Below are 93,275 nucleotides of genomic sequence, written 5' to 3'. Positions count from 1 at the left end.
GACGCGGACGGGTGGGGCGGACGGGGGGGGCGGACGCGGGCGGGGTTGGCCCGCGGGAGGATCACTCGAACAGCGTCGAACCCCAGTATTCGGATTCCTCGACGCCGGGTGGGCAGGCGAAGACCGCCGATCCCACGTGTTGGATGTATTCGTTCAACGCGTCCTTGCGGGAGAGCGCCAGTTGCATCGGCACGAATTGGGTCAGTGGGTCGCGGCAGTAGGCGATGAAGAACAGGCCGGCGTCGAGGTGGCCGAAGCCGTCGGATCCGTCGGTGAAGTTGTAGCCCCGACGCAGGATCTGGACGCCACCGAGGTTCTCCTTCGACGCCAGGCGCACGTGCGCTGTCTTGTCGATGAAAGTGCCCTCGGGGCCCTGGGATTCGAAATCGAGTGCGTCGAATTCGTCCTTCTGGCCGAGTGGCGCGCCGGTTCCCTTGCTGCGTCCGATCACTCGCTCCTGTTCTTTCAACGTGGTGCGGTCCCAGGACTCGATCAACATGCGGATTCGACGCGCCACGAGGTAGGAGCCGCCGGCCATCCATGCCTGATCGTCGTCAGCAGAGACCCACACGTTGTCGTCGAGCAGAGTCGGGTCCTCGGCTTTGAGGTTCGCCGTTCCGTCCTTGAATCCGAACAGGTTTCGCGGCGTTGCCTGGGTGGTCGAGGTGGACGAGGTTCGACCGAAACCGAGTTGCGACCACTTGACCGACACGGTGCCGAAGCCGACACGGGCGAGGTTGCGGATCGCGTGGACGGCAACCTGTGGGTCGTCGGCGCAGGCCTGGATGCACAGGTCTCCGCCGGAGCGTGCGGGATCGAGGTTGTCGGCAGGGAAGTGCTGTAGATCGGCAAGTGACGCAGGCCTTTTCGATGCCAGGTCGAAACGATCGAACAGGCTCGGCCCGAAACCGATGGTCAACGTCAGCGACGACGCCGTCAGACCGAGAGCTTCGCCCGTGTCGGTGGGCGGGTTGTACTGACCGCCGTCGACCGCGCCGCCGTCGAACGTCTCCTCACCCTTGGTGAGGCGTTCGGCCATCAGGGTCCACTTCTTCAGCAGCGCAACAAATTCGTCGCGAGAGTCGGTGGTGACGTCGAAAGCGACGAAGTGCATACGATCCTGCGCCGGCGTGACGATTCCGGCCTGATGGTCGCCACGGAATTCGACGACATCCGAGGTGGGCACCTCGGCACCGGAGGCCGTCGCATGTCCTGCGATTGCCCCGACTCCGACGAGCGCAGCACCGGTCCCGACGGCACCGAAGAGGCGCCGTCGGGAGAACTGCCCGGTCTTATTGTCCTGCAACGACACCCTGCACCTGGCTCACTTCGGCGGACAACGCATCGATCTTGTTCGAGAGTTCCTGGCGCTGAGGTTCGGTCACGGCGTCGTAGAAGACGAAGCCGTCGCCGCTGCGGTACTTGGCGAGTTCTGCGTCCAGTTCTTCGAAGCGCGCGTCGATGGCGGTGCCCAGTTCGGCGTTGCGCTCGTCGAGGATGGGTCGGACGGCGGCGATGGCAGCCTGCGAGCCGTCGACGTTGGCCTGGAAGTCCCACAGGTCGGTGTGCGAGAAGAAGTCTTCTTCGCCGCTGATCTTGGTCTTGGCGACCTCGTCGAGCAGTCCCTGTGCGCCGCCTGCCACCTGGATCGGGTCGATGGTGAAGTCGTCGGCCTTGATCTTGTCGGCGAGTTCGGTGATGTCGGCCTCGAGCTGATCGGCCATCGCGTTCGTGTCGGGCTGCAGACCCTGCGTCCACAGGTCCTTCTCGATGCGGTGGAAGCCGGTCCACTCCGCACCGGGCTCCACGTCGGGCTCACGCAGGTCGATGCGCGGGTCGAGGTCGTCCGGGAAGCTCTCGGCGACGGGCTCGATGCGCTCGTAGTAGCTACGCGCAATGGGGAATTGAGCCTTGGCCGCGTCGACGTCTCCGCTCTTGACGGCGGTGACGAAGGACGTCGTGGTGTCCTGCAGTGCGTCGATCTGGCTGACGACGTAACGCTTGTAGCCGGCTGCGGCCTCGGCGAGGAGCCCGTCCTCGTCCGTGGTGCGCACCGAGTCGCCGGTGACGACGTAGTCGGCGCGGATGCCGTCGCCCACCATGCCTGCCTTGCAGGCGGTTTGGTACGTGGCGGGGTCGGGCAGGGCGACGATGAGCTGACGCGTCAGGCCGGGTCCGATGTTCTCCACCTCACCCATGACGCGGTCGCCCTCGCCGTAGACGTAGAACTCGGTGACCTTGCTGCCGTTGTTGGTGATCTGGAACGTCGAGTTTCCGGTGGTGCCCTCGGAAGCGCCGACGTCGCAGGAGGAGTCGGTCGCGGTGACGGTGATGTCGCCCGACGCGGCTTCGGTGGAGGACTTCTCGGTGCATCCGGCCAGAGCCATCGGCAGAACCGCAACGGCGGCCAGAGCGTAGGTGGTACGACGCATGGTGGTGGTGCCTTTCAGGAGGATTGCAGAGCAGGCTCGGGTGTCGCGGGAACGCGGACCGGGCGGAGGAAGAGGTAGAGGACGACCACGATGTAGAGCACCCACGCGATCGCTTGGAACACAGTGGGTTCGGGCCGGAAGTTGAAGATGCCGGCGAGCACGGTGCCGTACCAGCTCGAGGCGTCGAAGTGTGCGGTGATGTCGAAGGCGACGGCACTGCCGCCGGGCAGGATGCCGCCGATCTGCAGTGCGCGGATGCCGTAGGCGAGGATTCCGGCGGCGACCACGATGAGGAATACGCCGGTGTACTTGAAGAACACCGCGAAGTTGATGCGGACGGCACCGAAGTACAGGAACACCGTCAGCACGGCCGCGACGACGATGCCGAGCAGCAGTCCGAGCAGTGGCCAGAGGCTGCCGTTGGTGTTCTCGGCGTAGCCGACCATGAGCAGCGCGGTCTCGACGCCTTCGCGGCCGACGGCGAAGAACGCCAGCGCCAGTACTGCCGCGGGGCCGACGGTCAGCGCTTTCTCCATGTTCGCGCGCAATTCGCCGGAGATGTTCTTTGCGGCGGTGCGCATCCAGAGCACCATCGCCGTCACAATCACCACAGCAACGAGCGATGCTGCTCCGGCGATGATTTCGGCGGTCAGTCCGGTGACGGTGGACGTGCCGTAGTGGATCACGAAGAAGATGGCGGCCACCATGGCGACGGCGAGGCCGACTCCGAGCCAGACCCACTTGAGCGCGTCGCGGCGATCGGCTTTGACGAGGAACGCGACGAGGATCATCACGACGATGCCGGTCTCGAGCCCCTCGCGCAGGCCGATCAAGCCACTGCCGAACATCCGGGTGGCGATCGACGGCGCTGAGCCTGCGGCGGCGAGAAGTGGCATGAATCAGGCTCCTGCGGTGCGTCGAACATTGGTACGCCTTCCCTCGCAAAGGGTAGGCGACCCTCATGCGTGAGGGCTGACCAGAACATACACCCTGCAACCCATGCCGAATACGCGTTGACCAGGGGTTATCGTGGTCTTTAGCTTTCTATTACCTTGCGTGTGCAGGATGGAGTGGTGATCTCCCGTATCTGCGTGCTCGCCACAGCGTCGGTCCTTCTCGCGTTGACCGCGTGCGGTACAGGCGAGCCCGAGCGCGAGATTCCCGAAGGCATCCCGCCCGGGCCCGGCACCGAAGTGCCGGCCATCGACTTCAACGCGCCCGGGCGGACGGCCGATCTGTTGCTCGCCTGGGCCGAACCGCAAACCGACGCGCTCGGCATCTCGGTGACCGCGTTGGCGTCGTACGGGCACGCAGCGGCGATCATGACCGAGACGGACGCCGATTGCGGAATCGCGTGGACGACCCTCGCCGGCATCGGGTACATCGAGAGTCGACACGGCACGTACCAGGGTTCGTCGGTTCAGCCCGACGGTCTCGTCGCACCGCCGATTCGCGGAATCCCCCTCGACGGCGGACCGGGCGTCGCCGAGATTCCGGACACCGACGGCGGCGTCATGGACGGTGACACCGAGTTCGATCGGGCCATGGGCCCCATGCAGTTCATTCCCGAGACGTGGAAGAAATGGGGCGTCGACGCCAACGGCGATGGCGTCGCCGATCCCGACAACATCGACGACGCTGCGCTGACCGCGGCGCGATACCTGTGTGCGCGCGGCGGCGATCTGCGGACCGCGCAGGGCTGGGAGACGGCGTTGATGGCCTACAACCTGTCGGGTCAGTACCTGCGGGATGTGCGCGATCGTGCGGCCGCGTACTCGGTGGGCACCAGGCCGTAGGACCTCCATGCATCGCGGGCAGTGCAGGGGAGCGGCTAGTCTTGCACCCGGCACAGTCCGTCGGTACCCGTTTATAGGAGAAGCATTCGTGGCCATCATTGAGCAGGTCGGAGCGCGCGAAATCCTCGATTCTCGTGGCAACCCCACGATCGAGGTCGAGGTCGCATTGGACGACGGGACGCTGAGTCGCGCCGCCGTTCCCTCCGGTGCATCCACCGGTGAGCACGAAGCTGTCGAGCTTCGTGACGGCGGAGACCGCTACGGCGGCAAGGGTGTCGAGAAGGCCGTCAATGCCGTGCTGGACGAGATCGCGCCGGCCGTCATCGGTCTGGACGCCATCGAGCAGCGCACCGTCGACCAGGCCCTGCTGGATCTGGACGGAACGCCCGACAAGTCTCGCCTCGGCGCGAACGCACTGCTCGGTGTCTCGCTCGCGGTCGCGAAGTCCGCTGCCGAGTCCACCGGACTCGAACTCTTCCGCTACCTCGGCGGCCCCAACGCGCACATCCTCCCCGTTCCGATGATGAACATCATCAACGGTGGCGCGCACGCAGACAGTGGCGTCGACGTGCAGGAATTCATGATCGCCCCCATCGGCGCACCCACCTTCAAGGAATCTCTGCGCTGGGGTGCGGAGGTCTACCACGCACTCAAGTCGGTGCTCAAGGCCAAGGGCCTGGGCACCGGCCTCGGCGACGAGGGCGGCTTCGCTCCCGACCTCGCAGGTACCAAGGCTGCCCTCGACCTCATCCTCGAGGCCATCGGCAAGACCGGCCTCAAGCCGGGTCAGGACGTCGCCCTCGCTCTCGACGTGGCGGCCACCGAGTTCTACACCGCAGGAACCGGCTACGCCTTCGAGCGTGAGACCAAGTCCGCCGAGCAGATGTCGGCGTTCTACGGCGAGCTCGTCGACGCCTACCCGCTGGTCTCCATCGAGGATCCGCTCGACGAGAACGACTGGGACGGCTGGGTTGCGCTCACCGAGGCCATCGGCGACAAGGTGCAGATCGTCGGCGACGATCTCTTCGTCACCAACCCCGAGCGTCTCGAAGACGGCATCGTCAAGGGTGCAGCCAACGCGCTGCTGGTCAAGGTCAACCAGATCGGCACGCTCACCGAGACCCTCGATGCCGTGGATCTGGCGCACCGCAACGGCTACAAGACGATGATGAGCCACCGGTCCGGCGAGACCGAGGACACCACCATCGCTGACCTGGCAGTTGCCGTCGGCAGCGGCCAGATCAAGACCGGTGCTCCGGCTCGAAGCGAGCGCGTTGCCAAGTACAACCAGTTGCTGCGTATCGAAGAAGCTCTGGGTGATGCGGCGCGTTACGCCGGCGAGTTGTCTTTCCCCCGGTTCAATTACGAGGGATAGCGAACAGGCACGTATGGCACGAAGTGGAGAGTGAATGATGGCACGGCGCGGCAGGTCAGGGACCAGTCCAGGTGGACGTGATCCCCGACCCCGCGGCCGGGCCTCCTCTTCGGGTCGGTCCAAGGCCGGGGGCGTCTCTCGCGACGAGAACGCCTCCGGTCGGCAGGCCACCCCGCCGGAAACCTCCGAGCAGGTGCGCGACGCGGTGGTCGGCGGCAAGGCTGCTCCCCGGCGCGTCGGTGTTCGTCGGCCCAAGATGCCCGAGCGGACGTTCTTCGGACTGTCCACCGGACGAGCCGTCATTCTCGGTGTTGTGGTGTGTGCGCTGGCGTTGACGCTGGCGGTGCCGCTGCGCACCTACTTCTCGCAACGCAGTGAGCTCGAATCCGTGCTGGCCGAGCGGCAAGCGTTGGAGAACGACGTGAGCCGCCTGCAGGTTCAGAAGTCTCAACTCGACGAGCCGTCCCGCATTGCGGCCGACGCTCGCGAACGTCTGCGGTTCGTCATGCCGGGGGAGACGCCGTATCAGGTGCAGTTGCCCGGCGATTACTCGCCGAGCTCCGAGGACCTCGCAGTGGACAACACTCCGACGGGACCGTGGTACACCGAATTGTGGAACACCGCGGTCCAGCCGCAGGGATCGGACGAGCCCGCTGAGCCGACGTCCGCACCGATGCCTCTCGTACAGCCAGAACCCGCACCGGCCGCGCCGCCGGTGCCAGAACCAGAAGGAGGACCGGTCGGGTGAATTCCTCGGCAGTCTCGCAGGAAGATCTCGATGCGGTCGCATCGCAGCTCGGACGTGAACCGCGTGGTGTACTCGAGATCGCATATCGATCTCCGGACGGCAGGCCGGGTGTGGTGAAAACCGCCCCGAAGCTGCCCGACGGCACGCCTTTTCCCACCCTGTTCTATCTGACGGATCCGCGGCTGACGGCCGAGGCCAGTCGGCAGGAATCAGCCGGCGTGATGCGGGAGATGACCGAACGTCTCGGTACCGATCCCGAGTTGGCCGCGGCATACCTACGCGCCCACCAGTCGTATCTGGCCGAGCGTGACGAGATCGAATCTCTCGGAACGGATTTCACCGGCGGCGGCATGCCCGATCGTGTCAAATGCCTGCACGTGCTCATCGCGCATTCGTTGGCCAAGGGCCCGGGTGTCAACCCGCTGGGTGACGAGTCGGTTGCGTTGGCAGCCGAGAACTCGTTGCGCGGCAAGGCTATTCCGGCCGATTGGCCGACCATCGAAGAACTACGTGCGGAGAAATCATGACCAGGGTTGCAGCAATCGATTGCGGCACCAACTCGATCCGCCTGCTCGTCGCCGACAACAACGGTAAGTCCCTGGCGGACGTCGCGCGCGAGATGCGAGTGGTGCGGCTCGGGCAGGGCGTCGACGCGACCGGCGCATTCGTGCCCGAGGCGATCGAGCGCACCCGGGTGGCATTGGTGGAGTACGCGGAAATCATTCGCAAGACCGGGGCCACCGCGGTGCGGATGGTCGCGACGTCGGCTACTCGTGACGCGTCCAATCGGGAGGACTTCTTCTCGATGGTGCGCGAGGTACTCGGCAAAGTCATCCCCGGTGCCGAGGCCGAGGTGATCACCGGAGACGAAGAGGCTCGGTTGTCCTTCGCCGGCGCAGTCGGTGAACTCGACGCTGCCGCAGGGCCTTTCGTCGTTGTCGATCTGGGCGGCGGCTCCACCGAACTGGTTCTCGGCGATGCGAAGGGCGTGAAGTCTGCGTTCTCCGCCAACATCGGGTGTGTGCGGCTGACCGAGCGCTTCTTGCACAGCGACCCGCCCACCGTCGACGAGATCAACGGTGCGCGTGAGTACGCCCGCGAGAAGTTGGCGGAGGCGTTCGAGGAAGTGTCGATCGGCGACGCGTCGAGCTGGGTGGGTGTGGCCGGCACGATGACAACCATCGCGGCCATCGCCAAGGAACTACCCGAGTACGACGCCGACGCGGTGCACCTCTCGCGTGTGCCCTTCGATCAGCTCTTCGAGGTGTGCGAGCGACTGATCGGGATGACCCACACGCAGCGAAGCGCGTTGGGGCCCATGCATCCCGGTCGGGTCGATGTGATCGGCGGCGGTGCAATTGTCTGCAGCGTATTGGCCGAGGAGTTCGAACGACGCGGTGCCGTGAGCTCGTTGACGGTCAGTGAGCACGACATCCTCGACGGTATCGCGATGTCCATCAAGATCTGATCTGCAATTCTGCAGATGCGGTCTGCGGCGATGTAGGTTGCATCGCTGCGTGATTCGGTGAAGCCTTACAGGCGCTGTGGCCCACGTCACGGCTCCCTTCGAGGTGAGGACCACCGATGACGTCACCCGCCGAGCAGGCACCGCCCGACCAGGTGCCGGCCGAGAAAGGTTTGGCGCGCGTCGCGCAAGCGCTCGCCAGGGGAACCGAGAAGTGGTTTCCCGACGCCTACATCTTCGCGCTTGTCGGTGTGGTGGTCGTCGCTGTCGCTGCCTTGGCCAACGGGTCGTCTCCGCAGAATGTGGTCGACGCGTTCGGAAACGGCTTCTGGGACCTGACCGCCTTCACGCTGCAGATGGCGATGGTCGTTCTCACCGGCTACGTCGTGGCCACATCTCCACCGGTCGCCAGATTGATCACCCGATTGGCGCAGGTGCCCAAGAGTTCCAGTAGCGCAGTCAGTTTCGTGGCGCTGCTGTCCTGCTCGGTGTCCTTCCTGAACTGGGGACTGAGCCTGGTGTTCGCCGGTCTACTGGCCCGAGCCATCGCGCGACGTGACGATCTGCGGACGGACTACCGAGCACTCGGGGCGGCAGCATTCATGGGACTCGGAGCCGTGTGGGCACTCGGAATGTCGTCCTCGGCTGCTCAGCTGCAGGCGACGGCCAGTTCACTTCCGGCGACGCTGCTTTCGGTGACGGGTGTACTCGACTTCGGAACCACCATCTTCACGTGGCAGTCGTTGCTGATGTGCGTGATCATCATCGTCCTCACCGTGGCCATCGCGCACTTCTCGGCACCCAAGGGCGCGGCGATCAAAACGGCCCAGGACATGAACGTCAACCTGGACGACACCGTGACCGAGCCTGCTCCGCGCAGTCGACCAGGGGAGTGGCTCGAGTACAGCCGAATTCTTCCCCTCTTCGTGGGCGCGATGACGCTGGGATGGCTTGTCTCCCAGCTGCTGACGCTGCCGGTGCTGTCGGTGGTCAGCAGCCTCAACGGGTACTTGTTGGTGTTCCTGATGCTCGGGCTCGTGCTGCACGGCACCCCGCGGCGCTTCCTCGATTCCGTGAGCAAAGCGGTGCCCGCTACTGCCGGGATCCTGGTGCAGTTTCCGCTCTACGCCGCGATGGCGGCCATGCTCACCGAAGCGGAGGGCCGGGGAGGCATCACGATCTCCGAGCATCTGGCGACCTTCTTCACCGAGATCGGATCCGGTGGAGGCTTCGCGGTGGTCATCGCGATCTACACCGTCGTACTCGGACTCTTCGTTCCCTCGGGCGGTGGCAAGTGGCTCGTCGAAGCGCCGTACGTGATGCAGTCGGCGACCGACGTGCAGATGAACCTCGGCTGGACCGTCCAGATCTACAACGTGGCCGAGGCCCTGCCGAACCTCATCAACCCGTTCTTCATGCTCCCGTTGCTGGCGGTGCTGGGCCTGAGAGCACGGGATCTGATCGGATTCACGTTCCTGCAGTTCATCTTTCACTTTCCAGTAGTCCTGCTGCTCGTGTGGCTTCTCGGTATGACCTTCGAGTTCGTCCCGCCGGTCATCCCGGCGCAGTAGCAGCCCGATATGATCGTCACCGCCGGAGCGAACCTCCGGCGGTGGCCCCTATAGCCCAATTGGCAGAGGCAGCGGACTTAAAATCCGCACAGTGTCGGTTCGAGTCCGACTAGGGGCACTGTTCAGGTCCAGGTCAGCGGCGTGGAATTCTTCGCTTGGATCTATCGCATCAGAAACGGCCCGCAGATAGTCCGCAGTGGGTCTGACGAACCTGACGCGGCTCTATCGAGCGCGGCGGCAATGCTGTCGAGTTCATCCGCGTAGAGGTGCCCGTAGAGATCGAACGTCAATGTCGCGGACTTGTGTCCGAGCATCCGCCGGACGACCTTGACATTCGCAACGGACTGGATCGCGAGCAACGCCGCCGTACGTCGGAGTTCATGAGGCATCAAGTCGGGGATGCCGATCGACTTAGCGAGTGCCCAGATCATTCGCCGGGGTGGAGATACCCAGCTAGTGCCTTGGACCACTTCTCGCCGTCCTTCACCTTCAATTTTGGCGCGTACGCGGGCTGCTGCATTTCAATCCAATCAGTCGGGCCGTGGTGCGCTCGAAACGACATGCTGCGGTCTGGAAGCGCTCACTGCATGTCTTGGATTTGGAACGAAAAGTTATGCGTCACGTCGAGGTCGCCAGGCTTGTTCATCCATTCCGGTAACGCTCGACCATCCCTGTCAGCCATTCCACGCCGACTGGATTCGCGGAGTGGACTCGGATCTCGGTCGGCCAGACGCCGTCCTCGCACATCCAGAGGACTACCGGGCGGGTCGTGTCGTCACCGCCGAGGTCGATCGAGCGACAGGACAGACACGCTCCTGGTTCTCAGCCCCTCGATCGCATCATCACTTGTCTTCGCCCAGCTCCAGCCGGCAGGAGGGACGTGGAGGTCGTCCATCCAGAGTTCCACTGTTCCAGTATCCCGCGAAAATGGAGCCACTACGATTCGATTTTGTCAGGGCTCGATACTCCCGGCTTGTGCTGGTTTAGAAATCCCTTCGATTTCGCTCACCAGCTGCCCGTAGGATCGAACGCGTACCTGAGACTCCATCCGTTTCAACATCAGACGGGGAGGCGAGCGGTCCACTCCCTCCCACCCTCTTCGTAGCAGCAATCTTCAGCGCTGCAGCTCGGAGTTCGGGAGGACCGACGTGGTAGACGCAGTCGACCGACCCTGATCGGCAAGCGTTCGGAATCAGCGGAGATTTGAGGACGATTCGAGGTGCGGTGGCCGCCGACTCCAGCTCACGGGCCGGAATCTCCGGGAGCGGTCCCGTATCGAACGGTGAGGGACACGATCGACAAACTACCCGTGATCCACGAATCAACCGAGCCTGGAGCGTTACCGCGCCATCTTTGAGGGTGGGAACCGGTTCAATCTCGCGAGGGACAGGCCTAATCTTCTTCCTGCATGCTCCGCGACAAGCCGACGGGGACCTTAGACGTGATGCGGCGGCTCTGGTAGGACAAACCCTCGGTCACGGTGCGGACCGAGTTCTTCAAGCTGGAGAAGGGGCGTTGCATTCACCCAGTCTCGGATCGATTGATCACGCATCGCGAGGCGGCGGGACTTCAGTCATTCCCGGATTCGTTCGAGTTTGAGAGAACGAAAATTCAGGTTGCCCGTCAGGTCGGCAACGCTGCCCCGCGGAAGCTTGCGACAGCGCTGGCTCTCCTCCAGGCGGGCATCTTGAACCGAAAGTCCTCGACGCGGCGGAAGGCGCCCTTGCCGGACTCTGGGCTCATCGAATGACTCAGGGACTGAGGTGCCGGTCGGGTCTCGACGCGTAGAGCCTGATGGTTGGGCTTGGCTCAGCCCCGCGGGGATCACAGTGGCGAAAGCGCGTCTTTTTCCTTATAGTCGAGGTCCACACCCGGCGATCACACGCCGTACTCGGAGTCGAGAAAGTCCCTGTGCGACTGATTCGACGCTGACGACAAGGTTCTCCGAACCGTGAAGCGTAACCAGGATCTATGATCCGATGTACCCCGGTTTACGATCACTCATCTCAGAGTGGGCACAGTGACATTCTGATGAGATGGAGTAGGTCGTGCCGAAGAATAGGGCTCTGAAAGCCGAGGTTCGAGCGTTTCAGCTCGCCAACGGTCTATCCTCATACACAACTGCTCTGAGAGAGTTCCAGAGACTTGACCTGGTCCTCGCCCACCCTTTCCAGTCTCCGATGGTTCCGTACGGCGGCTACTTAGACGGAAGAGGATACGAGTTTCCTCTCTTTGTCCGGAACCCTTCCAGCCCGTACATGTTAATCACGGGCGACAACACAGGCAGACGAACCATCGCGGTAACCCAAATGTGGAGAACTCTCCAAGAGCACCGCGACGGAGCCAGAGCAATTCATATCGGGGAGGGAAGACCTGGCCCGATCCATCGTCTGGCAGATCAGTCGATATACATGACCAAGTCCTGGTGTGAGGCAAACTCAGGCACGCTCGATCCTGTCCTTATGGCGTCGAAGGGAAGCCCTACGATGTCACCGGGGGAAACGGTCAGTTTTCTCCTGGATCTGATCCAGCTTTTCTACACTGGGCATCGCTTCATCCCGAACTACATTCGGCCTACTGTGATTGAGGCTGTCGAAGAGGCATTTCGAGGAGAGCTTTGCACGGTGGGAACGATTTTGACAGGGCCTGTCATGGGGCAGGAGAATCGTCCGGTACTGGGAGAGTCCGACTACGAGAGGCTACTCGGGATCCGAGAGGTCACCCCTGCGCTTCAGCTTCTGATCGGTACACGAGTAGCCAGTCTCATTCCCACACTGCCTGAGAGTCTTTCTCGGAGAATCTCTTACGGCTCATACATCAACGTAGACCTGTTCAAGCAGGGCGCATACTCATACAGAGACGAGCAGTACAACGCTCTCGTGGTGAGATCCGTTGTGGTCTCTGCGATCGAGATGTGCCGGATCTCTTCGGAAGTGAACCTGATCGCGCTGGACAAGATCTATGACTCTAGCCGAGATATCAATCATGTTGTTGCGGAGTCGTTCGACTCTGCGTTCCAGCGCACCGCAAGGAAGAACAGCGATGTGATCATCGCGATTACAACAGAGAACAACTCCTTTCAAGGGAAGCGGACGTTGAGCATTAGCAGGGAACTAAGTCTTAACAGAATGCAATATCGGGAGTTCTAGCCTCACTCCGAGCGTCGTGAGGGGGACCCCATCGGGATGCTCTCCGATCTCAGCTCTGCCGAAGAGTTCATACCTAGGAGGAAAGATGAACCCGTACGAAAATACACAGGATACTTTGCTCGCGATTGCGGACGATCCCTGGTTTGGAACTGCGTTGGAGAAGTACTCACTCTCACAGCTGAGGAGTGCCGGACTCTGCGCTACTCCCAGCTTGGAGGTGGTGAAGTCGCGGGACTTCCCGAGTGAATACCCGGACACTTTGATCGGGTTCAACCGGGATGATGAGATCTATCGCAGGATGAAGATGGTGTCCGAGTGCGGCGACGCCGCGATCCTCGTGGGGACGGGCTCTTACGCTCCGATGCATGGTCAGCATGTCGAGCTGATGGCGACTGCGGACAGAGCAGTGAAAGAACTCGGCTACACCCCTGTAGCTGCTGTGTTCTCCCTGCAGTCGGAGGCTCATGTGCGATCGAAGGTGCTGCCGAAGAATCCGAAGGCGCTTGTCGACACCTCAGTCAGGAGAGACTCCGCGAGAAAGATCCTCCCGGAAATGCTTAACGAGGATACTCCTGTGTTTCTCGATGTCTGGGATGCGTCTTATTCGGGAGGGCCGAGGTCCTTCTCCCAGTCGCTAATCCGGATCAGCCGGACCCTCCACGACATCGCGATCCGGGACTACACGTTGTTCTACGTTTTCGGTGCAGACAATGCTGTCTCGATGCGAGCCTTCTCGGTGTCCGGTTACGCGGTCTGTGTGCTCCGCCCGGGTGTCGAGGAGAGTGACGACTCCGGTGCGTCTCGCTATGCATCCGAACCTCAGATGAGGGAAGCAATCCGCCAGAAGCGCGTTCTGATCGTGAACCGGGAATCCTCCGAGGACATCTCATCCACGATGATCCGAGCGCAGGAGAGAGATCTCTGATGATGAACCCAGTACATCTTAACCTGCCAAAGGACTGCAGGCGCATCAACACGCAACCAACTCACCAAGTATACTCCTCCCAGATGTTGTCGGCGGTTTACCGTGTTGCGGAATCGAATGACTCCAATTACTCGATGTCCGTGCGTGGGGGTCACTATAAAGCTTCACTTCTGGCGGACCTCGGCTTGAACGTTCTGGCTCCGCTACATAGAGAGATAGAAACCGTTGGAGGATTTGATATTTCAAGCTTCCCTCTCGCTAGACCCGTCGAGCAGTTAATTCTCGTCGACAGCGATTGGATCGAACTCGGCCGAGAGCTATCCGGCTGGGGCCGGTATCGTCCGAAGGATCTTGAAGTTCTAGATATTCCACGCTACGCGACCGAACGAACGTTGTGGGCGATAGGGTCTAGGGATCAATCACTCGTCGAAGCAGGGCAACTCTGTCAAGACCTGATCAAAAGAGCAGAGAGATCTTACCCATACTCCGAGCTGATGGAAGATGCTGGCATCGTGCACGGCGATCCCCATATCGGCAACATGGTAAAGCTCAAGCCGCTCGGCCGAATCCTCTTCATCGACACGGACTACGTCAAGGTCGGGCCGCGTCTTTTCGATCTCGCTGTCTCGCACCTGTATCAACGTCGTTTTAATCCGTCATATCCTGTCGGCCTTATCAAATCGGGATATCCAGCCGCAGACATCGACGAGTTTGCGCTGGCGGCAGCAGCCTGTTGGAAGGAAGTCTCCTCGTTCACTCAGTTGCTGACCTTGTGGTGCAGGCCCGGAGTTCGCGACGAATTCTTTCGCCGCGGTCGATTAGGCTGGGAGGACCAGTGGACGATGGTGACAGGGACCCCGGTCGATCATCCTAGCTTCCACGGATCAAGTGTCTGAGGCGGAGCTCTACCAGGTGCGACCGCGAGCAACCTAGTTTTGCTCGCCCTCAAGAATCGCGGGTCGTGTACCAGTCGATCGCCGGCAGTCGAGGTGCCCAACGTTTGGTTACGTTTGTGTCGCTGTGCACGACTGATGTCTGACTAAGGGGTCTATGCCGGGGGAAATGCTTGTCGACAGCGCTGCTGTTCGCGCTTCGGTGGCTGAGCTGGATGAGATCAACAAGTCGCTCCACACCGGACTGAGAGTGGTCTGCGACGAGGTGTCGGAGCTGCTCGGGTCCGGTTGGTAGGGATCGTCAGCGACGTTCTTTACATCGCACTTCGAGGAGTTCAGCCGCCACGCGGCGGAGGTCGTCGAGGACGCGGAAGCGATCGCGAAGCTGGTCCCGGATGCGATCCTCGGCTACGACCGTACCGATACGGAGTCCGCGTCGACGCTCTCGTCGCTCAACCTGTGAGCGTGTGCGGAGTCGACGTCGAGATGCTCGCCGACGCGGAGCGGAGGCTGTCTGACTTCGCTGACCACTGTGCAGAACAGCTCCGCCGGGTGGGGGAGATCGTGACGTCGAACCACCTCCGCCGGACCGGTGAGGGTGCGTCGGCGTACGAGTCCCGCCACTCCGACTGGGTGAGGTCTGCAGGGGCGATGCGTGAGCATCTCGTCGCGATCCAGCAGCGAGTAGGGAGGGCGCGGGACGCGTATCGCGCTGCGCTGGAGTCGAACTCGAAGATATTCGGCTAGGCGATGGGCCGATTGGGGGATCGATGCCAGCTGTGACCAATGACCCGGACTGGTTCTTCCGCGTCGCCGCCGCGGCGGACAATGCGAGCTCGTTGTCCGCGACGCGATCACGTCGGCGTCGATCGCGCTGGACTTGAGTGTGTCGATGGCGGGAAACGACCAGGTCGGGGCAGGGTGGGGGAAGGCATACGACGGCGCGATCGGCGATCACATCCGTCAGGTCTGCCAGCTCGCGGATTGCGTTCGGAGCGATCGCGTCTCGTGCGTACCTCGACGGGCTCAATCACCTGAACGCGGAGTACGTCGCAGGCGGCAAGCAGGGGCCAGCTCCCGCTCCTCCTGCGCGGCCCCGGCCATCGGAGCAGCGAATCCCTACGCTGCGCCGCCCTCCGTGGTGGGTGAGAAAGGGCCGGGCCTGAACTCCGACATCCCAGGGCTGGTCGCAGCGGTGGGCGTGTCCGTCCCGCACGCGGACCCGACCAGGCTGACTGTCGCGGGGGGGTGGCGCTCGACGCGCTACAGGTTCTGATCAAGGACAGGCGGACGACGTCCTGACTGCGACAGGCTCTCCACCGGCTGGGTCCGGGCCGGACGCGTTCGCGCTCCACCAAGAGATCCTGGACAATCTGATCACGCCAGCCGGCCATCTTCAGGAAGAGGGATCCACTCTCGCTTCCGCCGCGACCTCGTTGGGGTCTGCAGTGGTGAACCGGCGGAACGAGATCGTGTCTGCGATCGACGAACTCGGCATCTCGATGGTTGTCACACTGACTGTCGGCGTCGCAGCGACGCTCGTCACGGCGGACGGGTCGGATCTGGTCGCAGCGGGGGTCACTGCTGAGCGGATCGCGTCGACAGGCAGACGGATCTACAACGTGATCCGCGCGCTGGAATCGGATGTCGTCGTCACGACCTCGGCGATGACCGAGATCAGAGCTGCAGGCGGGGTTGCTGCGCGGCTGGCAGAGACGATCGAGAAGCCGCTCGCGACGTTCGAGATCGACGAGGACGGCACGATCAAGACGTCTCAGTCTTCCCGAAGTGGAAGCAGGACGCGTGGGAGAGGTACCTCGCCAACGGCGGCGACCTCTCGACGGAGGAGTGGAGCAAGAAGTACGACCGGCTGATAGAGAACGTCGGGAACGGCTCCAAGTCGGTGAGTTGCTCGGGTTCCACGAGGAGAACGGCTTCGTCGCGCAGTATCGGGATCCTTCTATCGTCGATGACCACGTCTGGGACTACGCGAACACCGACCCGGATGTGAGGCTGCTCGTCGAGAATAAGTCCGGGAGGATGGAGTACGCGCAGCTGGACAAGGACGAAGAAGCGCTCCGTGAGGGCTGGAATGTCCAGTACAACCTCCGTGACCCGATCTCTCCGGCTCAGATCGCGCGGCTCGACGCGCTGCGGCGAAGTACCCTGGTCAATTCACGTATCAGCATCTCGGCGGAGGGGGATGACAGCGGCAGGTTCGAAGTCTGGCCCGAGCAGAGAGACACCGGAGTATCGAGACGCACAGTCCGATCCGCGGTTCGCCTCCTGGTTGAAGATGCAGGATGCGGCGATCTAGCTTGAGTTCATCGTCTCCGACGTCCCGGAGCTGAAACCGCATCTCTACACCCGCGAATGGATTGTCCTCGCAGAAAGCGCTGCGCTGGAACGGTTCTCGGGATGGAGGGAAGCGTTCACTGGAGACAACCTCACGCTCGCGATGAGGTTCGTCTACTTCATCGGAGAGACATTCCGCCGCGCCACGGAGGGGCGCTGGGTGGCGGTCCCTCAGAGTCCACCGAAGAGGGGTGCGCTCCAGACGATCGACGTCGAGTACAAGTCCGGCTTCTCCCACTCCGCTCGCACGCGGTCGATCAGCGAGGTGCTAGCTCGCGTACTTCGACTATATCCGTTTGAAAACACGAAGTCCATTGCCGTGCAACAATATTCAGAATATGCGCAGACCGTGAAGCCGTTCCTCGATGTCGTAGATCAGATGGAGTAGTAGTCCAGCGTCTGTACTGCGGATCTAACTCCAACGTATGTTGGCTCGACGTCCGCGCCATCGGCTGGGATGGAAGGGAGTCGAGGCGCCGGGCCCCAGACCTTCCATTGGGCGCGCAGCCGAAAGTATGCGGGGTGGCGCTCTATCAGCTTGTCCCTCTGCGGTTTTGAATAGCCGATCCAACTCCGAAGCTGTGAGAGCGAACCGTCGATGTCGGTCATCCGGGCGTCGGGTTGCTTGAGCTGATCTTGTGCTGCGGTGACTGCCATGCTCACGACCTCTAGCCGGGTCGCGAGCAGCTTCCGTACTCCTTCGTCCCACAGTGCCGGTGTCTCGTTGATCGCGCCGAGTGCGTCGTCCACAGCAATCCAGGCGGCGGACCGTGTAGCGAGCTTCACGTCCTCCAAACGGGAGCGGGCGTCCAGATTCATCGGGAGAAAAGTCGCGGTGGGGATCTGGTCGAACTCCTCCAGGGCCCGTTTCCAGACAGGGGCGGCCAAGTCGACTGTTCGTGCCGAGAGGGCGATGGCCGGTGTCAGGTTGTCTCCGACAAAGACCGCGAACGACTCTGCGCGCCTGAGAAGTCGGCGCGCAACGATCAGTGCCTGGAAACATGGGTTGATCTTTATGTCGACGAGTTGCTCAACCCGGAGTATGACGTCGGGTGTGTTCAGTCGTGCGTCGAGCAGCCTCAGACCGTTTGTACCGAAGTGTCCGCGCACACGACGCCAGTCCTCTGTCCGCCCAGTTTCATCTGCGACGGGTAGCCCAGACGACGCATGCAGTCGTTCCGCACTCCGAATTGCTGTGTGTGCGGCCGTGCAACCGTCGACGAAGGATCGGAGCAGTGTGAAAGCAGCCACGACACGGTGAGGTGCGATGCGCTCACCCTCTGCGACAAGTTCGTCGGTGAAGCCGTCCCATGTGAGAGTCTCGTGTCCTTCGCTGTTGCGGAGCGTCGGGATGATCGCAAACCTGGCCAGCTCCGCGAGTGTGCCGCCGCTGGCCATGAGACGCTCCTGCAATTCGGTCACCATGGGCGGCTCCGTCCACGCTTTCAACCCGAACACGAATACTGCCCACGCGAATCGTCGAAACGGCCCCTCAAGGATCCGCTTGTATGCGTCCGCGAGAGCGAGAGCGCGGACCTCAGGATCATTGGCCGCGAGCGCCCGAGCCAGAGCTTGACTCGCAAGGTTGCGAGCTCGGGTCATCGCCGGTTCGTGGCCCTCCAAGTGCTCCCGAGCGGCCGCTGCGACGTCAGTCTCTGCTTGGAAGCAACTTTTCACGAACGTGTCCAGTGAAATGTAGGCGTGAACAGGGTCGTCAGAGTCCAGGATCAGGCCGATGGTGTTCAGTGCTGCAAGGTGGTCGAACATCATCGGTAATCCGAGAGATTGAAGGTGCGGCGCGATCACGCTGAGCAACGATGTGCCTCGGTACGCATAGTGTGAGAGAACCCAGTCAGGACGGAAGTCGCCACTGTCGTCAGTCAGAGGTTCTGAGACGCAAAAAGCCGCCTGCAGTAAGCCTTCCGCGTGATTCGCCGAGTCAGGGAAGGCCCACTCGGCAGCGACTCCGTCCAGTGTCGGGTCTGGGCAGAGGCCGGGGTGGTCGAGACCTGAAGTCACTGCCGTCGCGGCTACGCGTGCCACTGCCTCAAGTGAATCCAAAAGAGTCTCGGCCCGCCCGGAAGAGAACGGCTCGAAGGGTTGGAGCGCGAGTAATAGCGAAACTATCCGGTCCTTCTTCGTGCAGAACTCGTCAACCCAGCGTCTGATTTCGTTGAAACCGTTCAGGGGCGGAGCCATGGTAATGAGGTCGCGAACTGCTGACTCAAGCGCTCCGGCGTACTCGTCCCACCCTCGTCTTTCAATCGGGAGTGTGCTGCTGTTCCGGAAAGGACTCGGTCGTCTCGCCGCAATCAGCGGTCCCGCCAGCCGTAGCCTCGCGGACTTGGGCAGTCCCATGGAAGCGGACCTTATCTCAGCAGACAGTTCGTTGTTCAAAAGTGGTGACTTCTGCAGAAATTTTCCTGACCACTGAGAACGGGTGCGGATCTGAGCCCTGCCATCGAATAAGTGGTATCTGTCAGTAGACAGAATCGTTCATTCGGACCAACCAACTGCTGGTGCCTGACACCCACGTCGCTCACCACTCCACTTGCGACCAAGTTCGCAGTGAGTCCGCAGTAGGTTAGTTCAGCGCCAGTCCCGGCAAACGCATCCAACGCTAATACTGTTGTGCTGCAGAGCTTTGTCAACGTAGCCGTCACTCGTCGTCACTAGCCAACTCGTCGTCTGACAGACTTAAAATGCGCACAGTGTCGGTTCGAGTCCGGCTGGGGGGCACAGAAAAGAACCAGGTCACAGCGCTACTTCGCTTCGGCGAGTTAACCCGAACCGTTGGCCGCGAATTGCCCTGCAGTCCAACGCAACACGAAGGGCAGTCCAGTCATCGCGCCGATGAAGTGGTCGCCCGCCACGGGCTCGTAGTGCACGTCGGCACCCTTGCTGCGCCACTGCTCGATCAGGGCAGTCACGCCGGCCTCGGGGATGAAGCGATCGCCGATCCACTTGCTCGCTGAACCATGGAAGAGCGCGACCGGCACCGTCGGCGCGTCGGCGCCCGGACGGTTCGCGGCGATCACCCGCCGCGCGATGTCGGAGTCGAACGGGTCGGGCTCGGACGCCAAATCCTCGATTCGCATGCGTGCCAACCCGCCCAAAGCCAGGGGGAGGACGGACATGTCCTTCACCCACGACGCCAACAGCAGCGCCTTCGGGCCGAACAACTCCACCATCTCGGGGTGCTCACGCGCGAGACCCATGCTCGCCGCGCCCAGCAGGCCGGCCGCGACGGTGCCGTTCATGGTGTCCAACAGCATCGAGAAGTCGGTGGGCGTTCCGCCGGCGACGGCACCCACCAACCTCACGTCCGGCGCGTACCTCGGCTGCAGTTGCGCCGTCCACGTGGTGGCGATCGCGCCGCCGCTGTAGCCGTAGGCCACCACTGGGCTGTCGGCGAGCTCCGGGGCGACGACCGTCATCCCGCGTAGCGAGTCCAGGACGGCATGCCCGGCCATCGTGCCTTCGGAGTACGACATCCGCGGGCCCTGGTGATCGGCGACGAGGACGGCGTATCCGCGAGCGAGCCAGAGCGGCATCACCGGCGGGAGGTCGGCGCCGACACCGTGCACGAGCCGGTACGACGGCGTGCTCTTGGCTCCGAGGGAATCGATGGCCACGTTGTGGGCGACGACGGGCCGCGGTTCGCGCCCGGTCCACGGCCGCTTCGGAATCAGCAGCGAGGCGGTGACACCGGCGGGGAGACCCCGCGCGTCGGTCGATCGCACCATGAACTGATGCAGGGCGGTTCGCGGCCGGGGCACCAGACCGCGGGTCGTGCGCTGCCGGATCACCGCACCGGGTGCAAGGTCTTCGATGCCGGGAGGGGTGAGAAAGAAGGCGTCGTTGTCGATCGGGGTCGGAAGGATCGAGGCATGAGGATCGTCCGGAGGCTCCAGAGGCAGTCGTCGAGCCAATACGCGATCGAGCACACCGAACAGAGTCATGATCCCCCGACATTCTTCCCGAGCTGTACCCATCCCCGCGGTCACCGTACACCGCGAGGCGATCGGTGAACGCAAAAAGGAGACGTTCCCGCGGGTCACCCCCGCGTCGCTTGGCTACCCTGTCGCGCAGGTTCTGTGACTGCGACCCGTCGACGACGTGGCGCACCCCGTACACAGATCGGGTTGTCGCACAGGTGCAATGCCGTCACCTCTTCGGTGAGCGACACACCGAGCAAAGGGCGTTGTCACCACACGCCCCGACCCGGCCCATGGAACCTCGTAATCCGTTGCGCAAGAGAGCATGCACCGAATTCCCGGACCGGAATTGGCGGTCGCGATCCGAGTGAACGGTCGCCCCCCACCGAGCTCCTTTGCACCACAGCATTATCCGACGTGGACACCGCCGACGAGGCCTTCATTCGGGAGGGGATCGAGTAGCGGACGATCCTGTTGGACCACATGTCCGTGATCCTGCACAGGTACAGCTTGCCGTCGTCCGTGCGGTGTCCGGTGATGTCGGTCGGCCGCAGATCCCGCCCGCCGTCGCGAAGCGAATCGCGAGCGCCAGGCAAGCATCCCGCTTCGAGGCAAACGCGTGGGACCTGTGTGGGCGCTTCACCAGTTGGTCCGAATCGAAAGCTCACGTGACCCCGCCGGCGCATTCGTCGTCGATGCCGCCGACACCCGTACCGAAGCATGGTCACGATGGGCCGACGATTCGGCCGGCTGTTCCGTTGTGTGACAGCGCGTATGCGAACTCACGACCCCGTAGGGGTCTTGGGCCGATTCGAGTAATCGGTCATACCGCCGGTGGGACTTCGTGCAGAATCGGAATATGTCGATCGACCGATCGCAGGATCGTGAGCTCTCGCTCGTCGGTGTCGTGGATTGGGCGTTCTTCGCCTATTCGGGTGTGGCGGCAATCTGGTTGGCCTATGTCCTGCTGCGCGACGGCGTGGTCGGTGGCTGGCAACTACCGCTGCTCGTGGTCTTCTGGCTCTTCGTCACCTACCTCGTACTTCCTCGGCTGCATGGCATCCTCACCAGCGTCTACGTGCCGAACTATTTCATCGGACGCGCGCGCACCAGCGATGGGCTGCTGGGCGACCCCGTCAACCTCGGATTGCTGGGCGACGAAGCACAGATTCAAGAGGCTTTCGATGCCGCCGGGTGGACGCGCGCCGACGATCTCGGCCTCGGCACCTCGTGGCGACTGGTGCGTCGTATCGCGTCGAGGCGCAGTTACCCGCAGGCACCGGTGAGTCCTTTGTATCTCTTCGGTCGACAGCAGGATTTCGCCTATCAGCGCGAGGTGGCAGGCAGTCCTTCGAAGCGACACCACCTGCGACTGTGGCGATGCCCGCCGGGATGGTTGCTACCGGGTGGCTTCCCGGTGCACTGGCTGGGTGCCGCGACGTACGACCGACGAGTAGGACTGTCGCTCTTCACATTGCAGGTGACGCACAAGATCGAGGAGGACATCGACGTCGAACGCGACTTCGTCGTGGGTACCCTCACGGAGGCTGCGCCGGCGGTGACGGTGCGGACGCTCGAGCGCTTTGCTTCCGGCTATCACACCCGGAACGGGGGAGGCGATCGCATCCTCACCGACGGCGATCTGCCGATCCTCGATCTGAGCGCCGTCACGACATCGTCGCTCCAGCACGATGTCCCGACAGACAGCCGGGACCGCCGTCCCGCGATGATCATGCTCGGATCGAGCTTGGCACTGCTCAGGGGTGCCTGCTACCTCACACTGGCACTGCTGCTGCTCACGGCTCCGGATCTGCTTGTCCGGCTGGGAAGCCGCGACGTGGTGGATCTGACGAACACGGTCACCGTAGGGACGGTGGTGGCCGTGCTCGTCTCGTTGACGGTGATCGATGTGTTCCTCGCCCTGCGGGTCATGTCCGGCTATCAGTGGGCCCGACTCGGCCTGATGTCCGCGTGTGCCTTGACGTCGTTGGTGGGTTTTGCGTCCACTCTGGGGAACCGGGCTCCGCTCGGTATCGGTGATCTTCCGGCCATCGGCGGGAGTATCCTTGTGCTGCTTGCACTTTCGAGTCCACGTTCGCGGGAATGGTCGAATCGGCGCAGTCGAAGTGATCGGATCGACTCGTGACCGACATTCGTTCGCGAGTCCTGATCGGGATCGGTCTGGTGGCCGCGTTTCTCTACGCCAACTTCCTGATCGATTGGGTGCTGCGTGACTTTCGTGGCCTGGGTGAGGTCGTCAGCGAATTGCAGGCCCCGGGGGAGCCGTACGCAGTGTTGTTGCGCGTCACCGACGTCGTGTGTGCCGTGCTTGTGGTCGCGCTACTGCCGCCGGTGAGGTCGGCGCTGCCCTCGGGGTGGTGGCGTGAGGTCGCTGTCTGGGCGACGGTGGTCTTTGCGCTCGGAGCAATCGCAGCCGCCGTGGTGTCGGCCCCGTGCGGCCCGAGCGTCACGTGTTCGTCACCGTCCGACCAGCTGCAGTTGCAGATTCACGATGGCGCAAGCCTGCTCTCCAACGTTGCACTGTTCACCGGTGTCGCTGCGGTCTGGTTCGCGACACGTACCACCGGTTCTCGATGGTTGAAAAGGTTCGCGTGGTGGACTTTCTGGATTGTCGGAGTGGTCGCCAGTCTCGTCTTCGGGTATTTCGACAGTGCCACCGAGCCGTCATCGGCTGTGGGTGTGTCCCAGCGCATTCACATCGTCGGCATCAGCGCCTGGATCGTCTGCCTCGGGGTGGTCGCGGCGCGGGGCCGACAGTAGGCGCTCACGTCGTGGGTGCCTCTTCCTCGATTTCTCCATGACGAGCGAGGCTGACCGCTCCGGCGACAGCCATGACGAAACCGATCGCAGCAACGATTCCCCATCCCGGCCGTGGTGCATCGCCCAGCAGAGTCAAACCGACGATCGCAGGCGCGATGGTCTCGCCCACGACGACGGGGGCCGTCGCCTGCGTCACGGTGCCACGCTGCAGGGCCACCGAGTAGGTCAGGAGCGCGGTCACTCCGCCCAGCACCAACGCCCAGGTGGCGGGGCTGGCGGGGATGGCCGCGAGGTCGTCGGGCAGCATCCGCGCTGCCACTGCCGTTGCCCCGAAAGCCAGGCCGGCCACGGCACCCATAGCCGTCGCGCCCGCGGCACCGTTGAGCCGCCCTGCGGGGATGGCAAGCACCACGAGCACGACGGTGGCGATGAGGACCCCCCAGGTCTCGGCCGCCGATACGGCGACCTCGGCGTCCTCGGCCGCCGAGGACCCGACGAGTACGAGGCCGATGACGACGACCGCGATACCCACCTTGTCTCGGCGCGAGAGGGGCATTTTCAGGAAGATCGCGCCCAGGATGGCGGTGATGGCGAGGAAGCTCGCCACGATGGACTGGACGACGAACAGCGGGAGGGAACGGACGGCGACGAGACCGAGCAGGAACCCGAGGCCGTCGAGGCCCACTCCGAGCAGATACTTCCACGATCTCAGGAGCCGGACGAGCAACCGCGGATCGAGTCCCTCGACCTGGGCTGTGCCGCGTGCCGCGGCTGCCTGCAGGATCGACCCGACGCCGTAGCAAATGGCGGCGACAACAGCAGTGGTGAGACCGAGGGTCATAGGGACAGTCTGCCGCATTCGCAATCAGGTTGTCGCCGTTCGGCTCTGGCGGTTTCATTTCGGCACCGCAGCTTATCGCGGTGCAATTATCTGAGTCCGCCTACATTGTTCGGCAAAACAGGCATTGTGAATCTTTTCGCTTTCCGCATCATGACGACGTCCACATTCGGATACGCTCGATTCGGCGGTCGCCCAACGTGATCCGACGGCCGACGTGCAGGGGAACCTTGCCCGCGCGAGCATCTTCAAATGGCATGTCCGGAAAAGAATTGCCGCCCAGGGGCGGCTCGTTCGCGGGAGGTATCCCTTTCATGACTGTGGAGCAAAAAGAGGAACGCGGCGCAATCCAGCCTCAGCGGCCATCCCCCGACCGTTGGCCCGACCTGTTTGCCGCGGCTGCTTTTCTTTTCGCGACCTTCGTCCTGCTGATCACACTGGTGCCGCCGTGGTACCGCTACTTCGCGGCGGACGACGACATCGTTTCGCTTTTGCTGGTGCCTGTATACCCGGGACTCGTCTACGCCGCGCTGCTGTACGTGATGGGCGTGGCCCTTCGGCGACGACTTCGACCTGCCCTCGTTGTTCTGGTCGCGTGGTGGTTCGTCATCCCGAGCATCGGTCGGGTCTGGAACGTCGTCGACGGCGAACACGTGGTTCCGAACATCCTCGGAGTGCTCGTCAGCCTCGCATTGGTGGTGCTGGCGTGGCGAGTGCGGGCACAGTTCGTGGCGCGTCGCGTGCCGGGGAGCCTGCGCCGTGCCCTTGCGGTCTTCCTCGGCGGTGGCGTCGTGATGCTGCTGCTCGGCTCGGTATTGGTGCGTGCATTCGGCACTGCCGACGGCATCGGCAGTGCCGCAGCGTACGTCCTGTCGACGATGTTCGCCGACGTCGGGCGTGCCGGAGGTGATCTGATGTCGGGAGTCAGCGCGCCCATTTGGGTTCGCGCCATCGTGGGGTTCGTCGGGGCCGTCGTGGTCATCGGTGCCGCAGGGATTTTCTTCGGTGCACCGCGCAAGAGCACGACGCCCGAGGCGATCGACGAAGCCATCGTGCGGGGAATGCTGCGGGACCACGGTGACGAGGACTCGCTCGGCTACTTCGCGACGCGTCGCGACAAGGGGGTCGTATGGGACTCCGGTGACGCAGGGACGGCGCACGCCGGGATTTCCTACCGTGCGATCGGTTCGGTATGCCTGGCGAGCGGCAATCCGATCGGTGAACGAGAGTACTGGCCCGGGGCCATCGAGGCCTGGCGACGGTGGTCTCGCGAGCAGGGCCTGTCCCTCGCCGTGATGGGGGCCGGCCACAGCGGAGCCCAGGCCTACGCCGACGCCGGACTGACGATGCTCGATATCGGCGACGAGGCGATCGTGGACATGGCGACGTTCTCGTTGAACGCTCCGGGGATGAAGGAGGTGCGGCGGTCGGTCGATCGACTGCAGCGACGCGGGTACACCGCCACAGTGCTGCGGCACTCGGCGCTGAGCGCCGAGGACTTCGCGGCGCTCGCGGACGCGGCAGAGCACTGGCGCGGCGACGGCGGCGACGAGCGTGGGTTCTCCATGGCACTGGGCCGACTTGCGGATCCTCTCGACGGCGACTGCGTCCTGGTGCGGGCGACCGACGAGACCGGACGGCTACGAGGGTTCCTGAGCTTCGTCCCGTGGGGCAGGACCGGTCTGTCGCTGGACTTGATGCGTCGAGATCCCACGGCCGACAACGGACTCGTCGAGTTTCTCGTCGGTGCGCTCGCGGCGCAGGCCTCGCGCATCGGTGTCGGCCCTGTCTCGCTCAACTTCGCGATGTTCCGCGAAGCCTTCGAGCGTGGTGCTCAGGTCGGGGCAGGGCCGGTCGCTCGGGTCTGGCGGCAGGGCCTGCTGCTCGCGAGCAAGACATGGCAGCTCGAGTCGTTGTACCGATCGAATGCGAAGTACCTACCGGACTGGCAGCCGCGCTACATGGGCTACGAGTACGCCTCCGACCTGCCGCGGGTGGGCACGGCCGCCGGTAGCGCCGAGGGCTTCCTGACGGTTCCCTCGATCAACCTGTTGCGACGCCGAGGCCGCGGCGACGACGGTCTCGCGACCGGACACGAGGAGTACGCCGAGCAGGTCCGGACGCTGATTCCCCCGGCGCGGGACGTGGTCGCCGAGGCATTGTCGATCGACCGTCTGCCGGATCAGATGCGGGTGCGACGGCTCAAGCTCGACCGACTCCGCGAGGAGGGCGTCGACCCCTATCCGGCCACAGCACCACGAACTCACACTCTGGCGCAGGTCAGGGACGAAGCGGGCGAGCTGCCCGTCGACACCGAGACCGGCACGGTCGTCTCCGTGGTCGGACGGGTCGTCCTCAAGCGCGACATGGGAAGCGTCGCGTTCGCCACCTTGCGCGACGGCAGCGGCGACCTGCAGGTCATGGTCGACGTGCAGCACCTCGGGGCGAGCGACCTGCATTTCTGGGAGCATTCCGTGGACCTCGGCGACCAGGTAGGGGTCACGGGTGAGGTCGTGACCACCCACAAGGGAGAGCTGAGCGTGCGGGCGACGTCGGTCATGATGACCAGCAAGTCCCTGCGCCCTCTTCCCGACAAGCACAAGGGCCTCATCGATCCCGAGGCCAGGATTCGCATGCGGTATGTGGACCTGATCGTTCGGCCGGAGGCCCGAACTGTGGCCTACCAGCGTGCGACGGTGGTGCGCAGTATCCGCGACTCACTGCAGAGCCGGGGATTCACCGAGGTGGAGACACCCATTCTGCAGACCGTGCACGGTGGGGCGAACGCACGTCCCTTCGAGACGCACATCAATGCCTACGACATGGATCTCTATCTGCGTATCGCCACGGAGCTTCACCTCAAGCGGCTGCTGGTCGGAGGGATGGAGAAGGTATTCGAAGTGGGTCGGCAATTCCGCAACGAAGGAGCGGACTTCAAGCACAACCCCGAGTTCACGTCCCTCGAGGTCTACGAGACCTACGGCGACTACAACACCATGCGCATGCTGACGCAGCAGCTGATTCAGGAGGCTGCGATCGCCGTCCACGGTGAGCCGATCGCTCGGCGTGCCGACCGTGACGGCAAGATCGTCGAGTACGACCTCTCCGGCAACTGGCCGGTCAAGACGATGTGCCAGGCCGTGTCCGAGGCACTCGGTGAGGAGATCACGGCCGATACTCCGAAGGCGGAGCTGCTGCGACACGCAGAGAAGGTCGGTGCCGAGCTGGTCGAGGACCCGACGTGGGGAGCGGCGCTCGAAGGCATCTACGAGGAGCTCTGCGAGGGGCAGACGACGACGCCCGTGTTCTACACGGACTTCCCGAAGGAGAACGCTCCGCTGACCAGGCCGCATCGCAGCGATGGACGGCTCGCCGAGAAGTGGGACCTGGTGATCTTCGGTGCCGAACAGGGCACCGCCTATTCCGAGTTGGTGGACCCGGTCGACCAGCGTGAGCGTCTCGTCACCCAGTCGTTGCTGGCTGCGGCCGGCGATGCGGAGGCGATGCAGGTGGACGAGGATTTCCTGGAAGCGCTGGAGTACGGCATGCCGCCGACCGGCGGAATGGGGCTCGGCGTCGACAGGCTCGTCATGAACCTGACCGGTCTCAGCATTCGTGACACGATCCTGTTCCCCATCGTTCGCCCGCAGCACTGACCCATGACGGGTACCGCGGAACAGGCGGACCGCAAGGTCAACGTGACCACGTTGACCGCGATGGTCATCGGGTCGATGGTCGGTGGCGGGATCTTCACCCTCCCCGGCGGTTTCGGCTCCGCGACCGGGGTGGTCGGGTCTCTCATCGCGTGGGCGATTGCCGGATCCGGAATGCTTATGCTCGGACTGGTGTTCCAGTCGCTCGCCCTGAGGAAACCGGACCTCGACAGCGGGATCTACGTCTACGCCCAGGAGGGCTTCGGGAACTACGCAGGCTTCAACGCTGCGTGGGGATATTGGGCCAGCAACATCGTCGGGAACGTGTTCTTCCTGACGTTCGCCATGGCGAGCATCGGCGCTTTCCTCCCTGGTCTCGGAGCCGGAAACACGGTTCTCGCGGTGATCTGCGCGTCAGTGATCATCTGGGTCGTTCACCTGCTCATCATGCGGGGGATCCGTCAGGCGGCGATCATCAACAGGATCGTGACGGTGGCCAAGCTGCTGCCGATCGCCGTCTTCGTCGTCATCTGTGTGGTGGCCTTCGACCCCAGTGTGTTCGCCCAGAATTTCTGGGGCCGCGATACAGGCGAGAGCCTGTTCACGCAGGTCACCGACACCATGCTCCTGACCACCTTCGTCTTTCTCGGCATCGAGGGGGCGAGCGTGTATTCACGGATCGCCCAGAAGCGCGCCGATATCGGCCGGGCAACCCTGGTTGGCCTGCTCAGCACACTTGCCCTCTTCGGCTCGGTGACGACGGTGTCGTACGGGGTGCTTCCCCGAACGGACCTGGCCGACGCCGCCGCCCCGTCGATGGGCGTCGTACTCGAAGAGGTCGTCGGGCCCTGGGGCGGGACGCTGATCGACCTCGGGGTCGTGATCTCCGTGTTGGGCGCGTACCTCGCCTGGACGCTGCTCAATGCCGAGGTCATGTTCATGCCCGCGAGAACCGGGATTCTGCCGAAGAGGCTCGGCCGAGAGAACTCCGGTGGAACACCGGTTGCAGCCCTGCTTCTGACGAACATCAGCGTGCAGATCTTCCTGCTGCTCGTTCTGGTCGTCGGCGACGCGCTGGACTTCATGCTCTCGCTGGACACGGCCCTGACGTTGATTCCCTATCTGCTGGCGGCGGCCTACGCGGTGAAGCTGACTCTCACTCGCGAGACCTACGGTCCGGGCGATGACGACGAGCGACGCCGTCAACTCGTCATCGGGATCCTGGCGGTCGTGTACTCCGTCTTCCTGCTGTACGCGGCAGGCGTGGAGTACGTGCTGCTCGGCTGCCTGGTGTACGCGCCCGGAACGCTGCTCTACGTCGTGGCGCGGCGCGAGCACTCGGGTCGGGTGTTCACCGGCCCGGAACGCATCGTGTGCGGATTGCTCACGGGCGCAGCAATTCTGGCGCTCGTGCTACTCGGCACGGGCGACATCACGGTCTGACGACAGGGTGAGTGCAATGTTCGACAAACACAGAGAATCGAGGAACAACGATGGTCTCTGACAGCACAGCAGCGCTCGACGAAGCGGAGCTGGACGCTATCGATCGGTGGTGGCGAGCAGCGAATTATCTGTCCGTCGGACAGATCTACCTTCTCGACAACCCGATGCTCGAACGTGAGCTCGTTCCGGAGGACGTCAAGCCGCGTCTGCTCGGTCATTGGGGGACCAGTCCCGGGCTCAATCTTGTGTATGCACATATGAATCGGCTCATCCGCAACCGCGACGTCGATGCCATCTTCTTGGCCGGCCCCGGTCATGGCGGGCCGGCTCTGGTGGCCAACGCGTACCTGGAAGGCACGTACAGCGAGGTCTATCCACACATCGGGGCGGGTACCGAAGGCCTGCGAAAGCTCTTCCGGCAGTTCTCTTTTCCCGGCGGGATCCCCAGCCACGTGGCACCGGAGACGCCGGGCTCGATCCACGAGGGCGGTGAACTCGGGTACGTGCTCTCCCACGCCTACGGTGCGGCGATGGACAATCCCGACCTCGTTGTCGTCGCGGTGGTCGGTGACGGAGAGTTCGAGACCGGGCCGTTGGCCGCGTCGTGGCACAGCAACAAGTTCCTCGATCCGGTCCACGACGGGGCGGTGCTGCCGATCCTGCATCTGAACGGCTACAAGATCGCCAACCCGACCGTTCCGGCGCGCATTCACCGCGAGGAACTGGAGAGCCTGCTGCGGGGCTACGGCCACGAGGTGATCACCGTCGAGGGCGACGACCCGGCGCACGTGCACCAGCAGATGGCCGAGGCCATGGACAGGGCTCACGATCTGATCACGGAGAATCAGCGCGCAGCGCGGGTGGACGGCGACCTCGAACGGCGTCCCGGTCCGATGATTCTGATGGTCACCCCCAAGGGGTGGACCGGCCCGAAGGTCGTCGATGGGCTGCCGGTGGAAGGTACGTGGCGGGCCCATCAGGTCCCGCTGGCGGCGACTCGCGAGAACGACGAGCACCGCGCTCAGCTCGAGCAGTGGATGCGGTCGTATCGGGCCGAAGAGCTGTTCGGGACCGACGGGGTACTGGTCGAGTCGCTGCGCGCCCTCGCCCCGGTGGGGGAGCGCCGAATGAGCGCCAACCCGCATGCCAACGGAGGCCTGCTGACCCGTCCACTTCGGTTGCCGGATTTCCGAGACCGAGCCGTCGAGGTCAGCGAACCTGGAGGCTCGATCCACGAGCCGACACGGGTCCTGGGCGAGTACCTCATCGATGTGGTGCGAGACAACCCCACGAACTTCAGAATCTTCGGCCCGGACGAGACGGCGTCGAACCGGCTCAACCCGGTGTACGAGGTCACCGACAAGGTCTTCGCCGGAACCATCGTGGACACCGACGAGCACCTGGCCCGCTCGGGGCGTGTGGTGGAGATACTCTCCGAACACACCTGCCAAGGATGGGTCGAGGGCTACACACTGACCGGCCGGCACGGAATCTTCAGCTGCTACGAGGCGTTCATCCACCTCGTCGACTCGATGTTCAACCAGCACGCGAAGTGGCTCAAGACCACCCGCGACATCCCGTGGCGACCGCAGGTGCCCAGCTTGAACTATCTGCTCAGCTCACATGTGTGGCGTCAGGATCACAACGGATTCTCGCATCAGGATCCCGGCTTCATCGACCACGTGGTCAACAAGAGAGCGGAAGTCGTGCGCGTCTACCTGCCGCCGGATGCGAACACGTTGCTGTCCACCATGCAGCACTGTCTGGAAAGTCGGCACTACGTCAACGTCGTCGTGTCGGGTAAGCAGCCGTCGTTCGACTGGCTCACCGGGGACGAGGCCGATCTGCACTGCGCTCGCGGAGCCGGTATCTGGGAATGGGCGTCCAACGACGAGGGGCATCCGGACGTGGTGATCGCTGCCGCAGGCGATGTCCCTACCCTCGAGGCTCTGGCTGCCGTCAGCATCCTGCGGGAAGGTCTGCCGGATCTGAAGATTCGGTTCGTCAACGTGGTCGACCTGATGCGGTTGCAGGACGAGACCGAGCATCCGCACGGGATGCCACAACGCGAGTACGACAGCCTCTTCGGGGTGGATGTGCCGGTGATCTTCGCCTATCACGGCTACCCGTGGCTCATTCATCGGCTGACCTACCGCCGAGCCAACAACGCCCATCTGCACGTGCGCGGCTACAAGGAGGAGGGAACGACCACCACGCCCTTCGACATGGTGATGATGAACGACATGGACAGGTTCCATCTGGTCATCGATGTCATCGACCGCACGCCAGGACTCGGCTCGAGGGCGGCGTCGCTACGACAGGAGATGGTCGACACCCGCAGGCGGGCTCGACAGTGGACTCGCGAGCACGGTGACGACCTGCCCGTCGTGCGGGATTGGCAGTGGACGACGCGTGGGGAATCGCCCGAGAAAGGCAATTCGCCGTCGGTCACCGCTGCTGCTTCCACGAGCGCCGACTTCTGACTCGGACGTCATAGGGCCGGGACAGGAAAACCGGTACCGCCCGAAACACGTTCGGGCGGTACCGGTTCTGTTCGATTGTCGGTCAGCCGGCCTTGACGCGCAGACGCTCGACCTCCGAGCGAGAGTGACGCACGGCCTCGGTGTCGGCTCCCTTGCCGTCGGCAAGGTCGTGGGCGAGGTCGAGAATCGCGCGCCGAAGGTGCTTGCGTGCTCGACGGGACTTGTGATGGGGCGCGGACTTGATGAACGCCTTACGCGCCTTCTTCTCCAGGATGCCATCCACCTCTGCGTCGGTCACTGTCCCCGCTTCGACCTCGGGGGCGAGGATGTCGCGGACGAACTCGTATTCACGCGGCGCTGCGCGTCGAAACGCGATGGTCAGTACGGTGAAACCGAGAACGAGGGAGGCGATCATGACGGGGAACGTCAGGATGCCTCCCTGGCCCAGGCCGGTGGCGTCGTCCCAGGTGAAGTGCAGAAACATGCCCAACAACACGAATGCCAGTCCGCGCCCGATCCGGCGTGGCTGGGCCGCGGTGCCGATGAGGTAGATGACACCCGAGCAGACAAGGGCGCTGAAGAGGGGGTGCGAGGCGAAGCTGACCGCGATACGGGTGAACGACATCGACACGGCCTGACCGACCGGATCGGTACCGAACGCCCGTGCGGTGGAGTTGGCGGCATATTGGAAGTCCTCGAAGACCGCGAACCCGAGTCCGATGAACGCGCCGACGATCAAACCGTCGTTTGCGGTGCGGATCAAGCGCGGGGCAAGGCCCATCAGGAGTACGAATCCGCACAGCTTTGCAGCCTCCTCGGTGAATGGTGCCGCGGCACCCGCCGCCCAGTCTGCAACCCACTCTTGGCCGAACAACTTGGTGTAGATGCCGAGCAACGCGTTGTTCGCGGGCAACGCGAATGCGAAGGTGGCCGCAACAGCGCCCCACAGGAGCGCGGCGACGATGAGGCGGCCCGGTTGACGTTCCCACCGGTCGATGTGGCGGAACCAGGCGAACCACGCCAGACCGCACAGTCCGCAGAGAACCGCCGCTGCCACGAATCCATCTGCGTAGAACCCGGCCGTCGGTTCGAAGAAGGACCACGTCTGAAAAACGCCGAATCCGACCAGCAGCACGTACACCCAGAACGAGAGGTTGTGAGGTTGTACGAAAACGAAGCGCTCACCCCAACCGGAGACCTCGAGAGCCCGAGCCTGTCGTCGCCGGGCGTCGGGGCTCACGCCATGCGTCGTTGCGTTCGTGTCGGTCTCGCTCATGAGTTGTTCCCCTCTACGGTCCGGATGCTCGCGATCATGGTTTGGATGGCGTCGTTAGCGGCCGTCATCTGAGCCGGAGGACCGTATGCGGCGATCTTCAGACCGGTGCCGTCGAGAACGAATGCGGCAACGACACCGTCGCCGTTCACGCTGCCGTACGGCTGAGCGACCCCGGTCTCTCCGGTGAGCGTTGTGAGGGTGGTGCGGTTTCCGTCGACCCGGAAGGTCGGGTCGTCGGTGCGGGACGTGACTTTCTCGACCTGATCCAACAGTGCGTCGGGAGTGCCGTCGAATGTGTCCGTCGAGATTTCGAAGGACACGCCGCTATCGGAGATGGTGGCGTCGCCGTGTCTGCGCCCGTCGTCGGTCACGCGGAAGCCATCCTCGACATTCCAGCCGGTGGCCGGGGTGAAAACGATGCGGTCGCTGATCGCGAGTTGCTCCCCTGCGAGGACGGGGTCCTCCAAATCGATGGCTGCGTCGACACGCGGTATCACGAAGATCATGATGATGAAAACCGCGACGACGAAGAGCGCCGGTGGAAACGTGCGTCGATCGAGTCCGAGCACGCGATGCTCCGGCGGCACCCGATGTTTGTGTGTCGCAGCGTGAATCTGTGTCACGGGTACTCCTTGGCCCTGATTGGTGTTCATGTCTTCACGGACCTTGTGGTCGATGAAGTCCAGAAATACGCGATGAACAGTCTCGGTACGATTTTGGACCCGGGCGTGTGTCGGTGCGAACCAATAAACTTCGAGAGTAAATCTGGTTTCCTGGTGCGATTGAGTTACAGTGCCGTACCCGGCATCGCCGGCAGGCTCAGGACGCGGGCGCGTTCCCGTTGTCCGCGCTGCCCGTGAACAGCTGAGTGAGCAGGGCAAGAAGGTTCAGTTCGAGTTCGCTGGACGAGAACATACGAAGGGCTCCTCTGTTCGAGTGAGTGTGAGGCAACCATTCGTAGTTGCATCGGTGTTTTATTGATATCAAGGCAGGTGCGTATCCGCTACAGCACCGGTCGAAAAAAACCGAAAGTACATTTGGATACAAGAAACCAGAACATCGCCTACGTTCTCAGGCTGATATTGCTCATCAAATTCGATATGACGAGGCCAGTCCCGTTCCAGGACTGCGTCATTGCCGTGACAATGCGTAATACAATTAAGAATTTAGGTGCGGGGACTCGAATTTCGATAAAAGCGTCTGGCTCAGCCGTCGTTCTTTGTACGGTGAAGAGCATGTCCCGGCCAATGGATATCAAGTCGAATGCCGTTCAGGGGGATGCAGCCAAGGCTCTCCTAAACGTCGGCAAGTTCTTCACTCGCTGGGATGAGAGTGACGACGGCCGGATGGTCTTTCGTGAGGGTGGCCGAGCAGGTGACGTGTTCTACCGCGACCGGTGGAGTCACGACAAGGTCGTTCGATCCACCCACGGCGTCAACTGCACCGGTTCCTGTTCGTGGAAGGTCTATGTCAAAGACGGCATCATCACGTGGGAAACGCAGGAGACCGACTATCCGTCGGTCGGGCCGGACAGCCCCGAATACGAGCCCCGTGGGTGCCCTCGTGGTGCTGCTTTCTCCTGGTACACATACTCACCCACGCGTGTTCGGCATCCCTATGCCCGTGGGGTACTGGTGGAGATGTACCGGGCCGCGAAGGCGCGTCTCGGTGACCCGGTGCTTGCTTGGGCGGACGTGGTCGGTGATCCCCTGCGTCGGAAGTCGTATCAGCAGGCACGCGGCAAAGGCGGGTTGGTACGCGTTTCATGGGACGAGGCGATCGAGATCGCGGCTGCCGCGCACGTTCACACCATCAAGACGTACGGTCCGGATCGCTGTGCCGGATTCTCGCCGATCCCGGCGATGTCGATGGTCTCGCATTGCGTAGGCACCCGCTTCGTTCAGCTCATCGGCGGCGTGATGACCTCGTTCTACGATTGGTACGCCGACCTGCCGGTTGCCAGCCCGCAGGTCTTCGGAGACCAGACCGATGTTCCCGAATCCGGCGATTGGTGGGACGCCACCTACTTGATGATGTGGGGATCGAACGTTCCCGTCACGCGTACTCCTGATGCGCATTGGATGGCCGAAGTACGTTACCGCGGAACCAAAGTCGTCACCGTGAGTCCCGACTACGCCGACAACAGCAAGTTTGCCGACGAATGGCTCCCGGCTCAGGCGGGTACCGACGGCGCGCTCGCGATGGCGATGGGACACGTCATCCTCACCGAGTTCTTCGCTCGGAGATCGGTGCCGTTCTTCGACGACTACATCAAGACCTACAGTGACCTTCCGTTCCTCATCCATCTCGACGAGCACGACGGTGCCTACGTGCCCGGAAAGTTCGTCACCGCAGACGAACTCGCGGCATTGCCCGACGGCGCTGCCACCGAAGACGACGTCTGGAAGACGGTCGTACTCGACGGGCGGACCGGAGACCCAGCGGTGCCCAACGGATCGTTGGGGTTTCGGTTCTCGGCATCGGGAGAGGGTCGCTGGAATCTCGATCTCGGCACGATCACGCCCGTGATCACCCTGCACGGACGCAGCGGGACCGAGAACCTGGAGATACTTCTTCCTGCATTCGATGCCCCCGATGGTTCGGGCAGGGTACTGCGGCGCGGAGTCCCGGCGACCCGGATCGACGGCGCTCTGGTCACCACGGTCTTCGACCTCATGTTCGCGCAGTACGGCGTTGCCCGTGACGGAGTACCGGGAGAGTGGCCCACCGGTTACGACGACGTCGAGGTGCCGTACACACCCGCCTGGCAGGCCGAGATCACCGGTGTTCCGGCCGAGGCCGCCGTCCGTGTGGCTCGCGAGTTCGCCACCAATGCAATCGATTCCGGCGGGCGCTCGATGATCATCATGGGTGCAGGCATCTGCCAGTGGTTCCACGGTGACGCCACGTACCGCGCCATACTGTCCCTGCTCATCCTCACCGGGTGCATGGGCCGCAACGGCGGAGGCTGGGCGCACTACGTGGGTCAGGAGAAGTGCCGTCCCATCACCGGATGGATCTCTCTCGCCAATGCACTCGACTGGTCGCGGCCGCCGCGGACCATGACCGGTACCTCGTACTGGTACATGCACACCGACCAGTGGCGCAACGACGGTTACTCGACGGCGTCGTTGGCCTCGCCGTTGTCGAAGAGTTCGATCACCCACGAACACACAGCCGACGCCATCGCGCAATCGGCGCGGATGGGGTGGATGCCGTTCTACCCACAGTTCGACCGCAATCCGCTCGATCTCGCAGACGAGGCGAATGCTGCCGTGGAGACCGGGGACGCGTCCACGGTCGGCAGTTTTGTTGCCGAGAAACTGCACGACGGCGGCCTCACCGCTGCGATCACCGATATCGACGCGCCCGAGAACTGGCCGCGCACACTGATTCTCTGGCGCTCGAACCTGATGGGCTCGTCGGCCAAAGGAAACGAGTACTTCCTGCGAAATCTGCTGGGCACCCACCACAACGTATTGGGCACCGAGAACCCGAACGCGCCGCGGCCGAACGACGTGAAGTGGCACGAGGAAGCACCCGAGGGCAAGCTCGATCTGATGGTGTCGGCAGATTTTCGAATGACGTCCACAACGCTGCTGTCCGACATCGTGTTCCCGGCTGCGACCTGGTACGAGAAACACGACCTGTCGTCGACCGACATGCACCCGTTCGTGCATGCCTTCTCACCCGCGATCGACCCACCGTGGGAAGCGAAGTCGGATTTCGATCTGTTCCACTTGCTGGCCGACAAGCTCTCATCTCTGGCAAAGATTCATCTCGGGGTGCGCCACGATCTGGTCAGCGTGCCGATGCAGCACGACACCCCCGGTGAGACGGCACAGCCGCACGGCAGGGTGGCGGACTGGCAGGGTTCGCCCAACCCGGGGACGCCAGGCAAGAATCTTCCGAACTTCGTTGTGGTCGAGCGCGATTACACGGCCATCGCGGACAAGCTGGCGGCCGTCGGACCACTGGCGGACACGTTGGGTTTCGCGGTCAAGAACGTGACCTACGACGTGGCCGAGCAGAGTGACCGATTGGCTGCGAGCAACGGCGTGATGCCGTCGGGTCCTGCCGAAGGGCGACCGGCCATCGACACGGACGTCAAGATGGCCGAGGCAATTCTCACCTATTCCGGTACGACCAACGGCGCGTTGGCGAAGGACGGTTTCGAGAAGCTACAGAAGCGCGTCGGGAAACGCCTCGACGACCTGGCAGCGGGCGCGGAGGACAAGCGCATCACCTTCGCCGACACCCAGCGCGGCCCGGTTCCCGTGCTCACCTCGCCGGAGTGGTCAGGGTCCGAGACCGGGGGTCGGCGCTACTCACCGTTCACCGTGAACATCGAGCGGCTCAAGCCCTTTCACACCCTGACGGGACGAATGCATTTCTACCTCGATCACGACTGGATGATCGACATGGGTGAATCGCTACCGATCTACCGACCACCACTGGACATGCACCGGTTGTTCGGCGAGCCGAGGCTCGGCCCCGACGGCGCGCAACAGATCACCGTCCGGTATCTCACTCCGCACTCGAAGTGGTCGATCCACTCCGAGTACCAGGACAACCTCTTCATGCTGTCGCTGTCCCGAGGTGGGCCGACGGCGTGGCTCAGTCCCGAGGACGCTGCCGCGATCGACGTGAAGGACAACGACTGGATCGAGTGCGTGAACGCCAACGGCGTCGTGGTTTGCCGTGCGGTCGTCAGCCACCGAATGCCGACCGGCGTCACGTATGTCCACCATGCTCAGGAACGAACCATCGATGTTCCCAAATCCGAAGCCACCGGCCGCCGCGGCGGCATCCACAACTCGGCCACTCGACTCTTGGTGAAACCGACGCATCTCATCGGCGGATATGCCCAGTTGTCCTACGCCTTCAACTATCTCGGTCCCGCAGGTAATCAACGCGACATGGTGGCCACCATTCGCAAACGTAGCCAGGAGGTGACCTACTGATGCGAGTGATGGCCCAAGTGGGCATGGTGATGAATCTGGACAAGTGCATCGGGTGCCACACCTGTTCGGTGACATGTAAGCAGGCGTGGACCAACCGTGCCGGCACCGAGTACGTGTGGTTCAACAATGTCGAGACCCGCCCCGGGCAGGGGTATCCGCGACGTTACGAAGACCAGGAGAAGTGGCGGGGTGGCTGGCATCTCAACGCCAAAGGCAAACTGCGCCTGCGCACCGGAGGCCGACTGCAGAAACTGCTCACTCTGTTCGCCAGTCCCGTTCAGCCCACGATCGCCGACTATTACGAGCCCTGGACCTACGACTACCAGACGCTCATCGACGCACCACTCGGTGACGACTTCCCTGTGGCCCGGCCGAAATCGCTGTTGACCGGCAAGGACACCAAAGTCAGCTGGTCGGCGAACTGGGACGACAACCTTGGTGGTGCAACGGAATACGGCGACCTCGATCCGATCGTCGCCAAGCTCCGCAGCGAATCAGAAGAGGCCGTCAAGTTCAGCTTCGAGCAGACCTTCATGTTCTACCTGCCGCGAATCTGTGAACACTGCCTCAACCCGTCGTGCATGGCTTCGTGCCCGTCGGGCGCGATCTACAAGCGCAGCGAGGACGGAATCGTCCTCGTCGACCAGGACCAGTGTCGTGGCTGGCGGCAGTGCATCACCGGATGTCCCTACAAGAAGATCTATTTCAACCACAAGTCGGGCAAAGCCGAGAAATGCACGCTGTGTTACCCGCGACTCGAGGTCGGCCAACCGACGATCTGCTCCGAGACGTGCGTCGGTCGGCTTCGATATCTCGGAATCTTCTTGTACGACGCCGACGCGGTGACCGACGCGGCGTCGACACCGGACGAGAAGGACCTGTACGAGGCACAACTCGATCTGCTCCTCGACCCCGAGGATCCGAGTGTGATCGCGGCGGCGCGCGCCGACGGCATTCCCGACGACTGGATCGACGCGGCCCGACGTTCCCCGGTGTACGCGCTGGCCAAGAAATACAAGGTCGCGCTTCCGTTGCATCCGGAATATCGCACGATGCCGATGGTGTGGTACGTCCCACCTCTGTCGCCGATCGTCGATCTGCTGGCCGAGCAGGGACACGACGCCGAAGGATACGGCACGTTGTTCGGGGCGATCGAGGCGTTGCGCATACCCGTCGAGTATCTGGCCGAACTGTTCACCGCCGGCGACACCGATGTCATCGACACCGTTCTCAAACGACTCGCCGCCATGCGCGCCTACATGCGCGATATCACCCTCGGCCGTGAGCCGAACGCCGACATCCCCGCTTCAGTTGGAATGTCGGAAGAGGAGATGTACGAGATGTACCGGCTCATGGCGATCGCCAAATACGAAGAGCGCTATGTCATTCCGACCGCTCACCATGAACAGGCCGCGAAACTCGACGAGATGGCCTGCTCACTGGACTACGAGGAAGGCCCCGGAATGTTCGAGTCCGGTGCCTTCGGTGAGGCCAGCGGTCGTCCGGCACCGGTGTCGGTGGAGACCTTCCACGCTCTCAAACACCGGCAGACCTCCGATACCGCGGCGGGAGCCGACAGTCTGGCCGGTCGAGTCAACTTGCTGAACTGGGACGGAAACGGCGTGCCGTCGGGAATGTTCCCCAAGAGTTCGGAGACGCCGTGAGGTGGCTGCGGGGTCGACGAGAAGTCGACCAACGGGTGATCTACCAGGCCGCAGCATGGTGCCTGACGTACCCGGATTCCCAGCTGTTGTCCCGAATCGGGTTGCTACGAGAGGCACTCGGTGAGCACCCCGACCGTACTGTCGCCGCGCCCCTGGAGCGTTTCGTCGACCACCTTGCGGGCTCGGATATCGACAAACTGCAGCGGGAGTACGTCGACGTGTTCGATCTCTCGAGCAAACGTACGTTGTACCTGTCGTATTGGACGGACGGAGACACCCGCCGGCGCGGATCGGTGCTCGGCGAGTTCAAACAGCGTTATCGTGACAGCGGTTATCTGGTCGATCTTCATGGGGAGCTACCCGACCATCTTCCGGTCGTGCTCGAATTCTGCGCCCGCGCCCAGCCGGCCACGGCGGTGGAGCTGTTGACGGTCTACCGCGCAGCGCTGGAACTCATTCGGTTGGGCCTGGTCGATCTCGGCACTCCGTATGCCGACGTGATGACCGCGATCTGCGCCTGCTTGCCGGGGGAATCGCCGACGGATCGCCAGTCCGCGCTTGCGCTCCGGGCGACGATTCCCATCGAAACGGTTGGCCTGGAGGCGTTCGATCCGCGACTGTTACCCATCGCCGAGACGAGGTGACAACGTGAACACAGTTCTGTGGGGCGTACTTCCGTATCTGGTTCTGGCGTTGCTCATCGGCGGTACCATCTGGCGCTACCGGTACGACAAGTTCGGGTGGACCACCCGATCATCGGAGTTGTACGAATCGCGGTTGCTGCGCATCGGGTCACCGCTGTTCCACTTCGGAATCCTGGTCGTCATCATCGGCCACGCCATCGGTCTGCTCGTCCCGGAGTCGTGGACCGAGTTCTTCGGGATATCCGAAAGTGTGTACCACCTGAATTCGGCATTCTTCGGATTGATCGCCGGTGTGTGTACTCTCGTCGGTCTCGTCATTCTCATCTACCGACGTCGACGCGTCGGGCCGGTGTTCATGGCGACCACACGCAACGACAAGGTGATGTACCTCGTCCTGACCGCGGCTCTGTTGCTGGGGTTCTACGTCACCCTCCTCGGCGCTGTGCCCGGCCAGGAAGGGGTGAACTATCGGGAGACGGTCTCGCCGTGGTTCAGGTCCCTTTTCTATCTGCGGCCGGATGTCGAGACGATGAGCAACGCGCCCATACGTTTTCACATCCATGTCCTCGTCGGAATGCTGGTGTTCGCCATGGTGCCGTTCACTCGGCTGGTGCACATGTTCACCGCGCCGGTGCACTACCTGTTTCGGCCCTACATCGTCTACCGCAGTCGCGACAGGCACTCGTCGCCAGGAAATCGCCAGTACCGGCCCGGCTGGGCCCCGGTCGGAACGAAGGATCGTGATCGATGAGCACTCCCGTCGAGACCCCACTCGATCGACGCGCGCAATCGCTGAACCTCGCTCTCGCAACACTCGCGTTCACAATCAGCTTCTGGGCGTGGAACCTGATCGGCCCCTTGGGTGTTCGATACGCGTCCGACATGGAACTGTCCGCCACCGCGAAGTCGGTGTTGGTGGCGATACCGATTCTGGTCGGCTCGCTGGGGCGCATCCTGACCGGTGCGCTCACCGACCGGCTGGGCGGCCGAATCATGTTCCCTATCCTGTTGCTGGCGTCGGTGCCGTTCGTCTTCCTCGTCGCTCTCGGCGGACACCTGGGCAACTACGCGATTCTGCTCGTGGCGGGATTCTTCCTCGGAATCGCCGGCACCTCGTTCGCGGTCGGAATCCCGTTCGTCAACGGTTGGTACGACAAGTCCCGCAGGGGATTTGCGACGGGTGTCTTCGGAGCCGGCATGGGCGGCACTGCGTTGTCGGCGTTCTTCACGCCGCGGTTCGTTGAGTGGTTCGGGTATGTGACCACCCATGCCATCATCGCGGTTGCCCTCGTTGTCACCGCCGCAGTCTGCTGGCTGTTCATGCGTGATTCTCCGCGGTGGTCTCCCAACCACGATGCAGTCGTACCCAAGCTTGTCGGGGCTGCGAAGTTGCCGATCACGTGGCAGATGGGCTTCCTGTATGCCGCCGCATTCGGTGGTTTCGTGGCCTTCTCGACGTATCTACCGACCTACCTGAAAGACGTGTACGACTTCGATCTCGCGGCGGCCGGCACCCGTACGGCCGGGTTCGCGATTGCCGCGGTCGTCGCCCGTCCCATCGGGGGTGTGCTGTCGGACCGCTTCGGTGCGCGCCTGATCACCGCGATTTCGTGCGGTGGTGCCGCACTGATGGCGGTCTGGATGATCACTCAACCTCCCCTCGAATTCCTCGCCGGACTGAACTTCGTGTTGACGGCCGTATTCATGGGCCTGGGTTCGGGGTCGGTGTTCAGTTGGGTGGCCAAGGAAGCGCCACAGGAGCGGGTGGGCTCGATCACCGGTATCGTCGGTGCCGCAGGCGGACTCGGTGGCTTCTTCCCACCGTTGGTCATGGGTGCCACGTACGACTCGGTCGACCACAGCTACACCATCGGCCTCGTTCTGTTGGTGGTCACCGCATTCGTGGCCGCGCTGTTCACGGTGTTCGGTGTGCGAGCGCGCAACACCGAAGAACGCCTGTCGACATGAAGTGGGCAGACCGCATTGCGCGAGATGTGACCTACATGTCGGGTTCCATCGGTACCAGCCAACCGAGGAGACGAATGACAATCCAGCAACACAACGGATGCCTCGACGGATCGGGGCATCGGGCCGTGACCCCATTCCACCTCGCGGCGGTGAATCATGTCGCGTGAGAGCAAAGCCAGGGCGGGGGCGCAGGCGGCCGTCGGTGGTGACCCGATTCTCGATGTGGCCCTTGCGGTTCCACGTGGGTCGACTTTCGCGGGTGCCGTGGGTATGGGCCTCGGTGCCGGTATCGGCGGCGGAGGTAACTCGACGACCGCATGGGAGATGGGTGGTCTGATGGCGGGGCGTGCCGGCGCGGCTCGACGCCAGAAGATGCCTCCGTCGGTGGTGCTCGCGATGTCCGAGACGACGCTGTATGCACTGGCGCGCAAGCGATTCGGACTGTTCGGATCGTGGAAGAAGTTGGGGCTGTTGACCCGGATTCCACGTTCGCACCTGACCGTGACGCACAAACGGCGCGGCACCGTTCTTCATTTGACGTTCACGGACACCACGTCCGGAGTGCCGCTCGAGGTCGAGACGACTCCGGTGGGAAACCTGGGTATCAACGACTTCCTGAAGCGTCTCGAAAGCACCACGCAGGATTGAGGAATGTACGTCGGTCGCCTCAGTGTGCGTGAGGTCGTGACCCCGCAGGTGTGGGCGCGCTACGGGCTGCCGGTGCGTTCGGTAGTCGATTTTTCGGAGTTGTACCGCGACGTCCGCCAGGTCGACTGAGGGTATTTCGCCGGAGCCCAGCCGGGACCGCCGCGTCTAGGTGAGCCGAATTGGCTGGCGCGCAGTCGCATCAGCTTTCGGACAACGAGAACCCTACGCGGACGGGTGGCGACGTCTATCGGCTTCCGCGATCCGACGGCGCATCGGCGGCCTCGTCCAACAGATGGTGCACTAGTCCCGTAGCGCGTAACCGCCGCAGCACCGCGGTTGCGCCGATGCGCTCGGCGCGGTCGCGGACTGCGGCGACCTCTGCGGCGTCGACGGATCCGGTCGCGGCCTGAATCCGCAGCGCGAGTGCGTCGGTTTCGACCGACCACGCGGCGAATCCCCGCTGCGCATGAGATTTGATCAGGGTTGCGCCCGGCTGCAGCGATGCGTGCCCTCGATGGCCGCGACAGGGCTGCCGAGTCGATGATTCCGAACAGGAGTGTGTGCCGGAGACGTCTCCGGCGACTATCGCTCGGGTCGAATGGGGAGCCACTGTCCTCGGTTTCACGCCACTCTCGGCATGCACCTATCGGGTGTTTGGTAGATTGCGGGAACGCACCCTGTGAGGCTCGCGAAAACACCAAGTGGGCGTCGACCGCGTCCGAAGCATGGAGGAGACAGAAACATGGGACCCACTCGGGTAGGCGCAGACGTCTACATATACGACGCCATCAGGACCCCCCGCGGAAAAGGCAAACCAGGTGGGAGTCTCCATGGAGTCAAGCCTGTCTCGTTGGTGACGGGATTGATCGATGAAATTCGCGCTCGCAATCTCGGGCTCGACCCGAGTCGAATCGACGATCTTGTCTTGGGCTGCGTTGCCCCTATCGACGATCAAGGTGCCGACATCGCACGGGTCGCCGCACTGGCTGCAGGACTTCCCGAAACAGTAGCGGGCATGCAGCTCAACAGATTTTGTGCGTCCGGACTCGAAGCGGTGAACACCGCGGCTCAAAAGGTCGCGTCGGGATGGGAAACGCTCATGCTCGCGGGCGGCGTGGAGAGCATGTCTCGCGTGCCGATGGGCAGTGACGGCGGTGCATGGGCAAACGACCCCGAGACCAGCTACAGAACCGATTTCGTGCCGCAGGGAATCGGTGCAGACCTCATCGCGACAATCGAAGGTTTCAGTCGCCGAGACGTCGACGAATACGCCGCGAGCTCGCAGGAGCGCGCAGCCAAGGCATGGGAGGGCGGGCATTATTCCAATTCCGTCGTACCGGTATTGGACCGCAATGGTGTGACCATCCTCGACACCGACGAGCACATGCGACCGCAGACCACAGCGGAGTCGCTGTCTCGGCTCGGCGCGTCCTTCGACGGTCTCGGAAAGTCCGGTTTCGACGCTGTCGCCCTGGAGAAATATCACTGGGTCGAGCGAATCGAACACGTTCATCATGCCGGTAACTCGTCTGGCATCGTCGACGGTGCATCGCTGCTGCTCATTGGTAACGAACGCGTCGGAAACGACCTCGGACTGACCCCCCGCGCACGGATCCTTGCCGCCGCGACCACAGGTTCCGAGCCCACGATCATGCTGACCGGACCGACACCTGCGAGCCGCAAAGCTCTGGCGGCCGCCGACCTGACAGTCGACGACATCGATTTGTTCGAACTCAACGAGGCATTTGCCGCAGTCGTCCTGAAGTTCATGAAGGACCTCGACCTACCGGCGGAGAAAGTGAACGTCAACGGCGGCGCAATCGCTATGGGGCACCCACTCGGAGCCACCGGAGGAATGCTGGTCGCCACGATGCTCGACGAACTGGAGCGCCGCGACGCCGAACGCGCGTTGATCACGCTGTGTGTCGGGGCAGGTATGGGAACAGCCACCATCATCGAGCGAGTCTGAGGACTGAAATGACCACCACACATACCGACGAGCGTTCGACCATCACGTTCGAACAGGACACCGACGGCATCGTCACACTGACTCTCGATGACCCTGAGCAGTCGGTCAACACGATGAACGATGCCTATCGTAGATCGATGGCGCAAGCGCTGGTGCGGCTGAGGTCCAGCGCAACCCCGGTGACGGGCATCGTCCTCACCTCGGCGAAAAAGACGTTCTTCGCCGGTGGCGATCTCAACGACCTCTTCGCAGCGACGACCGAGGACGCGCCGTCCGTGACCGCATTCGCCACCGACATCAAGGACGTCCTCCGCGATCTCGAAACTTTCGGGGTACCGGTCGTGGCCGCGCTCAACGGGGCGGCCCTGGGAGGCGGACTCGAAATCGCACTCGCGTGCCACCATCGAATCGCGCTGGCAGGCAAGCATTCCAGGTTCGGGTTACCCGAGGTCACGCTCGGACTGCTCCCAGGCGGGGGAGGAGTCGTGCGAACTGTACGTCTGCTCGGTGTCCGACGAGCACTCGATTCCGTTCTTCTCGGCGGCAGGACTTTCTCGGCCGAGCAAGCGCTCGATGTCGGCCTCGTGGACGAGGTGTTGAACGAACCCGACCAACTGATCAGCCGTGCGAAAGCATGGATCATCGCCAATCCGGGTTCTGTCGCACGGTGGGACGAACCGACGTACGTGATGCCTGGGGGCAGCATTGCGCTGGGCAGTCCTGCGACGGGAGATCTCTCGGATTCGCTTGCGGGCTTGATGCCCTCGTTGCGCAAACAGTTCAAGGGCGGGCCGATGCCGGCCTCGCGCAACATACTCTGCGCTGCAGTGGAGGGCGCTCAGGTCGACTTCGAGACGGCTGCGAAGATCGAGACACGCTATTTCGTCGAACTGGTCTGTGGCCAGATCTCGAAGAACATGATTCAGGCCTTCTTCTTCGACACGCAGGGGATCAAGAGCGGGCAAGGGCGTCCAACAGGATTCCGACGCCGAGACGTCCGCAAGGTGGTGGTCCTCGGTGCCGGAATGATGGGTGCCGGTATCGCGTACTCGTGCGCTCGATCCGGGATGGATACCGTCCTCAAGGACGTCACCGAAGAGGCTGCCGAAAAGGGCAAGAACTATGCACAGACCCTGTGCGACAACGCGGTTGCAAAGGCCGCAATGAGTCGAACGGACGCCGACGCACTTCTGGCGCGAATTGTGACGACCGCTGGTCCTGCCGCGGCAGAGGGCGCTGATCTTGTCATCGAGGCCGTGTTCGAGGACCCCGAGTTGAAAAAACGTGTGTTGGCGGAAGTCGAGCCCTTTCTTGCTCACGACGCCGTCATCTCGTCCAACACCTCGACCATTCCCATAACCGACCTCGCCACCGGAACGACTCGACCGGCCGACTTCATCGGTCTGCACTTCTTCTCCCCGGTGGAGAAGATGGAACTGGTGGAGATAATTGCCGGTGCACGAACCTCCGATGCCACCCTGGCTCGGGCCTACGATGTCGTTCAGCAACTGGGTCAGACCCCGATTGTCGTCAACGACAATCGCGGTTTCTACACCAGTAGGGTGATCCTCAACAGGCTGCTCGAAGCCGCGTCGATGCTCGGCGACGGCGTCGAACCTGCATCGATCGAACGCGCGTCCACTCTGGCCGGCTATCCGGTGGGAACCCTGGCTCTACTCGACGAACTCACATTGGCCTTGCCTCGCAAGATCCGGGGCCAGTTCAAAGAAGCCGTGGAATCGAACGGTGGTGTCTATGAGCGTCACCCGGGAGAAGATGTGCTCGAATACATGGTCGTCGAGAACAACCGCCCAGGCCGAAGCGCCGGGGCCGGGTTCTACGAGTACGAGGGCGGTACACGCGCGGGATTCTGGGCCGGGTTGGCGGCGCTGGGCACCAACGATGCTCCCGTGGACTTTCTGCTCGGCGATCTTGCAGATCGACTGCTGTTCTCCGAAGTCTTGGACACTGTTCGGTGCTTCGACGAGAACGTCCTCAGATCCGCAGCGGACGCGAATATCGGATCGATCTACGGAATCGGGTTCCCAGCATGGACCGGGGGGACGGTCCAATTCATCGTGGGTTACAACGGAGGCGTAGCCGGCTTCGTCGAACGTGCGCGTGATCTGGCCGCCAAGTACGGGCAGCGTTTCGATCCGCCGGCCTCATTGGTCGACAGCGTCGAAACCCGTCGGATGGTGTGGGCATGAAGCGGGATCTCTACACCCCTGACCACGAGGCGTTTCGCAGTAGTTTCCGAACTTTCCTGACACACAGGGCGCTACCGTTCACCGAAGAATGGGAAACCGTCGGCGTCGTCGGACGAGACTTCATCACCGAGGCAGGTCGACAGGGCTACCTGGGTTTCGAAGTTCCCGAAGAGTTCGGTGGTCTCGGAATCCGCGACTTCCGCTACAACACGGTGATGGCCGAGGAACTGGTGGATACCGGTGCCGCGGGAGACACCTTCACCATGCACAACGACATCCTGACGCCCTACTTGTTGGAACAAACCGACGACGAGCAGAAGAAGCGATGGTTGCCGGGCTTCACCAACGGTGAAGCAGTGTGGGCTCTTGCCATGACCGAACCCGGAGCGGGGTCCGACCTCGCCGCCATTCGTACGACGGCGCGAGTCGACGGTGACGAGCTGGTTCTGGACGGATCGAAGATCTTCATCACCAACGGCAGTTCGTGCGACTTCGTCATCGTGTTGGCGCGCAGCGACCTAGCGGGCGGTGGAGACCGGGAAACCTCTCTGATCGTGGTCGAACAGGGCACACACGGATTCGAACGAGGAAAACCATTGCACAAGATCGGCCGTCGGGCGCAGGACACCGCCGAGTTGTTCTTCGGCGAATGCCGTGTCCCGCGATCCAACGTCATCGGCATCCCGGGTCGTGGCTTCGCCTCAGCCATGAAGAATTTACCTCGCGAGCGGCTGTCTATGGCGGTGTTGGCTGCAGCGTCGGCCGAAAAGGCACTCGCGCTCGCACTCGACCACACGCGAGAGCGTCAAGCATTCGGCGGGTCTTTGGCCGCGCTGCAATCGGTCCGAATGACGTTGGCAGAGATGCACACCGAGATTCGGGTGGCTCGATCCTACGTAGATCGATGCGTTGTCGCGCTCGATGCAGGCGAGCTGACGCCGGATGAAGCTGCGGGCGCAAAATACTGGACTACCGACCTGCAATGTTCGGTGATCGACCGGTGCTTGCAACTGTTCGGCGGTTACGGGTACATGGAGGAATATCCGATCGCGAAGATGTGGCGCGATGCGAGAGTGCAACGAATCTACGGCGGAGCCAACGAGGTCATGAAGGAAATCGTCGGCCGCGCGCTCGTCGACCGGTGAACAGCGAAGACGGGGCCATGATGACCGAAATACTAACTGATTCAACATTTTCGAGCGCACGTTTGGCGGGACGGGTAGCGCTCGTGACGGGGTCTTCACGCGGGGTGGGGCGCGGCATTGCGCTTCGCCTGGCCGCGGAAGGAGCGGCGGTGGCCGTCAACTATCGTACGGGCTCAGCTGCTGCGGACGAAGTTGTCGATGAAATCGTCTGCGCCGGCGGTACAGCGGCCGCATACGGAGCCTCGATATCCGACGACATCGCCGTCGCCGACATGTGCACGGAGATTGCCGCCGAGCTGGGTGTAGTGGACTTGCTCGTCAGCAACGCCGGAACCGCCAGTAGGGGCAAAACCGTACTGTCAACGCAGATGCCGGAATTCCAGTCCCTGTTCGACGTGCACGTGCTCGGACCGATCGATCTCATTCGACGGCTGCTACCAGGCATGCGTGCGGCGGAACGGGGCGACATCATCGTGGTGTCTTCGGCGTTCACCGATGCAGCGCCGGCTCGATGTGCCCCCTACACGATGGCCAAGGCTGCAATAGAGGCAGCAGCTCGAACCATCGCCAAGGAAGAACGTCTGCACGGAATTCGGGTCAACATTGTCGCCCCTGGCCTGGTCGCAACGGACATGGGCGAACGCTTGGTGTCGGCCGGCGGTGACACGCTGGAGAACCTGGCCGACACGTACCCGTTCGGCCGGGTGTGTGTGCCTGCCGACGTCGCGGCCGCGGTGGCGTATCTGGCTTCGGGCGACGGTAGTTATGTCACCGGGCAGCGATTGCTGATCGACGGCGGAGGGCCGGAGCAATCCATGCTCTGAACCCCGCTCGGGGGAATCGATGTAGGGCACAGCCGCTTGCTCTCCGTTCTCGAGAGCAAGCGACTGTGTCCGGTGATCCCGAGTCGGAGGAGTCAGACGGATGCGGTGTCGACCACAGGCTCGAGGGTGATGATCTGCTGGCGACCGATGACACTGTCTCCCAGTTCGACCAAGACTGCGTGGACCGTTCCGCCGTAGGGCGCAACCACGGGCATCTGCATCTTCATTGCTTCCACGACGGCGAGGGCCTGGCCCTTGACCACCTGCGCACCGGATTCGACGTTGACTGCCACAACCACGCCGTCCATAGGTGAGGACGGCTGTGCGGAACCGGTGTCACCAGCGTTGTTGCCGTTTCCGTTGCTCCTGCTGGACGAACTTCGTTCGGCAGCCCGTGCGGTGTCGGCCCCCTTGCCTTTGCCTACTCCGAAGATCGTGACCCGTACCGTCCCGCCCGCGGCGTCGATGTCGACGAGCCTCGACGTCGCTGCAGATGATGACATGGGATTGCCCTCTGAGATGGAGGTATTCGTATGGGCGGGACGAGTGTTCTCGCTCGCTTGCCACTGCTCGTCGACCGAGGTCGTCGTGTGCTCGGCAACGACGAAGCTGCGCTCGGACAGTATCCCCGCGCAGTAGGGGGCGGTTGTCGTGAAGCCGTCGATGCGTAATTCTCCGAGCGCGGCGATCAGTCTGCGGCGGGCTGTATTTCGATCGTTTCCCCACGCCAGAAGTTTCCCGAACATCGAGTCGTATTCTCTGGCAACGGAATCGCCCTGGCCTATACCGAGGTCGGCTCGCAGCCACGGTCCGCCGGGAACACGCAGAACTTCGGCCGTACCGGGGGTCGGCACGAAGTGATTCCACGGATCCTCTGCCGACAGGCGGACTTCGATCGCATGTCCGGACAGCACGATGTCGTCCTGGACGAACGGTAGGTTTTCACCGTTCGCGATCGCCAAACGTGTTGCCACGAGATCGATTCCGGTGACCATCTCCGTGACGCCGTGCTCGACCTGGAGCCGGGTGTTCATCTCGAGAAAGTAGATGTTCTCGGTAGCGGGTTCGTAGAGAAACTCGACGGTACCTGTGCTGACGTAACCGACCTCACGGGCCAGTCGGACCGATGCGTCGGTCAGTGCTCGGCGGGTCTCGTCGGAGAGGTGGGGTGCCGGAGCCTCTTCGATCAGCTTCTGGTGCCGACGCTGTACCGAGCAATCGCGATCTCCCAGATGCACGATGTTGCCGTGGTTATCGCCTACTACCTGCACTTCTACATGTCGTGCGCCGCGGACGTGCCGCTCGATGAAGACTTCGGGACGACCGAACGACGCCTGCGATTCCGACGAGGCCGCTTGGAGTGCGGCGTCGAGTTCTTGCGCATCGCTGACAATGCGCATTCCCCTGCCCCCACCACCGAACGAGCTCTTGATGATGACGGGGTAGCCGATCCGGACGGCGATGTCGTGCGCGTCTTCGAGTGAGTTCACCGTGCCGTCACTGCCGGGCACCGTTGGAACATTCGATTTCCGAGCTGCGTTGCGGGCGGCGACCTTGTCGCCCATTCGGGCGATGACGCGGGCCGACGGCCCGATGAACGTGAGGCCGGCAGATGTTACGGCCTCCGCGAACGCGGCATTCTCGCTGAGCAGGCCGTATCCGGGGTCGACGGCGTCGGCCCCGGAATCCAATGCCGCCCCGACCACGGCCTCGACGTCGAGGTAGGACTGGCCGACGGCAGCCGGCCCGACGCGTCGGGCCGTGTCGGCAAGTCTGACGTGGAGGGCTTCGAAATCTGCGTCGCTGTACACCGCGACGGTACGAATGCCCAGCTCACGGTAAGCGCGGATCAACCTCACCGCTATCTCTCCGCGGTTTGCAATCAAAATCGAATCGATCATCGGGGCTCCTTTAATCTACCGGTCGTATGGTAGTTTACAGGAAATGCTGGATTTGTTCGCGAAGGGGAGTGGCATGGGAACGACCGAGCCGACCATGAAGGACCGTGTCGACGAGCTGACACGGCGCAGACACGAGTCACTTCAGATGGGTGGGCCGGAATCGCTAAAAAAGCACACCGACTCGGGTCGTCTACCCGTACGTGAGCGTATCGACCTCATCCTCGACGCCGGCTCGTTCCTCGAAACCGGTGGACTCGGCTTGCCGGAGCGACGCATACACAAGCCCGTCCCCGGTGACAGTGTCGTGACCGGATTCGGCAAGCTCGACGGTCGCACGGTCGGGGTCATCGGAATCGACGCCAGTCTGCTCGCGGGAACTACTGCACCGACCAGTATGCGCAAGCAGGGCCATGTCATCGAGCAGGCGCAGCGTCTGGGGTACCCGTTGGTGTTGCTCTGCGACGCGGACGGTGGACGTATGCCAGACGTGATGGGCTGGCGCTTCAGTGGGTTGCCCTTGGACTTCAAGACTTTCCTCGGCCCGCGGCCGGAGGAACCGCCGGTGCCGCGCGCTGCCGCGGTACTGGGTCCCTCGTACGGCGACTCCGCCCTGCACGCTGCCACTGCACATTTCGTCGTCATGATGCAATCCGGTTCCATTGCGCTCTCCGGTCCGTCGGTCGTCGATGCGGCTATCGGCGAGTTCGTCACCGACGAGGAGCTCGGTGGCCCTGACGCCGCACAGGAAGCACGCAACGTACACATGGTCGTATCGACGGAGTCCGACGCGATGGACGCCATCGCTGCGTTTCTGTCGTACCTTCCGTCGAGCGCGGCTTCGCCGGCTCCGGTCGCTCCGGCCGTCGAACCGGCGGTCGATCCGTCGGAACTGCTCGATATCGTTCCGGCCAGCAGTCGATCTGCATACGACATGAACGATGTGGTCGATGCCATTGTCGACGACGGCTCGAAGTTTCCCTGGGGCAGCGGTTTCGGTGGAAGTCTCCTCACCTTTCTGGCGCGCATCGAAGGCCAACCCGTCGGCGTTATCGCCAACCAGCCGCTCATTCGAGCCGGCGCACTCGATCCAGCGTCGTTGTCCAAGGAAGAACAGTTCATAGATCTGTGCGACACGTTCAACGTTCCGCTCGTCTTCTTGCATGATGTGCCCGGTTTGATGATCGGAACTCAGGCCGAGAAGGGCGGAATCCTCCATGCCTACGAGAAGACTGTTTCGCGCATCGCATCCGCGCGCGTACCCAAAATAGGGGTGGTTCTGCGAAAAGCGTACGGTGGTGGCCACTTTGCCATGGGGGGCCGGCCGACCCATCCGGATTTCCTGTTCGCGTGGCCGACGGCCGAGATGGGATTCATGGCACCGGAGGCCGGTATTCGCACGGTGCACAGACGCAGGATGGAAAAAGTGCTGGCAGAGGAGGGCCCAGCGGCGCGCGATGCGCTGGTGGCGGAACTGACCGAGGAATGGCGTGCCGAGTCCGAACCTTGGGAAGCGGCAGCCCACCTTTCGTTGGACGACGTGATCGACCCGTCGCGCACGCGCGAGGTCATTGCGCGTGCACTCGATCTCGCATGGGGTAGCAGAGCTGTGCGCGTGGTGGGTAAGTGGGATCGATGACGGACCGCCACGAGGTAGCACGTGCACTGACGACGAAGTTCGATCACTTTTCGGTCGAGTTCGTCGAACGCGTTGCCGTGCTGCGCATCGATCGGCCGGACAAGCTCAATGCCATAGCACCCGTCTTCTGGAGTCAGTTGCGCGGATTGATCGGAGAATTCGAGCAGGACGAAGAAGTACGGGCAGTCGTTATCACCGGCGCTGGCGACGTAGCGTTCTCCGCGGGTGGCGACCTGGCCGCATTCGGTGAGGACGCTGGAATTCGTGAACGCCGCGACTACATGATCGACGCAATGAAAGGGTTTGCAGCAGTTGAGAATGCGTCGCTACCGATCATCGCCGCGGTGAACGGGTGGGCTCTCGGTGGCGGTTGCGAACTGACGATGGCATGTGATTTCGTCATTGCATCCGAGACCGCCCAGTTCGGCATGCCCGAAGCGGGCGTGGGATTGGTGCCAGGTTTCGGCATCCTGCGGGCCCCGTCGATCATCGGTCGGCAATGGACCAAGTACATGGTGTTCGCCAACGTGCGTATCGATGCGGGTCAGGCGTTCACTCTCGGTATGGTCCAGAAGGTCGTGCCGCAGGAGGAATTGCTGACTTCGGCACTCGACATTGCAGCCAGAGTCACCGAGCAGGCACCTCTGGCTTTGTCCGTGGGCAAGGAGGTGATCGGGCGAGGCGTCGACAGTGGCGAATTCAGCCATGCAGTCGATGCGTTGACCGTGTTGTTCTCGACGCACGATCTGGTCGAGGGTGTCACTGCGTTTGCCGAACGCAGAGCGCCTCGATTCGAAGGAAGGTAGGCCATGGAGCCGTTCGTTGCTCTCATGCGCAGGTACTGCATCGATTACACCAACAGGCAGGACACGACTGTGTGTGCTGAGATAATGGACCCCGAGTACACCTTGCACATGGGCGGTCATCATCTCGTCGGTCGAGATTCTGCGTACATACCGGCGGCCAGGAAGCAGTTCGAGCAATTTCCTGGCTTGGGGCTGACCGTCAACGAGCTGATCTGCTCGGGTGACCGGGTGGCCATGCGATTCACCGAACATGGTGCATCCCTGCGCCATTGCGGAGCAGTTGCATCGTGGGGCGGGATCGGGCTGTACAAATGGGACGGCGCGCGGTTGGTTGCCAATTTCGTGGAGCAGGACTACCTCGCGCGTAGGCGTCAGCTCGCCGGAGAGAGCTCGCCGGATCCGGTAGCCGCGCCTGCGGTAGCGCCCTGGGACGTGCTCGCGACCCCGTCCGATGCCGATGCTGTTTCATGCGTCCGGCGGTGGGTCGACTCAGGCGGGATCACCACAACCGCTGGGGTCACAGTCGATGATTCGGCTGTGACAGAACGGATCTCGACACCGCTCGATGTGATCTCGACCGAGATCGATGACATTTTTTCGGCCGGGCGAGCCGTTGGATTCCACGGCGTTCAGCGTGGACGGCCCGTCGACACACCACTCGCTGTCCGCGGAACCGAGGGATGCACGGCCGAGATGCACGTAGTCGGTCTCGTCCACGTGCAAGATGGCACAGTGATCGCCGGACACGTGGTCAGAGACCGGCTCGGGCTCTCGAAGAGCTTGGCCGTTGCCGCAGGCCGGCAGCCGGCTGCGCTGTAATTCTGCAGAAACGTTGAATGCCTGCAGCGGTGGCGGTCATGCCAGTTCGTAGAGATCACCGTCGGCCTTTAGAGCTTGACCTCGATCGACCAGATCGTCGAGATGCAGTTGGCACATCCGAGCCTCCATTTCGTCGGCGAAACCGGGTCGTCTGCCAGGGCGGTAGATCACGCCATGACCCACGAGGTTTGCTGCGCTCCGAGGGCCTTTGCCGAGGAGATCGATCACTCGGTCCGCTCGTTGATCGAGTACCGCGATGTAGTCGGCCAGCGCAGCAAGGAATTCCGAGCGCACGGTGTAGGGCCCCTTGTGGTGGAACGTCAGGTAAACCCGCGCCTCGATGGCAGCGCACCTGGCCAACGACGCTCGGGTGTCCTTCAGGCTGGAGGAACGGTCGCCGTAGAACGGCCCGAACGACGACAGGTCGACATCGGCGAGGTATAAGACGTCGTCCGGCTCGACCAGGAATCCGCAGTGTCCCGGCGTGTGCCCTGGAAGTGGAATCACCCGGATCCGTGTGCGCGCTCCGACATCGAACACGGCGTCGCTGCCGAATGCTGTGGCGTGCGGAAGCGGGCTCCAGTGAAAGTCCGATTGCAGCGCGCTCTCCCACTCGCCTGGATCGAGGCCCACGTGTTTCATGTAGCCGGCCCAGGATTGCACTGCGGGTAGATCGAGTTCGTGAACAGCGATGTCTGCTGCAGCTGTGCTGGCCGACACCACGTGATCTTCGTGGTAATGACTGAGCAGGAGCAGATCTGCTGTTGGGCGGGTCGCACCGAGGCTGGCGTCGAGCAAGACTATATCGGACCCGTCGTGGACCGATATGGAGGCACCATACGGGTAGTTGCGGCCCGATTCTCCGTACTGGTAGTCGATGTGCGGTCCAAGCGCGATCGGCGTTATCAAATGCAGCCCGTCTTTTGCTCGATGTCTCGGATCAGGTCTGCGGCGCGGGTCGACCGGACGCAGCGTGTGCCGTGATTCCGCCGATTGCGATGTCTGCCAGTCCCGCACCGATTTCCGTAGGGGTCATCTGTCCTCCCGGTTGATACCACCGGTAGACCCAGTTGGTCGAACCGAGGATCGACAGAGCCGCCAGGCGTGGGTCGACGTCGCTACGCACGAGGCCTTCCGCCTGTGCTTGCTCGATGAGGCCGCGGAACACACCCTGATATGCGTGGTCGGTGCCCAATGCTTCCCGTCGCCGTTGCGGGGGCAGCGTGTCCAGTTCGTGTAGGAATACCGCCGTCGCAACCAGATTTCTGCAAGTGTGTTCGACGTGGCCGGCGATGACGTTTCGCAGACGTGTCAGCGGGTCACCTGCTTCCGCCGACCGTGCCCGGATCACGGCCATGCCGTCCTCGTACACGGTTTTCACTACCTCGAAGAGCAGGTCCTCTTTGGATTCGATGTAGTAGTAGATGCTGCCCTTGAGCATGCCGAGGCGGGTGGCGATGTCTTGCAGCGATGTGCCGTCGTAGCCCTTTTCGTAGAACAGGTCCGTAGCGACCTGCAGGAGCTCTGCCCACCGTTCTTCCCGCGGTTTGCGCTCGGTGCGCTCGGCTGTGGGATTACGTGGTCCTCTACCTGCAGGTTTCGGCATCTCTCCCCGTCCCGAAGTGGATGAAGTAGACAGCTTACCGTTTGGTAGACGGCCCGACGCACGTGGTCAATCCGCGGCCGCTTTCTGCTCTGCCGCCAAGAGCTCCTTGAGGCGGAATTTCTGGATCTTGGTGGCAGACATCGGCCAACTGGTGACAAATCGAACCTCTCGTGGGATCTTGTACGACGCGAGATGGCCCCGGCAATATTCGATGAGTTCTTCGGCATCGGCATGCCCGTGCGGCAGCAGTTCGACGAAAGCCACCGGCTCCTCCCCGTATCTCTCGGACGACCGTCCGACAACCTGGGCCATTTGCACTGCCGGATGGGTACCCAGGTGCGCTTCCACCTCGAGAGGTGTCACGTTCTCGCCGCCCACCTTGAGGATGTCCTTGATCCTGCCGAGATACAGCAGCGATCCGTTGGCGTCGACGACACCCAGGTCACCGGTGCGGACCCAGCCGCCGCGAAGGATGGTTTCCGCTGTGGACCGTGGATCGTTGTAGTATCCGCGAAGCGCGTTCACCCCGCGAAACTGTATTTCGCCGGAAACATCGGGCGCAACGATCTCGTCCTCGAATCCGGGCTCCGTGATGCGAACTTCGATACCGGGCAACGGTCGTCCATTCCGCAACAGACGCTCGTCATCGCCGGCTGCGAGCGGTGTGGCAGTGATCATCCCCGCGCCCTCGGTCATCCCGTAGTCGGTAAGTAGCACAGTTTCGGGAGGCAGGAGGTCGCGGATCATCGTCTGCATTTCCGGCGGGGATACGTTGAGAACGGTACGTACGAACGCCATCTTCGCGGCGTCGTAGTCCGGTGATCGCACGATAGCGAGCGTCAGCGCCGGAAAGGCCGGGAACAGATGTTCAGCATGATTTCGTCGGATGTGTTCGAGCGCCGACGACGGCTCGAAGTGGGTCATCGACATCATGGCAGCTCCGCGTACCAGCGCAGCGACTGTCACACCGATTCCGGCGACGTGAAAGAACGGGCACGGTGTCCACATCGATTCGTTCGCTTCGAATCCGACCAGGTCCGCATAGGCCGACCAGCTCCGCAGTAGGGCACCGTGAGTGAGCTCGCAGCCTTTGGGATTCGAGGTCGTGCCAGAGGTGTAGAGCAGCATCGCCAGACTGTCGATGCCCTCGTATGACGTTGCCGCGGCGAGCGTTTCGTCGTCGATCCCAATTCCTGCCTCGACGAGGTCTTGGAGCGGGTCGGCAAACGGAACCCGCTTGACTCCTTCGAGAAAGATATGTCGTAACCGCGGTGCGCCGGCCGCGGATCCTCTCGAGCCGTAACTGGACTCACGCAGACCTGGAAGCGAGTCCGCGAGCAGCGAGGTGAAGTCCGTGTACTCGTCGACGGCGTCGGTAGTGATCAGAATTTCGGCATCGCAGTCAGCCAGGACGAAGCCGAGTTCTCGGCGACGGAACCGCGCGTTGATCGGTACCAGGACGCCACCGGCGAGGTAGGTGGCGAACATCAACTCGACGTACGAAGGGGAGTTGGGCATGAGAATGGCTACGTGCTGGCCGGGTTTGAGCCCCACCGCGACCAGTCCCTTGGCGAAAGCAGCAGCCCGTTCGAATAGCTGCCCGTAGGTCGTGTCGGTGTTCGGAAACGACACGAACGTGCGCTCAGGATGGACCGCGACACGGGACCGTAGGACCCTGGACAGCGTCTGAGATACGTCGCCCACCTCATGTCGGGACGAAACGGTGGAACTTTTCACTCGAACACCTACCTGGTTGTCGAACTACGGCAACTAACAAACGGAAGTTTGACAAGACTTCGCTGCCCGTGTCAAGGTCGGTCAAGCCTTGCACCACTGATGACCTCATGTGCGCAAATCGGACGAATCGACAGTCGAAGGATGGCAACACCATGCGCTACCACGTGTATCTCGAAGACGAGCCGACACTCGAGTCCTACCGACTGAGTCATCAACCACGACCGGGGTACGCGCCGGTCTTCATCTGTCCCTTCGTCGTACTCACCGACGCTGCGGGCAACACCTACAACGCCATGCGTGGCATACAGGGCCAGAACAAGAACACGACGATGAACATGGGCACCTACCAGCTCAACAACGTTCTCGACGAGCAGTGCCCAGTGCTGTTCCCGTATTCGGAGAATCCGATCACGGAGAACTACCGAATCACCGAAACGGCCGACGCGGTCAGCTATGTGGGCGAGACGTGGCGATTCGACTTCGGGGTGGACACCTATCGGTGGACGGACGGCGGCGGCCGGCTGGACTTGACGGCGGAACGACTGGGCCAGGTGTGCACTTTCTGGGTGCCCGAGCAGGACGGTTACGAGTACCCGCAAATGTTGCGATCGCACCTGGGCAAGGTCAGCGGAACACTGGACGGTGAGCCCGTCGAGGGTCTCTTCATGCTCGATTACATCTACAGCCGACCAGACGCCATGTGGACCGAGATGGGAATGCTGACCAAGCTGCACAACGTATGGCTCAATTGGCTCGTCGAGTACGAGGACGGAACCTACGAAGGTGGATACGCGTGGCGAGGACGTCCGGGAACGGGCTTCGCAGCTGCTCACCACGTCGCGGACGGAGTCAGTACCGCACGAAGCGACGCATCCATCGACACCCACTTCACCGAACGCGGAACCGTCACCTCGGTCGACCTCGGGTTGGGTCCGGACACGAATGTGACTCTCGCGCAGGTCGGTTCGACCGACTGGCCCCTGCACACGTGCGGCACGGTGAGCTCGATCAACCGCGAGAAGAAGATCGTGAAGAGCTGGAATTACACCGAGTTCTTCCCGCTGAACTGGCAGGCAGTCTCGGACTATCAGTCGGCCCACCTTGGTCTCTTCGGGCGGCACCCCTCCTTTGCCAAGCTCATGAAGGGCGCTCGAATCGAGAATCAACTGCTGGTCTTCGACGGGCAATAGCCGATCCTCTTCGGCCAATCGCATTACGACATCGAAAGGTTTCAACGCATGAGCCGACTAGAGGGCAAGATAGCGCTGGTAACTGGTGCATCGAGTGGAATCGGCCGAGCGATCGCCCTCGAGCTCGCGCGGTCGGGTGCTGCCGCAGTCGTCGTCGCCGACCTATCCGACGGGCCGCGTGAAGGTGGCCGAAGTACTACTGCATTGATCGCCGAATCCAGTGACGCCGAAGCGCTTTTCGTTCACTGCGATGTCTCGGACTCTGCTCAGGTGACGGCGGCCGTCGGGGCTGCTGAGTCCTTGGGTGGTCTCGACGTCCTGGTGAACAACGCAGGAATAGTCGGTCCAGGTTCTCGGCTGACCGAGATCGACGATGACGCGATCGATGCGGTGTTGCGGGTCAACATTTGCGGAACGCTCTACGGCTGCCGCGCTGCCGCGCGGGTCATGACCCCTCGTGGCAGCGGGAGCATCGTGAACGTCTCGAGTGTGGTCGCGTTGGGTGGATCGAGCCGAACGAGCGTGTATGCCGCGTCCAAGGGTGCCGTGGCGGCGGCGTCGTACGCACTCTCCGCGGAACTCGGTCCCCGCGGTATCCGTGTCAATGCCGTGCACCCAGGAATGATCCAGACCGCCATGACCACCCAGGATCAACAGCTCGCGGCGGGCACCGTGGGGGAGACACTCAGCGTACGGGTGCCTTTGCGGCGTACCGGAACCCCCGACGATGTAGCGAAAGCCGTTGCGTTCCTTGCCGGCGATGATTCTGGCTATGTCACCGGGACGTCAGCCGTTGTGGACGGTGGTTGGTCGCGAGCTCTCTGAGCTGGCTCGACCTCGCTTCGAATTTGCTCTTGTGTGTGACCTGGAGCACTGCTATGGTTTACCAAACCATCGTTTGGTGGTTAGTTCATACGAGCTATCGGCGCTTCCGCCTCGGCCTCGGCGCAACCCTGCTCGGTCACGACATTCGTTTCGGCTCGAGCGTATTTCCACCGCCGGACGCCTGCGATGAACGTCAACTCGTCAGCGAACCCAGGAGAGCTCCAAGATGTCAGACGCCCCAGCGACGAACGCTCCAAGCGAGTTCTCGCCCGAACGAGCAAATCAACTGATGCGCAAGATCGCTTGGCGGGTAGTACCGCTGGTGTTCATCGGGTACATGTTCTCGTTCTTCGATCGCAGCAACATCAGCTTCGCCGCCCTGACCATGAACGAGGACTTGGGAATGTCTTCGTACACCTACGGTTGGGTGGCCGGCATCTTCTTCGTGGGCTACATCTTGCTCGGTACGCCGAGCACCTTGGCGCTGGGCCGGTTCGGGGCCCGGTTCTGGTTGAGTTCGTTGATCGTCACGTTCGGCGTCATATCGGTCGCGACGGCATTCTCGACATCGGTATGGCACCTGGCACTGCTGCGCTTCCTTCTCGGCGCTGCCGAGGCCGGCGTATTCCCCGGAATTATCGTGTACTTGGCATCGTGGTTCCCTGCGCAGTATCGCGGACGGATGCTCACCGCTTTCATCGTCGCTGTCCCGGTATCGGCGATGATCGGCGGCCCTCTCGCCAGTGCAATTCTGAATCTGAACGGAACCCTGGGTTTCGAGGGTTGGCGATGGTTGTTCGCCGTCGAAGGAATACCGGCAATTCTGATCGGACTCGTCGGTTTTCGCTACATCGCTTCGACCCCGAAAGACGCGCGTTGGCTCACCGGTGAGGAACGGGCGTGGCTGGTCGATGCGCTGGCAGAAGACAACAAGGCGCCAGGGGCCTTGACCAAGGTCAGTGCCTGGAAGCTTCTGACGAATAGCAGACTCGTCGTCATCGCAGTCGCACAAACAGCGTCCGTGATGGCCTTCTACGGCGTGTCGCTGTGGCTACCCCAGCTGTTGAGAGAGATTACTTCGTCCGTAACAGCTATCGGTTGGTTGTCCGCCGTGCCGTACGCTGTCGCGATCCCGGGCATGATCCTGATCGGTCGACGATCCGATCGCACGCAGGATCGCGCAGCCCACGTGGCTTTCGCGTACGCGTTGATGGCAGTCGGCCTGTTGCTTGCCGTGATCGCAGGAACAACGGTCTGGGCCTTGATCGGACTTTCGCTCGTGGCGATTGGCACCTGGGGCGGTCAATCATCGATATTCGCGCTACCGGGCAAGCTTTTCGGTGCGGCCAGCGCCGCCGCAGGCGTTGGCTTGATCAGTTCGATAAGTAATATCGGCGGTTTCGGCGGTCCCTACTTGATCGGGGCTTTGCGTGACTCCGCTGGTGGTTTCACGGTGCCCTTCCTGGTGCTTGCCGCGATTACGGCCGTCAGTGCGCTTGTCGTCGCAACATTCGTGCGCAAGTGGGAGAACTCTGTGGTTGCGCCCGTCGAGTCCAGCGATATGTGCCCCGAAACGCGTTCAGTCAAAGGTTAATTCGGCACATCAAACCGCCATGGCCACGTCCGAACGGCCGTCGTCTCACCTCTTGGAGGGTAATAGTATGACTGTTTCCGTAGGTACGAGCATCAGATCGTTCGACAAGCTGTTTATCGGCGGGCACTGGATCGACCCCAGCACCGCCAACCGGATCGAAATTGTGTCGCCGATCACGCAGGAGATCATTGCCAGCGTCCCCGCGGCGGGCAATGCGGATATCGATACCGCAGTCGCCGCGGCGCGGACTGCCTTCGACGATGGCGTGTGGCCGTCGCTCAGCGCAGTCGAGCGTGCCTCACTCATGAACCGGGTGGCCGATGAGATCGAAAAAAGAATTCCTGAAATGGTGAAATCGTTCACGGCCGAGGTCGGTGCACCGCTGGCCGTGAGTCAAAGCTTTCATGAGATGGCACCGGCATTGTGGCGCCGAAACGCCGAGCTGATCAAGACCATTCCGTCCGAGGACGCGCGCTCCTGGGACGGTGGCGGCGGCGTCGTCGTACGTGAACCGGTGGGGGTTGTAGGTGCGATCGTGCCCTGGAACGGACCGGTAGCGAACGTGAGCCTCAAGATGGCGCCAGCCCTAGCTGCGGGTTGCTCCGTCGTGGTCAAACCGGCATGGGAAGGGCCGGCCAGCACATTCCTCCTCGCCGAAGCCCTCGAGGCTGCCGGACTGCCCGATGGGCTCGTCAGCATTGTTCCAGGCGGCCGCGAGGTCGGGGAATATTTGGTCGGGCACCGAGGTGTCGACAAGATCTCGTTCACCGGGAGCACCGCGGCGGGTCGACGGGTCATGGAGGTGTGTGCACAACGAATCGCCCGCGTCACGCTGGAACTCGGCGGAAAATCCGCTGCGATCATCGCCGAAGACGCTGATCTCGACGGTGCGCTTCCATTCCTTGTCGGTGCCAGCGTAGGACACAGTGGACAGGTATGCGCTGCTCTCACTAGGGTTCTCGCGCCGCACAGTCGGTACGACGAGATCGTGGACGCGCTCGGCGCGGCGCTGGGCGCTCTTCGGGTAGGAGATCCCTTCGATCCAGATACCGCCATCGGCCCCTTGGTGGCGGAGCGTCAGCGCACCCGTGTGGAGGACTACATCAGGCTCGGGCGCGAAGCCGGTGCACGTGTCGTGGTTGGCGGCGGACGTCCGGCCCACCTCGACCGCGGCTGGTACGTCGAGCCGACTCTTTTTGCAGACGTCGATAACAGCATGCAGATCGCGCGGGAGGAAATCTTCGGTCCGGTACTCGTCGTTCTTCCATACGAAGGGATCGACGAGGCCGTGGCAATTGCGAATGACTCGGAGTACGGGCTGTCAGGTGCCGTGTTCACAGCCGATCCCGAGTACGGCGAGCAGATCGCACGCAGGATTCGAACCGGCCAGATCTATGTGAACAGCGCAGGGATCTGCACCGCCGAGCCATTCGGAGGCTTCAAGCAGTCGGGCCTCGGCCGTGAAGGTGGTGCCGAGGGCATCGGCGCTTTTCTCGAAACCAAACTGATCTCCAGGGCCGGGGCATGAACAAGACATCGACGAAAGGGTCGCACACAATGAAAACAAAAGGCGCAATTCTTCGGGGTGCCCCGGGCAAATTCGAGACTGCGGAGATAGAACTCGAGAAGCCACGAACTGGCGAGCTCTTGATTCGGATGGCCGCAGCGGGACTCTGCCATTCCGACGATCACATGGCTACGGGCGACATCCCGGCAGGTTCGTATCCTCTGTGCGGTGGCCACGAAGGTGCCGGGATCGTCGAAGAGATCGGGCCGTCGACGCTGGGTTGGGAAGTCGGCGATCACGTCGTATTCAGTTTCGTGCCTGCATGTGGACACTGTCACTGGTGCGCCATCGGCAAGCAGAACTTGTGCGACCTCGGCGCAAACATGCTCGCCGGAACCCGATTCGAAGACACCACGAGCTACCGAATGAGCATCGGTGACGAGCCGGTCGGTCAGATGTGCGGACTGTCCACATTCAGTGAATACACAACCGTCAGCGTCAATTCCGCGGTTCGAGTCGACAAAAGCCTGCCACTCGACAAGCTCTCGTTGCTCGGCTGTGGTGTGGGCACCGGGTGGGGTTCGGCCGTGAACGCAGGACAGGTCGGGCCGAGTGACACGGTGATCGTCATGGGTGTCGGTGGTATCGGCACAAGCGCAGTTCAGGGCGCAGCGCACGCAGGTGCCCGCGATGTGATCGCCGTCGATCCCGTTGCTTTCAAGCGGGAGACCGCGTTGAAGTTGGGTGCCACGCATGCAGTCGCGTCGATCGACGAGGCCAACGAACTCGCGCGGACTTTGACCAATGGTGCCGGGGCCGACGTCGCCATTGTGACAGTAGGTGTCACGACCGGACAGCACATCGGACAGGCCATCGGTGCAATTCGTAAGGCAGGGATTGTCGTGGCTACTGGAGCTGGTCCTGCGACGGTATCGGATGTCCCGATCAATCTCCTCGAGTTCACGATGTCCGAGAAGAAACTCGTCGGTGCACTTTACGGTCAATCGAGTCCGATGGCAATGATTCCCCGTCTTGCAGACCTTTACTCGACGGGGCATCTGAAGCTGGACGAAATGATCACGCAGACATATACATTGGACCAAATCGCCCAAGGATTCGAGGATATGCATGCGGGCTCCATCATTCGTGGAGTCGTACTGTTCGATTGAGCCGGCTGCCGCAGGTGACGGCAAGGTGGAGAGACCTTCGATGCCCGAGTGGTGACACTAGGGTAGCGGCGATTTTCGACCGGGAGGGTCGCCCAGCGCGGTCCGATTCTGCCGACGCGAGGGAAGTTCGGTGCCACATGTCGCAACGTTCGGGCATGTAGTAGACCGCGCAATGTGCGAGAACCATTGCGCATAATCGCCGAGCTCGACGTTGTGGACGGAATCCTGCCTCGATCCATCCATAACTTCGAGTTCGGCTGAGGCATCTGAATACGCCCTACGGCTTCGTGTCGCTTTGGTCGAGTGGGAAGTGCGAGAGATGCTGCCTAGCAACAGATAACAAAGGTGGTCGTAGCGCTGCTCGCTCTGTCACCGTTCACACGACGGTGGCCGCGTATGCCACGAACACCACGAACATGGCCGCGCCGCCGAGAGCTGCGCCGATCATGGCCTCGCGGCCATTGGTCGCCAGGCCCTTCTCGTCCCGGCCCACGCCGACCCACCCGCACACCACCGCGGCGACACCTGTTGGGACCGCGACAAAATCCCCGATGAAGGGTACGAACGCGCAGACCAGGGCGATGATGCCCAGGGTCAGCGCGGCACTGCCGGCACCGTTGCGAAACAGCGGCCGGGTGGTGTGTTCCTCGGCCATGCCGCCTCCCTCTTCCTGGTCCTGATGCAATGGCTCGATGCACGGGTCCGTCGCACGTGACACGACGACCAGACCCACCAAAAAGATACCCTCGATATGCTCAGAGGCGTGATGGGACCGATGCACCGCACCTCGCCACTTCTGTGCCCTCGGGTCGAGGACGCCAGCTAGGCTCGTTCGGTGACGGACTCAACGTGGGACGGGTATGTCCGTGTGCGCGGCGCTACCGAGCACAACCTGGCCGCTGTCGATGTCGACATACCCCGCAACGCGTTCGTCGCGTTCACCGGTGTGTCGGGGTCCGGGAAGTCGTCACTGGCTTTCAGCACGTTGTACGCCGAAGCGCAGCGACGCTACTTCGAGTCGGTTGCCCCCTACGCGCGTCGACTGCTTCAGCAAGTGGGCGCTCCCCATGTCGCCTCCATCACCGGCCTTCCGCCGGCCGTTGCGCTGCAGCAACGTCGAGGTTCGCCCAGCTCACGCTCGAGCGTCGGCACCATCACCACGATGTCCAACCTCCTGCGCATGCTCTACTCCCGGGCCGGTACCTATCCCGACGGTGCGCCGCTGCTGTCGGCGGAGGCGTTTTCACCCAACACCGTCGCCGGGGCCTGTCCGCGATGCGGCGGGTTGGGTGAGTTCCATGACGTGACAACGGAACTGCTCGTTCCCGACCCGTCGCTGAGCATTCGTGAGGGGGCGATCGCGGCGTGGCCGGGTGCCTGGCAGGGCGCAAACCTGCGCAGCATCGTCAGCGGCATGGGTATCGACATCGACGCGCCGTGGCGCACGCTGAAGAAGAAGGACCGAGACTGGCTTCTCTTCACCGAGGAAAACCCCAAGGTATGGATCGAACCCGAAGAGGGCCGCGTCGACCACAGTTACGAGGGCAAGTTCTGGAGCGCCCGCAGCCATGTCATGCATGTTCTGTCGGACTCGAACAGCGAGCGGATGCGGGACCGCGCGCTGCAGTTCACCGAGACCGTCCGCTGCCCGATGTGCTCCGGCAGTGGACTGCGCGCCGACGCGCTGGACGTCACCATTGCCGGCCACTCGATCGCCGAGATCAATGCGCTCTCGCTGACGGAACTTGCCTCTGTACTGCGCCCCATCGCCGAACAGTCGGGGGAGGCCGCGGAGGTGGCAGTACGTATCACCGCCGACCTGCTGGCCAGAATCGACGTGTTGCTCGAGTTGGGCTTGGGGTATTTGGCGCTCGGGCGTAGCTCGACGACGCTCTCGCCTGGCGAGACGCAGCGGTTGCGGATCGCCACTCAGCTCCGTTCCGGTCTTTTCGGGGTGGTGTACGTGCTGGACGAACCCTCCGCGGGACTGCATCCCGCGGATGCCGAGCCACTGCTCGACGTCCTGGACCAGCTGAAGGCGTCGGGCAACTCTCTTTTCGTCGTCGAACACGACATGGATGTGGTCCGCCGCGCCGACTGGGTGGTCGATATCGGTCCCGCGGCCGGCGAGGGCGGCGGACGGGTTCTGTACAGCGGTCCTGTCCCTGGGTTGGAGGAGATCGAGGAATCGGTCACCGGCAGGCACCTCTTCGGTCGAGCGGAATCCGAGCAGCGGGAGGCGCGTCCCACCCAGGACTGGCTCACGCTGACCGGGGTCACCCGGCACAATCTGCGGGAGCTGACGGCCGAGTTCCCACACGGGGTGCTGACGGCGGTGACAGGTGTGTCGGGCTCGGGTAAGTCGACACTCGTCAGTCAGGTCCTGTTCGAAGTGGCGCGTCACCGGCTCGAGACCGCGGCCGACGAGGACGAGGACGCGCAGATCGAGGTCGACGTGGCCGAGGTCTCCGGAATGGAGACGTTCACCCGCCTGGTCCGGGTGGATCAACGCCCCATCGGCCGAACCCCGCGTTCGACACTGGCCACCTACGTCGGAATGTTCGACATCGTCCGCAAATTGTTCGCCGCCACCGACGAGGCCAAGGCCCGCGGATGGTCACCAGGACGGTTCTCCTTCAACGTCGCCGACGGACGATGCCCCACGTGCCAGGGCGACGGTTTCGTCGAGGTGGAGCTGCTGTTCCTTCCCGGCACCTATGGCCCTTGCCCCACCTGTCACGGTGCGCGATACACCTCGGAGACTCTCGAAGTCACCTGGCGCGACAAGACAATTGCTCAGGTACTGCACATGTCGGTGGACGAGGCAGCGGTGTTCTTCGCCGATATCACGGGCGCATCGCGCAGTCTGGAGACCTTGCGCGATATCGGGCTCGGCTACCTTCGGCTCGGTCAACCCGCCACCGAGCTGAGTGGCGGAGAAGCGCAGCGCATCAAGATCGCCACCGAACTGCAGCGCACCCGCCGTGGCACTGCCCTCTACTTACTGGACGAACCGACCGCAGGGCTTCATCCCTCCGACGTCGCACTGCTCATGCGTCAACTGCACCTGCTTGTCGACGCGGGCAACACCGTGGTGATGGTGGAACACGACTTGGATGCCGTAGCTTCCGCAGACTGGGTCATCGATCTCGGTCCCGGCGGCGGCGACAACGGGGGCACCGTGGTGGCCACCGGGACGCCCGCCGAAGTGGCGGCGTCCCCGGACAGCATCACGGGACCATATCTGGTCCGACGGCTCCAATCCTGAACGGCCGCTTCGTCTTACTCCGGTGCTGCTGCTGGCCTTCGGCCTCGGAGCACTGAACACCTCGATAGGCCGACGAGGGTAAGTGGTGATGCCACTGTCCTACATGACCGGGATACTTCGATGAGCGACGGTCGCACCGCGCGGAGGGCGTCAGAGGCGAGCATCTTCACCTCTGACGCCCCGTCGGCCACCGGCGGAATCATTGCCGGTGCACGGCTTTTCTATTCAGCGAACTGGTCCTCCAGCTCTGTACCAGCTGGTCGTGAATCGGTGATTCGTCATTGATGAACGCGATCCGCTGCGCCAGCGTCAACCCCGGGTCGGTGAACGGGTCCACTGGCATGCAATCGGCCGACTCGGACTTCGGACTGCCATCCGGATTGACGAAGTCAGCGCAGCTCGGCAAAGAGCCGGGATCGAAGGACGCGGGTGATGCGGCCGCAGGGGCGGCAAAGCCTCCCAGCACGGCACCGGCGGACAACACCCCTCCCGCAATCCCGGTCATGATTCGATTTCGTCGTGAAATGTGCGACAGCGCCATTACTGTTCTCCTTCGGCTTTTCGGTCGCGCTCTCTGCGCGACACCAACGACCCTGCCTGTCGAATGTCACGGCTACGTCCCTGGCGTGGAACAATCAGTTCCAATTTCCCGGCCACGTCCGCACAACCCTCGTGGTACTCAGGCACTGCATGAGTTCGGTTCGTACCCAACGTATTCGGGACTGTCTTTGCCCCGATACCGCGCCGGATTCGGCACGCCGTCTTCGCATCTGATGGGGTCGACCGCAGTAGCGGCAACGGACTGCTACCGGCCGACGGGTTCCGATTGGGACTCGTGTTCGCGACTTGTGTGGACAGTGTCCCTGGTGCTCCTGGATCCGACCGGTACGCGGAAGGTCGCCGATCCCGTGCAGTCGAATCGACCGTCGATATCGACGGATTGTGCAGCAGTGCAGAGGGTTCCGATAGAAGTCACCGTCTCACGCAACGGGAGCAGATGACCCCCGTGTTCGATCGGATTTCGGTAGCCCCGTCAACGTCAGCAGACGCGTGAGGAGTTCATCCCGCCACGCACGCGATGACCAGGCGTGGTCGGCACCGGAGATCGCTGTGAAGGTCGCGTGAGGCAGAAATTCTGCGTAGCGGCGTCCGTACTCGAGTGGCACGATCTGGTCATCGGTGCCATGGATGATGTCGACGGGACCGCTGTATCCGGCCGCTGCGTCGTACACGTCGAGACCGTCACGGACATCGTCGATGAAGGCTTGCCCGAGCCACATGCCGCCGAAGTCGAGGCCGCCGTTCTGTGCGACAGTATCCAGCGGTTGGCCCTGGATCTCGTGTTCGACGGTGATGTCGTCGACGACGACGCCGGCAGGCGACCATAGTGTGAGGGTGGCCACCAGGTCGGGGTGGCGTGCGGCTGCTATGGCCGACTCCACTGCGCCGAGGCTGTGAGCCACGATGTGGACCGGCGCAGATCGATCGGTGCCGAGGGCTTCGATCATGCTCGACACCTGTTCGACCTCGTCGCGCAGGGTGATGTCCTCGAACTCGCCGTCGCTGACGCCGTGGCCGAGTCGGTCGTACGCGCGTACGAACGCTCCCGCTTTCGCCAGCTGCCGAGAGGTCTGCACGAACAGGCGCTGTGGTCCGACGCTGGAGTCGCTGAAGCCGTGCACGATCAGAATGGACGGCGCTGTTTCGTCGGCGTTCATGGGTCGATACTCGCTGCCACGAATCACCTGGCCATGATGAGAGAGCGTAATCGGGGCCATCTCAGGGTTCTGGAGGCTCATCTCAATTGCTCCTGTCGGCGAAGCCTGCCGGTAGATCGGCGGGCGCGGTGTCGATCACGGTCTCGTCGTCGATGCCGACGAACTCGAACAAGGTGATGTGCGCGAACTCGGGCACGACGTATGTCGGATATGTGGGGCCTTCATCACGGAGTCGGCGCATCTCGTCGAGGTGGTCGTTTTGAAACAGGACGGTTTTCGACCCGTCCAGTTCGACCCAATGGGGGAAGAAGATGGTGCCGTGCAGAACGCGGTCCTCGGGTACGACGTTGACGACGACGCTCGTGCCGGTGGGTTCGTTCCACGAGATCTTGTAGACCCCGCGGCCCAGTCCGACGAGGTCGACTTCTTGTCCCTTGACCCACCGGCCTCCGACCATTCCCGAGTGGATGCGGTAGTCGATGGTGGTGGCGTTCTTGACGTACATCTCGTATTGCCACCCGTTTGCGTAGGTGTAGATGAACCGATGGCCGACTATCGAATTCAGGGCCTGTTCGGGGGCGGGCTCGGTGATGCTGGTGTGAATGTCCATGGCAATATCTTCACCCGGAAGTACGTTTGTTGCAAACCTAAAATTGGCTGAGTAGTCTGGCTCGATGGACGATTCCGACAGCGCACCCGGTCTCGCCGATATCGCACGTCGCCTGAGTGCGGAGATAGGTCCGTTCCGGCGCGTGCTGCTCAACACCTCCCGCTCGCGCGCTGGGCTCGCGGCTCTACCCGACGCGCAGATCGAGATTCTGAGACGGCTCTTCCCGGACAAGTGGGAGGGGCCCACAGTGCTGGGGCGTCAGCTGGGGTTGGCTCGACCCACGATCAGCAACCTCGTCCGAACCATGGAATCGGACGGTCTCGTCGCTCGCCGCCCCGACGACTCGGATGCGCGAAGCATGCGCGTCGGCCTCACAGATCTTGCTCGCGAACAACTTCGCATCTACGACGTCGCGGCGGAGGGGCTTCTTGTGCAGATACTCGCCGACCTGACGCCGGCCGAGCAACGCACCCTCCGTGACGCCACTGCGCTGCTCGGCCGAATCCGCGCGGCGCTCGAACGCGGCGACGACCTGCAGCGGCGACAGAGTACGTGAGGGCTCGGCGCGCAATTCACTTCGATCCTTCACTTCGCGTGCACGTCTGAATCGGTCGTTCTGTTCTCCTGTCCGCCGAACGTAAATCGACAACGATTCAAGTAATTCGGCCACATCTGCACTGGGTGTCATATAACGTCGATTCATGTCCCGCAAATCGGACATACCGCCGCGAACGTGCTCGGCCATTCGTCGAATCGTTCTGCGCTCGTGCCGTTTTCATCCGACGATCAAGGAAGTTCGATCATGGGAAAGCTCGACGGGAAAGTAGCCTTCATCACCGGTGCCGCACGTGGACAGGGGCGTAGTCACGCGCTTCGTCTCGCGCAAGAAGGTGCCGACATCATCGCAGTCGACATATGCGCACAGATCGATACGGTCGCGTATCCGATGGCCACCTCGGAGGACCTCGCGCAGACAGTGAAGGAAATCGAGGCTCTCGATCGGCGAATCGTCGCCAAGGAAGCCGACGTCCGCGATTACGACGCGCTGAAAACGGCGGTGGACTCCGCGGTGGCCGAACTCGGTCCGATCGACATCATTCTGGCGAACGCCGGGATAGCACCGCAGGGTGCCGAGAACCCGGACCAAGTGAAGACTTTTCGCGATGTTGTGGAGGTCAATCTGTTCGGTGTGTGGAACACCGTTCAGATCGGGGTTCCGAGCATGATCGACAAGGGTCAGGGCGGGTCGGTCGTGTTGACCAGTTCGACGCAGGGCCTTTCCGGTGCGGGCGGCAACGGGTCCGGTGCCGGTGACGGCTACGCGGCCAGTAAGCACGCGGTCGTGGGTCTGATGCGCACGTTCACGAATTGGCTTGCCCAGTACTCCATACGCGTCAACACCGTGCACCCGACCGGAGTGAACACGCCGATGGTCGTCAACGATGTCATGCAGAAGTTCCTCACCGAAAACCCCGATGCCGCAGCCATGCTCGGCAATTTGCTTCCGGTACCGATGATCGAAGCGATCGATATCAGCAACGCGATCGCATGGCTCGTGTCCGACGATGCCAGGTACGTCACCGGCGTCACCTTGCCCGTCGACGCCGGCTTTCTGGCGAAGTAGGAGACGGACATGGGAAAGTTGGAAGGTAAGGTCGCGTTCATCACCGGTGCCGCTCGCAGTCAGGGGCGAAGTCACGCGATACGCCTCGCTCAGGAGGGTGCGGACATCATTGCCGTCGACCTGTGTGGACCGGTCGACACCATCGAAATGTATCCACCGGCAAACGACGCAGATCTGGCCGAAACGGTGAAGCAGGTCGAGGCGCTCGACCGACGGATCGTGGCCACCAAGGCCGATGTTCGCGACTCGGCCGCGCTGAGGAAGGCCGTCGACGACGGCGTCGCCGAACTGGGCCGCCTCGACATCGTCCTGGGCAACGCAGGAGTGTTCGAGATCGCGCCTGCCCTCGACATCACCGACGACGCGTGGCAGAACATGATCGACGTCAACCTCACCGGCGTCTGGAACACCTGCAAAGTTGCACTGCCGCATCTGATCGCAGGCGGCCGCGGTGGTTCCATCGTGTTGACGAGTTCGACGGCCGGACTGAAAGGTACACCGAACACGGTGCACTACACCGCGGCCAAGCATGGTGTCGTCGGCATAATGCGCACTCTGGCAAACGAATTCGGCCAACACAGTATTCGCGTGAACACGGTTCACCCGACCGGCGTGGACACCGTCATGATCCAGAATCCCAAGACATGGGGGTTGTTCGCGCCCGATGATCCGAACCCGTCCCGAGAGAAGTCGGCACCGATCTTCCAGAGCACCAACACATTGCCGGTTCCGTGGATCGAGGCAATCGACATCTCGAACGCCATAGCGTTCTTGGTCTCGGACGATGCTCGATACATCACGGGTGCAACGCTTCCGGTCGATGCGGGGTACACCGTCAAATGACCGGCACTGCGTCGATCGGTGAGGTGCGCCGCCGGATTGCGACGCACCTCGTCGGTCGAGATCGTGAACTCGATCTCCTGTTGGCAGCGGTCGCGGCCGGGCGCGACCTGCTCCTCGAGGGTCCGCCCGGCACCAGCAAAAGCACTCTGCTCGACGCGATCACGTCCGAGTGGGCCATTCCACTGTTCTTCGTCGAGGGCAACGCCGATCTGACACCGGCTCGAATTGTCGGGCACCACAACCCGGCTCGGGTTCTTCGCGAGGATTACAGCGAGGACAACTTCGTACCGGGACCGCTGATCGAGGCGATGCGCACCGGCGGTTTCCTCTACATCGAAGAGTTCAACCGCGCACCCGAGGACACCCTGAACACGCTTCTGACCGCGATGGCGGAACGACGTATCGTGATCCCGCGCGTGGGAACCGTCCACGCATTACCGACGTTCCGCCTCGTGGCATCGATGAATCCCTACGACAACGTCGGCACGACGCGGCTCTCGACGAGCGTCCACGACCGCCTCTGTCGCCTCGCCATCGGCTACCAGGATGCCGAAGCCGAACGCGGCATCGTGGGCCTACGCAGCGAATCCGACTCCGTACGAATCGTTGCCGACGCGGTAGCCATCACCCGGATGACGCGTGAGCACGAGGACATCGTCCAGGGCAGCAGTGTGCGCGGGGCAATCGATCTCACCCTCGTCGCACAGCAACTGGCAGAGCTGCGGGGAGTGAACCTTCCCCTCTCCACCGACATCGATCCACCCAGAGATCTACCCGAGGACTACCAGCAGGTGATGCTCGACGCGATGTACGTGGCCCTCTCCGGGCGCATTCACGTCGACGAGACATCCGACGTACCAGCAGAATCGATTTTGCACACCATCTGGCAGGACCACTTCGTGTTGCACCCCGCCGCGGCGGCACCTGGTTGAAGAGCCGTCGAGGTCGAATCGCCGATCACACGACCGGGGACCCGTCGGTCGTCGGGGACTCTGAAGCCGTTGCGACGCAGGCCGAAACAGCTGACGGAGTCACCGTCGGTGTTCCGTCCGGGCGGCGGGAGCGGTGCGGTGCTGATCGCCGAGGGGCGCAGCAAGCCGGGTAAGGCTGTCGGTGAGAACAACCCGTCGGCACCCGGGTTCACCGAGGAATCGGCCGAAGTGATTCCGCTGAACGACGCGACCGAGAACGAGTCGACTGCCGACGCCGCGACGCGGGCCCGCGCCCGGAAGATCGCGGCGCGTTTGGCAGTTCGACGTCCACGGCTCGATGCACGCGCGCGACGTGGTGCCGGCGAGCTGACGTCTCTGCGCTACCGAGGTGGCAGTGACGAGATCGATCTCGACCGCACTCTGGACGTGTTGGCGGCAAACCCGATACCCGAAGAGGATGACATCGTCGTCCGAGAACGCCGTCACACCAAACATTCCATCGTGCTGGTGGTCGACATCTCCGGGTCGATGAAAGGTGAACGGGTACGGACTGCGGCCGCGACCGTCGGCGCTCTGACCAATGAGATGAATCGAGACAACCTGGCTGTCGTCGCGTTCTGGTCCGACGCGGCCGTACTGACTCGATTCGGCGACTCACGGACCCCGCTGGGAATTCTCGACACCGTTCTCCGCATCCCGGCGCGGGGGCTGACCAATGTGCAGTTCGCGCTCGAGACCGCGGCGGGGCTCCTGCGCACGGTATCCGCCCCCGATGCGCGGGTTCTTCTGCTCTCGGACTGCGTCCACAATGCCGGTCCCGATCCGCGACCGACCGCGGCGAGAATTCCGCGCCTCGATGTATTGCTGGACACGTCCGGGGAGAAGGACGTCGACCTCGGACGGGATCTCGCTCGCATAGGTCACGGACGTATACGGACCATCAAGACCTACCGCGACGTAGGACCGGCGCTGAGTGCACTGTTCGGTGGGTGAGGTGTGGAAGTGGGCCCGATCGAGTCGCGCGGCCGATCGGTCGTGATTGCGGACCGTAGCTGTCCGCGATAGGTCTCATGATGACATCATGACAATCACTGAGCCTCCCATCCCGTTTGTTGTCGACGTCCCGCAGTCGGAGCTCGACGACTTGGTTCGACGTGTTCGCGACGCACGTCTGCCCGAGCCCCTCGGTACCGACGACTGGAGTACCGGAGTCCCTGTGTCCGTGCTTCGTTCGATGGCGAGCACCTGGGTCGACGACTTCAGCTGGCGAGAGGTGGAGAAGCGGCTCGCGTCGTTCCCTCAATTCATGGTTGAGATCGACGGGCAGCGTATCCACTACCTGCACGTGCGGTCCTCGCGCTCCGACTCGACTCCAGTGCTGCTGTGTCACGGGTGGCCGGGGTCGTACCTGGAGTTCCTCGACCTCATTCCACTACTCACCGAGCCGGACGACGCCGACCTCCAGGCATTCGACGTTATCGTGCCATCGGTCCCAGGATTCGCTTTCTCCACGCCGCTGGCAGGCGACGGGTGGAGTACCGATCGCGTCGCACAGGCGTTCGTGGAGTTGATGAGCTTCCTCGGATACGGCTCCTATGTGGTGCAGGGCGGCGATTACGGTGCAGGAGTCGCACCGGCGATGGGTCGTCTCGATCCGGAGCACTGCACGGCCATACATGTCAACGGGTCCATCGGCGCACCCTTCCAGGAACCCGACGAGGCAGAACAGAAGCGTTGCAGCGAAACCGAATTGGACCGTTACCGGCGCGTGGGCGAGTTCATGGAGTCGGAGTTCGGGTACATCTCCATCCAGTCGACGCGTCCACAACTGATCGGTGCCGCTCTGACGGACAGTCCCATCGGTCAGTTGTCGTGGATGCTGGACAAATTCCGCGCGTGGACCTACCCGTTCGACGAGGAACCGGACGGTGCTCTCGGCCGCAACCGGATTCTCGCCCACGTCACCCTGTACTGGTTGACGCGGAGCGCCGGTAGCGCCGCCTACACCGTCTACGCGGCGGACGGAGGGGCTTGGGACGGTCCAAAGGCAAAGCCGTCACAACCGGTGGGTGCCATCATGTTCGCGCACGACATCGGCATCAGGCACCTTGCGGAACAGGAGTTCGACATCGTGCACTGGACGGAGGTCCCGGATCTCGGTGGTCACTTCGCGGCGATGGAGGAGCCGGTGCGCCTTGCGGCGGATCTGCGCATGTTTCTATCCGCGCTACAGTCGGCCGGTTGACCGACCGCTGGGGGTGGAGACAGTCGCCGCGGCGGCCGACAAACGCCGTCCAGCCGGAATCAGAATCGTCACACCGGCACCGATGATCGCAGGCAAGGCGAAAGCCAACAGCTGAGTGCTGGTTCCCGCGCCGGCGGCAACGAACAGTCCGCCGTACGTGGGACCGACGATCGCGCCGAGTCGTCCCACCGCGAGTGCGACGCCCAGTCCTGTGGTTCGGCACGACACGGGGTAGTAACTTCCGATGAAGGTGTTCAGCAGGATCTGCGTCCCGGTCGTTCCCATTCCTGCGATCAGCACCAGAACGTACACGATCCAGATCGGGGGAGTGGTCGCAATCAGTGCCAACGACACTGCTGCACTGAGGAATCCGAGGGTAGTCACAGGTTTGATTCCGAACCGGTCCGCCAGATAGGCGCCGCCGAGCGCGCCCACTGCACCGCCCACGTTGAGCACCAGCAGGAACGACAGTGCTGCGCCGAGCGGGTATCCGGCCGATCGCATCACCGCAGGCAACCAGGTCGCGACGCCGAACAACACGAGGAGACACAACAGGGTCATCACCCAGAAGGACAACGTCACTCGCGCACGGTTCGCGGTGAACAGCGCACCGATTCCGCGATCAGTCGATGTCGGATCACTGCCGGGGTTCTCCTCTACCTCCGCGAGACCGTACCGATTCGAGATCGTCTGTGCCGCATCGCTCCTGCCCTGCGAGTTCAGGAAAGCGGGCGATTCGGGGAGATATCGGACCATCATCGGCAGAATCAACAACGCCGGGATCATTCCAGCCGCGAACATCGCTCGGAAGCCGAACTCCGGAACGAGCCACAGGGACAGGATTCCGGCCGCGATACCGCCGACACTGGTGCCCACGAATCCCAGTGCGACCGTTCGTGCCCTGGTGTCGAGCCGGGAAAATTCGATCAGCATCGACGCCGCGGTCGGCATCAGAACTCCTGCCCCGACGCCGACGACAAATCGCGCTGCTCCGAACATCTCGGGCGAGGGCGCAAGTGCACAGCATCCCATTGCGGCCGAGAACAAAGCGACCGCGGCGATCAAGGCACGTCGTCTACCCCAGCGATCTGCGATGCTGCCAGCGGCCAGTGCCCCGACCAACATGCCGACGCCCACCACGGATCCGAGTACACCGACGGTCGCCGGATCCAGATCCCACGGCTCGTACGCCAGCAGCGACGGCACCACCGTTCCGTACATCAGAAGGTCGTACCCCTCCAACGTCAAGGCCGCCAGGCACAGCGCAACGACGGGAGAAAAAGTGTTACGTGACATGATATTCCGCTCGCGAGAGGGTCAGATGAAGTGTCGGGACAACCAGGCACCGATGTCGGCGGCGGCCAGAGAAGCGCCGGTGGGCGCGCCGTCGCGAATGGGGCCACCGAAGTGGGTGCCCTCGATCGCTACGCGGGACTTGTCCACTGAGCCCAGAGCCTCGACCATCCTCGACGCGTCCTCCGGAAAACACGCCTGATCGCCGGTCAATTCGACGAACAACGACGGGACCGTGACCGACGGTGCGCACCGAACGAAGTCGGCATTGGAGCTCGGACCGGACCATGTCGACAGCCAGGCATCCGGCGTCGACAAGCGAGCGAAACCGACGAGTCCGTAATTCGTCAGATCCGGCCGTCGGCCGAACAACGAACCGTAGGGGCGAGCGTTGGGGCTCAGCGACTGGTCCATGAACCTCAGGTCCGCGTCGGTTCGATAGACGGTCAGTAATCTCGGTGCCAACGCATCTCGACGATCGGCAGGATTGCCGCTTGTCTCGAAACGCCGTCGGGCAGCGGATGCTTCGGCGACCCGTGACCGCGCGATCGCGTCGAGCCGAGCGACTCGCTCGAGCTGAGCGGCGCGATACCTCTGAACGAAATCGGTGGAATAGGTGGAGCTTTCAGGTACGTCGACAAATCCGTTCGCCGTGTCGAAGGGATCGAGTGCCGGGTCGACGGACATGGGGTCCGATTCGTCGACGACGGACGGATCGATCAGTCGCAGCAGCAGCGCACCCTGTCCGGGGTGCGGAGCCATGAATATCGCACCGTCCGGCACTGGCATCTCCGCGGACGCGAGGTCGATCGGTCGACCTGCAGGCGTTGCCGCCAGCCGATCCCCGGGCGCGAGACCGGCTTGCTCGTGGTAGAACGCGAACAGGGTGCCACCGCCCGAGTGTCCCAGCGTCACAACGTGATCGAAGGAGCGCGAGCGTAGGAACACCTGCCCGGCGGCGGCGTCGAGCAATGCCTGCTCGTGCACCAGGGAGATGTCGTTGTTCACCGATCGCGTGCCCTGAGTCCACACTGCGTATCCGCGGGCGAGCAACTCGGGCACGAGAACGTGATGCGTCAGGTCCTGTCTCGGGTGCATCAGGGCAACGACCGTCTCGGCACCGGGGACCGTGCGCAACACACCGCTGACCTTGGCGCCGTCCGCGGTGGTGAGCTCGTGCGCCGAGGTCACCGTGTTCGACGGAGCCTCGGCGGCATCGATGTACCGGCCTGCGCCGAGTCGGGTCCGAGTCATGACTGCTCGACGCGCAGGGCGTCTTTGTCCCACTGTGTGATTCGAGACTGCGACAGCCCGGAGACGCTGCTGTACCAGACGGCGTGCCTGCATCCGGTGGCCCGACGATCGATGACGATGTCCCCGTCCGAGACTATGCGGAAGTACGGGCCGACGTGGTCGACGCGTACGGCTGGGTCGATGTCGGCCACCGATGCGATAGTGGTGTTCTCGGGAATGTCGAGTACGTACAACGTGGTCACGAAACCCCCACCTCGTTCTCGGCCGACCAGTCGGCCGCACGTTCGACGATCAGTTCGGCCTTGCGGGTCAACAGGTTCGCCATGCTCGGGTCGGGTCCGCGAACGACGTCGATCAGGGCGTCGATCGTGAGGTTCGCGTCGAGGTCTTCCTGCGGCGTGACCGGACGCATCGCGCGGGTGAGCTCGATCATGTAGCCGTTGGGATCGTGTGTGTAGATCGACTCGATCGTCTCGTGTTGGATCTGCATCTCCACGGGCCAGTCGCTGCCGTCCAGCCGCCGCCGGTATTCCATCAGGTCTTCTTCGCTGTCGACGTGGATTGCCAGGTGACGCGAGCGGATGAAGAAGATCGGTACGTCCTCGGCGAAGCGTGAATAGGAATCACCCTGTGGTCCACCGTCGAACGGTTCGAGGCCGAAGTAGTAGAAGAACGCGAGTCGGTCGTCGTTGCCGATGTCGAAGAAGAAGTGAATGAAGTCGGGATGCTTCTCCGGGCCCCACCCTGCGGCGCAGATGGAGTGGACGACGGGGAAGCCGAGCACGTCGCGATAGAACTCGACCGTTGCCGCCGGATCGAACGTGGGGTAGGCGACGTGGTCGACGCCCCGGACCTTGTGTGGCAAGTCGGACATGAAGATTTCCTCTCTACGAAAGTGACGATCTACGAGGTGACGACGGCGTCTGCCCGGAGCAGTGAGCCGGCGTCCGGGAGATCGACGGGTAGGTCCAGCGCACGGAGCAGGCTGTAGGCACCTGCCGTCGCGGCCGACAGAACGGGGATGCCGAACTCGTCCTCGGCAGCCTGGACGAGCGGTAGGGACGGCATCTGTACGCACGCGGAAATCACCAGGGCGTCGGCACCTGTGAGATCCAGGGACCGTGCCGCGTCCATGACTCGTTCGCCTGGGATGCAGCCGACTTCGGCGTTGTCGGAGACCTCGAGTGCACGCCAGTCGAGGACGCGAATGCCCTCGGCCTCGATGTACTCGACCACCTTCTCCGCGAGCGGTCGCATGTACGGCGTCACCAGAACGATGTTCTTCGCGTCCAGAGCCCGCAGGCCTTCCACGAGAGCGCCCGCGCTCGACCTGACGGCTGCATCGGATCCACCCGTGGCGAGTTGTTCCGCGATCAGCCCCTCGACCCGTTGGTGTTCCCCGGGTCCCGCGACCATGAGGGCGACGAGGCACGCGTAGAGAATTGCGTCGATTCCGGCATCGCCCAACTCGAGGATGCATCGTTCGCGCTGGGCGTTCATGGCCCGCAATTGCTCCGGCGACACGGCCTGCATGCGCATGCGCGAGGAGTGGAACGAGAACCGGGCATCTCGATGTCGCGCCAACAGGGCGGGCATCTCCGTTTCCACGGTGACGTTGGAGCTCGGTACGACCAAGCCCACACGATGAATACTCATGAACTGCCTTTCGGTAATTGACGCTGATGACGAGTATTCGACGTTTGCGACGATTCGTCAAGCGGCCTGGAGCTGGGGAATCGAATCCGGGTGTCCGGTCGGGCAGTATCGAGGGAAGTGGCAGCACTCACATTCATGCTTGACATGTCGTCGGTCACGTCGAATACTCGACGCAGACGTAAGCAGTGTTCGAGGGTGTTTCGCTCTCACACGCCAGAACGTCTTCGACTCGGACCTAAGGAGCACACCGGCATGACCTATGTGATCGGAGTGGACGTCGGCGGAACGTTCACGGACGCAGTACTCGACGACAGTTCCGGCACCGTGGTCGCTGCAAAAGCGCCCTCGACTCCACCCGACTATTCCCAGGGGGTCATCGACGTTCTCGAAGCGTTGGCCGAACAACTCGGATGCCCGGTGCAGGAAATGCTCGCGAACACCCACCACATCGCGCACGGCACCACGTCCTCGCTCAATGCTCTGGTGATGGGCAACGTTCCGCCGGTCGGATTCCTGACCACCAAGGGGCATCGGGATTCGATCTACATCATGAACGTGGAGGGCCGTTACCTCGGTGGCTCTCCCGAGCAACTGCAGAACGTGTTGGGACAGAGCAAGTCCCACGGTCTCGTCCCCAAGCGACACGCACTCGAGGTCACCGAACGCCTCGACCGTGACGGCACGGTCGTCGTCGCGCTGGACGAGGAGTCCGCGCGCGTCGCCATCCGAAGCCTCGTCGACGACGGCGTCTCCGGCATCGCGGTCTCGCTGCTCTGGTCGTTCCGTAACCCTGTGCACGAGCAGCGCATTCGTGAGCTGGTCCACGAGATCGACCCCGACATGTTCGTCTCGCTGTCCTCCGAGGTGAGCCCGCGCATCCGTGAGTTCGCGCGTAACGCGACGACGATCATGAGTACCCAGATCGGCCCGGGATTGCGCGACTACCTCGGCTCGTTGGAAAAGAAGCTTCGCGCCCTCGACCTCGCCGGCCCACTCCTGGTGATGCAGAGCAACGGCGGTGCCGTTGCCGCAGCCGAGGCCCCGAAGAACGCGATCAGCACAGTCGGGTCCGTGTTGACCGGCGGCGTGGTCGGTGCGGTATCACTCGGAAAACAGCTCGGTCACAAGAACATCATCGCCACCGACGTCGGCGGCACCACCTTCCTCGTCGGCCTCGTCGTGGACGGTGAGCCGGTGCGTGCGTCGAGCACCATCATCAATCACCACCCGATCAACGTGCCCACGCTGCAGGTGCACGCCATCGGCTCCGGTGGCGGTGCCATCGCGTGGGTGGATGCCGGCGGCAACCTCCAGATCGGGCCGCACAGCGCCCAGGCGGTACCCGGACCTGCCTGTTACGGACAGGGTGGCACCGAACCCACCAATGCCGACGCCAATCTCGTCCTCGGGATCCTCCCCGAACGCGGATTGCTCGGTGGTCGCAAACCACTCGACAAAGAGCTGGCGCGCGAGGCCATTCGACGCCGCATCGCGGAACCGCTCGGTCTGTCGATCGAGGACGCAGCCGCCGCGATCTATGCCGTCCAGAACGCACAGACCGGCGACCTTCTGCGCAAGACCGTCGTCGAAGCCGGGCACGATCCGCGCAACTTCGTTCTCTACGCATTCGGTGGAGCCGGCCCGTCGCATTGCGCTGCCTATGCCGCCGAAGTCGGCGTCAAGGAAGTCATCGTTCCGCTCGGGCAGGTGGCATCGGCGTTCTCGGCCTACGGTCTTGCGTCGTCGAACATCGTCCTCGCGGCCGAGCTGTCCGACCCGGCGGCGATGCCGCTCGATCCTGCTCGCGCAGAAGCTAATTTCGACGGCCTCGAGAAGCGAGTCCGTGAAGCCCTCGGTCGACAAGGACTCAATTTCACGTCTGTCCAGGTCGAACGTGAAATCGACATGCGGTACACGATGCAGTTGGCAGAGGTTGCCACCACCATTCCCGAAGGCTCGCTCGACTCGTCGAGCGTCGCACACGCGTCCGACCTCTTCGAGCAGCGCTACGCAGACTTGTACGGGAAGGACAGCGGTTTCCGTGAAGCAGGTATTCAGGCGATCACCTACCGCGTGCGTGCAACCGGCGTCCTGCCGTTCTCACCGACGCTCCCCGAGCTGAAGTCGGCCGACTCCGCCGACGCCTCGGTCGCTCGCATCGGCACCCGAAAAGTCAACTTGGACGGCCGAATCGGCTACGTCGACACCGACATCTACGACTACAGCAAGCTCGCCGCCGGGCACGTGCTCGCCGGCCCCGCCATCGTCGAAGTCCCGACGACCACAGTCGTCGTCCCGCACGGCACCACCGGAACTGTCGACCGCCTCGGCAACCTCAACATCGTCGCCGGCTGAGACCACAGGAGAACCGAACCATGACATCCGCAATTCCCGGGTCCGAGATCTTCTCGTCCCGCCCCGTCGACCCCGACGCCCTCGCCCGCACCCTGCCACCGACGCTGCCGGTGCACACCGTCACCCAGCAGCAGATCGACGAGCTCGACCCGCTGACCTACGAGGTCATCCGACACCGACTCTGGTCGGTCACCGACGAGATGGGCGAGGCACTCAAACGAATGTCGGGCTCACCCATCGTCACCGACGCGAACGATTTCGACTTCGCGATCAGTGACGAACTGGGACAGGAGGTTCAGGTGGGCCTCTACAACACCATGCTCGTCGGAGCCGTCGACCTGGCGATCTACTGGACCTTGCAACACCGTGCCACCAACCCCGGAATCGCGCCGGGTGACATGTTCCTGTGCAACGACCCATGGGTCGGCGGGGGACTGCATCAGAGTGACGTCATCGTCTACCAACCCATCTTCCACGAGGGCAAGCTGTTCGCCTGGACCAGTGCGATCTGCCACGAACCCGACCTCGGTGGTTCCGGCCTGGGATCGTTCGATCCGTCGGCGAAAGACGTGTTCTCCGAATCGCTTCCGACTCCACCGGTCAAGGTGGTCCGCGATTACGAGCTACAACGCGACATCGCGGATCTCTGGGTTCGACGCTCCCGCGTTCCCATGCTGGTCGGGCTCGACCTGCGCGCCAAGATCGGCGCGAACACCGTCGGCCGCAACCGCATGCTTGCGGTCATCGAGCAGTACGGTGCCGACACCGTCAAAGCCGTCATGAAGCGCATGATGACCGACGCCGAAGGACGACTGCGCAGCAAGCTCTCCTCGCTCCCCGACGGGACCTGGAAGGCCACCGGCTACCAGGACCAGTCGCACACCGGTGACCGCGAGGTTCACAAGATCACCGTGGCGATGAGCAAGACCGACGACCATCTCACGTTCGACTTCACCGGCACCGACAAGCAGACGGGCGTCATCAACTGCACGTACGCGGGCATGCGCGGCGGCGTCATGCTCGCGTTGCTTCCGATCCTCGCGGGTGACATTCCCTGGTCTGCAGGCGGATTGATGCGATGCTTCGATCTGGTCTCCGAAGAAGGCACTATCAACAACGCGAGCTTCCCGGCTGCGGTCAGCCGTGGTCCCATCGGACCTGCTTGGCTGACCGGAACACTCATCGCCGAATGCCTGTCGCAGATGCTCGACAGATCGGTCGACCTCGGCAAGAGCGTGCAGGCTGCGTGCTGCGGTACCTGGGACACCGCCGTGATCGCAGGCCTCGACGAACGCGGGGAACAACCCGTTCCGTTCCTCAACATCATGATGGAACCGATGGCAGGCGGTTACGGCGCACGCCCGACGGCAGACGGCATGGACACCGGCGGACTCTTCTGTATTCCGATGGGGCGCATCCCCGATACGGAAATGACCGAGTTCCTCTACCCGCTGCTGACTCTGTGGCGTCGTGAAGAGCCCGACTCCGGTGGACCCGGTCGTCAACGCGGAGGCGTCAGTGCATCGCTCGCTGTCACGCCGTACGGCACCTCACTCCCGATGGGCCTCGTCCTCGCCTCGGCGGGTAAAGCCGTGGCACAGAACAACGGCCTCGCCGGCGGATATCCCGGCAACACCGGACTCGAAATCCTGGCGCGCAGTACCGACGTCATCGAGCAGTTCGCAGCCGGCAAGATTCCCGGAGCCCTCGACGAGCTCGGCGGCGGAAAGGAATTCGGCGCGTGCTACGCCGAAAGCTATGTCGCTCCCGGTGAGGTGCTGTACATGCATTGGCAGGGAGGCGGCGGCTACGGAGATCCGCTGCACCGCGATCCGGCGGCTGTGGTCGTGGACCTACGCGAGGGCAAGGTCACCGCGGAGGGGGCGAACGTCGTCTACGGCGTGGTGATCGACGCGGGAAAGGTCGACGAGGCAGCAACTGCACGACGACGTCGAGACATGATCGACGAACGGCGCACGCGTTCCACTGAGCACTCCGATGCTCCCATCATGGATCTCTCGCTGGCCAGACGTCTTGACGACAACCTGTCCGAGGTGACCGTCGGAGACGTTCGGGTCATCGCCTGTGCACAGTGCGGTCGTTTGCTCGGTGACGAGAAGACCAGCGGCGTATTGGATCTGGCTCGCTACGAGGGGCCGTCCTCGGCGGCGGGGCCGCAGGTGACGTCGGATCCGTCCATCTACGTCGACACGCCCATCGTGTTCCGTCAGCTGTGCTGCCCGGGATGCTGGACTGCCGTGTACTCGGGAATCGTCCCGGCCGATCACCCCGATCATTCGTTGGAGATCTCTCGATTGCTTCCAGCGGTGGCCGAACGATGACGGTGACCGCCGAGGCGACCCACTCGGACTGGGACGGCCGGCTGGTGGGATACCCGGAGGATCGCGCGCAGCACTACCGCCGGAGTGGTTCGTGGAGTCCACTGCCCACAGGTCGCCGGTTCCACGACATCGCTCTTCGGTATCCCGACCGGCTCGCGATCATCAGCGCCGAGGGTTCGATGACGTTCGCCGAACTCGACCGTCGTACCGACGCCGTCGCTGCCGGATTGATTCGACTGGGACTGACGCGCCTGGACCCTGTGTTGTTCCAGATGACGAACCGGCTCGAGACGGTGCTGGCCTGGTACGGCTGCATCAAGGCCGGACTGGTTCCGGTCGCCACGCTGGCCGCGCACCGAATGCACGAGATCGCGCACATCGGTGCGGCGGTGGGCGCGGTCGCGCATGTGGTCGAGGCCGGCCTGCCGTCGTTCGATCTGGTCTCGTTCGCGCACGAACATGCCGCGGGCAGCGAGACCGTTCGCCACGTGGTGACGGTCGGGGCGGTGGAGACCGACGAACTGCGGCTGGAAGACCTCGGGCGCGGCATCGATCCCACCGAGGCCCGAGCTCTCGTCGAGGCCATCGAGGCGGAGACGGATCCCGAGGATGTGGTTGCATTTCAATTGTCCGGAGGGACAACGGGAGTGCCCAAGGTCATCCCACGGATCCATGCCGAGTACTGGAACAACGCACTCATGTACGCCCAACGGCTCGAGTGGACCGCGGACAGCCGCGTCGCCCATCTGATCCCCATCGTGCACAACGCAGGGATCGCCTGCGGTCTGCACGCCTCGCATTCGGTGGGCGCGTGCCTGGTACTCGCGACCGCCGACGTCGGATCGGCGTTCGACCTGATGGAGCGCGCGGAGGCCACCGAGGTGTTGATCGGCCACGGTCACTACCAGGCCGTGTCGAGCCCCGAGTTCGATCGCGTGCGTGAGCGTCTGCGGCACGTGATCCTGTCCGGTGCCAAAGTCTCACCGGCACTGATGGACCGCGTCGACGACGGCGGAGATCATTGGGCGGGTCAACTGTTCGGGATGTCCGAGGGCCTGCTCACCGTCACCCCTGTCGCCGCCCCTCGCGACGCTCGAATCACCACAGTCGGTACTCCTGTCTGCGCCGAGGACGAGGTGCGCATTCTCGATCCCGGCACGGAGATCGAGCTACCCGACGGGGAAGTCGGCGAATTGTGTTGCCGTGGCCCGTACACGATCACCGGGTATTTCGGTGCCCCCGAACACAATCGGACTGCCTTCACCTCCGACGGCTTCTACCGAACCGGCGATCTGGCTTCGATCTCCGTCGTCGACGGCGAGCGGTACGTCACGATCGAGGGGCGCATCAAAGACCTCATCAACCGCGGCGGCGAGAAGATCAACGCCGAGGAGGTGGAGCTTCTACTGCTCGACCATCCGGCCATCGTGGGCGCGGCCGTCGTCGCGATGCCCGACCCTCGACTCGGCGAGAAGACGTGCGCGTATCTCGTCACCGACGGGGCCCCGTTGACGATGGCCGACGTGCAGGACCACCTCACGGGACTCGGTGTGGCCAAGTTCAAATGGCCGGAGCGCCTCGAATGGCTCGACGCGCTTCCCCGAACCAACGTCAACAAGATCGACAAGAAGCGTTTGCGGCTGGACATCGCCGCGAAGCTCGAGAGGCAACAATGAAACTCGACCGCGTCGCAGTCATCGGCGGGGGCCCAGGTGGCCTCTACGCCGCGCGGCTGCTGAAACTGTCCAATCCCAACGCGGAGATCACCGTCTACGAACAGAGTTCACCGGACACCACGTTCGGGTTCGGAGTCGGCCTCGCCTCACGGACGCAGCGGAATCTACGTCGGGCCGACGCTGCATCACTCGATGCAATTGTCGCCCAGTCGTATTCACACGAGATGTCGATGCAGGTGGGGGAGTCGATCGCCCGCTTGGCCCACGGTGATCTGCTCGCTGTGGCCCGTACCTCGCTGCTGTCCGTCCTGCAGGAGCAAGCGCGTGACGCAGGGGTTCGGCTCGAATTCGGCGAACGCCGTGAACCGGGCGATCTCGATGTCGACCTCGTCATTGCCTCGGACGGAATCAACAGCGCAACGCGAACGGCAGACCCGGGGTTCGGCACCGACATCAGCACCGGAACCGGCCTCTACCTCTGGTGTGGAACGGATTTCGCACTGGCAAGCGCCATTTTTGTACCCGTCACCACCGAGCACGGCACTTTCGTCGCACACGCGTATCCCTATGCGCCGGATCGCAGTACGTTCCTGATCGAGACGGATCTCGACGCGTGGCACCGCGCGGGCTTCGACGTCACGACCGCTGCCACCGATCCGACCGACAGTGACGAGGCGTCGTTGCGCTACCTCGAGACGGCCTTTGCCGACACCCTCCAGGATCACAGGCTCATCGGAAACCGGACCAGGTGGATGCAGTTCCGAACCGTCAAGTGCCGAAAGTGGTCGGTGGACAATGTCGTTCTCCTCGGGGACGCCGCTCACACCGCCCATTACTCGATCGGATCGGGAACGAAGTTGGCCATGGAAGACGCCATCGCACTCGATGCTGCACTGGCGTCGGCTGCGACCGTCGGCGATGCCCTCACCGAGTACGAACGGGTGCGTCGCCCCGCAGTCGAACACCTCCAGCAGATTGCCGTGCGCAGTGAACAGTGGTGGGAGTCCTTCCCTCTGCGGATGGATCTGCCCGTGGAGCAACTGATGGTGGCGTACATGACGCGCGCCGGAAAGGTCGGGCTAGAGCGGTTTCTCGAGTCTGCTCCCGAGGTCGCGTGGAAGGGAATCTCGAGCTACGCGCAGGTTCCCGCGGACTCGGAGGTTCCCGTCGACGTCTCTCGGTGGATCCTCTCGCGGCCCATCGAACACTGTGGGCGGTCGTTTCCCGACCGATTCGCCCCGTCGGATCTTCGCGACGATCCGACGACGACGGTGGTCTCCGTGGACGTCGAATCTGCCTGGAACGAGAAGGCGACGGCCATCGTCGACGAGTGCAGGGCAAGCTCCACGGTGTGGTTGACCGGGTCCGGCGAGCGTGATCGCGTCCTGACCCGACTCGATGTCGCGGAGCGAATGATGCGCAGCACCGGGGCACTCGTCGTCGTCGACGTGCCGGAAGAGTGCATGCCCGACGCGGTGGCAGGTCTGGTCGGTGCGCGCACCCACCTCGTGTCTGTCGGTCGTTGACGAGAGCGACGGTTATTCTTCGGTCATGACACGCGAGGACTCACAGCGGGCAGCGGCGCGGAATCCGCGCCGGGAGCTGGTCGAGAAGCAGATTCTCGACCAGGCCACGCGGTTGTTCGCGGAGAAGGGCTTTGCCAGTACGACCCTCCAGGACATCGCCGACGCAACGGGCCTCACCCGGCCGGCGCTCTATCATTACGTCGCGAACAAGGACGAGTTGCTGTCGCGTCTGATCAGTGAGAGCACCGAGACGCCGGCCGCAGTTCTGCACCAGATCAACGAGCGATCCGATCTCGGTCCCACCGAGAAGCTTCGGAAGATGGCCACCGCGATCGCTCTGAACCAGGCTGCGACCGCCGACCGTTTCAAGCTCATCATCAGGTCGGAAGCCGATCTCCCCGAGGAGATTTCGCGGACCTACCAGCAGAGCCGTCGGCACGTGCTCAAGGAGTTCGTGACGGTCGTCGAAAGCGGCGTCAAGGCAGGGGAGTTCAGGCCGGTCGACCCGCGTACTGCGGCACTCGGCATCATCGGCATGCTCAATTGGGTTGCCTGGTGGCATCAGAGCGGTGATCCCGACGCCGATCGGAGCGTGGCCGTCCAACTCGCCGACATGGCATTGCGCACCGTTGCTCAGGACAGCGGCAAGCCCGTCGTACCCGAGGGGCCCGAACGGGCCATCTCGATGCTTCGGGAGGACCTCGACTACCTCGAACGAATTCTGGCTCGGGATCGAACCTAGGCGAGCGTGAAAGAGTGGCCGCTCAATGCGACACTTCGCCTTTCGTAACGAATCGGGTGGTCATTCGCCGCGCAGTGCCTCGTCGATCGTTGCTCCCACTGCAGCGGCACCGACCGCAGTCATGATCGTCCCGGCATGATCGAGTCCCGGCATCGGGGTGATGGACGTCGGGTCGAGTGCGTCGATGTCCTGCGGCGAGTACATCGGCGCGGAATCTGCACCAACACTCCACTGCGCGTGCAGGAATCGAATCGGCATCGTCAACTCTCCGAACCGCGAAGCGCCGAAGAACACGTCGGTGGCGTCGGCGACGACCGCAGCGGACGACAGGCGAATCGATCCGTCGGCCAGATCGTGTTCGGCGTACGTCCGTAGCAGCGGGTCGGTGGGGTCGAGCAGCGGCAGCGATGTCGACACCAAGAACTCGATGTAATCCTCGATGTTGTTCCACTGCTGCTGAGTTCGAGCGATCTTGTCCGCGAACACAGCCGCAACGGTCTCCCGGGTGAGACCGGCGGGCGGTGCCACCGGAACGCCACCGTCGACGAGAACGAGGCTCTTCACTCTGACCGGATACCGGGCTGCGAACTCGACCGCCACGAACCCGCCCATGGACATTCCGCACACGTGCACGGAGTCGAGTCCCAATGCATTTAGGACGGCGTCCAGATCGTCTGCGTGCTGGGTCAGCGATGACGGTCCCGTGACGTCCACACTGTCACCTCGGCCGCGGAGATCCGGTGCGATGAGGGTCAGGTGCGGCGACTCCGCGTGCAGCCAGCTCCACAGCATGCGCTGGCTGGAGACCCCGTGCACCACGAGGACGGGCTCACTGGTCCCGGGGTGTGTTTCGACGACGATGTCTCCGCCGGATACCGGTACTCGATCGATGGTCATGGTGCCGACAGTATGGGAAGCCAATACTGGGCGGCATGGGTTTTCTCCACACTGTACGAGCGAAAATATGGACGGATGATCCGTGTCCGACGAGGTGCTGCGTCACCGTGGGACACCGCCCGACACCGTCGGAAGCTCGCCCGCCGACCGTATCCAGCCGCGGTGCCGTATCCGACGGTCCAGCAGGCGGTGTGTTTCGAGACGGTACGGTCGAGGCGTGAAAACTTCGATCCTCGGCACCGGTGCCTTGTGAGCATCTCTTCGAGCGACCGTGCATTCCTGGCCCGTGCTGTGGATCTGGCGGCAGAGGCGGCGCGCACGGGCAACGATCCGTTCGGCTCGGTTCTGGTGTCGGACAGCGGCGAGCTGTTGGCCGAGGACAGGAACAGGGTCGGTGACCTGAACGATCCCACTCGGCACCCCGAGATCGCACTGTCTCGGTGGGCTGCGACCAACCTGGACGCCGATCAGCGCCGATCCTCCACGGTCTACACCTCCGGCGAACACTGCGTGATGTGCTCCGCGAGCCACGGGATAGTAGGACTCGGCCGCATCGTCTATGCCACGTCGACGGCTCAATTGCTCACGTGGCTCCAAGAATTCGGTGCTGCGCCACTCGCAATCATGCCATTGCCCATCGAACGGATCGTCCCGGGCATCGTGGTGGACGGGCCGGTGGCCGAGTTCGGCGACACCGTTCGCGAACTGCACCGGCAACGCCACGCGTCTGCGTAGTCACGCACTCGAGAACAACAAAGGAGAAGACCGTGCCGGACGGCATCGAGGCCGGAGCAGTGCGCCGTACGAGAGCGAGGACGACTGCGCTCGCGGTCACCGGCGGTGTCGGCGTGGTACTCGCGTGGCTCGAGTTCCTCCTCATCCGTCAGCAGCTCGCTGTGGGGTTGTGGATAATCGCCGCGGCAGTCGTGGCAGTCTGTCTCGTCGCTTCCGATGCCAGAAAGCACGTAGCCGTAGGAACGTCGCTCGGGTCGGTCACCGTCGTGACCCAGGTGGCATGGCTGGTGACGGGATTTCACACCCTGTGGGTCATAGCCTTGACCGCGGCCGTTGCGCTCGGTTTCTATCTGCTCGCGTCGGCGTGGGCGGGCCGTTCGGCGGCCTCCACTCGTAGGGTTGCCACCGCCCTCCCGGCCGGCGTCGCCGCAACGATTGCATTGGTGGGCTCCGCCGCGGTCGTCGGCATGGCGGCCGATCCGGCACCGCTGGTCCGATCGCTGCATGCGTTGGGGCAGAGCAATTCCTTCGAGCCCGACGCGCAGACAGCGACGACGGTCGTAGACGGTGCACGACTCACCAACGACGTCGAATACGGCTCGACGCTTCCGAATTCGTTTCTCGACATCTATATTGCCGACGACGATCCATCGGTCGGCCGGCCCACGTACGTCACTGTTCATGGCGGTGGCTGGATCGTCGGTGACAAAACGGATGGTGCTCCCAGCGCAGATTCCGGCGGTGCATCGTGGGCCGGCCCCATGCTCGACGCCGGCTACAACGTGGTGTCGGTGAACTACGCGTTCGCGCCGAGCTACCGATTCCCCACGCAGACAATCCAACTGGGCCAGGCCATGCAGTTTCTGGAAGCGAACGCCGACGGGTACGGACTCGACATGAGTCGCGTCGTGCTCGCCGGAACCAGCGCGGGTGGCCACATCGTGGGCAACTACGCCACCGTGCAGACCAATTCCGACTACGCGCGAGCACTGGGTATGGAACCCACCATGGACCGAAGTGCCTTGAAGGCGATCGTGTTCGAGAGTGCTGCCCTCGATGTCGGTAGAGCGGGCGCACCGCAATCACCGAGCCCGTCGAACGGTTTCTTCTTCGACATCGCCGCCCGAAATTACCTCGACACGACCGACGCAGCAGTGCTGGCGCAGGCGAACGTCATCGACAACATCACAGCCGACTTTCCGCCCAGTTTCATCTCCGACGGCAACACCGGTACCTTCCCCGACCAGGCAGCCGAACTGAGCGCCGGACTGGACAGAGTGGGCGTCGCCAATCGCCTGAACCTGTACAGCCAGAACGAGGCAAGACTGGACCATTCGTTCATGTCGGTGAATTCGGAGTGGACCGACGAATACAGCCGCCTCAAGATCGAATTCCTCCGCGGCATCGTCTGATTCACCGCACCTCAGCTCGGTCCGAAACGCTCCGTTCGGATGTTCGCTGCCGAGTGCCCCCGCTCCACCAGCATGTCGGCCACAGTGTCGACGAAGCTCGTGGGGCCGCAGATGTAGCACCGCGGCTCGAACTCCGCCGGCCATCCGTGGGCGTCGAGGTCCTCGATCGTGATGCGGCCGAGTGGCCGTGCATTGCCGGCAGGGGCACGCCGCGTGTGGATCATGGTGACGTCCACGCCGGCCGGAGGGCGAGCCCACTCGTCGGCGAAATAGACCTCCGCGGGTTCGCGTACCGAGTACAGCACCCGGAACGGCACCCGTCCGCCGGTTGCGGACGCCTGGGCGCGCACCATCGCGCGGAGCGGGACGATTCCGGAACCGCCACCCACCAACAGGATCGGCGGAGACGGAGTCTCGGAGGGCTGGGACGGCCGCCAGACGAACCATCGACCCACCGGTCCGCGGATCTCGATGCGATCGCCGACCTCGACGGCCTCGACCAGGTAGGGAGACACCTCACCGTCGGCGACGTTCTGCACCGTGATCTCGATGCGCGACGTGCCGTCGGGTGCCGACGCCAAGGAGTAGCTTCGCTGCGCGCTGTAGCCGTCCTCGGCGGTGAGCTTGACGTCCACATGCTGTCCGGCGAGATGGCCCGGCCATCCGTCGACGTCGAGAACGAGGGTGGATGCGGTGGGTGTCTCACGCCGCACGATCGCCGCCGTGGCAACGAGCCAGGGTTTCGCCCCGGCTGCCGATGTCACGTCAGTCGCCCTGGTACCGCTGCTCGCGCCATGGATCTCCGTAGTCGTGGTACCCACCGCGTTCCCAGAAGCCTTGCTCGTTCTCCACGGTGAGCTCGATGTTCGAGATCCACTTCGCCGACTTCCAGAAATACAGATGTGGAACGAGAAGCCGTGCAGGACCTCCGTGTTCGCGAGTCAGGGGAGCGCCGTCGAACTCGGTGACCAGCCAGGCCTTCCCATCCCTGAGGTCTTCGAGGGGGAGATTGGTGGTGTAGCCGTCGAAGCCGTGCACCACGACGTAGCCGGCATCGGTATCGAGACCGTCCAGCAGAACGTCCAGGCTCACGCCCTTCCAGGTGGTGTCGAGCTTCGACCACTTGGTGACGCAGTGGATGTCGACGGTCGGAGTCTCGTGCGGAAGAGCCGCGAATTCGTCCCAGGTCCAGCTGCGGGTTTCGCCGCGTTCGGTGGCGACCGAGAACGACCATTTGTCGGTCGCGACGACGGGTGCGGGCCCGATCGCGAGGACAGGAAAATCCTTGGTCAGATACTGACCGGGGGGAGTACGCCCGTCGTCGCCGCGTCGGCGGCCCACGAAGCCCTTCGAGATCAATGCCATGGTGGCCAATTGTGCGCTCGTGGTCGGGAGCCTGACAAGTCCGGTGACGCGGTGCAGTCGGATCGACTACGCGGCTCGACTACGCGGCTCGAGTCGACACGGCAGTCCCCGGTCTCCAGGAGTGCGATGGTCCACTCCAACCGTTCGGGGTGTACGACGACGAACGGTACACGCCACTCCTCGACGTACTCCGAGATCGGCCGATGCATGTCTTCAGGGTGGCATCGCACCCCGAGCACAGTGCAAGGGTGGTCAACCATCGTCTGAACCACAGTCCGCTACCTCGTGACCCGCAACACCTAGCCGTCGAAATCGATCCGCACTTCGGCGCTGGTGGGGTGCGCTTGACACGCTAGGACATAGCCGGCGTCGACTTCGGACCGGCGGAGTGCGTAGTTGCAATCCATCGATACTGTTCCGCTCGATACCTTTGCTTTACAGGTGCCGCAGGCACCGCCCATGCAGGCGTACGGAGTATCACTGCGTTGGGCGAGTGCTACGTCCAGTAGCGTTTCTCCCGGCGACAATTCGGCGCTGTATTCGGAGCCGCGAAGTCGGAACTGCACCGACGCCGACCGAAACTCGTTCGACTGTGCTTCGACTACGTTCGCCGGAGCGTGAAATACCTCCGAATTCACATGCTCGGAGTCGACGCCGTAGCGGGCGAGGGTGTCGCAGATGGTCTTCACCAGTGCTATCGGCCCACAAACGAACCATCGATCGACCGTTCCCGGGGCAAGTGCTCCTTCCAGCCAGGTGTCGAGTTTGGGAGCATCGATGCGGCCGGAGAGCGCGCCGTCGCTGACTACCGCTTCGCGTGACAGAACGTGAACTA

Annotated in this window: 80 protein-coding genes, 1 tRNA gene and 1 pseudogene (1 of these 82 only partly in view); 52 read left to right on the top strand and 30 right to left on the bottom strand. The window is 63.1% G+C overall.

Features of this window, described 5'->3' with window-relative positions; all coding sequences use genetic code 11:
• Nucleotides 1–61: 61 nt before the first annotated feature.
• From efeB to efeU, 3 genes are read right to left on the bottom strand one after another with little or no spacing between them, the layout of a single operon-like run.
• Nucleotides 62–1,312 (bottom strand): iron uptake transporter deferrochelatase/peroxidase subunit, encoded by a 1,251-nt coding sequence (efeB, locus tag CH295_RS02565; protein WP_094739702.1) that lies wholly within the window; start codon nucleotides 1,310–1,312, stop codon nucleotides 62–64.
• A complete protein-coding gene (efeO, locus tag CH295_RS02560; RefSeq protein WP_094739701.1) occupies nucleotides 1,293–2,432 on the bottom strand; it encodes an iron uptake system protein EfeO in 1,140 nt (379 codons plus the stop codon). Before efeO ends, efeB begins: the two co-directional genes overlap by 20 nt.
• 14 nt (nucleotides 2,433–2,446) lie before the next feature.
• Complete coding sequence (efeU, locus tag CH295_RS02555; RefSeq protein ID WP_094739700.1) at nucleotides 2,447–3,328, bottom strand: iron uptake transporter permease EfeU; 882 nt, start codon at nucleotides 3,326–3,328, stop codon at nucleotides 2,447–2,449.
• A 177-nt stretch (nucleotides 3,329–3,505) separates the two neighbouring features.
• On the opposite strand from efeU, the gene CH295_RS02550 reads away from it, so the two are divergent.
• The 7 genes from CH295_RS02550 to CH295_RS02520 all read left to right on the top strand — a co-directional run bounded on the left by CH295_RS02550 (nucleotide 3,506) and on the right by CH295_RS02520 (nucleotide 9,505).
• Nucleotides 3,506–4,228, top strand: coding sequence for a lytic transglycosylase domain-containing protein (locus CH295_RS02550; RefSeq protein ID WP_094649927.1), 723 nt, complete (start codon nucleotides 3,506–3,508; stop codon nucleotides 4,226–4,228).
• 88 nt (nucleotides 4,229–4,316) lie between these two features.
• The gene (gene eno, locus CH295_RS02545; protein ID WP_037192069.1) at nucleotides 4,317–5,603 is read left to right on the top strand and encodes a phosphopyruvate hydratase; all 1,287 of its coding nucleotides are present in this window, start codon (nucleotides 4,317–4,319) and stop codon (nucleotides 5,601–5,603) included.
• A 34-nt stretch (nucleotides 5,604–5,637) separates the two neighbouring features.
• Complete coding sequence (locus CH295_RS02540; protein WP_252341876.1) at nucleotides 5,638–6,351, top strand: FtsB family cell division protein; 714 nt, start codon at nucleotides 5,638–5,640, stop codon at nucleotides 6,349–6,351.
• Nucleotides 6,348–6,878: a DUF501 domain-containing protein gene (locus CH295_RS02535; protein WP_032404265.1), complete on the top strand. Its 531-nt coding sequence runs from the start codon at nucleotides 6,348–6,350 to the stop codon at nucleotides 6,876–6,878. Before CH295_RS02540 ends, CH295_RS02535 begins: the two co-directional genes overlap by 4 nt.
• The gene (locus CH295_RS02530) at nucleotides 6,875–7,819 is read left to right on the top strand and encodes a Ppx/GppA phosphatase family protein (RefSeq protein ID WP_037192071.1); all 945 of its coding nucleotides are present in this window, start codon (nucleotides 6,875–6,877) and stop codon (nucleotides 7,817–7,819) included. The genes CH295_RS02535 and CH295_RS02530 overlap by 4 nt, the downstream gene beginning before the upstream one ends.
• Before the next feature lie 116 nt (nucleotides 7,820–7,935).
• On the top strand, nucleotides 7,936–9,387 hold the full coding sequence (locus CH295_RS02525) for a short-chain fatty acid transporter (RefSeq protein ID WP_094739699.1): 1,452 nt from the start codon (nucleotides 7,936–7,938) through the stop codon (nucleotides 9,385–9,387).
• 44 nt (nucleotides 9,388–9,431) lie between these two features.
• Nucleotides 9,432–9,505, top strand: a tRNA-Leu gene (locus tag CH295_RS02520).
• Nucleotides 9,506–9,548: 43 nt separating this feature from the next.
• Here CH295_RS02520 and CH295_RS02515 read toward each other — a convergent pair.
• The 3 genes from CH295_RS02515 to CH295_RS28475 all read right to left on the bottom strand — a co-directional run bounded on the left by CH295_RS02515 (nucleotide 9,549) and on the right by CH295_RS28475 (nucleotide 10,282).
• Nucleotides 9,549–9,818, bottom strand: a complete 270-nt coding sequence (locus tag CH295_RS02515) for a tyrosine-type recombinase/integrase (protein ID WP_094739698.1) — start codon at nucleotides 9,816–9,818, stop codon at nucleotides 9,549–9,551.
• Between the two features lie 211 nt (nucleotides 9,819–10,029).
• Nucleotides 10,030–10,134: a hypothetical protein gene (locus CH295_RS28480; RefSeq protein ID WP_353955436.1), complete on the bottom strand. Its 105-nt coding sequence runs from the start codon at nucleotides 10,132–10,134 to the stop codon at nucleotides 10,030–10,032.
• A gap of 28 nt (nucleotides 10,135–10,162) precedes the next feature.
• Nucleotides 10,163–10,282 carry a cyclic-phosphate processing receiver domain-containing protein gene (locus tag CH295_RS28475; protein WP_353955435.1) on the bottom strand — a complete coding sequence of 40 codons (120 nt, stop codon included), beginning with the start codon at nucleotides 10,280–10,282 and terminating at the stop codon, nucleotides 10,163–10,165.
• Nucleotides 10,283–10,867: 585 nt separating this feature from the next.
• Here CH295_RS28475 and CH295_RS28190 point away from each other — a divergent pair.
• The 7 genes from CH295_RS28190 to CH295_RS02475 all read left to right on the top strand — a co-directional run bounded on the left by CH295_RS28190 (nucleotide 10,868) and on the right by CH295_RS02475 (nucleotide 16,676).
• The gene (locus CH295_RS28190; protein WP_252341875.1) at nucleotides 10,868–11,137 is read left to right on the top strand and encodes a DNA cytosine methyltransferase; all 270 of its coding nucleotides are present in this window, start codon (nucleotides 10,868–10,870) and stop codon (nucleotides 11,135–11,137) included.
• Between the two features lie 298 nt (nucleotides 11,138–11,435).
• Nucleotides 11,436–12,536: a hypothetical protein gene (locus CH295_RS27440; protein WP_141216938.1), complete on the top strand. Its 1,101-nt coding sequence runs from the start codon at nucleotides 11,436–11,438 to the stop codon at nucleotides 12,534–12,536.
• Between the two features lie 85 nt (nucleotides 12,537–12,621).
• A complete protein-coding gene (locus CH295_RS02495; protein WP_094739696.1) occupies nucleotides 12,622–13,461 on the top strand; it encodes a hypothetical protein in 840 nt (279 codons plus the stop codon).
• Between the two features lie 83 nt (nucleotides 13,462–13,544).
• On the top strand, nucleotides 13,545–14,357 hold the full coding sequence (locus CH295_RS02490) for a phosphotransferase (RefSeq protein WP_170945717.1): 813 nt from the start codon (nucleotides 13,545–13,547) through the stop codon (nucleotides 14,355–14,357).
• A gap of 561 nt (nucleotides 14,358–14,918) precedes the next feature.
• Complete coding sequence (locus tag CH295_RS27435; RefSeq protein WP_141216937.1) at nucleotides 14,919–15,101, top strand: WXG100 family type VII secretion target; 183 nt, start codon at nucleotides 14,919–14,921, stop codon at nucleotides 15,099–15,101.
• Between the two features lie 725 nt (nucleotides 15,102–15,826).
• Complete coding sequence (locus CH295_RS02480; RefSeq protein ID WP_141216936.1) at nucleotides 15,827–16,228, top strand: hypothetical protein; 402 nt, start codon at nucleotides 15,827–15,829, stop codon at nucleotides 16,226–16,228.
• On the top strand, nucleotides 16,203–16,676 hold the full coding sequence (locus CH295_RS02475; RefSeq protein ID WP_141216935.1) for a hypothetical protein: 474 nt from the start codon (nucleotides 16,203–16,205) through the stop codon (nucleotides 16,674–16,676). The genes CH295_RS02480 and CH295_RS02475 overlap by 26 nt, the downstream gene beginning before the upstream one ends.
• Nucleotides 16,677–17,084: 408 nt before the next feature.
• Here the strand turns inward: CH295_RS02475 and CH295_RS02465 are convergent, their stop codons facing one another.
• From CH295_RS02465 to CH295_RS28185, 3 genes and pseudogenes are all read right to left on the bottom strand, one after another.
• Complete coding sequence (locus CH295_RS02465) at nucleotides 17,085–19,067, bottom strand: hypothetical protein (RefSeq protein ID WP_094739690.1); 1,983 nt, start codon at nucleotides 19,065–19,067, stop codon at nucleotides 17,085–17,087.
• Nucleotides 19,068–19,489: 422 nt separating this feature from the next.
• On the bottom strand, nucleotides 19,490–20,671 hold the full coding sequence (locus tag CH295_RS02460) for a lipase family protein (RefSeq protein WP_094739689.1): 1,182 nt from the start codon (nucleotides 20,669–20,671) through the stop codon (nucleotides 19,490–19,492).
• A 238-nt stretch (nucleotides 20,672–20,909) separates the two neighbouring features.
• Nucleotides 20,910–21,189: pseudogene (locus tag CH295_RS28185) on the bottom strand (DDE-type integrase/transposase/recombinase); the annotation flags it as partial.
• A gap of 317 nt (nucleotides 21,190–21,506) precedes the next feature.
• Between CH295_RS28185 and CH295_RS02455 the strand changes: the two are divergent.
• Together CH295_RS02455 and CH295_RS02450 are read left to right on the top strand one after the other, a co-directional pair.
• Nucleotides 21,507–22,793, top strand: coding sequence for an LssY C-terminal domain-containing protein (locus CH295_RS02455; protein WP_094739688.1), 1,287 nt, complete (start codon nucleotides 21,507–21,509; stop codon nucleotides 22,791–22,793).
• Nucleotides 22,790–23,428: a DUF998 domain-containing protein gene (locus tag CH295_RS02450; protein WP_094739687.1), complete on the top strand. Its 639-nt coding sequence runs from the start codon at nucleotides 22,790–22,792 to the stop codon at nucleotides 23,426–23,428. Before CH295_RS02455 ends, CH295_RS02450 begins: the two co-directional genes overlap by 4 nt.
• Before the next feature lie 4 nt (nucleotides 23,429–23,432).
• On the opposite strand, the gene CH295_RS02445 is transcribed toward CH295_RS02450, so the two are convergent.
• Nucleotides 23,433–24,269, bottom strand: a complete 837-nt coding sequence (locus CH295_RS02445) for a hypothetical protein (RefSeq protein WP_094739686.1) — start codon at nucleotides 24,267–24,269, stop codon at nucleotides 23,433–23,435.
• 311 nt (nucleotides 24,270–24,580) lie between these two features.
• On the opposite strand from CH295_RS02445, the gene lysX reads away from it, so the two are divergent.
• Genes lysX through CH295_RS02430 form a run of 3 tightly spaced genes read left to right on the top strand, consistent with a single transcriptional unit; the run spans nucleotide 24,581 to nucleotide 31,845 of the window.
• Entirely contained in the window at nucleotides 24,581–27,922 is a 3,342-nt protein-coding gene (gene lysX / locus CH295_RS02440) for a bifunctional lysylphosphatidylglycerol synthetase/lysine--tRNA ligase LysX (RefSeq protein ID WP_170945716.1), read from the top strand.
• Between the two features lie 3 nt (nucleotides 27,923–27,925).
• Nucleotides 27,926–29,362, top strand: a complete 1,437-nt coding sequence (locus CH295_RS02435) for a basic amino acid/polyamine antiporter (protein ID WP_094633301.1) — start codon at nucleotides 27,926–27,928, stop codon at nucleotides 29,360–29,362.
• A 50-nt stretch (nucleotides 29,363–29,412) separates the two neighbouring features.
• Nucleotides 29,413–31,845 carry a phosphoketolase family protein gene (locus CH295_RS02430; protein ID WP_094739684.1) on the top strand — a complete coding sequence of 811 codons (2,433 nt, stop codon included), beginning with the start codon at nucleotides 29,413–29,415 and terminating at the stop codon, nucleotides 31,843–31,845.
• 82 nt (nucleotides 31,846–31,927) lie between these two features.
• Here CH295_RS02430 and CH295_RS02425 read toward each other — a convergent pair whose 3' ends face one another.
• The gene (locus CH295_RS02425) at nucleotides 31,928–33,121 is read right to left on the bottom strand and encodes a PrsW family intramembrane metalloprotease (protein WP_094633303.1); all 1,194 of its coding nucleotides are present in this window, start codon (nucleotides 33,119–33,121) and stop codon (nucleotides 31,928–31,930) included.
• Nucleotides 33,118–33,744 carry a hypothetical protein gene (locus CH295_RS02420; protein WP_141216934.1) on the bottom strand — a complete coding sequence of 209 codons (627 nt, stop codon included), beginning with the start codon at nucleotides 33,742–33,744 and terminating at the stop codon, nucleotides 33,118–33,120. The genes CH295_RS02425 and CH295_RS02420 overlap by 4 nt, the downstream gene beginning before the upstream one ends.
• Before the next feature lie 612 nt (nucleotides 33,745–34,356).
• Here CH295_RS02420 and CH295_RS02415 point away from each other — a divergent pair.
• The 7 genes from CH295_RS02415 (at nucleotide 34,357) to CH295_RS28410 (ending at nucleotide 43,138) form a co-directional block, all read left to right on the top strand.
• Complete coding sequence (locus CH295_RS02415; protein WP_252341874.1) at nucleotides 34,357–38,085, top strand: nitrate reductase subunit alpha; 3,729 nt, start codon at nucleotides 34,357–34,359, stop codon at nucleotides 38,083–38,085.
• Nucleotides 38,085–39,749, top strand: coding sequence for a nitrate reductase subunit beta (narH, locus tag CH295_RS02410; protein ID WP_094633306.1), 1,665 nt, complete (start codon nucleotides 38,085–38,087; stop codon nucleotides 39,747–39,749). The genes CH295_RS02415 and narH overlap by 1 nt, the downstream gene beginning before the upstream one ends.
• Nucleotides 39,746–40,393, top strand: coding sequence for a nitrate reductase molybdenum cofactor assembly chaperone (gene narJ / locus CH295_RS02405; protein WP_094739682.1), 648 nt, complete (start codon nucleotides 39,746–39,748; stop codon nucleotides 40,391–40,393). Before narH ends, narJ begins: the two co-directional genes overlap by 4 nt.
• A 4-nt stretch (nucleotides 40,394–40,397) precedes the next feature.
• Entirely contained in the window at nucleotides 40,398–41,144 is a 747-nt protein-coding gene (narI, locus tag CH295_RS02400) for a respiratory nitrate reductase subunit gamma (RefSeq protein ID WP_094739681.1), read from the top strand.
• Complete coding sequence (locus tag CH295_RS02395) at nucleotides 41,141–42,361, top strand: MFS transporter (RefSeq protein WP_094739680.1); 1,221 nt, start codon at nucleotides 41,141–41,143, stop codon at nucleotides 42,359–42,361. The genes narI and CH295_RS02395 overlap by 4 nt, the downstream gene beginning before the upstream one ends.
• 156 nt (nucleotides 42,362–42,517) lie before the next feature.
• Nucleotides 42,518–43,009, top strand: coding sequence for a hypothetical protein (locus CH295_RS02390; protein ID WP_141216933.1), 492 nt, complete (start codon nucleotides 42,518–42,520; stop codon nucleotides 43,007–43,009).
• A gap of 3 nt (nucleotides 43,010–43,012) precedes the next feature.
• Nucleotides 43,013–43,138, top strand: coding sequence for a hypothetical protein (locus CH295_RS28410; protein ID WP_288143171.1), 126 nt, complete (start codon nucleotides 43,013–43,015; stop codon nucleotides 43,136–43,138).
• 115 nt (nucleotides 43,139–43,253) lie between these two features.
• Here the strand turns inward: CH295_RS28410 and CH295_RS02385 are convergent, their stop codons facing one another.
• Nucleotides 43,254–43,619, bottom strand: a complete 366-nt coding sequence (locus CH295_RS02385) for a hypothetical protein (protein ID WP_094739678.1) — start codon at nucleotides 43,617–43,619, stop codon at nucleotides 43,254–43,256.
• A 132-nt stretch (nucleotides 43,620–43,751) separates the two neighbouring features.
• On the opposite strand from CH295_RS02385, the gene CH295_RS02380 reads away from it, so the two are divergent.
• The 4 genes from CH295_RS02380 to CH295_RS02365 are packed head-to-tail and all read left to right on the top strand — an operon-like array spanning nucleotide 43,752 to nucleotide 49,157.
• Entirely contained in the window at nucleotides 43,752–44,978 is a 1,227-nt protein-coding gene (locus CH295_RS02380; RefSeq protein ID WP_094739677.1) for an acetyl-CoA C-acetyltransferase, read from the top strand.
• Between the two features lie 8 nt (nucleotides 44,979–44,986).
• Nucleotides 44,987–47,188 (top strand): 3-hydroxyacyl-CoA dehydrogenase NAD-binding domain-containing protein, encoded by a 2,202-nt coding sequence (locus tag CH295_RS02375; RefSeq protein WP_094739676.1) that lies wholly within the window; start codon nucleotides 44,987–44,989, stop codon nucleotides 47,186–47,188.
• On the top strand, nucleotides 47,185–48,333 hold the full coding sequence (locus tag CH295_RS02370; RefSeq protein WP_094739712.1) for an acyl-CoA dehydrogenase family protein: 1,149 nt from the start codon (nucleotides 47,185–47,187) through the stop codon (nucleotides 48,331–48,333). Before CH295_RS02375 ends, CH295_RS02370 begins: the two co-directional genes overlap by 4 nt.
• 17 nt (nucleotides 48,334–48,350) lie before the next feature.
• Nucleotides 48,351–49,157 carry an SDR family NAD(P)-dependent oxidoreductase gene (locus CH295_RS02365; protein ID WP_353955437.1) on the top strand — a complete coding sequence of 269 codons (807 nt, stop codon included), beginning with the start codon at nucleotides 48,351–48,353 and terminating at the stop codon, nucleotides 49,155–49,157.
• 92 nt (nucleotides 49,158–49,249) lie between these two features.
• On the opposite strand, the gene CH295_RS02360 is transcribed toward CH295_RS02365, so the two are convergent.
• Complete coding sequence (locus tag CH295_RS02360) at nucleotides 49,250–51,058, bottom strand: ATP-binding protein (protein WP_094739675.1); 1,809 nt, start codon at nucleotides 51,056–51,058, stop codon at nucleotides 49,250–49,252.
• Nucleotides 51,059–51,131: 73 nt separating this feature from the next.
• Here CH295_RS02360 and CH295_RS02355 point away from each other — a divergent pair, with 73 nt between their 5' ends.
• From CH295_RS02355 to CH295_RS02345, 3 genes are read left to right on the top strand one after another with little or no spacing between them, the layout of a single operon-like run.
• On the top strand, nucleotides 51,132–52,694 hold the full coding sequence (locus tag CH295_RS02355) for an acyl-CoA carboxylase subunit beta (RefSeq protein WP_170945715.1): 1,563 nt from the start codon (nucleotides 51,132–51,134) through the stop codon (nucleotides 52,692–52,694).
• Nucleotides 52,691–53,500, top strand: coding sequence for an enoyl-CoA hydratase/isomerase family protein (locus CH295_RS02350; protein ID WP_141216931.1), 810 nt, complete (start codon nucleotides 52,691–52,693; stop codon nucleotides 53,498–53,500). Before CH295_RS02355 ends, CH295_RS02350 begins: the two co-directional genes overlap by 4 nt.
• A gap of 3 nt (nucleotides 53,501–53,503) precedes the next feature.
• Nucleotides 53,504–54,319 (top strand): ester cyclase, encoded by an 816-nt coding sequence (locus tag CH295_RS02345; protein ID WP_094739672.1) that lies wholly within the window; start codon nucleotides 53,504–53,506, stop codon nucleotides 54,317–54,319.
• Between the two features lie 36 nt (nucleotides 54,320–54,355).
• Here the strand turns inward: CH295_RS02345 and CH295_RS02340 are convergent, their stop codons facing one another.
• The 3 genes from CH295_RS02340 to CH295_RS02330 all read right to left on the bottom strand — a co-directional run bounded on the left by CH295_RS02340 (nucleotide 54,356) and on the right by CH295_RS02330 (nucleotide 57,629).
• Nucleotides 54,356–55,117, bottom strand: coding sequence for an MBL fold metallo-hydrolase (locus tag CH295_RS02340; protein ID WP_141216930.1), 762 nt, complete (start codon nucleotides 55,115–55,117; stop codon nucleotides 54,356–54,358).
• A gap of 142 nt (nucleotides 55,118–55,259) precedes the next feature.
• Nucleotides 55,260–55,925: a TetR/AcrR family transcriptional regulator gene (locus tag CH295_RS02335; protein WP_094739670.1), complete on the bottom strand. Its 666-nt coding sequence runs from the start codon at nucleotides 55,923–55,925 to the stop codon at nucleotides 55,260–55,262.
• Between the two features lie 66 nt (nucleotides 55,926–55,991).
• A complete protein-coding gene (locus CH295_RS02330; protein ID WP_288143170.1) occupies nucleotides 55,992–57,629 on the bottom strand; it encodes a class I adenylate-forming enzyme family protein in 1,638 nt (545 codons plus the stop codon).
• A 185-nt stretch (nucleotides 57,630–57,814) separates the two neighbouring features.
• Here CH295_RS02330 and CH295_RS02325 point away from each other — a divergent pair, with 185 nt between their 5' ends.
• The 5 genes from CH295_RS02325 (at nucleotide 57,815) to CH295_RS02305 (ending at nucleotide 63,947) form a co-directional block, all read left to right on the top strand.
• Nucleotides 57,815–58,852 carry a hypothetical protein gene (locus CH295_RS02325; protein WP_094739668.1) on the top strand — a complete coding sequence of 346 codons (1,038 nt, stop codon included), beginning with the start codon at nucleotides 57,815–57,817 and terminating at the stop codon, nucleotides 58,850–58,852.
• A gap of 48 nt (nucleotides 58,853–58,900) precedes the next feature.
• Complete coding sequence (locus CH295_RS02320; protein WP_094739667.1) at nucleotides 58,901–59,677, top strand: SDR family NAD(P)-dependent oxidoreductase; 777 nt, start codon at nucleotides 58,901–58,903, stop codon at nucleotides 59,675–59,677.
• A gap of 289 nt (nucleotides 59,678–59,966) precedes the next feature.
• Nucleotides 59,967–61,271: an MFS transporter gene (locus CH295_RS02315; RefSeq protein WP_170945713.1), complete on the top strand. Its 1,305-nt coding sequence runs from the start codon at nucleotides 59,967–59,969 to the stop codon at nucleotides 61,269–61,271.
• Between the two features lie 67 nt (nucleotides 61,272–61,338).
• Nucleotides 61,339–62,799, top strand: a complete 1,461-nt coding sequence (locus tag CH295_RS02310) for an aldehyde dehydrogenase (protein ID WP_094739665.1) — start codon at nucleotides 61,339–61,341, stop codon at nucleotides 62,797–62,799.
• Nucleotides 62,800–62,828: 29 nt separating this feature from the next.
• Nucleotides 62,829–63,947 carry an NDMA-dependent alcohol dehydrogenase gene (locus tag CH295_RS02305; RefSeq protein ID WP_094739664.1) on the top strand — a complete coding sequence of 373 codons (1,119 nt, stop codon included), beginning with the start codon at nucleotides 62,829–62,831 and terminating at the stop codon, nucleotides 63,945–63,947.
• Nucleotides 63,948–64,323: 376 nt separating this feature from the next.
• Here CH295_RS02305 and CH295_RS02300 read toward each other — a convergent pair whose 3' ends face one another.
• Nucleotides 64,324–64,602 (bottom strand): hypothetical protein, encoded by a 279-nt coding sequence (locus CH295_RS02300; RefSeq protein WP_037192427.1) that lies wholly within the window; start codon nucleotides 64,600–64,602, stop codon nucleotides 64,324–64,326.
• 180 nt (nucleotides 64,603–64,782) lie between these two features.
• On the opposite strand from CH295_RS02300, the gene uvrA reads away from it, so the two are divergent.
• Complete coding sequence (gene uvrA / locus CH295_RS02295; RefSeq protein WP_094739663.1) at nucleotides 64,783–67,215, top strand: excinuclease ABC subunit UvrA; 2,433 nt, start codon at nucleotides 64,783–64,785, stop codon at nucleotides 67,213–67,215.
• 199 nt (nucleotides 67,216–67,414) lie between these two features.
• Here uvrA and CH295_RS02290 read toward each other — a convergent pair whose 3' ends face one another.
• From CH295_RS02290 to CH295_RS02280, 3 genes are all read right to left on the bottom strand, one after another.
• Nucleotides 67,415–67,756: a hypothetical protein gene (locus CH295_RS02290; protein ID WP_094739662.1), complete on the bottom strand. Its 342-nt coding sequence runs from the start codon at nucleotides 67,754–67,756 to the stop codon at nucleotides 67,415–67,417.
• A gap of 439 nt (nucleotides 67,757–68,195) precedes the next feature.
• Nucleotides 68,196–68,933: an alpha/beta fold hydrolase gene (locus tag CH295_RS02285; protein ID WP_252341873.1), complete on the bottom strand. Its 738-nt coding sequence runs from the start codon at nucleotides 68,931–68,933 to the stop codon at nucleotides 68,196–68,198.
• An 82-nt stretch (nucleotides 68,934–69,015) separates the two neighbouring features.
• Nucleotides 69,016–69,543, bottom strand: a complete 528-nt coding sequence (locus CH295_RS02280) for a phenolic acid decarboxylase (protein WP_094739660.1) — start codon at nucleotides 69,541–69,543, stop codon at nucleotides 69,016–69,018.
• A 64-nt stretch (nucleotides 69,544–69,607) separates the two neighbouring features.
• Here CH295_RS02280 and CH295_RS02275 point away from each other — a divergent pair, with 64 nt between their 5' ends.
• From CH295_RS02275 to CH295_RS02250, 6 genes are all read left to right on the top strand, one after another.
• Nucleotides 69,608–70,099, top strand: coding sequence for a MarR family winged helix-turn-helix transcriptional regulator (locus CH295_RS02275; RefSeq protein ID WP_094739659.1), 492 nt, complete (start codon nucleotides 69,608–69,610; stop codon nucleotides 70,097–70,099).
• A gap of 246 nt (nucleotides 70,100–70,345) precedes the next feature.
• The gene (locus tag CH295_RS02270) at nucleotides 70,346–71,167 is read left to right on the top strand and encodes a mycofactocin-coupled SDR family oxidoreductase (protein WP_094739710.1); all 822 of its coding nucleotides are present in this window, start codon (nucleotides 70,346–70,348) and stop codon (nucleotides 71,165–71,167) included.
• 9 nt (nucleotides 71,168–71,176) lie between these two features.
• Nucleotides 71,177–72,010: a mycofactocin-coupled SDR family oxidoreductase gene (locus tag CH295_RS02265; RefSeq protein WP_094739658.1), complete on the top strand. Its 834-nt coding sequence runs from the start codon at nucleotides 71,177–71,179 to the stop codon at nucleotides 72,008–72,010.
• A complete protein-coding gene (locus CH295_RS02260) occupies nucleotides 72,007–72,942 on the top strand; it encodes an AAA family ATPase (RefSeq protein ID WP_094739657.1) in 936 nt (311 codons plus the stop codon). Before CH295_RS02265 ends, CH295_RS02260 begins: the two co-directional genes overlap by 4 nt.
• Nucleotides 72,943–73,011: 69 nt before the next feature.
• Nucleotides 73,012–73,935: a vWA domain-containing protein gene (locus CH295_RS02255; RefSeq protein WP_094739656.1), complete on the top strand. Its 924-nt coding sequence runs from the start codon at nucleotides 73,012–73,014 to the stop codon at nucleotides 73,933–73,935.
• 88 nt (nucleotides 73,936–74,023) lie between these two features.
• Complete coding sequence (locus CH295_RS02250; RefSeq protein WP_094739655.1) at nucleotides 74,024–75,187, top strand: epoxide hydrolase family protein; 1,164 nt, start codon at nucleotides 74,024–74,026, stop codon at nucleotides 75,185–75,187.
• On the opposite strand, the gene CH295_RS02245 is transcribed toward CH295_RS02250, so the two are convergent.
• From CH295_RS02245 to CH295_RS02225, 5 genes are read right to left on the bottom strand one after another with little or no spacing between them, the layout of a single operon-like run.
• Nucleotides 75,170–76,483, bottom strand: a complete 1,314-nt coding sequence (locus CH295_RS02245; RefSeq protein ID WP_094739654.1) for an MFS transporter — start codon at nucleotides 76,481–76,483, stop codon at nucleotides 75,170–75,172. The genes CH295_RS02250 and CH295_RS02245 overlap by 18 nt on opposite strands.
• Nucleotides 76,484–76,504: 21 nt before the next feature.
• Nucleotides 76,505–77,734 (bottom strand): alpha/beta hydrolase, encoded by a 1,230-nt coding sequence (locus CH295_RS02240; RefSeq protein WP_094739653.1) that lies wholly within the window; start codon nucleotides 77,732–77,734, stop codon nucleotides 76,505–76,507.
• Nucleotides 77,731–77,976, bottom strand: a complete 246-nt coding sequence (locus CH295_RS02235) for a hypothetical protein (protein WP_094739652.1) — start codon at nucleotides 77,974–77,976, stop codon at nucleotides 77,731–77,733. Before CH295_RS02235 ends, CH295_RS02240 begins: the two co-directional genes overlap by 4 nt.
• Nucleotides 77,973–78,608, bottom strand: a complete 636-nt coding sequence (locus tag CH295_RS02230; protein ID WP_037192410.1) for a VOC family protein — start codon at nucleotides 78,606–78,608, stop codon at nucleotides 77,973–77,975. The genes CH295_RS02235 and CH295_RS02230 overlap by 4 nt, the downstream gene beginning before the upstream one ends.
• Nucleotides 78,609–78,637: 29 nt before the next feature.
• Nucleotides 78,638–79,390, bottom strand: coding sequence for a maleate cis-trans isomerase family protein (locus CH295_RS02225; RefSeq protein ID WP_037176300.1), 753 nt, complete (start codon nucleotides 79,388–79,390; stop codon nucleotides 78,638–78,640).
• Between the two features lie 252 nt (nucleotides 79,391–79,642).
• Here CH295_RS02225 and CH295_RS02220 point away from each other — a divergent pair, with 252 nt between their 5' ends.
• From CH295_RS02220 to CH295_RS02200, 5 genes are read left to right on the top strand one after another with little or no spacing between them, the layout of a single operon-like run.
• Nucleotides 79,643–81,745, top strand: a complete 2,103-nt coding sequence (locus CH295_RS02220) for a hydantoinase/oxoprolinase family protein (RefSeq protein ID WP_094739651.1) — start codon at nucleotides 79,643–79,645, stop codon at nucleotides 81,743–81,745.
• A gap of 20 nt (nucleotides 81,746–81,765) precedes the next feature.
• The gene (locus CH295_RS02215) at nucleotides 81,766–84,087 is read left to right on the top strand and encodes a hydantoinase B/oxoprolinase family protein (protein WP_094739650.1); all 2,322 of its coding nucleotides are present in this window, start codon (nucleotides 81,766–81,768) and stop codon (nucleotides 84,085–84,087) included.
• Nucleotides 84,084–85,763, top strand: a complete 1,680-nt coding sequence (locus CH295_RS02210; protein ID WP_094739649.1) for a (2,3-dihydroxybenzoyl)adenylate synthase — start codon at nucleotides 84,084–84,086, stop codon at nucleotides 85,761–85,763. The genes CH295_RS02215 and CH295_RS02210 overlap by 4 nt, the downstream gene beginning before the upstream one ends.
• On the top strand, nucleotides 85,760–87,289 hold the full coding sequence (locus CH295_RS02205) for an FAD-dependent monooxygenase (RefSeq protein WP_094739648.1): 1,530 nt from the start codon (nucleotides 85,760–85,762) through the stop codon (nucleotides 87,287–87,289). The genes CH295_RS02210 and CH295_RS02205 overlap by 4 nt, the downstream gene beginning before the upstream one ends.
• A 25-nt stretch (nucleotides 87,290–87,314) precedes the next feature.
• Nucleotides 87,315–88,031 (top strand): TetR/AcrR family transcriptional regulator, encoded by a 717-nt coding sequence (locus CH295_RS02200; protein ID WP_094739709.1) that lies wholly within the window; start codon nucleotides 87,315–87,317, stop codon nucleotides 88,029–88,031.
• Between the two features lie 60 nt (nucleotides 88,032–88,091).
• Here the strand turns inward: CH295_RS02200 and CH295_RS02195 are convergent, their stop codons facing one another.
• A complete protein-coding gene (locus tag CH295_RS02195) occupies nucleotides 88,092–88,928 on the bottom strand; it encodes an alpha/beta fold hydrolase (RefSeq protein WP_094739647.1) in 837 nt (278 codons plus the stop codon).
• A gap of 249 nt (nucleotides 88,929–89,177) precedes the next feature.
• Between CH295_RS02195 and CH295_RS02190 the strand changes: the two genes are divergently transcribed.
• Together CH295_RS02190 and CH295_RS02185 are read left to right on the top strand one after the other, a co-directional pair.
• Nucleotides 89,178–89,663: a nucleoside deaminase gene (locus CH295_RS02190; protein ID WP_094633330.1), complete on the top strand. Its 486-nt coding sequence runs from the start codon at nucleotides 89,178–89,180 to the stop codon at nucleotides 89,661–89,663.
• 32 nt (nucleotides 89,664–89,695) lie between these two features.
• Nucleotides 89,696–91,075: an alpha/beta hydrolase gene (locus tag CH295_RS02185; RefSeq protein ID WP_094739646.1), complete on the top strand. Its 1,380-nt coding sequence runs from the start codon at nucleotides 89,696–89,698 to the stop codon at nucleotides 91,073–91,075.
• Nucleotides 91,076–91,086: 11 nt separating this feature from the next.
• Here CH295_RS02185 and CH295_RS02180 read toward each other — a convergent pair whose 3' ends face one another.
• From CH295_RS02180 to CH295_RS02170, 3 genes are all read right to left on the bottom strand, one after another.
• Nucleotides 91,087–91,839, bottom strand: coding sequence for a ferredoxin reductase (locus CH295_RS02180; RefSeq protein ID WP_094739645.1), 753 nt, complete (start codon nucleotides 91,837–91,839; stop codon nucleotides 91,087–91,089).
• Between the two features lies 1 nt (nucleotide 91,840).
• Nucleotides 91,841–92,440: a sulfite oxidase-like oxidoreductase gene (locus tag CH295_RS02175; RefSeq protein ID WP_094739644.1), complete on the bottom strand. Its 600-nt coding sequence runs from the start codon at nucleotides 92,438–92,440 to the stop codon at nucleotides 91,841–91,843.
• A gap of 299 nt (nucleotides 92,441–92,739) precedes the next feature.
• A protein-coding gene (locus CH295_RS02170; protein WP_094739643.1) for a fatty acid desaturase crosses the window boundary here: on the bottom strand, nucleotides 92,740–93,275 show its final stretch. It continues 1,453 nt past the right edge of the window; only the last 536 of its 1,989 coding nucleotides appear in the window; the start codon falls outside the window, past its right edge — the gene reads right to left on this strand; the stop codon is at nucleotides 92,740–92,742.

This window comes from Rhodococcus sp. 14-2483-1-2 (genome assembly GCF_002259405.1).
In the GTDB taxonomy this organism is placed as follows: Bacteria; Actinomycetota; Actinomycetes; order Mycobacteriales; family Mycobacteriaceae; genus Rhodococcoides.
Note: the sequence above shows the minus strand (reverse complement) of the source record. Positions and strands in the feature narration are given on the sequence as shown.

What these genes read in the sequence shown, in the direction of transcription:
- efeO (WP_094739701.1), bottom strand. Translation starts at nt 2,432, where the DNA reads ATGCGTCGTACCACCTACGCTCTGGCCGCCGTTGCGGTTCTGCCGATG.
- efeU (WP_094739700.1), bottom strand. Translation starts at nt 3,328, where the DNA reads ATGCCACTTCTCGCCGCCGCAGGCTCAGCGCCGTCGATCGCCACCCGG.
- CH295_RS02540 (WP_252341876.1), top strand. Translation starts at nt 5,638, where the DNA reads ATGATGGCACGGCGCGGCAGGTCAGGGACCAGTCCAGGTGGACGTGAT.
- CH295_RS02530 (WP_037192071.1), top strand. Translation starts at nt 6,875, where the DNA reads ATGACCAGGGTTGCAGCAATCGATTGCGGCACCAACTCGATCCGCCTG.
- CH295_RS02525 (WP_094739699.1), top strand. Translation starts at nt 7,936, where the DNA reads ATGACGTCACCCGCCGAGCAGGCACCGCCCGACCAGGTGCCGGCCGAG.
- CH295_RS02515 (WP_094739698.1), bottom strand. Translation starts at nt 9,818, where the DNA reads ATGATCTGGGCACTCGCTAAGTCGATCGGCATCCCCGACTTGATGCCT.
- CH295_RS28480 (WP_353955436.1), bottom strand. Translation starts at nt 10,134, where the DNA reads ATGTGCGAGGACGGCGTCTGGCCGACCGAGATCCGAGTCCACTCCGCG.
- CH295_RS28475 (WP_353955435.1), bottom strand. Translation starts at nt 10,282, where the DNA reads ATGGACGACCTCCACGTCCCTCCTGCCGGCTGGAGCTGGGCGAAGACA.
- CH295_RS02495 (WP_094739696.1), top strand. Translation starts at nt 12,622, where the DNA reads ATGAACCCGTACGAAAATACACAGGATACTTTGCTCGCGATTGCGGAC.
- CH295_RS02490 (WP_170945717.1), top strand. Translation starts at nt 13,545, where the DNA reads ATGTTGTCGGCGGTTTACCGTGTTGCGGAATCGAATGACTCCAATTAC.
- CH295_RS02465 (WP_094739690.1), bottom strand. Translation starts at nt 19,067, where the DNA reads ATGGGACTGCCCAAGTCCGCGAGGCTACGGCTGGCGGGACCGCTGATT.
- CH295_RS02460 (WP_094739689.1), bottom strand. Translation starts at nt 20,671, where the DNA reads ATGACTCTGTTCGGTGTGCTCGATCGCGTATTGGCTCGACGACTGCCT.
- CH295_RS02455 (WP_094739688.1), top strand. Translation starts at nt 21,507, where the DNA reads ATGTCGATCGACCGATCGCAGGATCGTGAGCTCTCGCTCGTCGGTGTC.
- CH295_RS02445 (WP_094739686.1), bottom strand. Translation starts at nt 24,269, where the DNA reads ATGACCCTCGGTCTCACCACTGCTGTTGTCGCCGCCATTTGCTACGGC.
- lysX (WP_170945716.1), top strand. Translation starts at nt 24,581, where the DNA reads ATGACTGTGGAGCAAAAAGAGGAACGCGGCGCAATCCAGCCTCAGCGG.
- CH295_RS02435 (WP_094633301.1), top strand. Translation starts at nt 27,926, where the DNA reads ATGACGGGTACCGCGGAACAGGCGGACCGCAAGGTCAACGTGACCACG.
- CH295_RS02430 (WP_094739684.1), top strand. Translation starts at nt 29,413, where the DNA reads ATGGTCTCTGACAGCACAGCAGCGCTCGACGAAGCGGAGCTGGACGCT.
- CH295_RS02425 (WP_094633303.1), bottom strand. Translation starts at nt 33,121, where the DNA reads ATGAGCGAGACCGACACGAACGCAACGACGCATGGCGTGAGCCCCGAC.
- CH295_RS02415 (WP_252341874.1), top strand. Translation starts at nt 34,357, where the DNA reads ATGTCCCGGCCAATGGATATCAAGTCGAATGCCGTTCAGGGGGATGCA.
- narH (WP_094633306.1), top strand. Translation starts at nt 38,085, where the DNA reads ATGCGAGTGATGGCCCAAGTGGGCATGGTGATGAATCTGGACAAGTGC.
- CH295_RS02395 (WP_094739680.1), top strand. Translation starts at nt 41,141, where the DNA reads ATGAGCACTCCCGTCGAGACCCCACTCGATCGACGCGCGCAATCGCTG.
- CH295_RS02390 (WP_141216933.1), top strand. Translation starts at nt 42,518, where the DNA reads ATGTCGCGTGAGAGCAAAGCCAGGGCGGGGGCGCAGGCGGCCGTCGGT.
- CH295_RS28410 (WP_288143171.1), top strand. Translation starts at nt 43,013, where the DNA reads ATGTACGTCGGTCGCCTCAGTGTGCGTGAGGTCGTGACCCCGCAGGTG.
- CH295_RS02380 (WP_094739677.1), top strand. Translation starts at nt 43,752, where the DNA reads ATGGGACCCACTCGGGTAGGCGCAGACGTCTACATATACGACGCCATC.
- CH295_RS02375 (WP_094739676.1), top strand. Translation starts at nt 44,987, where the DNA reads ATGACCACCACACATACCGACGAGCGTTCGACCATCACGTTCGAACAG.
- CH295_RS02370 (WP_094739712.1), top strand. Translation starts at nt 47,185, where the DNA reads ATGAAGCGGGATCTCTACACCCCTGACCACGAGGCGTTTCGCAGTAGT.
- CH295_RS02365 (WP_353955437.1), top strand. Translation starts at nt 48,351, where the DNA reads ATGATGACCGAAATACTAACTGATTCAACATTTTCGAGCGCACGTTTG.
- CH295_RS02360 (WP_094739675.1), bottom strand. Translation starts at nt 51,058, where the DNA reads ATGATCGATTCGATTTTGATTGCAAACCGCGGAGAGATAGCGGTGAGG.
- CH295_RS02355 (WP_170945715.1), top strand. Translation starts at nt 51,132, where the DNA reads ATGGGAACGACCGAGCCGACCATGAAGGACCGTGTCGACGAGCTGACA.
- CH295_RS02350 (WP_141216931.1), top strand. Translation starts at nt 52,691, where the DNA reads ATGACGGACCGCCACGAGGTAGCACGTGCACTGACGACGAAGTTCGAT.
- CH295_RS02345 (WP_094739672.1), top strand. Translation starts at nt 53,504, where the DNA reads ATGGAGCCGTTCGTTGCTCTCATGCGCAGGTACTGCATCGATTACACC.
- CH295_RS02335 (WP_094739670.1), bottom strand. Translation starts at nt 55,925, where the DNA reads ATGCCGAAACCTGCAGGTAGAGGACCACGTAATCCCACAGCCGAGCGC.
- CH295_RS02325 (WP_094739668.1), top strand. Translation starts at nt 57,815, where the DNA reads ATGCGCTACCACGTGTATCTCGAAGACGAGCCGACACTCGAGTCCTAC.
- CH295_RS02320 (WP_094739667.1), top strand. Translation starts at nt 58,901, where the DNA reads ATGAGCCGACTAGAGGGCAAGATAGCGCTGGTAACTGGTGCATCGAGT.
- CH295_RS02315 (WP_170945713.1), top strand. Translation starts at nt 59,967, where the DNA reads ATGCGCAAGATCGCTTGGCGGGTAGTACCGCTGGTGTTCATCGGGTAC.
- CH295_RS02310 (WP_094739665.1), top strand. Translation starts at nt 61,339, where the DNA reads ATGACTGTTTCCGTAGGTACGAGCATCAGATCGTTCGACAAGCTGTTT.
- CH295_RS02305 (WP_094739664.1), top strand. Translation starts at nt 62,829, where the DNA reads ATGAAAACAAAAGGCGCAATTCTTCGGGGTGCCCCGGGCAAATTCGAG.
- CH295_RS02300 (WP_037192427.1), bottom strand. Translation starts at nt 64,602, where the DNA reads ATGGCCGAGGAACACACCACCCGGCCGCTGTTTCGCAACGGTGCCGGC.
- CH295_RS02290 (WP_094739662.1), bottom strand. Translation starts at nt 67,756, where the DNA reads ATGGCGCTGTCGCACATTTCACGACGAAATCGAATCATGACCGGGATT.
- CH295_RS02285 (WP_252341873.1), bottom strand. Translation starts at nt 68,933, where the DNA reads ATGAACGCCGACGAAACAGCGCCGTCCATTCTGATCGTGCACGGCTTC.
- CH295_RS02280 (WP_094739660.1), bottom strand. Translation starts at nt 69,543, where the DNA reads ATGGACATTCACACCAGCATCACCGAGCCCGCCCCCGAACAGGCCCTG.
- CH295_RS02275 (WP_094739659.1), top strand. Translation starts at nt 69,608, where the DNA reads ATGGACGATTCCGACAGCGCACCCGGTCTCGCCGATATCGCACGTCGC.
- CH295_RS02270 (WP_094739710.1), top strand. Translation starts at nt 70,346, where the DNA reads ATGGGAAAGCTCGACGGGAAAGTAGCCTTCATCACCGGTGCCGCACGT.
- CH295_RS02265 (WP_094739658.1), top strand. Translation starts at nt 71,177, where the DNA reads ATGGGAAAGTTGGAAGGTAAGGTCGCGTTCATCACCGGTGCCGCTCGC.
- CH295_RS02260 (WP_094739657.1), top strand. Translation starts at nt 72,007, where the DNA reads ATGACCGGCACTGCGTCGATCGGTGAGGTGCGCCGCCGGATTGCGACG.
- CH295_RS02250 (WP_094739655.1), top strand. Translation starts at nt 74,024, where the DNA reads ATGACAATCACTGAGCCTCCCATCCCGTTTGTTGTCGACGTCCCGCAG.
- CH295_RS02245 (WP_094739654.1), bottom strand. Translation starts at nt 76,483, where the DNA reads ATGTCACGTAACACTTTTTCTCCCGTCGTTGCGCTGTGCCTGGCGGCC.
- CH295_RS02240 (WP_094739653.1), bottom strand. Translation starts at nt 77,734, where the DNA reads ATGACTCGGACCCGACTCGGCGCAGGCCGGTACATCGATGCCGCCGAG.
- CH295_RS02230 (WP_037192410.1), bottom strand. Translation starts at nt 78,608, where the DNA reads ATGTCCGACTTGCCACACAAGGTCCGGGGCGTCGACCACGTCGCCTAC.
- CH295_RS02225 (WP_037176300.1), bottom strand. Translation starts at nt 79,390, where the DNA reads ATGAGTATTCATCGTGTGGGCTTGGTCGTACCGAGCTCCAACGTCACC.
- CH295_RS02220 (WP_094739651.1), top strand. Translation starts at nt 79,643, where the DNA reads ATGACCTATGTGATCGGAGTGGACGTCGGCGGAACGTTCACGGACGCA.
- CH295_RS02215 (WP_094739650.1), top strand. Translation starts at nt 81,766, where the DNA reads ATGACATCCGCAATTCCCGGGTCCGAGATCTTCTCGTCCCGCCCCGTC.
- CH295_RS02210 (WP_094739649.1), top strand. Translation starts at nt 84,084, where the DNA reads ATGACGGTGACCGCCGAGGCGACCCACTCGGACTGGGACGGCCGGCTG.
- CH295_RS02205 (WP_094739648.1), top strand. Translation starts at nt 85,760, where the DNA reads ATGAAACTCGACCGCGTCGCAGTCATCGGCGGGGGCCCAGGTGGCCTC.
- CH295_RS02200 (WP_094739709.1), top strand. Translation starts at nt 87,315, where the DNA reads ATGACACGCGAGGACTCACAGCGGGCAGCGGCGCGGAATCCGCGCCGG.
- CH295_RS02195 (WP_094739647.1), bottom strand. Translation starts at nt 88,928, where the DNA reads ATGACCATCGATCGAGTACCGGTATCCGGCGGAGACATCGTCGTCGAA.
- CH295_RS02175 (WP_094739644.1), bottom strand. Translation starts at nt 92,440, where the DNA reads ATGGCATTGATCTCGAAGGGCTTCGTGGGCCGCCGACGCGGCGACGAC.